Source organism: Ruegeria sp. BB10 (assembly GCF_056535725.1).
In genome coordinates this window covers 3142501-3254299 of record NZ_JBQFIW010000001.1, presented here as the reverse complement: position 1 = coordinate 3254299, position 111799 = coordinate 3142501, and the positions used below count along the sequence as shown (strand labels likewise).

Sequence of the window (111799 nt, the reverse complement as noted above, 5' to 3'; positions counted from 1 at the left end):
TCATCGGCCCGGCAGCGGGTGATCTGATCCACGAGGTCTGCGTGGCGATGGAATTCGGTGCGTCAGCCGAGGATCTGGCCCTGACCTGTCACGCCCACCCGACCTATTCGGAAGCGGTGCGCGAAGCTGCACTGGCTTGTGGTGACGGTCCGATCCACTCGTAGGACAACACTGACTCAACCGGAGTTAGCGAGGCTCTGCCTCGCGCTCCGAGATATTTTTGGCAAGATGAAAAGACGGATTCCTCGTTCATCTGGCCATTAAATACCTCGGGGGAGTTGCGTCTTGCCGCAGCAGGGGCAGAGCCCCCATTTACCACATCGTTTTTGCAGCGCGTGCGCCCCATTCTGAATCGTAGCGTTCACCGCCCTCCTCACCCTGACTTGCCTCGGCCAAAATCTCACCAATACTGGGCAACTCGGCGGAATTGTCACCCGAGGTCCAAATTTCAGCGCGCATCAAGGCACGGGCGCATTGCGTGTAGATCTCGGTGATTTCGATAACGATGACCGTGGCTGGCTGTTTGCCGTGTTTCTCAAACCGGGCGCGCAGGTCTGCATCCGCAGTCAGTCGGGCCGTTCCATTTACACGCACCACGTTGTTGGAGCCCGATACCATAAACATCAAGGCCACACGCGGATCACGCACAATATTGCGCAGTGAATCCAATCGATTATTGCCGCGCCAGTCCGGAAGGGCCAGCGTATTTGGATTAAGCTCTAACACCGCCGGGCCATCATCTCCGCGGGGGCTGCCATCCACACCTTCGGGACCCACGGTACTGAGGATACAAAGCCGCGAGCTCATGATCCATTTGCGATAAAGTGGTGTCAGGCTGTGTACCACTTTTCGAAAAGAGGCCGCGCCGGGCGGTCTGTTGTAGATCTCTTCGAGCGATTTGATGTCCTTAATGAACTCCATCCGGATCAAACCCCACTTCTTTCATCAATGCATTGGATCGCGTCTCAATCACGTCTTCCAATCGACCAAGAAACGAATTGCGCGCAACCCCCGGCTCGATCGGATCAAGAAAGTCCACAATCGCCAAACCCGGTTTGCGCAGAACACCTGTGCGCGGCCAGAAAACTCCGGCATTTGTCGCCACCGGGACACAGGGAAATCCCAACCCCTCATACAGAACCGCTGTGCCCACTTTGTAAGGTTTCTGCACCCCTGGCGCAACGCGTGTGCCCTGCGGGTAGATCACCAATTGACCGGGCTCAGTGAATTCTTTGGCGACGTCTTTGACCATCTTGGCAACGGCCGCGCCTTTTTTACCGCGATCGACTGGGATACAGCCGAGACGCCGCGCATACATGCCAATGACAGGGGTCCACAGCAGCTCTTTCTTCATTATGAATTTGCCGTGGGGGATGGCGTCGAAAATTATGATGATGTCGAGAAAGGACTGGTGCTTGGCGCCAATCACCACCTCGTCCACCGGCACTGTGCCGCGTACTTCGGATCGAATGCCAACCATCCAGCGCGCCAGCCACAGGGTTGTGCGGGCATAGGTCTTACACGCCCGCAACGCACCACGCTTGTTGAACAGGGCAAAGGGGGCAAACACGATGCCCAGGATCAGCATCCAGACATAGATCACGATCATGAAGATCAAAGAGCGTACCCATTGAAACGCTGTGGCCATCACGAAAGCTCCTTCAATTTGCGGCTGGCGGCGGTCCACGTGGCCAGGAAGGCAACAGTTGCGCCCAATACAGGGATCAGTGCAGGCAGCAACCAGCCTGCCCCCTGAAAGCCCAGACCGGTCAAAAACCCGCCCTCGTCCGAGGCTTCGGGCAGCAAAAGCACCCCGGTCATACCCAGCAATACCCCGACAACCGCGCCAAAGAATGCCCGGTAGGTAAAGCGCCGGACAAAGGCGCGGGCGATAAAGCGATCCCTGGCACCAACCAGACGCAGCACCTCAATGATCTGCGCGTTGGCCGCAAGCGAGGCATTAGCCGCAAGCGTAATCATGGCTGCGGTCGCGCCACCGATCAGCAGGATCGAGACCCAACCGAGCCGGCGCAGTGACATGGCCGCATCGACCAGAGGTTCGCGCCAGCGGGTGTGGTCGTCCAGCACAGCGCCCGGTACCTCGGCCCCCAACCGCAACCGCAGTCCGGTTGCATCCAGACCCGGATCGCCTTCGATGATCTCGATCAGTTGCGGAACGGGCAATGTGTCCAGCGGCAGGTCAGAACCAAACCATGGCGACAACAGCGCGGCCTGCTCCTCGGTCGTCAGCGCCCGGGCCGATGCGACGCCGGGGGTTTGGGCCAGCACGGTCAACGCAGCCTCGGTCTGGGCGGCCAGCTGGTCGGCGGGGGCATTGATCCGCAAGGTGGCCGCCCCGGCCAGTTCGGTTGCCCAACGGTCGGCCAATCGCCCGGACGCCAGCGACAGGGCCAGCGCAAACACGGTCAGAAAAGCCATCGCGCCCGATACGAACAAGGTCAAATGTGCGGTGTAACCGGTGGGGGGCACCACCCGATCGGCGCGCGCATCCCGTTTCAGCAAGTTTCGGATCATCCCCTTGCTCATAGGTCTGCCCCCGCAAGTTGGACCTGCCGTTGCGAAATACGCAGCACGCGTGCCTGCACCTGGCTTTTGGCGGCTCGGATCAGGCTTAGATCATGGGTGGCGATCAGCACGGTTTTGCCCATCTTGTTCAGCTCGACCAACAGGCGCAGCAAGCGTTGCGACATCTCCCAGTCCACATTGCCAGTGGGCTCATCTGCCAGAACAACATCGGGCGACAGGATCACCGCCCGGGCCAGCGCGGCGCGCTGACGTTCACCACCCGACAGTTCGGGCGGAAGCGCGCCCAGCCGGGTGCCAAGACCCACCCAGTTCAGCAATTCAGTCAGATCATCCCGCAATGCAGATTCCGAACGCCCCGACACCATCAGCGGCAGCGAGACATTTTCGACCACCGTCATATGATCCAGAAACCGGCAATCCTGATGCACAACGCCAACCCGGCGGCGCAGCAGGGCCATCTGATCGCGATCCAACTGGGCCACGTCCTGTTCAAACGCGCTCAACCGTCCGGACGTGGGCAGCAATGCGCCGTAGCACAGTTTAAGCAAAGTGGTCTTGCCCGCGCCCGAAGGGCCGGTCAAAAAGTGGAACGAACCCGGCTGCAGTCGCAGGGACACGTTGCTCAGCAATTCACCTCCACCATAGGTGTAGCTGACATTTTCCAGCTCGATCACAGGGGCCCCCGTTCTAATTGCTGCTCTTCTTGCCCGAGCGTGGTTGTGGTTTCAATGCCTGCACCGGGGCGAATTGGTGACATTTATGCTGCCAAACCGAAAACACCCTTTGCGGTCAGGTCTTAACGGAATAACATCCCTAAAAAAACTATTATCAGGTCGAGGTCCCGACCAGGAGGCAGCATGCGTCTTACGTGTCCGAATTGCGGTGCCCAATATGAGGTGCCAGACGAAGTCATCCCGGAAGAGGGCCGCGACGTTCAGTGTTCAAATTGCGAGAACACCTGGTTCCAGGCCAAATACCCGGACCAACCCGCGCCCGCAGCGGTCACGCCCATTTCAGAAGAGCCTGCAGCCGAGGAAGCCGCGACAGACCCGACCCCCACACCGGTGGATGAAGCGTTTGCCGCGGAACCGCAGGCTGAGCCTAGATCTGAACCTGCGCCGGAACCCGAAGCAACACCCGCACCAGAACCTGAAGCAGCCCCCGAGCCGGAAAAACCCGAAACAACCGGAAATATCGACCCCGCTGTTGCCGGCATCCTGCAAGAGGAAGCCGCCCGAGAGGCTGAGCTGCGTGCCCAGGAAGGCGGCAGCATAGAAACTCAGCCCGATTTGGCACTGGACACTCCTCCGGAACCTGACCCCGAACACGCCATCAAGGAACTGACGGCCACGGAAACCGCAGAAGACGCGGGCCAGAAAGATGACCTGCCCGATGTCGAGGCGATCAATTCCAGCTTGCGCAGCGACGACATCATGGGCGCAGAAGACGAGCCCGCGCCGCGTAAATCTGGCGGATTTGTGCGCGGATTTGCATTGATCCTGATTGTTGGCATCATTCTGTTGCTGGTCTATGGCAACGCCCAAAAAATCAGCGAAGCTGTGCCGCAGGCCGAACCGATCCTGACCCCATATGTGTCGCTGGTGGATCAGGCGCGTCTGTGGCTCGAAGCACAGACTTCGGGGACAGCACAGAACTGACCTGATTGAAAGACGGACCTAGAACCGCTCTAACAGCCGCTTGAGGTATTCCAACTCGATCTGAGGACGATCCGTTTCGCCGGTGCGGCGACGGATTTCGTCCAGCAATTCGCGGGCGCGACGATAGACATCCTCGCCCTGCAACAGGCTGTCGTCAGTTGAGATCGAGCCATTCGAACCCGGGTTGCGGCCCAGCGGATCACGGCTGTTGGCCTGCATATCACCTTCTTGCGATCCCTGACCCGGTTGGTTCTGCTGGTTCTGGGCCAAGGCTTCACCCAGTGACCGCATGCCTTCGCGCAGGGCTTCCATCGCCTCGGACTGGTTGTCGATTGCATCAGCCAGATCATCATTGCGCAGCGCGTTTTCGGCCTCGTCCATAGCCCGCCCTGCGCGGCCCAGCGCATCGCGCGCGGCATCGCCCTCTGGCGTGCCCGCACCGGGTAGATTCTGTTGCTGGCGACCCAATTCGTCGCGCAAAGCCTGTTGGCGATCAGCCAGCGATCCTGGCCCTTGCTGGCCGTCGCCCTGTTGATCCGAGCCGCGACCACCCTGACCTTCGTGGCTTTGTCCCCGACCCTGACCGCCATTGCGGCCTTCGTTGCCCTGGCTTTCACCAGCCTGCGCGCCGGGGTTGAACTGTTCCTGCAGATCGCGGAAAGCCTGATCGCTGAGGCCTTGCTGTTCGCGCAGGGTTTCGGCCAACCCTTCCATCGCCTGCTGGCCTTCGGATTGCTGGCCCTGCCCCTGGCCCTGAGTGACGCGCATGTTTTCCATCATCCGCTGGAACTCTTCCAGCGCCTGCTGAGCCTCAGCCATGCGGCCCTGTTCCATCAGTTCCTGAATACGGTCCATCATCCGCTGCAGATCGTCCTGCGTCATCTGCAGGGATTCGCCATTTTCGCCTTGTTGGTTTTCGTCAAACTCACCGTTTTCCTGTGCCAGACGCTGCAGTTGGCGCATGTAATCCTGCGTTGCCTCGCGCAGCTCTTGCATCAGCTCAGCGATTTCCTCATCGGTGGCGCCGTTCTTCATCGCCTCTGTCAGGCGTTCCTGTGCCCGGCGCATCCGTTCCAGCGCATCGGCCAGCGTTCCGTCTTCGATGATGATCGCCAGATCCCATAGGGCCTGGGCGATCTCTTCCTGTTGTTCCAGTGTCAGCCCGTAGTCATCGAACATTTCCAAACGCCGCAGGGTCACACGAAGACGCAGATACGCGGTGTCGGATCGAAAGAACCCTTCGGGCAGATGCGAGACCGCGCGCAAAATCTGAGACACCCGGGTCGCGTTATCCCTGGCCCACAGCAAATCACGCCGCTGTTCGATCACTGCAGCGGCCAGCGGATCAAAGAAACGTCGCGCAGGCAATGTAGTCTGATACGGATTAGAGTGGCCTTCCTGATCGGCCGCATCCCGTGCCATCAATGTAATCTTGACCGGCAAATGCGCCCAAGGGTGCTGCGAGAAATCCTCGATCAGGTCTTCGGTAAAATCGATCCGGTCGCCGGTAATCGGCATCGGAAGTTCCACGGTGATCACTTCGCGCGGTTCGGGTACAGCGGCCAGACCATAGCTCCGGCTGACCTCAGCCAGATCCAGCGCGATCACGGCTGATCCAGAGACCACGCCATAATCGTCCACAGCAGTGAACGGCAGTTTCATGCGTCCGCCAGCCTCGGTCTCGGCCTCGTCGGCGATCGCAATCTTCGGCGACGTATCAGCAATGATGTTTACGGCCCAGTTCCGCCCTGCCGGACCATCAATCGTCAACTGGCCTGAACGGGTGGCAAGAAAATCCTGTTCCACCTCAGATGCGTCTTCGGCACCCAGGGGCGATGTTGTCTCGGTCAAGCTATGGTCGCCGACTTCGCCATAAAAACGTAGGGTGATGCGGCTACCTTGCGGAACAGATAGTGTCGGGTCTGATTGATCCGCCAAGTAAAGCGTCGGCAAGCCGGTATAGCGTGGCGGCTCCACCCAGCCTTCCCAGCTGGGCCCCTGCCCAGCCGTGGCCGCGCCCGGCGTCATCTCGGCCACTGAACCAATGCGCCAGAACGATCCGAACAAAACTGCAATCACCAGCGCCAGCAAGGCAGAGTAACGCAACGCATAAGGATCGCGATCAGCCAGCCGCAAATCTGGTTTGACCGGTTCAGCCTGCGCCGCCCGTTGCGCCATACGCGTCTGGTGCGCCTGCCACAGCGCGACTGAATCGGCATCCATCGCCCCAATGGCCTGATCGTCCATAAGCGCCTGAATCGGACGCCCCGGCAGTGACGCATCCACCCGCATCAGCGCTTCGGCCCGTCTGGGCAGATGGAATCGCCTGATACCCCAAACCAGCGCCACCAGCAGGCCAATCACTGCGACAACACCCACTGCCCAGACCACCTCGACCCGGACGTGATCCTGCAACCCCAGCATCAACGCAGCCAGAATCGCCATGAAAATCGAGAAAAATGGCCAGAATGAACGCAAAACCTGCTCGGCCAGCATCCCTGCGTGCGTCAGCCACAGGGAAAGTCTTGGAATCGGCAGGTTATGTCTTGCGTTCAAGGCAGGCCTCCTGAGCGGGCCCGCACGGTCATCGTGTCAAAGCCACTCAGGTATGGTATCGCGGTTTATGATTTCGTCAAAGCTTGGCCGTTCACGAATAACTGCAAATTGATCCCCATGTACCAGAACCTCAGGGATCAGGGGGCGCGTGTTATATTCGCTGGCCATCACCGCCCCATAGGCTCCGGCGCTGCGAAAGGCCACCAGATCACCCGGCGCCAGCGGTGGCATGTTGCGTTGTTTGGCGAAGGTATCACCGGTCTCACAGACCGGACCGACAATATCATAGGGCTGTTGTTCAACGCCCGGCGCCGGTTCCTGCACGGCAACGATATCGTGATGCGCCTCGTACATGGCGGGGCGGATCAGGTCGTTCATGGCCCCGTCGAGGATCAGAAAATCGCGCCCCTCACCGGATTTCACATAAATCACCTTGCTGATCATCAAACCGGCATTGCCCGCGATCAGACGACCAGGTTCGATCTCGATCTCGCAATCCAGATGGCCCAGCGTTTTCTTGATCAACGCACCGTATTCTACGGGCAGCGGTGGTGCGTCATTGGCACGGGTATAGGGAATGCCCAAACCTCCGCCCAGATCGAGACGGCGGATATTGTGACCTTCGGCACGCAGCTGCTCAGTCAACTCTGCGACTTTGGTATAGGCCAGCTCGAACGGCTCCAGCTCGGTCAGTTGCGAGCCGATATGGACGTCGATGCCAATCACCTCAAGCCCGGGCAGGGACGCGGCGTGGGCATAGACCTCTGACGCGCGGGCGATGGGAATACCGAACTTGTTCTCGGACTTTCCTGTAGCGATCTTGGCGTGGGTCTTGGCGTCCACGTCCGGGTTCACCCGCACGGTGATCGGGGCGACCACGCCCAAATCCAGAGCAACGGCGTTGATCACTTCCATTTCCGGCTCGGATTCGACGTTGAACTGGCGGATACCGCCGGTCAGCGCGGTGCGAATCTCATCAGCGGTTTTGCCGACGCCCGAGAACACGATCTTGTCGCCGGGAACGCCCGCCGCCTTGGCGCGCAGGTATTCCCCGCCGGAAACCACATCCATCCCCGCCCCCGCCTGTGCCAGCGTTTTCAGAATCGCCTGATTGCTGGCGGCTTTCATCGCGTAGCAGACAAGATGCTCGGTCCCTTCCAGCGCGTCATCGAACAGCTGGAAATGGCGCAGTAAAGTCGCGGTGGAATAGACGTAAAACGGGGTCCCGACCGCGGCAGCGATTTCGGAGATTGGGACATCCTCGGCGTAAAGCGCGCCGTCGCGGTAGAGAAAGTGATCCATGACAGCGCGCTTAGACCAAAACCGCCCGGTGGATCAATGGATTCCGCACATCCGGCGGTATTCGGTCAGTTGGTGACAGAAACGCCAACCCGACCATAGCCCGAAATCGAAACACCAGAGCTGCCGGAATTCGCCTCGGGTTCGGGGCGGGAGTTGTGCGAAGGCTCGCAGGCCGCAAGTACGGCAATAGTCAGGATCAGGCCGAAAATCTTCATGATGTCATCTTAGCTCAGGAAATTCGGCACCAGGCCGATCATACGTGCGAACATGGGCGCCGCGTGGGCAAAATGCAATTACCTCAGAGGATTAAACCCCAAGAAAAACACCCAATCCACCGCGCCGAAAGCCAACACCACCACCAACATAAGTGCCGCTGCTTCCGACGCCTACATTGGCGCTCATCGTGGGTTGGATCGGCTCGCCATCTGCGCCACAGGCGACCAGGGCAAACCCAGCCGCAATCAGCAGGACAACACGGAGAATTTGCATCATACCAACGCCTTCCATCGCTTGATCTGGGCCCGCACCTGATCCGGTGCGGTGCCGCCATAAGACTGGCGCGAGTTTACCGAATTTTGGACGGTAAGGACAGAATAGACGTCATCGGTGATATCTGCGTGAACCGATTGCATGTCCTCCAACGTCAGGTCAGGCAGGTCACAGCCCTTGTTTTCGGCCATGGCCACCAGTGATCCCGTCACGTGATGGGCATCGCGGAACGGCAGACCCAGCACCCGCACCAGCCAGTCGGCCAGATCGGTTGCGGTCGAGAAACCCGACCCCGCAGCGGCGGCGAGGCTGTCGCGGTTGCCGGTCATATCCTTGACCATGCCTTCCATCGCCGCCAGCGCCAGCATCCAGTTGTCAGCAGCGTCAAAGACCTGTTCCTTGTCTTCCTGCATGTCCTTGGAATAGGCCAGTGGCAGGCCCTTCATCACCATCATCAGCGCGGTATTCGCACCGTAGATGCGGCCCACTTTGGCGCGGATCAATTCAGCGGCATCGGGGTTCTTCTTCTGCGGCATGATCGACGACCCGGTGGAAAAGCGATCCGACAAGGTGACAAAGCGGAACTGGGCCGAGGACCAGATCACCAGTTCCTCGGCAAAGCGCGACAGGTGCACGGCACAGATCGAGGCCGCCGAGAGGAATTCCAGCGCGAAATCGCGGTCACTGACGGCGTCCAGAGAGTTGGCCGCGGGCCGGTCAAAGCCCAGCGCCTCGGCCGTCATGTGGCGGTCGATGGGGAAAGACGTGCCCGCCAGCGCCGCAGCCCCAAGGGGGGATTCGTTCATCCGCGCGCGCGCATCGCGGACGCGGGACAGATCGCGCCCGAACATCTCGACATAGGCCATCATGTGATGGCCCCATGTCACCGGCTGTGCGGTTTGCAGATGGGTAAAGCCGGGCATGACCCAATCGGCCCCGGCCTCGGCCTGCGCCAAAAGCGCGCGGATCAGGGCCAGAATACCAGTTTCCGCCGCATCCAACTGATCACGGACCCAGAGTTTGAAATCGGTCGCCACCTGATCATTGCGCGACCGTCCTGTGTGCAAACGGCCTGCGGGCTCTCCGATCACCTCTTTCAGACGCGCCTCGACATTCATGTGGATGTCTTCCAGCGCGGTCGAGAACTGAAACGCGCCGTTCTGAATTTCTGACAAAACGGTGAGCAGCCCTTCCCGAATTGCCTGCGCATCACTATCAGTAATAACGCCTGTGGCGGCCAACATGGCGGCATGGGCGCGCGAGCCTGCAATGTCCTGGGCTGCCATCCGCTGATCGAACCCGATCGAGGCGTTGATCGCCTCCATGATCGCGTCTGGTCCAGCGGCAAAGCGGCCGCCCCACATCTGGTTCGAGGATTGTTCGGTCATGTTGGAAAACCCGGAGTTGATATGCGCCTATTTCGTCTGATCCCCCTTTATATGGCCCTCGCGCTGGGTGCAAACGCCGCTTTGGCGACAGATGCCGAAACGCTTGGCCCGCTGCGTGATGGAACACTGAAACGCCTGATCCTGCACAAAGAACCCAAGCCCGCAAAAACAATCGAGTTTCAGCTGGAAGATGAGGGCGGAGTTGGAACGCTTGAGGACTATGCCGGCAAGTATGTTCTGGTAAACTTCTGGGCCACGTGGTGTGCGCCTTGCCGCAAAGAGATGCCGCAGATTGCCGAGCTGCAAGAAGAGTTCGGCGGTGACAAGTTTGAGGTTCTTACACTTGCCACCGGGCGCAACTCACCCGCCGGGATCAAGAAGTTCTTCGAGGAAAACGGCATTAATAACCTGCCGCGCCATCAAGACCCCGGTTCAGCCGCCGCGCGCGAGTTTGGCGTTGTTGCGTTGCCAATCACCGTTATTCTGGATCCTGAGGGTCAGGAAATTGCCCGGTTAATCGGCGATGCGGAATGGAATTCAGAAAGTGCCAAGGCGATTATCGCAACGCTTGTCGGCGCTGAAAGCTAAGTAAACACACACGAAAAACGACGAATCATGCTATTCTCTCAGCTTTAATCGTTGGGGGAATAGCTATGAAATCAATTGCCATCCTGATCGCGGCGGTCAGTGTTCTTTGTATTGCAGCGACGACAGCAGACGCCAAAGACATTAAAAAGCAACAACAATTCATGGACACAATCGTTGGCAAGAAGCTCGTAAGCGGAGGGTCCTGGCTTGTCGTCGCGGCAGACGGAACGATTCAGGGAGAAACCGCCAAAAAAGACAAAATCAAAGGGGCTTGGGTCTGGAACAAAAGGTATTTTTGCCGAAATGTTTTTATTGGAACCAACCAACTTCCCGAAGATTGCCAGAAAGTTACAATCGACGGCAATCAGGTAACCTTCACACGCGATAAAGGAAAAGGTGAGGCTGTGCCTATGACCATTTCCAACTAGGCAGAAACACAGAATTCATCTGTGCTAGAATAGAACCGGTCCCTCGGGGCCGGTTTTTCTGTTGGTTACCAGTGAAAGGAGGCGACAATGAAACCAGTGGTTCTGTTGATCGGTCGCTTGCCGAATGTCATCGGCGACGTGGCGCGGCGTCTGGATCACATGCCTATCCAATGGCTGGGCGCGCATGATCAGGATGAGGTCCGGCGGCAATTGGATGCCGAACCCCGGATCGTCTGTGCGGTCATGGGCGCGGGCTTGGATGACAAGATCCGCGGCGAGATGGTCGGCATCATCGCAGCACGCAGGCCAGACATCTGCATACACCTGAAAGACAGGGCCTCGGGGCCTGATGGGCTGGTGCCCTTTGTCGAACGCGTGGTGCAGCACGAAGTCCTGGACACGCTCGAAGCTGGCTGACGCAACGCTACCTTTGACAGCGTCATTGCCGCTCTGCAATCTGTCGGGCGGGAGGAAAGAATGCCGCTTGAAATACTTCTGGTTCTGGTGGTCGGAGGCATCGTCGGCATCACCGTTCTGCTGCACCTGTCAGGGCGGTCACGCGTGCGCGAACTGACCCCCCAGACCGCGCGTTCGGAATGGCTGCGCCATGCGCCGGACGACGTAATTATTGATATAACAATCGCACATGACAAGCGGTCCGCCCTGATCCGTACCGAGACGGGAAACGGGCTGTTGTGGTCCTTTGGTGCCGATACGGTGGCGCGCCACCTTCTGGATTTCGACTGGATCGATCACCCCGAGGGGTTCGAAATTCAATTTCATGACTTCGGCACGCCCAAAGCCCTGATCCGCCTTGACGATTTCGAACGCCCCCACTGGCAAAACCTGATGGACCCCGCATGACCGACCAAGTGAGCTTTCCCGACGCCGTGCAATGGGCGGTGCCGTTCTTCATCGCCGCCATTCTGGCCGAGTTCCTGTGGATCGCTTTCAAAGGCAGGGGCGGACGGTATGAGACGCGCGATGCCGTCACCTCGCTGATCATGGGGGCGGGAAATATCGCCTCGGGGTTGCTGCTTGGGTTCATCGCATATGGCTTTTTCATTTGGCTGTGGCAGATCACGCCGCTGAACCTGGGCACCTCGATTCCGGTGATCATCCTGTGCTTTGTGCTGGATGATTTACGCTATTACTGGGTGCATCGGTTCGGTCACCGCATCCGCTGGGTCTGGGCCAGTCACGTGAACCACCACAGTTCTCAACACTACAATCTGACCACGGCGCTGCGGCAAACATGGACCTATACGTTTACCTTCATGATGGTGGTACGTGCGCCGCTGATCCTGCTGGGCTTCCACCCGGCGATGGTGCTGTTCTGCGGCGGTTTGAACCTGATCTATCAGTTCTGGATTCATACCGAGGCGATTGGGAAAATGCCTCGCTGGTTCGAGGCGGTGATGAACACCCCTAGCCACCACCGCGCCCATCATGGACGGAACGCGCGTTATCTGGATTGCAACTATGCCGGGGTTTTCATCATCTGGGACAAACTGTTTGGCACGTTTGTGCCCGAACAAAAGGACGACCGCGTCGATTACGGGCTGGTCCACAATATCGGCACGTTCAACCCGCTGCGCGTGGCCTTTCACGAATGGGTCAGTATCTGGCGCGACGCAACCCAGCCGGGGCTGACGTTGCGCGAACGTCTGGCCTATTGCTTTGCTCCACCGGGTTACAGCCATGATGGCAGCCGCGAAAGCTCGGAACAGATCAAAGCCCGGCATCTGGCGCGCCATCCCGAAGATCACGGAACGCCCGGTTTTGAACAACTTGAGGCCCAGACGCCCAATACACAGGCAAAACAGGCTTAAATCCGCCTGTTCGACTCTCTGCTTTCTTGAAAACGGGATTTCACATTCCATATTCAGCGGATGTGACCCGTAGCCAGTAACCCGGAGGCCGCCATGACCCGTTTGATGACAGTATCGACCACACTTGGTTTGATCGGTCTGGCTTTGGCCATGTTGACGGCACTGACGGGTGGCCCCTCAACCATCGTTGCATTGGGCTTTGTCATGCTTGCACTGGGCTTCATGGGAGCCGTGGTCGGCGCCGCCGCTGTACTTGGGCGGGTTTGGGAATCCGCGCGCTGACACCTGGCAAATTCGCCCCTCTTAACCGCAGATTCATACCTTTGCCTTGAAATAAGGCCCTGACCGGTGACGTTAAGGGGCTTGGCAAGGACATGCGGGACAGGAAACAGGCAGATGCGCCCGAGGGTGCCGAAAGCCCGCTGAACGCGGCCGTCGCATCCCGTGACGAATCCTCGGTTCAGATGGCGACCGAGGCGGTAAAGCACAAACAATGCAAACTGGCCTTTCAGCCGGTCATGCAGGCGCATCAACCATTCGGTGTAGCGTTCTACGAAGGGTTCATTCGGGTGCTGGACGAAACCGGGCGGGTTATTCCTGCACGGGATTTCATGCCGCAATTGGAAAACACCCCGATCGGGCGGGATCTGGATTGTGTCGCATTGGAAATGGGGTTGAGGACACTGATCAATAACCCCGAAATCCGCCTGTCCATCAACATGTCCGCACGTTCGATCGGCTATGCGCGGTATTCTCGGGTGTTAGATCGGTTTCTCAAGAAAGACGCCAATTTGGGCGAACGGTTGATCCTGGAAATTTCGGAAAGTTCGGCCATGACTGTACCCGAGTTGGTGATCGATTTCATGGACCGGCTGCAACCGCGCGGCGTTGCGTTTGCGCTGGACGATTTCGGTGCCAGCAATTTCAGTTTCCGCCACTTTCGCGAGTTTTTGTTTGATGCCGCCAAGATCGACGGTCAGTTCGTCCGCGGAGTTTCCGAAAACCCGGACAATCAAGCGTTGGTCCGGGCACTGGTCGCTGTGGCCCGGGAATTTGAAATTCTAGTAACCGCCGAATCGGTCGAAACCAGGGGCGATGCCGAATTCCTTGTGGCCAATGGCGTGGATTGCTTGCAGGGATTTTTGTTCGGCGCACCCACTGTGTCGGGCCCTTGGAAAGACAAAAAACTCAAGAAAACCGGTAGTTAAAGATTTAGAATCCATTTCCAATTTACCTGAGACAAGCTGACCGTTGCTGCAATTGCAGCGTTACGCTATTCCATGGGCAGTTGGAGCGGGGGATCATGAGGCGCTCTGGATCTTAGAGGCCGGACCTCTGCGATCTGCGTCATCACGGTTCCCACTGGACCTTGATGGTAAAGGATTGTCTATATGACTAACGTAGTAATCGCATCTGCAGCCCGTACCGGTGTCGGCAGTTTTGGCGGCTCGTTTGCAAACACACCCGCACATGACCTTGGCACTGCCGTACTCGAAGCAGTTGTAGAACGTGCCGGAGTTGACAAGGGAGAAGTCAGCGAAACCATCATGGGTCAGGTACTGACGGCTGCACAGGGCCAGAACCCGGCGCGTCAGGCCCATATCAATGCCGGTCTGCCGCAAGAAAGCGCGGCTTGGGGCATCAACCAGGTGTGTGGCTCGGGTCTGCGCGCGGTTGCGTTGGGCGCACAGCACATCCAGCTGGGCGATGCCGAAATCGTGGCCGCCGGTGGTCAGGAAAACATGACCCTTTCGCCCCATGCCGCCGCGCTGCGCGCCGGTCACAAGATGGGCGACATGAAATATATCGACACGATGATCCGCGATGGTCTGTGGGATGCCTTCAACGGCTATCACATGGGCCAAACCGCTGAAAACGTTGCTGAAAAATGGCAGATCAGCCGTGACATGCAGGACGAATTCGCCGTTGCCTCGCAGAACAAGGCCGAAGCGGCGCAAAAGGCTGGTAAATTCGCCGACGAAATCACGCCCTTCACCATCAAGACCCGCAAGGGCGACATCGTGATGGACAAGGATGAATACATCCGCCACGGCGCAACCATGGAAGCCATGGGCAAGCTGCGCCCGGCCTTCACCAAGGATGGCTCGGTCACCGCAGCCAATGCCTCGGGCCTGAATGACGGTGCCGCCGCAACCCTGCTGATGTCAGCCGAAAACGCCGAAAAACGCGGGATCGAGCCTCTGGCCCGGATCGCCTCTTATGCCACGGCGGGTCTGGACCCGGCGATCATGGGCGTTGGTCCGATCTATGCCTCGCGCAAAGCGTTGGAAAAAGCGGGTTGGTCGGTTGACGATCTGGATCTGGTTGAAGCCAACGAAGCCTTTGCTGCGCAGGCTTGTGCCGTGAACAAGGACATGGGTTGGGACCCATCCATCGTGAACGTCAATGGTGGCGCAATCGCCATCGGCCACCCGATCGGCGCATCGGGCTGCCGCGTTCTGAACACCCTGCTGTTCGAAATGAAGCGCCGCGACGCGAAAAAGGGTCTGGCGACCCTTTGCATCGGCGGCGGCATGGGTGTCGCCCTGTGTGTGGAGCGCGACTAAGTGCTTTGACAACTAAATGAAAAAGGGCGTCTACTGGGCGCCCTTTTTTGTTACATTCCGGCCCTATCCCTTAGATGCGACAATATCGCCGAACAGAAAGATCAAAACGAAGACGAAACGATATTGCGCAGCAATCTCTCTCAGAGTAACAGAATTACCAAGTCAGACTTAATTGGAGGATTCCTCAATGGCACGTACAGCACTCGTCACCGGCGGTTCCCGCGGCATCGGCGCATCAATTTCCAAGGCGCTCAAGGCCGAAGGCTACAATGTTGCAGCCACCTATGCCGGCAATGACGAAGCCGCCGCAAAATTCACCGAGGAAACCGGCATCGCCACCTACAAGTGGAACGTGGCCGACTATGACGAATCGAAAGCGGGCATCGAAAAGGTCGAAGCCGAAGTTGGCCCGATCGACATCGTGGTCGCCAATGCAGGCATCACCCGCGATGCCCCGTTCCACAAAATGACCCCTGAGCAGTGGCATCAGGTGATCGACACCAACCTGACCGGCGTTTTCAACACCGTCCACCCGGTATGGTCCGGCATGCGCGAGCGCAAGTTTGGCCGTGTGATCGTCATCAGCTCGATCAATGGTCAGAAAGGCCAGTTCGCGCAGGTGAACTATGCCGCGACCAAAGCGGGTGATCTCGGTATTGTGAAATCCCTCGCGCAAGAAGGGGCCCGTGCTGGTATCACCGCGAACGCCATCTGCCCCGGCTACATCGCAACCGAGATGGTGATGGCGGTTCCCGAGAAGGTTCGTGAATCCATCATCGGTCAAATCCCGGCTGGTCGACTGGGCGAGCCCGAGGAAATCGCGCGCTGCGTGGCATTTCTGGCGTCGGACGATTCTCAGTTCATCAATGGCTCGACAATTTCGGCCAACGGTGCGCAATTCTTCGTCTGATCTGCAGACCCACGAATAATTCAGGCCGGTCCTTTTGGATCGGCCTTTTTCGTTCTGAAACCGACAGTTAAAGAATTGCACGTCTTCCCGGTCGTTGTATCCTTTCAAAGCAGATCGGTGAAAAAGGTCACGGCCCTATGACAAAAGCTCAGGCAACAGCGATTGGGTTTGTGGCTGTGCTGCTGTGGTCTTTACTGGCGCTGTTCACAGTCGGCTCGACCCCAACCCCACCGCTTTTGCTGAACGCCATCTGTTTTTCTATCGGCGGCACGCTGGGCCTGATCTGGACATGGGCCAACGGCGGTTTGCCCCAATTATTGGCGGTGCCCTGGACAACGTATCTGTTCGGTGCCGCGGGCCTGTTCGGCTATCACGCCTTGTATTTTTCGGCCCTGCGCATGGCTCCAGCAGCTGAAGCTGGGTTGATCGCCTATCTCTGGCCCCTGCTGATCGTGCTGTTTTCCGGGCTATTGCCGGGCGAGCATCTGCGTATCGGTCATCTGTTTGGGGCCTGTCTGGGCTTTGCCGGAGCTGCGATCATCATCGCAGGAGGCGGTAGCGCAGGGGTTCAGACCGCTCATCTACCGGGGTATGGGCTGGCGCTGCTGTGCGCGCTGACATGGTCGGGGTATTCGGTCCTGTCGCGCCGTTTGGGGGACACTCCGACCAGTTCGGTCGCCGTGTTCTGCATCGCGGCGGCGATTGCCTCGGGCGCGCTGCATCTGGCTGTTGAAGAAACCATCTGGCCCGACAGCGCCTTTGGCTGGGCTTCGGTCGTGGCACTGGGTCTGGGGCCGGTGGGTCTAGCGTTTTATGTGTGGGATATCGGGGTAAAGCAGGGTGACATACAAATCCTCGGTACTGCTTCTTACGCGGCACCGCTGTTGTCTACGCTGGCTTTGGTTGGGGCCGGGATCGCCGCCCCGTCCTGGGGTCTGGCGATCGCGGCCGTGTTGATCACTGGCGGCGCGGCCATTGCCGCGCGGGCGAGCTTGCGTCGCTAGGCTGACAAGCGCTCGATCTCTTCTTTTAGCTTAAGCTTCTGCTTTTTGAGTTGTGCAATATGGAGATCGTCGATGCCAGGCGAGCGTTGGGCTTGTTCAACTTCAAGACCGAGTGTTTCGTGCTTTTTCTTCAGTTCGGTCAGGTGTGCGCTCACGCTCATGGCGATACTCCTCTGTTGGTGTCTGAGTTTCACGTAAGAAGTTGATCACATCGTTTCCACCCTGTCACGCTGCATACGCACAGATTCTGTAATAAATCCGACAAATTCGGCTGGTTACTGCCTATTGGCCGGACAACCCCGGCAGGGCGGCCGCATCGCGCAGCACCGCCGAAACCTGCGGTGTGTAGCTTTCACCGTCTTTTTCGTGGCGCGCGCCTGCATGCAAAATCAACGGCGCATGCAACCGAAACGCGGCCTTTCCGCCCTTTTTGGCGCGTAAAATCACTAATTCGGCAGCCCGACCCGCGCGTGCCGCCAAAGGCAACACCTCAACTGAGCCCAGGCGCCCCGTGCAGCCCAAAAGCATATCTGGCAAACGGTCGGCCTTTTGGATCATGTGCAAATAGCCGCGCGGTGCGAGACGTTTGGCCGCAGTGTCGAACCAAACACCCAGTGGTGTGCCCTCACCCAGCGCGATTGCCCGGCCGTCATCCGCAGCGGCACTGTGCGCTCCGGCGCGGTAATAGGGCGGGTTGGCGATGACATGGTCAAACTGGCGCTGCTTCAGGTCGGCAGGCAGGGCGGCAAGATCGGCCTCGACCACCTCGAACGACGCGGCGTTCTCGGCTGCGTTGCGACGGGCCAGCGCGGCATAGCTGGCCTGCAATTCCACCCCGACCCCTTGCAATCCCGGCACACGCGCCAGAAGGCACAGGATCGCGGCGCCTGCCCCGCAGCCCAGTTCCAGCACGGTGTGACCACGTGTCGCCGGAACCGAGGCAGCCAGCAAGACCGGGTCCACGCCCGCACGATATCCCGAACGCGGTTGCCACAGGCGCACACGGCCATTCAAAAAATCGTTACAGGTCAGATCATTATCCGGCAAATGGCTCATCGACCCAGCGGAATCTCATTATCGCGCATCACCCGTTCAGCCCGCGTCAGGTCATCAGCCCGCACCATCAGACGACGGGGGAAGATTCCGATGCCGCCTTCGAGGATGCTCATATTTACGTCCATCTGAAAGCAGTCTATATCCTCACCCTCAAGAAGGGCCGAAGCAAAGGCCAGGATCGTCGGATCGGTGCTGCGCAAAAGTTCTTTCATAGGGATGGATGTAAGGGCAAGGTAAGTCGAAAGTCGAGCCTTGTATCAGGAGTGTGATGGAAATCGACGCGATCACAAAACCGCATGAGCGGTTGGCTGACCTTCTGACCAGCGAAATGGCTGCGGTGAATGAGCTGATCCGCACGCGCATGGTCTCTGATCACGCGCCACGCATCCCCGAAGTGACAGCACATCTGGTTGAGGCCGGTGGCAAACGTCTGCGTCCGATGCTGACCCTGGCGGCCGCACGTCTGTTCGGTTACGCGGGCGACCACCATGTGCGGCTGGCCGCGACGGTTGAATTCATCCACACGGCGACCCTACTGCATGACGATGTGGTGGACGAAAGCGCCCAGCGGCGTGGCCGCCCAACGGCGAACCTGCTGTGGGACAACAAATCCAGCGTTCTGGTGGGCGATTACCTGTTCTCCCGCAGTTTCCAGTTGATGGTTGAGACCGGGTCACTGCGTGTTCTGGACATTCTGGCCAATGCCTCGGCCACCATTGCCGAAGGTGAAGTGTTGCAGATGACCGCGGCCACCGATCTGGGCACGGATGAGGCGATTTACCTGCAGGTTGTACGTGGCAAGACCGCCGCCCTGTTCTCTGCCGCGACCGAGGTTGGCGGTGTAATCGCCGGAGCGTCTGAGGAACAGGTCAAGGCGCTGTATGACTATGGCGATGCTTTGGGTATTGCCTTCCAGATCGCTGATGATCTGCTAGATTATCAAGGTGATAGCAAGGCCACCGGTAAAAATGTCGGCGACGATTTCCGCGAACGCAAGTTGACCCTGCCGGTGATCAAGGCCGTGGCGCAAGCCACCCCTGATGAACATGTCTTTTGGGAGCGCACGATTGGCCGGGGTCGCCAAGAAGAGGGTGACCTGGACCACGCGCTGAGCCTGATGGGAAAATACGGCACGCTTGACGCCACCCGGTCAGATGCGTTCGACTGGGCCGCCAAGGCCAAGGATGCGCTGGCGCCCCTGCCCGATCATGAGATTCGCAAGCTGCTGCGTGATCTGGCCGATTACGTGGTTTCGCGCCTCAATTAAGCTGCACCGCACGGCACCACCAATCGGGATGGGCCGCGCCGATCTCGTACGCTGCAAAATGCGCGTCTTTCATTGTGGGATAGAGCGCGAAACAGGTCGAACCTGACCCCGACATGCGGGCCAACAGCGCCCGCGTAGTCAATCGCAGTGAATCCAGCGCAAACTCAATTTCGCGGGCGATGCCCATTGCGGGGATTTCCAGATCATTCCGCTGGTCACGCAACCATTCGGCGCAGGCCCCGGCATTCTCGAATTCCGGGATATCAATCGGCATGGGCAGGTTGTCCCGCCGGGCCAACGCCTGGAACACCGAAGATGTGGGCACCGGAATACCCGGGTTGACCAGAACTGCGGGCAAATTCGGAAGGGACACGGACGTTAGCCTATCGCCAATTCCCTGCATTCGTGTCGCTTGGGCGGCCATGCAAACAGATACATCAGCGCCCAGAGAAACAGGCAGGTCCTCTGGTATGTCGACCCCTTGACCAGCCAACGCCCAAAGGGTCGCGGCGGCGTCAGACGAACCGCCGCCAATCCCGCCACCATGCGGCAGCACCTTGTTCAGATCGATATGGCCCGTCCACCCGGCGGCTTGGGCCGCTTTCCAAACCAGATTGCGACTGTCTGCAGGCACGCCTGCCGCGTGTTCTCCGGTGACTGAGATCGACAATTCAGGGCCTGGTGTAAACTGCAACCTGTCGCCCACATCAGCAAATACGACCAGCGAATCCAACAGGTGATATCCATCAACCCGCTGGCCGGTCACATGCAGAGTCAGGTTGATCTTGGCGGGCGCGAAGGCCTTAGTTGCCATTGGCGACCTTCAACGGTTCCGCCCCTTCCTCGGCCAGAACCTCGTCGAGGCCAATCTCCAGCTTGCGACGGATACGGTCGGGATCAGCCTCGGCATCCGTGTCTTCAGGATCAATGAAGGACAAGGCGCGTTTCCACTGGAACTCAGCCTCGCGCGCGCGGCCCACAGCCCAATAGACATCACCCAGATGATCATTCACCACTGGATCAACCGCCATCAGCTCGACCGCGCGCTCCATATGTTCGACCGCCTCATCATAGCGGCCCAGACGGAACAGGACCCAGCCCAGACTGTCGACGATATAACCGCTGTCGGGGCGCGCCGCGACGGCGCGTTCGATCATGTTCAGCGCCTCGTCCAGTTTTTCGCGCCGTTCGACCAGGGAATATCCCAAATAGTTCAGCACCTGCGGCTGATCTGGGTTCAACTCTAGCGCGCGGCGGAAATCGGCCTCGGCCTGATCCCATTGCTTGAGCCGTTCGTGCGAGATGCCGCGGGCATAGTGCAAAAACCAGTTGCCACCCTCGGTCAGTTCGATGGCACGATCATAAGACGCGACAGCGCTGGTGTATTCTTCTTGCTGGCGTTGCAGATCGGCCAGCGCTACATGAACGCTGGGCAGGTTTGGGTTCTGGCTGGCCAGGGTTTGCAACACCTCGGCAGCAGCATCCTTTTTGTCTGACCGGCTAAGCACCTCGGCCCGGCCAAGTTCGGCCGCGTGATAGTCACTGCTGCTGGCGGGCACCCGACGATAGGCTTCCACGGCCAGATCATATTGCTCCAGCACGTCCAGCAATTCGGCACTCAGCAAGATCGCATCCACATGCCCGGGACGCAGGAACGCAGCCGTGCGCACATAAAGCAGGACATAGTTCTGCGCCGCCTCATTGCTCAGCGCTGCGCCAACGGAAAAGAAAACCTCGGCCATGCCATCTTGCGCCGATCGAACATGGGTGAACGGCAGGGTATCACCATCGGACAGGCGCGCCACATAACCTTCGATCGACGGGTCGCTGCCGGCCGCAAATACCTCACCCAGAAATTGCTGTGCCTCTTCATTGCGGTCCAGTTGCGACAAAACCTCGGCCCGGGCCAAAGCGGCCCGTCGCGAAAAGCGGGCAACCGCACCGTTATGGGCCGTGAATACTTCTTCAGCCCCTTCAAAATCGCCAACCGAGGCCAGCGCCAGCGCCTTGTGGTACAGTGCAAAGTCGCGCAAGCCATCCTGCGTTGCGACCTCGTCAAACTGCTCCATCGCGCGGGTCATGGCCCCTTGGCCAATGTATGCCCATCCCTGTACCAAACCGTCGACCAAAGGCCCCACGCCTTGCGTTTCGGGATCACGGGCCAGCAGTTCATCCAGTTTGCCGTCGGCCACCAGATTGGCGGTGATCACCATCCTTGCTGCCTGACTGGGCAGACCGGCATCCTCAATCATCTGCGCAACAGGCAGCGCGCGTGCCACATCGCCCAGCGCCAGCCGTGCGACAACCACGCTTTCCAACAATGCTGCATTTTCAGGATCGGCTTTCAGGGCCTGTGCATAGTATTTTTCAGCGGCTGAATAGTCGTTCTGATAGATGGCCTGACGGCCAGCCAAATACGCACCGGACCCCGAATCCGCTACAGCTGGAAGCACAATCGACGAGGTGAAGAGCGCAGCCATTGCGGCGCGACGAACCAGAGAAATCACCAAAATCCTGCCTTGCTATTCTTGTCTGCGCAATAAGCTAGGGCTTTGGCTGGCAAGAGGCAATGGCAGAGCCTTCACGACCCTGCCAGTGCCCGGTTTTTTGCTTACATATTTGGATAGTTTGGCCCGTCGCCACCCTGCGGCGTGGTCCAAGTGATGTTCTTGCTGGGGTCCTTGATGTCGCAGGTCTTGCAGTGGACGCAGTTCTGGAAGTTGATCACGAAGCGCGGACTGCCTTCATCTTCGACCATCTCATACACGCCCGCCGGGCAATAGCGCTGCGCCGGTTCGTCGTATTTGGGCAGGTTGACTTTGACCGGGATGTCCGGGTCCGCCAGTTTCAGGTGGCAGGGCTGGCTTTCCTCGTGATTGGTCATCGCAAATGAGACGTTGGTTAGGCGGTCAAACGACAGCGTGCCATCGGGTTTGGGATAATCGATGGGCTTGTGTTTGCTGGCCTCTTCGGTCGAATCCGCGTCGTTCTTACCATGGCCCACTGTGCCCAGCAGCGAAAAGCCCAGCGTGTTGGTCCACATATCCAGACCGCCCAGCATCAGGCTGGCAGTCAGACCCCATTTCGACCAGATCGGCTTGACGTTTCGCACCTTTTTCAGATCGCTGCCGATCGGGCCATTGCGCACATCGGTCTCGTAATCGGTCAGCTCATCGCCCGATCGTTCGGCCTTGATGGCGTCAAAGGCAGCTTCGGCCGCGGCCTTGCCAGACAGCATCGCATTATGGTTGCCCTTGATGCGCGGCACGTTGACCATACCCGCCGAACAGCCCAATAGTGCCACGCCCGGCGCTACCAGTTTCGGCATCGACTGATAGCCGCCTTCGGTGATCGCACGGGCACCGTAGGCCACGCGCTTGCCGCCCTTCAGCAGCTCGGCCACCATTGGGTGATGCTTGAAGCGCTGGAATTCCATATACGGGTACAGATGCGGGTTTTTATAGTTCAAGTGAACCACAAACCCGACATAGACCTGACTGTTTTCAAGGTGATAGATAAAGGACCCGCCGCCCGCGTTGCTGCCCAGAGGCCAGCCCATCGTATGCGTAACGGTGCCTTCCTTGTGCTTGGCGGGGTCGATCTCCCAGATCTCTTTCATGCCGACGCCGTATTTCTGCACCTCTTTGCCGGCCTGCAGGTCGTATTTGGCGATGACCTCTTTGGACAGCGAACCGCGGACACCTTCGGACAGGAAGACATATTTGCCGTGCAGCTCCATACCAGGTTCAGTGTTGGGGCCGTATGAGCCGTCGGGTTCCAGGCCAAACACCCCGGCCACAACGCCTTTAACCTCGCCGTTGTCGCCGTAAACCAGCTCTGAACACGCCATGCCGGGGAATATTTCCACGCCCAGCTCTTCGGCCTGTTCCGCCATCCAGCGGCAAACATTCCCCATCGAGACGATGTAGTTGCCGTGGTTGTTCATCAGCGGCGGCATCGGGAAGTTGGGAATACGGATCTTACCCGCCTCGCCCAGCATGTAGAAATTGTCTTCGGTCACCGGCGTGTTCAACGGCGCGCCTTTTTCCTTCCAGTCGGGGATCAGCGCATCCAGACCACTGGGGTCCAATACCGCGCCCGACAGGATATGCGCGCCCACTTCCGAGCCTTTTTCCAGAACAACGACGTTCAGGTCCGCATCCAGCTGTTTCAGACGGATGGCTGCCGAAAGGCCCGCCGGGCCTGCGCCCACGATAACCACATCGTATTCCATCGCTTCGCGTTCAATCTCGGCCATCGCGGGCTCCTTAGCTAACTTTCCGAATTGGCGCTTTCTACATGCTGTCGGCGCAATATTGTTTCACGGCTGATTACATGGTTGCTAAGACCTTGGTCAATCAAAACACGGCGTAACATTGCTGCAATGCGGCAGTTATGTATCGGGAGAGTCCCCCATAAGGTACCTGGGACCGCTACCATGGCATTTGGCGCGGTCGTCCGGGTTGTAAAGGGCGCATTTCGGAAGGCTCAGGCAGCCACAGCCGATGCACCCATCCAGATTGTCGCGCAACCGCGTCAAGGTAGCGATTCGCTGATCCAGACGGTCACGCAGCCCGACACTGATTTTCTGCCAATCCTTTGGCGTTGGTGTGCGGTTGCCAGGCAAGTCGGACAAAACATCCTTGATCTCGGGCAACGTCAGGCCAAACTGCTGGGCGATCATGATGAAACTCAACCGCCGAATATCAGCGCGCTGATACCGCCGCTGCCCACCCGCATTGCGCCAGGGCGCGATCAGCCCCTGCGCCTCGTAGTACCGGATGGCCGACACAGCCAACCCCGTGCGCCGGGCCAATGCGCCAATTGCCAGCCCTTCGGAAACTGCCATTATCCTCATTTAATCCCTTGACCTAAAGTTAGGTTTAGAAATTACAGTGAGTCGTGACAAGCCTCAATTCGCAAAGGAGACCCCATGATGGCGACGCTTGAACACACCAACTTCACGGTTCGCGACCCGCAGGCTTCGGCCGCCTGGATGCACAAGGTGTTTGGTTGGAAAACCCGCTGGGAAGGCCCGGCCATTGCGGGCGGCTATACCGTGCATGTGGGCAGCGCGCATACCTATCTGGCGCTTTATGCGCCCAGCGATCCGCAGCCATCCGGCGAAAGCAGTTACGACATCATTGGAGGGCTGAACCACGTGGGTGTTTTGGTCGAAGATATCGACGCCACCGAGCAGCAAGTGATCAATGCCGGCTTCACGCCCAAGTCACATGCGGATTATGAGCCCGGAAAACGGTTCTACTTTGACGACGACAATGGCATCGAATTCGAAGTGATTAGTTACAACTAGGGCGTTCCGGGAAACATCTTACAAACTCGTTATCGCCAACACCCCGAGAGCACGAAGTGCGGCAGGGTATTGGCGATTCAAGCTTTTCCCGAACATCATAGGCCGTAATCCGCCCGCTGCGGGGCCAAGACCTCTTGCAATTCACGCCTCATTTGGGTCAGGTATTTGCCAACCCATCAATTCGCCCCGACGCTGGTTCCATGCGGCGGGGCGCATCAATTTATGCGTGGACGACAAGACCATGGAAAAAATTCCGATGACGCCTATGGGCAATGCCGCGCTTGCGGCAGAGCTGAAAAACCTGAAATCCGTTGAGCGCCCTGCGATCATCGAGGCCATTGCTACGGCCCGTGAATTGGGTGACCTAAAGGAAAACGCCGAATATCATTCGGCCCGCGAAAAACAGGGCTTTATCGAAGGCCGTATCAAAGAGCTGGAAGGCATCCTATCGCTGGCCGATGTGATCGACCCCGCCAAGCTGTCCGGTGCGATCAAATTCGGCGCCAAGGTCACGCTGGTCGATGAGGACACTGACGAGGAAAAGACCTGGCAGATCGTGGGTGAGTATGAGGCCAATATCGAAAACGGGCTGCTCAACATCAAATCCCCCATCGCCCGCGCCCTGATCGGCAAGGACGAAGGTGACAGTGTCGAAGTCCGCACCCCCGGCGGTGTGCGGTCTTACGAAGTCCTGAGTATCGAGTACGCCTGACCGGAGCGTCCTTCATGTCCGAGCCCACGCCAGAGCAGGAAGCCGAGCGGCCAACGTCGTTGGGTATTTACGACAAGCCCTCGCGGCCGTCCGTGACCGAGATCGAGATTGCGGCCATCGTGCTTAGCGTGATCTGGCTGGTGGTTTCGGTGGTGTTTCTGGTGCTGCCCGACGACGTCGAGGGCGGTGGGTTCGTGGTGACCTTGCTGGCGGTGTTCATGCCGGTAGCAATGATCTGGGTCGCGGCCACGGCGATGCGCGCCAGCCGCGTCATGCGCGAAGAAAGCGAACGTCTGCAGACTGCGATTGATGCGATCCGGCAGACCTATGTCCTCCAGCAACAGCGGGCCGCCATTTCCCACGAACCGGCCGTCAGCAAGAAGTTGGACGAAATCGCTGAATCCGCGAAAAAGACAGAAAGTACACTGGCCACGTTTTCGACCAAACGTAGCGAACCCGCGCGGGCGGCAGCGTCAAACGGAACCGGCGACCAAACCTCGTTGGAGCTGGGTACGCAGGCCGAGGACATCGCGCCGCCACTCAGCACCGATATTTTCATCCGAGCGCTGAATTTCCCCGAAACGCAGGATGACGCCGAAGGGTTCGACGCCTTGCGTCTGGCGTTGAAGGACCGCAAGACCGCCCAACTGGTGCAGGCTTCGCAGGACGTTTTGACGCTGCTCAGCCAGGAAGGCATTTATATGGATGACCTGCGCCCCGACATGTCCCGCCCCGAGATCTGGCGGCAATTCGCGCAGGGTGCCCGTGGTCGCTCGGTGGCGGCTTTGGGCGGCATTCGGGATCGGTCGTCGCTTGCGCTGACGGCGGCGCGGATGAAGCAGGACCCGATCTTTCGCGACGCCGCACATCATTTTCTGCGCCGCTTTGACCACATGATCGTGGCTTTTGAACCTGAGGCCAGCGATGCCGACCTGACCGCATTGGGTGAGACCCGAACGGCGCGAGCCTTCATGTTACTGGGGCGTGTGGCTGGAACCTTCGACTAAAGGCCAAAACTGCCATAGGGGATGAACCGGACTAGATCGCCCGGTTTGATATCGCGCGCGCCGTCCTCGATCTCGACCAGCCCTTCGGCCCAGCTGAGCCCGCTGATCCGGCCCGATCCTTCAGAGGCAAACACCTCGACCCGGCCATCGCGCACTCGGGCGCGCAGATATTCGCGGCGGCCCGGTTTCTTGCGTTTTTCAAAGGCGGCGGGCAGATCGAACCCCTGTGGGTCCTGCCAGCCCCCACCCGCCATCAGACCCAAAGCCGGGCGCGCAAAGATCAGGGTGCAGACCTTAGCCGCAACCGGATTACCGGGCAGGCCAAAGACCGGTGTGCCTTCCCACAATCCCAGAGCCAGCGGCCGCCCCGGTTTGAGCGCAATCCTCCATTCCTGCATCGCCCCCGCCTCTCGCAACAGGGCCGAAACGTGATCCTCATCCCCGGCTGACGCGCCACCGCTGGTCAGGATTACATCCGCCTGTTCCGCCGCCGCATTCAGGCGATCGCGCAAATCTTCCCGGTCATCAGAAACCCGCCCCATATCCACCGGCTGAAACCCCATGCGGTCGATCAGTGACAGCAGCATCGGGCGGTTGGCATCGAATATCTGGCCTGGCCCGGCCTTGTCTCCGGGTTCGATCAGTTCATCACCGGTCGACAGCACCGCCACACGCAGCGTCTTGCGCACTGGAACTTTTGCAATTCCGGTAGCCGACAACAACGCCAGATCGGCGGGCGTCAACCTTCGCCCGGCAGACAGAACCAGATCGCCCGCGGTCACGTCCTCACCTGCACGGCGGGTGTTTGCACCCTGTTTCAGGGGGCCGTGAAAAGCGATGTGGTCATCTTGTACGGTCACGTCCTCTTCTAGAATGACCGTATCCACACCCGCAGGCAACGCCGCGCCGGTCAACACCCGCAGCGCATGGCCATGCGGCACCGTGCCATCAAACGGGATACCCGCAGCCGCGCGGCCCGGATGCAATGGCATCACCTGCGCACCCTCGGGCATCGCACCCGCAAATCCATAGCCGTCAACGGCCGTATTCGGTTGCGGCGGGTTCGAGCGTTTAGCGATGATATCCTCTGCCAGAATGCGCCCCATAGCCTGCGGGAGCGCAATTGTTTCAACAGGCACAACTACCGTCAGCCGCTGGCGCAGCAGGGCCAGCGCGTCATCCACCGGCGTCCAGCTCACCCCGGCAGGCAAAGCAAAGCAATCGTTGCGCAGGGGCGGTGGGGCAATATCCGGCTTGCGTTGTGACACTCCCAAAATCCAGCCTTCCTCTGCTGCGTTGACGTTCAGATGGTTCGCCAATTCCTCGGGTCGCATCCCGGCCAGTGACAGGGCAACCTGTTCCACCTGCCAGGCGTCCTTGATCCGGTCTTTCGGCCCGGCCCCCAGGGTAAGCGAGGGCCAGATTTCCACAAAGGCGACCGGGGTGTCCAGCGGCTCGAACGGCCAGACCGAGATTTGTCCGGTAAATGCGCGGCGCAGACGGGCCAGAACCGGCAGGCCAGTCATGACCTGACCACCCACAGCACCGGCCCCGCCCATTTGCCAACACGTAAAGCTGCCCTTGGTTTCGGGGTTCAGTTCGACGCAACGGCGTTCGGGAAATGGGTTGTGATAGTCCGCCTTGTTTTTGGGCAGACCGTCGATGCCGCGTCGCAGGCCATTGAACCAGAACGGACCCTTGCCGCCAAAACGGCGGTTAATCTCTCCGGCCAAATCAAACCGGTTGTTGGCTTTTGGCGAATCCTCGATCCGGCTCTCGAACCAGTCCCACAACCGCAACGGATCATCCGATCCGGTCAGCGCACGGGCGAACCCTTTGGGATAGCCAAAGGGGAAATCGAACCCCAGACACAGCCGCCGTCCTGAGGCAATCTCATCCGCAATCAGGTCGTGCAGCCATTCCTCGGCAATCTTGCGGTTTCTAAGGTATGTCGGTTCTTCCGCCCTGCCCTTACGCACCACACAGGCCCAGATGGCATCCTTGCGTTCAAAAAGGCCGGTGTCATTGCCACCGGACCAATCGACCATGGCAAAACTATCGAAACCGGTCACAAACCAACCTCTTGCAGAATGAAATCGGCGATGGCTGCGGTGTCATTCAGGTCAAAGACCGGCACAACCACATCGAGCGGCGTGTCACTTGCGACGGCGCGGATCGTCGCGTTCTCAGGCGCCATCAACGGGTTCGCGGCCACGGCCCGATAGGCTTCGACCTTGGGGTGGGCCTCGCTTTTAAACCCCTCGATCAACACTAGATCGACTGGCGACAGTCGCTCTAGTAACTCATTCAATGGAGGCTCGGGCACGCCGCGCAGCTCTTGCATGATCGCGACGCGCTGACCCGAGGCCAGCAGAACCTCGGACGCGCCCGCAACGCGGTGACGATAGCTGTCAGTGCCCGGCTGATCGACATCGACATTGTGATGGGCGTGTTTCAGAGTCGAGACGGTAAAGCCGCGCCCGGTGATCTCAGTCACCAGCCGCTCCATCAACCCAGTCTTGCCCGCGTTTTTCCAGCCGGTGACGCCGTAAACCTTCATGCCTGCTCCAGCAGTTGTTCCGCCCGCGCCAGATCGTCGGGTGTGTTGACGTTGAAGAACGGATCAAAGGGATCGGCCGGGAACAGCGCCTCGCGCCCATCATGTTTGTCGGTCCACAGCACGACCTTGCGCAGGCCGTCATTCAGCGCATCCCGCAGATCGTCGCGTAATGCCACGGGCCAGAGACCAAAGGTCGGGTGCCGATTGACCCGTTTTCCACCACCGGATTTCAACGCCTCATCCCCGGTGCGTGGCGTGGTGGCCAGCACCAGCGGAAGCGCTTGCCCCTGGGCAGCGTCGCTCAGCCGCATCACCAGATCGCGCGGGAAAAACGGAGTATCGGCGGCAGCGGTGACAATGCAGTCAGCCCCTTGCGTGGCTGCCCAGTCGAGCCCGGCCAAAACGCCCGCCAAAGGCCCCGCGAACCCTTCGATCGTGTCAGGCAGAATGGGCAGGTTCAGATCAGCGAACCGTTCGGGATCACCATTGGCGTTTAGCGCAAGGCCATCCACTTGCGACGAAAGCCGGTCGATCACATGAGATAGCAGGCTTTGCCCGCCGATCTGCAACAGACCCTTGTCTCCGCCACCCATTCGGGTGGCGAGACCACCTGCGAGGATGATGCCAAGTGGGCGGATCATGCGGTGCCCTCGATCTCTGGCCACTTCTTGAATTTCGTGAACGGCTGCGCCGACGCAAGGCAGATGCCAGCCAAAAGAAGCAGTATCCAAATGCGCGGAGATGTTGACGTGGTTTCACCCAACCGAACACCAAGATTTACCGCGCCCAGAAAATAACCGAGAATCAAGGTAGGAAGCACGCCACACCAAAACAACAAGCGATAGCGCCGCGCAGCTTTTTGTACCGATGGCATCAATTCAAGCGACTGCGGAAGCCCATGCATCGCAATACGCTGAAGCGATGTGTTCTGAAGTCGGTAGTCAAGGCTGGTTTGCTGCCATCCAGGTCCCCAGAAAACCACCAAATCCAGCACCCCAACATATTTCCGGGCGCTCCAGCCCAACTTACCCAGCACATTCTTACTATGCGCACAAATGCCTTCAACGACGGCTCGTTTGCTGCGGAAGTAGGTTACCAGCACCAAAACATAGAGTGGCAGAATGCTGACTGCTAAAACAAAAGTGACGAAAATCCAAAGTGTCTCTGATATCATCCCGCACTCTTCCTGCGATGCTTCTTATCCTCAACCGCCACGCTGGCCGGGTCCACATCGCGCAGCAACCGGTCCTCGCCCGACAGACACACAAACCGCTGACCGCGCATGCGGCCGATCAGGGTCAGGCCGACCTCGCGCGCGATCTCGACGCCCCATGCGGTGAAGCCCGAACGGGAGGCCAGCACTGGGATGCCCATCATCGCCGTCTTGATCACCATCTCGGATGTCAGACGGCCAGTGGTGTAGAGGATCTTGTCGTCCGCCGCCTCACCCTCGGACAGCATCCAGCCCGCGATTTTGTCGACAGCGTTGTGGCGGCCGACATCCTCCATGTAGACCAGAGGGCGGTTTTCAAGGCACAGAACCGTTCCGTGGATCGCCCCGGCCTCAAGATACAGCGACGGGGTTCGGTTGATCTTGGCCGCCAACTCATACAGCCATGATGTCCGCACCGAAACCTGCGGTAGACGCACGTCCTCCAACCCCTCCATCATGTCCCCGAATACGGTGCCGACTGCGCAGCCACTGGTACGGGTCTTTTTCTTCAGCTTGTCCTCGTAGGACGTCTCGCGCGCGGTGCGGACGATCACGGTTTCCAGTTCGTCGTCATAATCGACCTGCGTGATCTGATCATCATCCAGCAACATGCCCTGATTGCGCAGGAACCCCAGCGCCAGAAATTCCGGATAGTCGCCTATGGTCATCGCGGTCACGATTTCCTGGGAATTCAGGAAAATCGTCAAAGGGCGCTCCTCAACCACCGAGATCTGGCTGACCTCTCCATTCTGGTCCACGCCCTCGACCGCGCGGGTCAGGCGGGCCGCGCCGGGATCGGGGGCGATGATGTAGTCCGAGACATCCAGTTCCTTGGCCAATTGCAACCCTTTCCCAAGACCGCTACTGCTGCGGCTATCACCATAGGATTTAGCCATGGCAGACACCACATCCAAGTCATACTATTGGAAGGGTTTTCGCGACGGGACCCCGTTCATTTTCGTCGCCATCCCTTTCGGCACCTTGTTCGGGGTATTCGCCACCGAAACCGGGCTGACCATCATTCAGACGATGGCGTTCACGGCAACGGTTTTCGCCGGGGCCGCGCAATTCGCGGCCTTGCAACTGCTGCAAGACAATGCGCCAACCCTGATTATCCTGGCTTCGGCGCTGGCTGTGAACCTGCGGATGGCGATGTATTCAGCCTCGCTGACGCCGTATCTGGGGGCCGCGCCACTATGGCAACGCGCCATTGGCGCATATCTGGTCGTGGACCAGTCCTACGCCAGCTGCATGGTTCGGTTCGAAAAAGAGCCCAACATGGCCGTACCTCAACGCATGGCCTATTTCTTTGGCTCGGTCTCACCGATCACACCTTTGTGGATACTGTCCACTTATCTGGGGGCAGTGTTGGGCACGCGAATACCCGAAAGCTGGGCGCTGGATTTCGCCTTGCCGATCACGTTTCTGGCCATGATCGGACCGATGATGCGCACACTGCCGCATGTTGTAGCGGCATTAGTTGCCATAACGGTCTCGCTGCTGACGGTTGCTGTGCCCTATAATCTGGGTCTGCTGGTGGCCGGATGCACCGGTATGATGGCCGGGGCGCAGGCGGAATTGTGGCTGGAACGCAGAAAGGTCACGTCATGAACGCTGTCGATCCGGTCACCATGTGGATCATCATCGTCGGGCTGGCTTTGGGCAGCTACGGCCTGCGGTTCGTGTTCCTCGGACTGGTCGGCGATCGCCCGATGCCCCCCTGGCTGCTGCGCCATTTACGCTATACCGCCGTGGCGATCCTGCCTGCCCTGATCGCGCCGCTGGTGGTATGGCCGACCGCAACCGGCGGCCAGCCGGACATCCCGCGCATGGCGGCAGCCGCTGTCGCGCTGATGGCCGGGTTGATTACGAAAAACGTGCTTGCCGCGATCTTTTCCGGGGCCGCGACCCTTTACGCGCTGCTGTACCTATTGGGCTAGCGCACCGCTCTGCTGGTTCAGCAGGGCATTGTTCGCCGCCAGACCCTTTTGCAGATCGGCATCGTCATTTTCGCGATACTCGGTGGTGGACACCCCCGGTATCTGGCCGAATTGCTCGGACAGTTTGACCGGATAAAACGTGGTTCCGATCTGTTCGAACCCTGGCACCTGCTGCAACAATCGAGAGGTGGAGTTGGCGCAGTATGCACTGGATACCGGCCCCATCTGCTTGGCCAGCTGCAGGGCGATTTCCGCCTGTTGTGGGGTGACTTCGATGGTTTGGATACGCGCAAAATGCGTTTCGCGCGCGTGGCTGCTGCGATAGGCGCGCTCGACATTCGGAGTGATGCCGTACAGCACGTCGTTCTTGATCGGCACAACATCCGCGCGGAATGAACCTGCGGGGTCAAAAATCACCCGCTCACTACCACTGATCATCAACGAGGTATGCGCCCCCGAACCGGTTCGGGTGCTGATCATTGTATAAAGCGTCAGCGTCGACGGACCCGGATCACGGTAAGACCGTGCCACGACTTCTGACTGATCTGCCTGAGGGCGCTGCGACCCGGTGCAGCCTGCAACAGTTGCCGCCAGAAGGCAGGCAAACAAAATCCTGATCACGGTCGACCCCGGTTTGGATTACGCGGCGAAGACCGCCAGGAACAGGCAAAGGAAAGCAATCGCAACCACGCACCATGTGGTGGCCTTGATGAAACCGTTGAAGGTTTTGGTTTGGACGGTGATGTCCATTTCGCCGTGCTTGTATTCAGCCATGACTCAGAGATTCCTAATTCGCGTGTTTGAGATGTTGGATAATCGAAAAATCGAGGCCTGTCACCACGTCATTCGCGCGCAGGGGTCACGGATTGAAACACGGAACATCCCGGATAACCAAACCCCCACCGCCAGGGCAGGCCGGAACAGGGCCCGCCGCCCAAACGCACGGCGGTATACATCGCCTCTGCCGTAAAGAAGTGTGCCGTACGAATCTGGTCGGGGGTCATGTCATAGCGTTGGGCATAATCCTCGGCATGGTCATCGCCGTGCTGTTTGACGCAGGCGCGCAGCGTGTCATCCGCCGACTGGCGCGCGTCAAAGCTTTGCTCGGCGTTCGATGCGCCACCAGCGTTGTGGTAGGCGCGGTCATGGGTCACGCAGCAATATTCCCACGGCGGGTGCGCCTCGTATAGCGCGCTGAATTTGGGGAAGGTTTCAGCCACAAAGCGCCAACTGGCCGACAAACCGCCGGAACAGCCATCTGTTTCAAAGGGAATGGGCTCGGCATCCCCACGTTGCGCGATCAGCGCGCGGTGGGCTGGCATTTCGATGTTTCGCATGAATTCCTGTGCCGTTGCCGAGGCGGCCATTACTGCTAGCAAGGCCGCCAGCTTATGGGCTTTCATCGCGCATCGCCTCTGTGTCGATGGACATGCCAAAGGTGGTCGCCATCCACAACAACAACCGCTCGGCCGGGCCCATTTCGGCCCGCACCCGCAGTACCTCGTTGGCCATTGCAGGACGGTCGGTAATCAGCCCATCCACCCCCATCGAGGCCATGGCCGACATCTGCAACGGATCATTCACTGTCCAGACATAAATATCCTTGCCCGCCTCATGGACCGAGCGCACCAGACCCGGCGTCGCCATCGCGGCGTTGACGGCAAGGAAATCGCCCTCAAGCCCTGTTAGGTCACCCACCGCCGTTGCCGCCAGAACGCCAGCCCGCCAATCGGGGCGGATGGACTTCATCTTTTGCACGGCGGGGTATTTCAGCGACATGGTGGCAATGTCGTCCTGCATCCCCAACTCTTCGACAAGGGCCACCACGCGGTTTTCCAGATCGACATCATGGCCGTAATATTTCAGCTCGATGATGACCTTAGCTTTACCTTTTGCGGCCTCAAGCACCTCACGCAGAGTCGGGGTGCGTTCATCGGCGTATTCGGGACCAAACCAGCTGCCGATGTCGATCTGGGCGACATCCTCCATCGTCGCATCCCAGACCTTAAGGTTCACGCCCGCAAGTTTCATGAAATCGCTATCATGGGCGACGATCACCACGTCATCCGCCGTTTCCTGCACATCGATTTCAACCCAGTCCGCACCGTCTTCGATGGCCTTGAGCACTGCGGCCATAGTGTTTTCCGGGCGCACCGCCGCGGCGCCGCGATGACCGATGACCTCGGCACGGTCGGGAGCTTGCACACGTTCCAGCAAATGCTGACCAAACCACAACCCGATCAACACAGCCACCACGGCTGCGCCGACGGTTGCCAACAGCGGTATACGCAGACTGCCGGGTTCGGGATGCAATGGCTCGTCTGTCTTGATCTCAAAAAAACCATCCAGCATCACTGCCAAAGCGCCCAACGCAGTCGCCGCCAGCACCAATCCGGCCAATGACCAAACTCCTGCCACCAACAGGCTGTAAAGCAAGGCCAGACGCAGATGGCTGGCGCCCTGCAGGGGAACGATGGCGAACAGGATACCCGCCACCCAGGCAATCAGCGCAGCGATGATCAGACGCAGGATCAGCCATATCGCCAGCTCGATCTTGAGGCGTCCGCGTTTGCCCTCCATCCGGGTCGTGCTGATGTTAAAGGCATGCCCAGGGTGGACATTTTCGAACAGCACCAGATGCAGCGACAGCGCCCAAGCCGAGAGCCTGCGGATCAACACCCAGGCCATGACCAGAACTACCGCTCCGATCAATACCACCGCGACCCAGAACGAGGGCGGATGGAAGGTCAGGTAATAGTTGATGTCATATTCGGTCAGCGTCCACCACGCGATCAGTGCTGCAACCACAGCAAAAGGCAGCACCAGCAGCAGAACGCGCAGCACGAAGCGCACGGCAAATCCAAATAGTGCCGGAAGGCGCGACAGGATCAGGCCGATGGCGGAACTGCCCGCGCGCCATGGATCGGCTTCGCCCATCCGCAACGATGCGGCCATGACCGAGAAAACAAACACTTCGGCCAGAAGAAACAGGCTCAGCACAGCAACAGCAGCGATGAAACCGGCGGGTGACAGGATAAAGGCGGCGATGGCCTGATCCGTCAGCGCGGTTTGATTCGACAGCGACACGGCAAAGTTTACGGTGATCGCCACGCCCGGTGCAATCAATGCCACCAGCAGCAGGCGCACGGCGATGTAGATCGGCACGAACACGCGACGGCGCGCCCAGGCGCGCCTGTAGGCGGTTGTAACGGCTGAGAAACTGGTCACGTGGCCCCCTTGAATGTTGCACTCATTCAAGGCTGCGCAGACGTGAATTGCAAGTCAGAGGATCAGCTTTCTTCCAGATCCTTGGCCAACCGGAATCCAATGCGATTGGCGGGCTTGTCCTCGACCGACTTGGGCAGGGCCCGCAGCATCACATTCAGTTGGCTGACATGCTGCACCAGCTGGGTTCGCGCACCGGTCGCGTCCGAGCCGTAAAAAGTGATGATATCGGGATCAAAATAACCCATGCCCTCGATCCGCATCACGCCCGCATCGCCACCGGTAAAGCCCATGGCGACCTCTTGATCACCGGTCAGCGTTTGTTCGAAGTTCTGGATATACAAGATCAGCCGCTCATAAGCCCATTGCGCCGGGCTTTTGGTCTCGACCGGTTTTTGCAGCTGTCCGGGCAGATCCTTGGCACCGGATTTCGCGTCCGGGTTGGCGTGGACCTCATAGCAACGGGGCAAAGCTGCCGCTTCTGCTGCCTCGGCCGATGTTTCGATCTGGTCCTGCATGGCTTTACCCTTTGCGCTGAAACTCCCACGCCCCGTCAGCGCGGCGCGTCCGGTTGACAGTTCCAATGTGGTAAAGATGGTTCAGATGTGCAACCGCTTCGACCAAAGCCAGCCCGTACTCGCCTTCTTTGATCTGGCGCTTGAATAGAGGCATGAAACAATCGGCCGCGGTTTTGGGTTGGTCAAGATAGTCCTGCAACCGGTCCAGCGCGCCGTGGTGGTTGTCGATCAATTGCTTCATGCGCAGCGGCAAGCCGGTAAAAGGCAGCTTGTGCCCACCCAGCGCCAGATGATCAGGCCGCGCCAAGCCTTGCAGACGCTCACATGCCTCCAGCCACTCGGCCACGGGATCAGCCAAAGGTTCGGTGACATAGACGCCCAGATTGGGACTGATCGAGCTGAGGATCTGATCCCCGGTGATCACCAGATTGTCATCGCGGCTCCAGAACGTGGCATGTTCAGGGGCGTGCCCGTTGCCCATATGCACGTCCCAGTCACGGCCACCCATGCGGATGACGCTGCCCTGCTTGATCCGGGTAAATCCCAGAGGCATAGGATAGACCGTGTCGCAATAGTTGAACGGGCGCTCGGTCATCCGTTTGGCCAGAACACCCGCGTCCATGCCCGCGCTGCGGTAATAATCCAGCGTTTCCTGCGGCCAGCTTTCCTGCACATCCAGCTGCAGCATGCGCGAGAAAAGCCATGCGGTACGCGAGGCCACTAGTTCCACGCCGTGTTCCGATTGAAACCAGCCTGCATTGCCCACGTGGTCGGGATGGTGATGGGTCACGACAACCCGGTTGATCGGCTTGCCGCCCAGCGGACCCCCCATTAGGGTTTCCCAGATGCGACGGGTCTTGTTCGAAGACATGCCCGTGTCGATCACTGTCCATCCATCGCCATCGTCCAGCGCATAGATGTTGACGTGATCCAGCGCCATGGGCAGCGGCAGGCGCATCCACAGCACCCCTTCAGCAACCTCGATCGCCTCGCCCTGCGCCGGAGGCTCAGGCCAAGGATAGCGGATTGCCAAAGGTGTATCCCCGTCCATTACACCGCCAGCTCCTCAGGGGTGAGCGCATAGATGTCCTCGGCCCCGTTCTGCGCCTGCGTCAGCAGACCGGCATATTCCGGCAGCAATGCGTTGATGTAGTACCGCGCCAGTTTCAGGCGCGGACCTTCGGGGTCAGCCAGCGCCGCCTTCAGGTGGTAATGCGCGCCCAAAACGCGGGCGAAGGCGTACAGATAAGGCACAGCTCCGGCAAACCGAGCGTTCAAGTCCGATTGCGCCACGATCCACTCGGTGGCTTCGCGCAGGCTTTCGGTCGCCTCCCATACGGGACCCGCCAGACCCGGCAGGCTGGCGCGGGCCTGTTCGGCGTGATCCTCGATCTCGTCCAACAAGCGCGAGGCTGCTTCGCCCCCATCCATCATCTTGCGCGCCACAAGGTCCATGGCCTGAATGCCGTTGGTGCCCTCATAAATCGCGGTGACGCGGACGTCGCGGTAATATTGGGCTGCGCCCGTTTCCTCGATGAACCCCATTCCGCCGTGAACCTGCACACCGGTTTCCGAGACGCGCATGCCTGTTTCAGTTCCGAAGGCCTTGCAGATCGGGGTCAGCAGCGCGGCGCGTGCGGACCATTCGGCGTCACCGGTGGCCGTGGCCATATCGATAGCAGCCGCATTGGCCAGCATGATGGCGCGCGCGGCAAAGGTATCGGCGCGCATGCTCATCAGCATCCGGCGCACGTCCGCATGGTCGATGATGGTGCCCGAGGGCGTCTTGCCCTGCTTGCGGTCCATCGCATAGGCCAGCGCGTGCTGGTAGGCACCCTCGGCAGCCCCAACACCCTGACCACCAACACCCAGGCGGGCATTGTTCATCATGGTGAACATCGCAGCCATGCCGCCATGTTCCTTACCAACAAGCCAGCCCTTGGCCCCGTCATATTGCATCACACAGGTCGGTGAGCCGTGCAGGCCCATCTTATGTTCCAGCGACACCACTTTCAGATCGTTGGCCACACCGGGATTGCCGTTTTCATCGGGCAGGTACTTGGGCACCAAAAACAGCGAAATCCCCTTGGTTCCAGGCACACCATCCGGCAGACGCGCCAGCACCAGATGGCATACATTCTCGGTAAAGTCGTTGTCACCCCAAGAGATAAAGATCTTCTGACCCGAAACCGAATAGGTCCCGTCGCCGTTGGGCACTGCCTTGGAAGACAAAGCCCCCACATCCGATCCGGCCTGCGCTTCGGTCAGGTTCATGGTGCCCGACCATTCGCCCGTCATCATCTTGGGCAAGTACAGAGATTTCAGCTCGTCACTGGCGTGATGTTCCAGCGCTTCGATCTGGCCTTGCGTCATCAACGGTGCCAGTTGCAGCGACAAGCACGCGGCCGACATCATCTCATTTACAGCGGTGGTCAGGACCATCGGCAGGCCCATACCACCGAATTCTGGATCGCCGCTCATCCCGATCCAACCGCCTTCGGCAATCGCTTTCCACCCATCTACGTAACCGGGCGATGTACGCAACACGCCATTTTCCAACCGCGATGGCTCCAGATCACCGGGGCGTTGCAGCGGGGCCATTACCTCTTCGCACATCTTGCCGGCCTCAGACAGGATCGCACCGACCACATCTTCGCTGGCTTCCGAAAACTTCTCGGTCGCCGCGATTTGATCGAATCCGACGACGTGGCGGAACAACAATTCATAGTCGGAAATGGGCGCGCGGTATGGCATGTCTTCCCCCGGGTCTGTTTGGGTCGGTTTTTGGCGGGTGGGGTTGGAAATTGCAATGCCCACCTTTATGCATCCTTGATTGGTCGGAAACGTAACTGGCCTTGTTCTGCAAGCAATCAAAACGCGGCGTCACATGAAATGAACCCTAACGGCACTTTGGATTTAGCCGCCGATCCGGGCGGAATCGCACAGGCAGCTGACCTGCTGCGGCAAGGCCTGCTGGTCGCCTTCGCCACTGAAACTGTCTATGGGTTGGGCGGCGATGCCCGCAATACCGAAGCCGTGGCCAGCATTTATGCCGCCAAGGGACGACCGAGCTTTAACCCTTTGATTGCGCATGTGGCCTCTGCCGAGGCAGCGCAGCGATATGTCGAATGGTCCGAGCGGGCCGAGACGCTGGCTGCCGCATTCTGGCCCGGCCCCCTGACAATGGTTCTTCCTCTGCGTCAGGGGCACGGGATTTCACCGCTGGTCACTGCCGGGCTGGATACGCTGGCGGTTCGGGTGCCCGCGCATGGCACCGCTCGGGCGTTGCTATCAGCCTTTGATGGGCCGGTGGCAGCGCCATCGGCCAACCCCTCGGGTCAGATCAGCCCTACGACTGCCGATCACGTGCGCGCGGGTCTGAATGGGCGTATCGCGGCCATACTGGATGACGGCCCCTGCGGTATTGGTCTGGAATCCACCATCGTTGGACTGGCCGGAGAGCCCGCATTGCTGCGCCCCGGCGGTGTGGCGCTGGAACAGATCGAAACCGTTTTGAATACACAACTGCACCTGCATCAGGCCTCGGATGTACTGACCGCGCCGGGCCAGTTGCAATCGCACTACGCCCCCGACGCACCCGTGCGCCTGAATGCGGCCGGCCCGCAGGGTGACGAGGTTTTGCTGGGGTTTGGCGCTGTTCCGTGTGATCTGAACCTGTCAGATAGCGGTGATTTGACCGAAGCCGCCGCAAACCTGTTCTCGGCCCTGCACAGGTTGAACACCACAGGCCGCCCGATTGCGGTGTCACCGATCCCCGATCATGGGTTGGGCGCGGCTATCAATGACCGCCTGCGCCGCGCCGCCGCGCCGCGCGACAGCTGATCAGGCGCGCCCGGCGCTGGCCGACAGGGTCAGCGGGTCAACACCCAGCGTCGCCAGCGCAGCCTCCCACTTTTCATCATCGGGCACATCGAACACCAGTTTCGAGGTCGCCTCGGTGGTCAGCCAACCGTTCATGGCGATCTCATCTTCAAGTTGGTCGGGACCCCAACCGGAATATCCCAGCGCCAGCATCGAGTTCAAAGGCCCCCGCCCCGAGGCCAGATCCTCGAGCACATCCAATGTCGCGGTCATGCTGAAATCATCCGAGATTTGCATGGAATGCAGGTTGGCATCGTAATCCGCGCTGTGCAGGACAAATCCGCGCGACATCTCGACCGGGCCGCCAAAATGAACCAGACGTTCGCCCACGACAGGGATGCTGCAGGCGATGTTCAACTGGCTGAGCAGGGTTTTGATCCGCAAATCCGACGGTTTGTTGACAATCAGGCCCATTGCCCCGTCCTCGCCATGGCTGCAGATATACACCACCGAGTGATCGAAACGTGGATCACCCATTCCAGGCATCGCGATCAACAGTTTTCCGGTCAGATCCATGGATTTAAAACTCTTGCTTCGTCTTCCTTCAACAATGGCCCCGGCACGTGGGGGTTGGCAAGGGATCAGGTCACATTTTGCCAGATTTCACCCCAGTGACCGGAACGTGACTTGGAATCACCGGCAAGACCACGCATCTATGGAGTATGACGCGTTATCTTAAATCAACCGCGGCCGCCCTGACCGCCTGTTTTGCCCTGACCGCGCCCGCCCATGCGCAGGTTGAGGACGACGTTGTGCAACTGGATGTGCTTGATGGTGGGCGTACGGCCAATGGCACCTATCTGGGGGCGCTGCGGCTGACGCTGAAGGACGGCTGGAAAACCTATTGGCGCGCACCCGGTGACGCTGGTATTCCGCCGCAGTTTGATTGGAACCGCTCGCAAAATGTGGGTGATGTGGCGATCACCTGGCCTGCGCCCCACGTATTTGTACAAAATGGCCTGCAATCGCTGGGCTATGCCGATCAACTGGTGCTGCCTGTTGAAATTACTCCAAGCGACCCCGCCAAACCCGTGCGGTTGCGTGGGGAAATGGATTTGGGCGTCTGCAAGGATGTCTGCATCCCCGAGACGTTGGATTTCGACCATACGCTGGACGCTGACGCTGGGCGCAACCCAGCCATTGCCGCAGCACTGGCCCAACGCCCCTATTCCGCGAAAGAGGCTCAGGTGACTGCCGCCAGCTGTCATCTGACCCCCACATCAGACGGTATGCGGATCGAAGCCCGCGTAACCATGCCCTCGGCCGGAGGGCGCGAGGTTGCAGTGATCGAACCGGGAAACCCCACGCTTTGGGCCTCGGAACCCGAAACGGCACGGCAGGGCGGGACCCTGGTGGCCACATCCGAGGTGATCAGCGCCTCGGGTGGACCATTTGCGCTGGACCGGTCCGACATACGGATCACGGTGCTGGGCGCCAATCATGCCGTCGACATTCAGGGATGTAGCGCGGGCTGAGAGATGGGGAGTACTCCTAAGATCGGCGCGCTGGCCGTTGTTGTGCATGAAACCCGCGTGCTGCTGGTGCAGCGCAGCAAACAGCCAGATGCGGGGCTCTGGGGATTTCCCGGCGGGCATGTGGAATGGGGCGAAACGGTGATGCAAGCCGCGCAAAGGGAGTTGCGCGAGGAAACCTCGGTCATCGCGGAACCGCTGCGTTACCTTGATAATCTGGATTTGCTGCGCCGCGACGAGCATGGCGTTGTGCAGTCGCATTACCTGCTGGTCGGGGTCGCTTGTGAATATCGTTCAGGTTCTCCCGTCGCAGGGGACGATGCGCTGGACGCCCGCTGGTTTTCGATAGATCAGATCAGACAAAGTGACCTGCCCATGAGTGATCGAGTCGTCGATCTGCTGGAAACCGCGCTGCAGGCGCGTCAGGCCGCCCGTCCCTTGAGCCGCACGTAAAGCAAGCCGGACAACACGACGCTTAGCATCAGAATTGGTAGCGCACCGGCAAGGAACGCTCCCAGCCCCATATGCAGCGCCGCGATGCCCTCATCCCCCGGGTAGAGCCCTGACAACAAACCAACTGGCGCGCCAGTAATCGCGGGCCAAATCATCGTCATGCCAAACCACAGCAGCAACACAAGCCCGGTGGCCATCACCGTGCCCTGCACCACTCGATCCGGTGCCCGCATCGCCCGGCGCAACGCAGTCATCGGGCGTGACAGGTCGTTTAGAATAGCCAGCAGCGCCGGCACCAGTAACAACACCAGAAACATTCCGAAACCCAGCCCGTACACCAGCGTGATCACCGAAGGTTTGAGGAACTGCGCCTGTTGCGAACCTTCATACAGCAACGGTGTCAGCCCCAAAACCGTCGTCAGCGTCGTCAGCATCACGGGTCTGAGTCGATCCGCCGTGCCTTCGACAATCGACGGCACCAATCCCCGCTCTCGCTGATAGGCGTCGATGGTCGTGACCAGAACGATCGAGTCGTTGATGATGATCCCAGTCATCCCCAGCAGGCCGATCACGGTAAACATGCTCAGCGGCACATCCCATATATAGTGCCCCCAGATCGCGCCCACCAATCCAAACGGAATGATCGCCATCACCACCAAAGGTCGCGTCCAGCTGGCAAAAACCCAGGCCAGCACAAGGTAGATCCCGGTCAGACACAGGATAAGGCCAGTGCGCGCCTCGGTCAGGAATTCATCTTCTTGCTCGCTCAGGCCCGTCAACCGCCATTCGACCTGCCGTTCGGCGGCGATATTGGGCAGGATCTCGTCATTCAGCGCCCGGGCAATTTCCGCCGCACGGGCCGGATCATCCTCGGATATGTCACCCCCCACCGTAATCACCCGCAGGCCGTTATTGCGCCGCACCGTCGAAAAGCCCGACTTGCGCTCGACCGAGACGATATCGGCCAGCGGCACATAAACGCCATCCGGCGTGCGCATAAGGGTGCGTTCCAGAAAATCGGCGGTCAGTTCACCTTCGGGCAATTCGACACGGATTTCGGCGCTGCGCGGACCATCGGGGAAAGTCGCGGCCTCGATCCCGTTCAGACGATCCCGCAACACACGGCTCAGTGTTTCCATACGAAAACCCAGCGCCTGCCCTATGGGTGTCAGATCCAGAATGAAGTCTTCCTTGTCATAGGCCAGGTCGTCCTGCAGCGCCGAAACCTCGGGGTATTTCGCCAATTCGGCCCGCAGATCTTCGGACGCTGCTTTGAGCGTGTTCACGTCGGCGCCATAGAACTGCACCTCGATTGAATCACCGCCGGGCCCGGATCGCCAGCCGCGGAAGGTCAGCATCTCGACCTTGGGATGGCGCGGTACAAAATCCTGTAACTCACCCACGAACTCAAAGCTGGAATAGGGGCGCAGGTCGGCGTCGATCAGCTCGATTGAAATCCCGCCCAGCAAGTCCTGATCCTTGCCTTCTGCGGCGGGCGGGTTGAACCATCCGGCATTTCCACCCACCTCGGCCAACACATAATCGATAGGATTGCGGCCATGGCGTTCTTCGTAAATCTGTCCCAGTTCTTCGGCAGCGCGCTGAATCTCGCGCATCATCGCCAGCGTATCTTCGCGGGTCGCACCTTCGGCCATGATAAAGTTGCCAGTGACCGAGCCGCGTTCGGGCGCGTTGAAAAAGCGCCAGTTCACGTCACCTTTGATAAATAGCGCAATCTGGCTGGCCAGGATCACCACCATCACGGCCACAACCACATAGCGGGCCCAAACCACCCAGGCGATCAGCGGGCGGAACAGGTGATCGCGCACCCAGCGAAATCCGCGATTGACAACGCGGTTGGGCAAGTCATACCAATGTTCTTTCGCCGAATGAGCAATGGCATGAGCCATGTGGTTGGGCAGGATCAGGAAACATTCGATCAACGAGGCGATCAGCACCGCAATCACAGTAAACGGGATGTCATAGATCAGTTCCCCAAACCGTCCGCCGATGGCAGTCAGGCCAAAAAAGGCGATCACGGTGGTCAGGGTGGCGGCGAATACCGGCATCGCCATGCGCCGCGCAGCACGTTCGGCGGCCACAATCGGGGCCTCGCCTAGGCGGCGGGCACGGAAATCGGCGTGTTCGCCAACAACAATGGCGTCATCGACCACGATGCCCAGCGTGATGATCAGCCCGAACAGCGAAATCATGTTGATCGACAGCCCGCCGATATACATGAACGCAATCGCCGCTGACATTGCCACCGGGATACCCGCCGCAACCCAGAAGGCGATACGCGCATTCAGGAACAAAAACAGTAGGCACACCACAAGGCCCAACCCCATCAGACCGTTGTCCACCAGAATATCCAGGCGGTCGGTGATCGCCTGCGCACGTGTGCGGATCAGCTCGATCGTCACTCCTTCGGGCAGGCTGGCCTGCAGTTCGGCCACCACATCCTCGACCGAGCGCTGAATCTGGATCGCATCCCCCAGGTTCGAACGGTCGATGCGCACCGACATGGCGGGGTTTTCGCCAACAAAGTAACTGCGAATGCGATTGACGCCTTCCACCCGAATATCCGCAACATCCCCGATAAAAAGTTTTGAGCCATCGGCAAAATTGCGCAGCGCAATGCCCTCAATCTCTTCGGGGGTGCGCTTTTCGGTGCCGGTACGGATGCGCGCATTGGCGCCCGTGACATCACCTGCGGGGCTGGCCATCGCTTCGGCGGCTATGGCCTGCGCAATCTCGGACAGGGTGATGTCATTGGCGATCAATTGCGCCGTTGGCACTTCGACCACCACGCGCGGCGCGGCAAGGCCGCGAATCGTGGTGCGGGTCACGCCAGCGGCAAACAGGCGGTTGATCATCTCGTCGGTGAACTTGGCCAGTTGATCCGGGTCAACGGGGCCGGTCACGACCACATCCGTCACACGATCCCGCCATGCACCACGCCGGATCGAGGGTTCTTCGGCGTCATCAGGCAGGTTGGTCACACTGTCGACGGCAGTTCTGACCTCATCTACGGCGCGCGACATGTCCCAGTTTGGCTCGAACTCCAGTCGGATATTGGCGCGCCCCTCGCGCGAGGTCGAAATCGCGCTGGCAACCCCTTCGACCGCCAGCAGAGCGGGTTCCAGCAGCTGGACGATGCCATTGTCCACATCCTCGGGGCCCGCACCTTCCCATTCGACATTGACATCGACACGTTCAAGGATGACGTCCGGGAAGAATTGCGCCCGCATCGACGGGATCGCCGCCGCACCCAGCACCAGCATCACCAGCAACAGCAGGTTGGCCACCGTCCGGTGGCGGGTGAAGTAGCTGAGGATACCGCCCGCCGCGCCGGGGATGTCGCGCATCATGGCGCTTACCCTCCTGCCCGGGTCTCGATGCTGCGCACCAGTGAGGCCGGGACACGGCTCTCGCTCAATTGTCCCAGAACACGAGCCTTGACGTCGTTCGGCATCTGATCGCTGGCCTCGACCCGCGCCACCAGTTGGGCGCGCTGTTCATCCGACAATTCAACCATGTCCGGTTCCGCACCGGCATTGGCCTCGATCCGCAGTGGCCGCACCCGAACCCCGCCACCCAACAGCGGCGTCCGGCCAACAACCACCTCGCGCCCGACCAGACCATCACCGCGCAACAACACCTCATCGCCCTGGCGACGGATCAGTTGTACAGGCAGCGCCTCGAGCCTGTCATCGGGGCCCAGCACCAGCACCGTGCCCGCCGCATCAAGAACCGATGATGGCAAACGCACCACATTGTCCAGCTGTTGTTCCTGTACTGTGACCGTAACGAAATCGCCGGGCTTGAAACCGGGCGCGTCGTCCAGACGGGCATAGATCAGACGGCCAGTCTGCCCCTCACCCGCTGATCCACTGTCGCGGCTGATGCGCCCCGTGGCGATCAGATCGGTTCCTGTTACCTCAAGCGATACAGTCACCGGCGCCTCGATCAGATTACCCTGGGCATCCAATAGGCGCACAAACTGCGCAGTCGAGACACGGAACGCGACCTCAAGCGCGTTGGGATCCACTAATTCCGCCAGTTTTTCATTCGCCGCAACCAACCGGCCCTCGACCAGGGTCACATCCGTCAGCGTCCCGGCAAACCGCGCGCGGACGGTCATGTCGTCCAGATCGCGTTCAGCGGCCTCAAGCGCGATACGGGCACGGGCCAGCAACGTGGTTGCCTGATCGACGCGCGATTCCGCCTGCGCCAGTGCGATACGACGCGCCAGAACCGCCTGCTGTGCGGCCGCTTCGGCCAGTTCGGCCTCTTCTGCGGCGGCAGGCGTGCCCACCCCGCGGCTTTGCAAATCCTTCTGACGCTGCATGGCACGTCCACGCAAGGCCGCCTGCGCCTCGGCCGAGTTCAACTCATCCTGCGCCAAAAGCAGTGAGCGTTCGGCATCGCGTTCCTCGAACTGAGCGTCCAGCAGGTCGGACTTGGCGCGGTCCAGGGCCGATTGTGCGTCAGCCGGGTCCAGTTCGACCAGAACCTCGCCGGTGGTGACGACGCCGCCATCCTCAAAATCCTCAGCCAACGAGATCACGCGCCCGCCCAATGCGGCGCGCAGCTCCAGGCGGCGGCGGCTTTGCACCTCGCCAAAGGCTTCGAGATAGGGGGTTACCGTCTCTAACTCAGCCGGTTGCACGCTGACGGCAAAAATGCGTTCGCGGCCCTCGGGTGGCTCACTGTCGCGGTTCAGGGCTTCTTGCACCGCGCTGACAATCAGCTGTACCGCGACAAATACCAAGGCCAGCGTTAGAAACGCCAGAAAGACACCAACAAGGCTTTGCCTCAAAAATCGCATCTATCACTTACCCCGGTCGCATCAGGCTACCATATGCAAAACGTAGCCGGGCACGGAAAAATGCCAAGCCACAAAGCGGTTACAATCAGTTATACGTGCAACCAGTCTACTTCCGTCGGAGATGTTCGTCCAATCTTGGCATTATTTCCACGAAATTGCAGGGACGATGCCGGTAATCGAACTGTTTTTCTAAAATACCGTCCCAGGCGTCCTTGCAGGCACCGGGGCTGCCGGGCAGTGCAAACAGATAAGTGCCTTCGGCCACGCCACCCGTGGCGCGGGATTGCACCGCTGATGTGCCGATCTTTTCCATCGAAATGAGGGTGAAAACAGTGCCGAATGCCTCAATTTCCTTTTCATAGACGTCCCGGTGCGCCTCAACCGTCACATCGCGGCCGGTCAAACCGGTGCCGCCGGTCGAGATCACCACGTCAATGTCCGGGTCACCGGCCCACAGCCGCAACTGCGCCGCGATCTCACCGCGCTCATCGCGGATGATCTTGCGGTCGGCCACCGAATGACCCGCGCGTTCGATCCGGTCGACCAATGTCTGACCCGAGCGGTCATCGTCTAGCGACCGCGTATCCGAGACGGTCAGAACGGCGATCCGAACCGGAATGAATTCCATGCTTTCGTCGATGCGTGACATGTGGTGTCAGGCCCTTTCCATGATGGCAAGCCGGATGGCGAGGGCAGCGAAAATTCCCCCGGTCACCCAGCCCATAATACGTGAGGCGCGCGGGTTCGAGATCAGAATCTTCCCCGCGCCCCCGGCAAATACGCCCACCAGCCCATTCACCACAAACCCGCCCAGCGCGATGATGACGCCCAAAATCAGGAATTGGGGCAGGATCGGACCTATGGCGGGATTCACGAATTGCGGGATAAAGGCCAAAACGAACAGGATGACCTTGGGATTGGTCAGGTTCACCACCAACCCGTCGCGAAAGGCGTGGCTTGTGGGCTTTGCAGGCGCATCGGCGGACACCGCCCCGTTCCGGATCGCGCCCCATGCCAAATACAGCAGATAAGCCACCCCCATCCAGCGGATTACATCGAACAGCCATGGCATCGTAGCTACGGCGGCCCCCAACCCAAGCCCCGCTACAAAAACATGAACCATCGATCCGAGGGAAATTCCCGCGCTTGCAGCGAAAGCCGGTTTGGCACCTGACCGCAAACCTTGCCCAAAGCAAAACAACATGTCTGCGCCGGGGGTGAAATTCAGTGCCAAAGCTGCCGGAATAAACGCCAGCAGCGTGACCATTTCTATCATAAGGTGACCTCGAACCAATTTACCTTGGGGCCCAGATTGGCGATCTGCGTGCGGCCTAGGCTGCCGCGATAGCCCCAGCTGTCATGGATGTGTCCACACAGCGCAAGTTGCGGCTGCAGGCGTTCCACTGCGTCGCGCACGGCCACGGACCCCACCGCATCGCCCTGCGACGTGACATCGCCGTACCCCTTGGGCGGTGAATGCGCGATCAGAATATCCGCCGCGTCACAACGGTCCAGCAATTCAGTGGCCTCAGCCTCGGTCAGGTCACAGGACCAGTCGCCAAAAGGTGTAACCGGCACGCCATACCCCAGCCCGAACAGCCGCAGGCCGTCCAATGTCATGCCGGCGCCGTGCAGCACATGGTCACCTTCCGGCGCGGCCTTGACCAGTTCCTGCGCGCTTTCGGCATTGCCGGGCACCATCACGAACGGTGCGGTGATGCCGGACAGCATCGCCATCGCCTGGTCCAACCCCTGTCGCGCATTGCAGAAATCCCCAGCCCCGATCACCAGATCGGCCTCGGCGCTGGCCGCGACGACCTCGGCCGCGCGGTTGCGTGCCATATGCAGATCGGAAAAGGCCAGAATGCGCATCACTTGCCCTCCAGCCGGGCTTTCAGCTCTAGCAGATCAGCCCAGGCCTGCCGCTTCATCTGTGGTTGGCGCAGCAGGTAAGCGGGGTGGAACATCGGGATGACCGGTAGGTTCAGCGCCTGTGCCCATTGCCCGCGCAACCGAGTGATACCGCGCTTGCCCAGCACCGCCTGACAGCTGATATTGCCCATAATCACCAGAACCTCGGGCTTGGCCAGCGCCACATGCCGTTCCAGAAACGGTTTCATCATCCCGATCTCTTCGGGTTTCGGGTCGCGATTCTGCGGCGGGCGCCAGGGCAGGACGTTGGTGATATAGGCATTCTGGGTGCGATCCAGATCAATCGCCACCAGCATCCGGTCCAGCAATTGCCCGGCGCGGCCGACAAAGGGCTTGCCTTCACGGTCCTCTTCACGGCCCGGCGCTTCGCCGATGATCATGACCCGTGCGCCCGGCGTGCCATCTGCAAAGACCAACTGCCGCGCGCCACGCTTCAGCTCGCAATGCTCAAACGTATCCATCGCCGAACGCAATTGGTCCAGCGACCCAGCACCTTGGGCTGCCGCTTTCGCGACGGCAACTGGATCTACTTTCTTGGGTTTGCCCGGGGCAGCCTGGGCCACGGCGGGCTTTTTAGTCTTGGGCGCAGTGTCAGGCAAAGCAAAACGGTCAACCGGCGCATCGCCGATTGCGTCCGTTGCACCCAGTTCGATCTGCCACTCCAGCAGAGCCCGTGCCGTATGATAGTCCAAAGCCGATTCCATACTCTTCAATCTAACCAGCTTTTGAACGAGGGAAAGCGAATAGGCCTTGATCGGGCGGTCCGTCGCACCGACCATGAGAGTATTCATGATGGTTCTATTGCGATTCCTTATGATTACTTTGCTGCTGACCACCCTCAGCGGCCCTGCTTTTGCGCAGCTTTTCGACCGCAACGGCCAATGCCGCCCCGGCCAGTTCCAATGCGGCACAAGGTGCTGTTCGGGCGGACAGAGATGCAGCTTTGATGGCCATTGCATTCCTCTGGGTGGCACCTATTGCGGGGGCGGGCGCACCTGCGGCCCGTTTGAGCGCTGCGTTGCGGGGGGCACGCGATGCGCGCCTGCGGGGGCGAACAGTTGTACTTCGCGCGCGGATTGCCCGGGCGGCTCGATCTGCAATGCCCGCCGCGAATGTGAACGGATCACGCCCGATTTTGACCCCAACACAGCGATCGAAGGCCTGCCCACCCTCTGCGAAGACGGTCTGACCTGCGGCGCGGGATCGGCCTGTCTGCCGGGCGGCGGATGCTCGCGCCCCGGATGGTTTTTGTGCGAGGACACCGGCTCGCAATGCCGCCCCGGGTTCAAGTGTTCCGAACATCAGGGATGCGTGCCGATCAAGGCCATCGACTGCGGCTATGGCAAATGGTGCAAACCCGGCGAACAATGCCTGCCCGAGGGTGGATGCGAGAAACTGCCCGAAGGAACCGATCCTTAGGTTGCCTAGGCGCGCGGACCTTCCTATAAGCGGCCCGATTGTCAGACAGGAGCCCGCCCATGCGTTTCGCCCATCGTCACCTTCTTGGCATCGAGCATCTGTCGCAATCCGATATCACCGCTATTCTTGATCTGGCCGAGACATATGTCGACCTGAACCGGCAATCGACCAAGCATTCCGACGTGCTGTCGGGGCTGACGCAGATCAACATGTTCTTCGAAAACTCAACCCGCACGCAGGCCAGCTTTGAACTGGCGGGCAAGCGGCTGGGCGCGGATGTAATGAACATGGCGATGCAGGCCAGTTCGATCAAAAAGGGCGAGACCCTGATCGACACCGCCATGACGCTGAACGCGATGCATCCTGATCTGCTGGTGGTGCGGCATCCGCATTCCGGTGCCGTCGATCTGCTGGCGCAAAAGGTCAACTGTGCGGTGTTGAATGCGGGCGATGGCAAGCATGAACACCCGACACAGGCCTTGCTGGACGCGTTGACGATCCGTCGTGCCAAGGGCCGCCTGCACCGGCTGAACATCGCTATTTGCGGCGATGTCGCGCATTCCCGCGTGGCACGGTCGAACCTGATCCTGCTGGGCAAGATGGAAAACCGCATCCGTCTGATCGGCCCGCCCACTTTGGTGCCCGACCACTTTGCCGAATTTGGTGCCGAGATCTATGACGACATGAATGAGGGCCTTAAGGACGTTGATGTTGTCATGATGCTGCGCCTTCAAAAGGAACGGATGGATGGCGGCTTTATTCCGTCCGAGCGTGAGTATTACCACCGCTATGGGCTGGACGCCGCCAAGCTGGCGCTGGGCAAATCCGACGCCATCGTCATGCATCCCGGTCCGATGAACCGCGGGGTCGAGATTGACGGGACCCTGGCCGACGACATCAACCGCTCGGTCATTCAGGAACAGGTTGAAATGGGGGTCGCCGTCCGCATGGCCGCGATGGAACTATTGGCCCGCAACCTGCGCGAGGTGGCATGAGCGATCTGACCGTTGCCCCCCATGAACGCGGCGTGATCCGCCTGTTCACGCTGAACATGCGCCCGGAAGAAGCCAAATTTCTGCGTGAACCCGGTGCCGCCGATCAAATTCTGGGCGTCGCGGGGCTGGACCCTGAACAGATCGACGTCTTTGCGGTCTCAGACCTCGAGGACCTGGGGCTCTATGGCTATCTGAACGAGGGCTGCGGCGTGTCCGCCGATCAGTTGGATCGCACAGCGCTTGAAGCCATAACGGGTTGGGTCATGGTGGTCCGCAGCGCTGCCTTTGGCGGTCGCGCAGCCACTCTGATCCCCGACAAACGGCTGCGCCTGATCGGGCTATTCACCGAAGAGGCTACCAACTGGACCGGCGGTCCGATCGAAACAGAAAGCGCAAAACCGTTCTCGGCCCCTCAACCCGCATTCCAAAACGACCAACCCCGCCGCATCGGTTCTGCCGTTCTGGCATTAGTGATCCTTTTGGCCGTCGGAGGCATCCTGTGGCTGATCCTGTGACCTTCTCGCCCGACAGAGGCACTTATATTCGCACCAACGCATGGCTGGCCGCCGTAGCCATGGCGGGTGCGATGATTGTGCTTTGGCTGATTGGAAACCCCTATCCCTGGACCGGCGCGCCTGCCGGTCTGGCCGCCGTCGGCATCCGGGCATGGTACATGGCCTCGGAAGAACTGGTCGCCACCTGGACGATGACGGACACCACCCTCACCGGCTCCGGCTCGCGCAAGGTGGCCCTGAACCAGATCAAGGCGGTCAACACCATGGGCAGTTTTGTCCAGATCGTCACCAAGGGCGGCGACAAGCACCTGATCAAATATCAGGCGGATTCCGCCGCCACTAAAGCCGCAATCGAAAGGGCACTGGCATGAGCAACCTGACCTTCACCAACGCCCGCCTGATCGACCCGGAAACCGGCACGGACAGCCTTGGCTGGCTGCAGGTGGGCAACGGCCAGATAACCGCGCGCGGTGACGGCGACGCACCGTCCACGGATACGCCGATCATCGATTGCAGCGGGCACTGCCTTGCCCCTGGCATCGTCGATATCGGTGTCAAAGTCTGCGAACCGGGCGAGCGGCATAAGGAAAGCTATAAATCCGCCGGTCTGGCAGCAGCAGCCGGCGGTGTGACCACCATCGTTACCCGCCCAGATACCAGCCCGGCCATCGATACGCCCGAAAGCCTTGAATTTGTCACCCGCCGCGCGCAGGCGGATACGCCGGTCAACGTCTTGCCCATGGCCGCCCTGACCAAAGGACGCGACGGGCGTGAGATGACCGAGATCGGTTTTCTGCAAGATGCGGGCGCGGTGGCGTTCACCGATTGCGATCACGTTGTCACCAACACCAAGGTATTCTCGCGCGCTCTGACCTATGCGCGGTCTTGCGACGCGCTGGTTATCGCGCATCCACAGGAACCTGTCCTGAGCGCCGGGGCCGCCGCTACCAGCGGCAAGTTTGCAACCTTGCGCGGATTGCCCGCCGTCACGCCCATGGCCGAACGCATGGGGCTGGACCGCGATATTGCCCTGCTGGAAATGACCGGCGCTGCCTATCACGCCGATCAGATCACCACCGCCCGTGCCCTGCCCGCGCTAGAACGCGCCAAGCGCAACGGGCTGGACATCACCGCGGGCACTTCGATCCACCATCTGACGCTGAACGAGTTGGACGTGGCCGACTATCGGACTTTCTTCAAGGTCAAGCCGCCGCTGCGGTCCGAAGATGACCGTCAGGCGGTTATCGAGGCCGTGCGCAGCGGCTTGATCGACATCATCAGCTCGATGCACACACCGCAGGACGAGGAAAGCAAACGACTGCCGTTTGAAGAAGCCGCCTCGGGCGCTGTTGCGCTGGAAACGCTGCTGCCCGCAGCCCTGCGCCTGTATCATTCGGAACAGTTGGACCTGCCGACGCTGTTCCGGGCCATGGCGCTGAACCCGGCAAAACGGTTGGGGCTGGACAGCGGTCGCCTGTCCGAGGGCGCGCCCGCCGATCTGGTGCTGTTTGACCCGGATGTGCCCTTTGTGCTGGACCGGTTCTCGCTAAGATCAAAATCGCAGAACACACCGTTTGACGACCAGCGGATGCAAGGTAAGGTCACCGCAACCTACGTGGCTGGACAAGAAGTTTACCGGAGACCCTGATGCCGCCATTTGACAGTTCGATGACCCAGCTGATCCTCTGGGCTGTGCTTGGTTATCTGATGGGGTCTGTTCCCTTTGGCATGATCGTCGCCAAGGTCATGGGGCTGGGCAACCTGCGCAATATTGGGTCAGGCAATATCGGAGCAACCAATGTGCTGCGCACCGGCAACAAGGCAGCCGCGGCGCTGACGCTGATCTTTGACGCCGCCAAGGGCGCGGTGGCCGTTCTGTTGGCGCGGGCACTGGCCGGGGAAGACGCCGCCCAGATCGCGGCACTGGCCGCATTTTTGGGCCACTGCTTTCCTGTCTGGCTGGGCTTTAACGGCGGCAAGGGCGTGGCCACCTTTCTGGGCCTGTGGCTGGCGCTGGATTGGCGCGTAGGTGTGGCCTGCTGTCTGACATGGCTGGTGGCTGCAGCGATCTGGCGGATTTCATCACTGGGCGCGCTGGTGGCGGCGGCCATGTCGGTTGTCTGGGTGATTGTGCTGACGGACAGTTCAGCCTTTGCGCTGAGCATCATCCTAACTCTGCTGGTCTACTGGCGCCACAGCGCCAATCTGGCGCGGATCAAGGCGGGAACCGAGCCGAAAATCGGCAAATCGTGATTGCGCCAACCGGTTTTCTGAACGCCTTTTTCGCGTTGCCCGAGGGTACGTTTACCGGTTACGCCAATGGGCGGCGCTATGTGGTCAGCCGTTCGGTTTTTGGCGCTGAAAGGTCTCTCAAACTGGTGGCCCATCAGCTTGGCGGCCCGGACTATATCAGCATGAACCTTTATTTGACGCGACAAAGTGGGGCCCTGCTGCGCCCCTGTGAAATGCCTGCCGATAAGGTCGTTTCATTCGTCACCGCTCTGATCCCGGATACGTAATCTGCATTACCAAATTTTGTGTTACCGGACCTTCACAATTGATTGTCTTGAACGTGATCAGGGCGCTGCCCAATTGAGTTTCTGTGACGGCCAATTACCGGCGTCGCAAAAACAAAATCCGGTTTGCCCGGGCAAAATTCAGGTGCTCTAGAGCGAGCCTATTCACGAAAGGTGAAACCATGAACAAGTTCAAATCCATTCTGGGCGGCGTTGCGCTGTCCGTTGCAATCGCAAGCTCGGCGCTGGCCGCTGGTGTTGAGATCAACGCAAGCTCGACCGGTCTGGCAATGCAGGGCTATGACCCGGTTGCATACTTCACCGTAGGCGAGCCGACCAAAGGCGATTACCGCATCTCGACCCTGCACAACGACGCTCTGTACCGTTTTGCTTCGGAAGAAAACAAAGCCGCCTTTGAAGAAAACCCAGAAGCGTACCTGCCCGCATATGGTGGTTACTGCGCATTCGGCACTGCGATGGGCTTCAAGTTCGACGGCGACCCGAACTACTGGAAAATCGTTGACAACAAACTGTACCTGAACCTGTCGAAAGACATTCAGGAGCGCTGGGAAGGCGACGTTCCGGGCTTTATCGAAAAAGCCGGTGTGAACTGGGAAAACATTGCTGACAAAGATCCGGCTGAGCTGCAGCAATAATTTGCTGACATCTGACAGTCTTTCGGCGGCGAGGTCACTCGCCGCCGTTTTTGTTTGTTCCCGCTGGCGACAGGCCCTGTGACATTTGCTCAGGACTTGATGAGTTTTACAATTCCAGCACCGTGCTGCCGGTGGTCTGTCGTGCCTCAAGCGCACGATGCGCATCGTCCACCTGAGCCAACGGAAAGCGCTGGTCGATATGGATCTTGACCTCACCGCCCTCAACCTTGCCGAACAGACGTCGGGCCATCGCCTGACAGACCGCGTGATCGGCAATATGGGTAAACAAAGTCGGGCGGGTGATCTTGAGCGAGCCCTTCTTCGCCAGCATCCCAATATCTATCAGCGGCACAGACCCTGACGCATTGCCGAAGGAAATCATCATCCCCAACGGCTTGAGACAGTCCAGCGATCCGGTGAACGTATCCGCCCCGATGGAATCCATCACCACATCCACTCCCTTGCCGCCGGTGATTTCGGCTACGCGCTCGACAAAGTTTTCGGTGCGATAATTGATACAGTGCGCAGCGCCGTTGAATTGGGCAAGGCTGCATTTTTCGTCGGTCCCGGCGGTTCCGATCAGAGTAATCCCCTCGGATTTGGCCCATTGGCATGCGATCAGCCCTACCCCACCAGCGGCCGCGTGAAACAAAACAGAATCGCCACGTTTCAACGGCGTCGTTCGGTGAAACAAGTATTCGACCGTCAATCCCTTTAGCATCATCGCCGCCGCCGCATCATACGGAATCCCGTCAGGTAGTGGACAAACCTGCGCTGCGGGCATCACCCGGGCTTCGGAATAGGCGCCTGCCGGTGCCGCCGCATAAGCTGCACGTTGGCCAGGCTCAAGATGGGTCACACCTTCGCCTACGGCTTCGATCACGCCTGCGGCCTCCATACCCAAGGCGTGCGGCAGGTCCATCGGATACAGTCCGATCCGCTGGTAGATGTCGATAAAATTCAATCCGCAGGCATGATGGCGGATACGCACCTCGCCGGGGCCCGGGTCCCCGACGGGGCGGTCTTCGATCCTCAGAACTTCGGGGCCGCCGTGTTCGTGAATGACGACGGTTCTTGCCGTTTGCTGCATGCTGACCTCCTGTTGCCTGCGACCAAGCTAACACGCCTGAAAATCAGGGCAATCGGCACAATTCCGCGTCACGCAACCGTAACGTGAAAAAATGTGCTATACTGCTATCTGGGCGTTGCCGGCTGGTCCGGCCTCAGGCAATCGATGCCGGATCCACCCTGCTGCGCGATACGCAAAGGGAGGGGATATCAATGGCTAAAACGATTGGAAATCCGATTAGCTGGGCCGCTCAGAATATCGGTGCGACCGGTGATCACATAGCTGAAAGCGTCAACCATATCGGCAGCGCGGATACGCGGCATCTGCCGGTGGTGCAAAATTTAACGATGCAAGACCTGCGGGCTTGTCTACAGGCAGGGTACAATGACTTTCTGGAAACCAGAGCAGATGCCATATTCATCGTGCTGATCTACCCGATCGCAGGATTGTTGATGTTCGGGTTCGGGCTGAACCGCAACATGGTGCCGCTGCTGGCGCCGCTGATCATGGGGTTTGCTCTGATCGGCCCAATAGCCGCAGTGGGTCTGTACGAGATCAGCCGCAAACGCGAACAAGGGGGAGAAGTGCATTGGCTGGATGCGTTCGGCGTGTTCCGATCGCCATCTTTCGGTGCCATTTTGATGTTGGGTTTCTATCTGGTCATGCTGTTGCTTGTCTGGCTGATGGTAGCGCAGAGCATCTATGTCCACACGCTGGGCCCTGATCTGCCCACATCCTTAGGCGCCTTTGTCACGCAGGTGTTCACCACCGGTGCGGGCTGGACAATGATCATCTTTGGCAACGCGGTAGGATTCCTGTTTGCTCTGGTCGCACTAGCCATCAGCGTGGTCAGCTTTCCGTTATTGCTGGACCGCAAAGTGGGTCTACCAGTTGCGGTTGTGACCTCGGTCCGGGTGCTGCGGCAAAACCCCGGAGTGATCCTGACATGGGGCTTCATTGTCGCCGCCTTGCTGGTGATTGGCGCAATCCCGATGCTGCTGGGGTTGATTGTGGTGATGCCCGTGCTGGGCCACGCCACATGGCACCTGTACCGCCGGGCCGTCGCCTAAAGCGCGCGGCCTGAACCGCGCGCTGGTCAGCTTATCCGGCGACGTTCAAAACGATCTTGCCGATGTGATTTGAACTTTCCATACGCGCATGCGCAGCGGCGGCGTCGGCCAGCGCGAACTCGCTGTCCATCACGGGCGCCACCCTTCCGGCGTCCAGCAATGGCCAGACCGCCTCGCGCAGATCCTGCGCAATTTTTGCCTTGGCCAGATCACTTTGTGGGCGCAGGGTGCTGCCGGTCAGGGTTAACCGTTTGACCATCATCAGGGCGAAGTTCAGTTCGACCTTCGGGCCCTGCAAAAAGGCGATCTGCACCAGGCGCCCGTCTTCAGCCAGAGTCTTGACGTTGCGCGGGATATAATCGCCCCCAACCATGTCGAGGATCAGGTTCGCCCCACCTTCGGCGCGCAGGACACCCACGAAGTCCTCATCGCGGTAATTGATCGCCTTTTCGGCCCCCAGTTTGACGCAAGCCTCGCATTTATCGGCCGACCCGGCGGTTGCAAAGACCCGTGCGCCAAACGCATTGGCCAGTTGGATGGCCGTCGTGCCAATACCGCTGGACCCGCCATGGACCAGAAAACGCTCACCCGCTTTCAACCCACCGCGCATGAATACGTTGGACCAGACGGTAAAGAAGGTCTCGGGCAGGCAGGCGGCCTCTTTCATTTCCATACCTGTGGGAACCGGTAGGCAATGTGCAGCGGGCGTAGCGACATATTCGGCATAGCCACCGCCGGGCAACAACGCACAGACCTTGTCACCAACCGACAGGCCATCGACACCCGCACCGATCGCCACGACCTCGCCCGATGCCTCCAGGCCTGGCAGATCGCTGGCACCCGGCGGGGGATCATAAGCCCCAGCGCGCTGCAACGCGTCCGGGCGGTTTACCCCGGCATATGCCACTTTGAGGATCACCTGACCGGCTTGGGGTTCCGGTACGGGACGGTCGGTCAGTTGCAAAACCTCCGGTCCGCCGGGTTTGGTGATCTCAACGGCGCGCATTGTCTCGGTCATGGGCAAATCTCCTTTGCCCAATGCCTAGCAGGCAATTTCTGGAAGGCCCAGATGCTTACTTGCGCGGATTCAGCATCCCGGGCAGGTCGACCCGCATTTTCACGGGCGGTTTCACCTGACTGGCAAACCAGTTCGGCACCGCCAGAAACGGTTTGAACAGCGGATTACCATTCACCTGCGCCTTGAGCTTTTCGAATTGCATGACATTGTCGATGCGACGGTCCAGAAACTCCCACGTTTTCTGGTGGTCCGGCGAATCATCCCCCAACCAGAACAACAGGGTCGAGGAATAGACCCCAGACAAGGTCGCGCGCTTGGTGTACCAGTTCACGTCGTCCGAGGTATCGCCCAGCGTGTCCCAGATCAGATCGCAGGTCTGCCACAGCGCCTTGGCCCCATCCGCCGCATGGGTCGGCAGCGAAAACAGCGTCATGCCCCGGCGCACCAATTCCTTGTCAGGCACAGCCTCGAGCCGGAACCGAACGGCAGCGGCCACGCGCTCGCGGAATTTCAGCTCGCTCAGGTCGGTGGATTTCAGACGCTCTACCATGACCGCATCCCCGCGCGCATGAAAAGCCAGCGCCAGATCAACCGCGCCTCTGGGGCAGATCGCGCGCGCCAAACCGTCATCCAGATCGCAATCAATGATCGCGGCGCGAAAGCTGGTTTCAGACCAACCGTCAAAGGGCACGTGGGTCAGCATCGCATCCAAAAGCTGTTGTTTTGCATCTTCATAGGTAACGGTCATGGCGGGTCTCCGGTTCTCGGGGCCAGTACTAGACAAGATAGACCGGCTTTGCTATACGGCCAACTCCTGCAATTTCCTTGCAACTCTATCTAGAAAGGTGGTGACAACCACATGCAGGTTAGTGTTCGCGACAATAACGTCGATCAGGCGCTTCGTGCCCTGAAGAAAAAGCTGCAGCGCGAAGGCGTGTTCCGTGAAATGAAGCTGAAGCAACATTTCGAGAAACCGTCCGAGAAAAAAGCGCGCGAGAAGGCTGAAGCGATCCGTCGTGCCCGTAAACTGGCACGTAAGAAAGCACAGCGCGAAGGTTTGCTCTAAGCACCTCGCTCGTCCAGCTTTGGATGACACTATTTGACGACCCCCGAGGCATCGCCCGGGGGTTTGTCGTTTCTATCACCGGTTGCATTCCGCCGAGTCCGCCTCAGCCTTAGGCGACAAGCTGCTAAATCGGGCCAAGCAACATTTTGCCCGGCATTTTGCAGCGCAGCGAATCCCGTATCGGTAGCACGCCCCTGCTGAAATTCGCCTGAAATCTAAACCGCTCTGTCCGTCCGTTCGACGCCCCCTGTAACTGGCCTCGTCTACTCAGACGACCATTCAAAACGGAGGCTACCATGTCGACTGCAAGTACATTCGAGCAAGAAATGCTGGCGTTAATCAATGATGAGCGCACATCCCGCGGGCTATCCCCGCTGCAACTGGAAACCCGCCTGAACGCATCGGCCGAAGATCACAGCACCTGGATGCTGAACGCCGATATATTCAGCCACACCGGTTCGGGCGGTTCTAGCGCGACCGAGCGCATGGAAGATGCCGGGTTCGACTTTACCGGCAGCTGGCGGTCAGGTGAAAACATCGCCTGGCAATCGGAACGCGGTGCCGCAGGCATCAGCGACGATGTCGAGCAACTGCACCAGAGCCTGATGAACAGCCCCGGCCACCGCGCCAACATCCTGAACCCTGACTACGAATTTATCGGAATTGGGATTGAAGAAGGCGACTACAATGGGTGGGATGCCGTCATGGTGACCCAGAACTTTGCCACTACCGACGCTGCAGTGGTGCTGGACAACGGTGCGGCACCAACGCCGCCCACGGACGACGTGGCAATGCCGGACGACCCTGTCACCGAAGACCCGGTCGAAGAAACGCCTGACACCGACGTCACCGAAACCGAAGACCCGAGCGAGGAAACACCGGACACCGATGTCACAGAGACCGACGACCCGGTTGAGGAAACGCCTGACACCGACGTCACCGAGACCGACGACCCGGTTGAGGAAACGCCAGACACTGACGTCACCGAAACCGATGACCCGGTTGAAGAAACACCAGACACCGACGTCACCGAAACCGATGACCCGGTTGAAGAAATACCAGACACCGACGTCACCGAAACCGATGACCCGGTTGAGGAAACGCCAGACACTGACGTCACCGAAACTGATGACCCAGTTGAGGAAACACCAGACACCGATGTCACCGAAACCAATGACCCGGTTGAGGAAACGCCGGACACTGACGTCACCGAGACCGATGACCCGGTTGAGGAAACACCAGACACTGACGTCACCGAACCCAATGCCCCGGAAACACCTGAACCGGATGTCACCGACACGACCGCAGGTGTTTGCTTCGACGTGGAAGAATTCCTGGCAGCAATCGAGGATTTCGTGAACGACCTGTTGGCGCTGGTCGACGATTTCAGAATGAATGACGACCCGTTGGTGACCGATGCGGACACCACCGAGGATGATTTCATGCTGACCCTGGATATGTGCGACGACACTCCGGCGGCGAATGACGATGCCCCGGTTATGGAGGCGGACGCACCGGATGACTTCTTTATCCTGATACCGGCCGACAGCGGATGCATGATGGACTTTGTCTAAGGTCCGATGCAGCGTGTGAGGCACTGAAACGGTGCCTCACACCGCTTTCACAGCGCACTTGCGCAGTTTTTCGCACAAACAACGCGAATCAGGCGGTGGCAAATCGCCGAACGGGTCGGGGTGTCCAGATTGTGTCTGTATCCCGTCAAATTCTCGCCATTAATGTCTCGCCAAAATAACTCAATTCAATTGGAGGCAGAATCATGTCAACGGCCAGCAATCTAGAACGGCAGATGCTTGCATTGATCAATGACGAACGCACAAGCCGAGGGCTGCAACCCCTCAAGCTTGAGCTTCAGCTGAACGACTCGGCCGAAGATCACAGCGAATGGATGTTGCAGACAGATACCTTCAGCCACACCGGTCAGGGCGGCTCGAGCGCGACCCAGCGGATGAGAGATGCCGGTTTCGATTTCACCGGCAGCTGGAGATCGGGTGAAAACATCGCCTGGCAATCCGAACGCGGGCCCAATGGTGCCAGCGATGATGTGGTACAGCTTCACCAAAGCCTGATGAACAGCCCCGGTCACCGGGCCAACATATTGAACCCCGATTTCGAATATATCGGGATCGGGATTGAAGAAGGCAATTTCAACGGTTGGGATGCCGTGATCGTGACCCAGAACTTTGCGACGACCTCGGCGCCGGTGCAGTTGGACACCGGCGGGTCGGGTGGCGGCTCGGGTGGCGGCTCTGGCGGCGGCACACCTACCCAACCCGGCCAACAGGCCGTGGACGCAGGCACTGTGGGCGACGCCTCAGACAATTGGTTCATTCTGAAAGCCGGTCAGGCCGGCGCGCTGAACGGCGGCGAAGGAGATGACATTCTTGACGGCGGCTTCGGCCGCGACACGCTGACCGGCGGCACCGGCGATGACACGCTGAGCGGTCATGGCGGCAATGACGTCCTTCTGGGTGGCCAAGGCGTCGATTTGTTGATGGGTGCGACCGGCAATGACTGGCTGCAATCGGGCATGGGTGCCGACAGGTTGCAGGGCGGCTCTGGCAACGACGTGCTTAGGGGTGGCCGTGGCCGCGACACCCTGATCGGAGGCGACGACGACGATACTCTGATCGGTGCCCGCGGCATTGACACAATGACCGGCGGCAACGGGGCGGACACGTTCGTATTCACCATCGGGCCGGACACCGTCACAGATTTCACCTCTGAAGACTTCATCGACCTCAGCCTGAATGGTGCGATCACCGGGTATAACGACCTGATGAACAACCACATCTCGCAATCCGGCAAAGATGTGATCATCGACGACAACGCAGGGAATACTCTGACTTTGCAAAACACTCAGATCGCAGACCTGGCAAACGAACATTTCGTGTTCTGAGACCCCAGGTTTTCCAAATTAATGACGCCCCCGGTTTTGGGGGCGTTTTCTTTTGATCAATAGATTTTAGGAACGTGCAGCTCATCCGGCAGGACGCGCCGTTCATATTCTGGGTTGTATCTTCGATCCGGTAATTCGACCTTTTCCTGTGGAACATCCGTATAGGGGATCTTGGTCAGGAGATGCTCGATACAGTTCAGGCGCTCGCGTTTCTTGTCATTGCCTTCGACGATATACCAGGGCGCCTCGGGAATGTTGGTGCGGAACAACATGTCTTCTTTGGCCTTGGTATAGGCCTCCCAGCGGATGCGGGATTCCAGATCCATCGGCGACAGTTTCCACTGTTTCATCGGGTCGTGAATGCGCATGAGGAACCGCAACTGCTGTTCTTCATCAGTGATTGAGAACCAATATTTAAGCAAAATGATCCCCGACCGCACCAGCATCCGTTCGAATTCGGGAACGTCCTGAAAGAACTGTTCGACCTGATCCTCGGACGCAAACCCCATCACCCGTTCCACCCCAGCGCGGTTGTACCAGGATCGGTCGAACAACACGATTTCGCCGGCCGCGGGCAGATGCGGTACATAGCGCTGGAAATACCATTGGCTTTGCTCCCGGCGGCTGGGCGCTGGCAAGGCGACCACGCGGGCGACCCGCGGGTTCAGCCGCTGGGTGATCCGCTTGATCACGCCGCCCTTGCCGGCGCTGTCACGCCCTTCGAACAGGATGCACACTTTGGCTCCGGTATGCTGTACCCAGTCCTGAACCTTGATCAATTCGGCCTGCAAGCGCAGCAGATTGCGGAAATAGACTTTGCGATCCAGCATGTCGGGATGCTGGTCCTTATAGATCTTGCGGACTTCCATCGAGAGCATGGGTTCGCTGAACTCGATCTCGAAATCTTCGTCCAGCGTGTCTTCCAACTCGGCTTCCAGCCAATCTTTTGGGGCATCGTTATGTTCGTAAGCCAAGGTCTTATCCTTATCGTCTATCGGGTCCGGACCATACAACGCGCGTGTAATCGCCTGATGTCATCAGAATAACTAATAAAGCCCTTCCCCAAGCGAAACCGCTTATGGCAGCAAGGTCAAGGCGATGCGAAAAGAGGTTTGGTCCTTTTTTAAATCTGAACCTACACGCCTAGGGATACAAGCGGCAGATTTGCCGCATTACCAACAGGTTGGCATAAATCCGCCCCAAACCTACTTGCCAGACGGATTATTCTGTCGGCACAAGTACCCTTCAACCCCCCTGAGGTGAATGTGGCGCATTTCATTTCCCTACTGCCTGCGATCTGGCCCTGGTTCATCCTGATTGCCGCACAAATAAGCATGGTATCAGGCCGACAAGGGCTGGGGCTGGCCCTGTTGGCAGTGTTCATGGGTTCAACAACAGTGCTTGGCCTGCTGACCCCGCTGGCCTTGGCAATTACGGCAGCCGGCCTGCTGGGCGCGGCTGGGTTGCGTCGTCTGACCGGTGTGCCCGCCGTTTTCGGGCATCTGGTGTTGATCCTATGGTGTCTGGCTCTGGGGGCGCATCTGGTCCCCGGGTTTCACAATCTATTGGTTCTGGATCAGGTACAGGCAGGCCCGGGCAGCGCTGCGTTCACAATATATCTCAACCTGGACAAACCAATGGTCTTGTTTGCCGTCCTGCTGGCTTGGCCGGGCATGATCCATGGCGCGCGGCCGGTCAGAACCGGGCCTTTGCTGATCGGGTTGGCGGCGCTGCCCGCCCTGTTTGCGTTGGGGCTTTCCTTGGGTGCTGTGCGGCCCGAGATCGGCCTGCCCGCATGGTGGCTGATTTTTGCGCTTTCAAACCTGTTCCTGACCTGCCTGACTGAAGAGGTTTTTTTCCGCGGCTATCTGCAATCGGTCCTGACGTCGAAAATCGGCGCGGCGCTCGGGATCGCAGCTGCCAGCCTGTTGTTCGGTCTGGCCCATGCGGGTGGCGGTCCGGCACTGGTTGTCTTCGCTTCGATCCTCGGGGTCGCCTGCGGATTGGGATACTACGCAACTGGGCGTCTTTGGGTACCGGTTCTGATGCATTTCGGCTTTAACGCCCTGCACCTGGCCCTGTTCACCTATCCCGGCCCGGGCTGAACGTCACACCGGCAGCGCAGTGGTCTTGAACACCGTACGCAGCGCGAAGGAACTTTGCATCTGCGCCACCCCCGGCAGTCGCGACAAATACTGGCGATGGATACGGGCAAAATCCTCGGTGTTCTCGGCGACAACCTTCAAAATATAGTCCGCCGTACCGGCCATGAGATGGCATTCAAGCACATCAGGAATGCGCGCCACGGATTTTTCGAACGCATTCAGAAGCTCTTCGGCTTGCCCTTGTAGCGTGATCTCGACAAACACCGTCGTGGGCACATTCATCTTGCGCGCATCCAGCAGCGCCACGTATTTGCGGATATAGCCTTCAGCCTCTAGCCGCTGAACGCGCCGGTGACAGGCCGAAGGCGACAGATTCACCTGCTCGGACAGTTCCGCATTTGACATACGGCCATCCCGCTGAAGGGCTGCCAGAATCTTTTTATCCGTCGCATCCAAGCTCATTTGCGCAAATCCTTTGCGAGTTTCCGACTATATAACGAAGATTCTCCTGAAAAAAAGCAATCTTGCAGGCAGAGTTTCACAGAAATTGCGCTCTGGATCGCCCATTATTTAGGCAGTTTATGAATGGAGGAGCGAAAAATGAAGATCGGTTGCCCCAAGGAAATCAAACCACAGGAATTCCGCGTCGGCATGACGCCCAACGCGGCACAAGAAGCCGTCGCGCGCGGCCACGAAGTTGTAATCGAAACCGGTGCCGGGATCGGTTCGGGCTTTGACAACGAATCCTACATCGCTGCTGGCGCCCAGATCCTGGACACCGCAGAAGAGGTGTTCGCCACTGCCGACATGATCGTCAAGGTCAAGGAACCCCAGGCGGTCGAGCGCAAGATGCTGCGTGAAGGCCAGTTGCTGTTCACTTACCTGCACCTGGCACCCGATCCAGATCAGACCCACGACCTGCTGGCATCGGGCTGCACCGCGATTGCATACGAAACCGTCACCGCACCTGGCGGTGGTTTGCCGCTGCTGGCCCCGATGTCCGAAGTTGCCGGTCGTCTGGCGCCGCAGGTAGGCTCGTGGACCCTGCAAAAGGCAAATGGCGGTCGTGGCGTTCTGATGGGCGGCGTTCCCGGCGTTGGACCGGCCAAGGTCGTTGTGATCGGTGGCGGCGTTGTTGGTACGCATGCCGCGAAAATCGCGGCTGGCATGGGCGCAGATGTTACCATCCTGGACCGCTCGCTTCCGCGTCTGCGTTACCTCGATGACGTGTATGGCGGAACCTTCAAGAACCAATACTCGACCGCTGGTGCCACCGCCGAACTGATCCAGGATGCCGACATGGTTATCGGCGCCGTTCTGATCCCGGGCGCGGCTGCTCCTAAACTGGTGACACGCGAACAGCTTTCGACCATGAAGCCCGGCGCGGTTCTGGTTGACGTTGCGATCGACCAGGGTGGCTGCTTTGAAACCTCCAAGGCAACAACCCATGCTGACCCAATCTACGAAGTCGACGGCATCATGCACTATTGCGTTGCCAACATGCCGGGTGCCGTTGCGCGCACCTCGACCATCGCGTTGGGCAACGCGACAATGCCGTTCATGCTGTCGCTGGCCGACAAAGGCTGGAAAAAGGCTTGCCAGGATGACGCGCACCTGTTGGCTGGTCTGAATGTTCACGCTGGTCAGCTCACCTATGAGGCCGTTGGTGTAGCACTGGGTCTGGACGTTGTATCGCCCAGCGACATCGTCAACGCCTAAGGCTGGCACATAGAAATCGAAAGGCGCCCTTTTCCAAAGGGCGCCTTTTTTCGTTACGCAAAGTTCATCGACCCGCGCGACATAGAAAAACGCCGCGCGACCAGCGCGGCGCCGGGCCCAACCGGAGGAGGGCATTTCAATGCCCGATCACCGGACGGGAGCGTTCACCCCTCTTTGTGAATCTCTACCGAATGCGGATACGGGATCGACACGCCTTTTGCGTCGAACGCCTCTTTCACCGCTTTGGTGATTTCGAACTTCACGTCCCAATAATCCGCCGCTGCGCACCACAGGCGGGCCGTCAGATCGACCGAGCTGTCGCCCAGGTTGGTCACGCGCACCCAAGGTTCGGGATCGCTGTGAATGCGCTCGTCCGCCTTGGCGACATCCAGAATGATCTTCATCGCTTCGTCCGCGTTGTCGCCATAGTCGATACCAAACACCAGATCGACACGCCTTGTGTCATGCGCCGAATAGTTGGTGATGATCGACCCCCAGGATTGCCCGTTGGGGACAATGATCTGCACATTGTCCGGCGTCACCAGTTCGGTGGTGAACAGGTTCAGGTCTTTCACCGTCCCGGCCGTGCCGCCAATATCCACATATTGACCCAGCTTGTAGGGGCGGAACACCACCAGCATGACACCGGCCGCCAGATCGCTGAGTGTCCCTTGCAGCGCCAGACCAATGGCCAGCGACGCGGCACCCAGAATGGCAACGATACTTGTTGCTTCGATCCCGAATATCCCCAGAACGGCCACCAGAACCATCGCGAGGATGACCCATTTCACCAGGCTGGCTGAGAAGTTGCCCAACGTCGGATCAATCTGCGGAGTCGAGTTGATCCGGCGACGCACTAGGCCGCCCACGGCCCCAGCCACGATCCAGCCAAGGATCAGAACGATCAGCGCCTTGACCGCGTTCATGATCAGCGGCGCAAACGCGCCCACCTGTGTTACGACCTCATCCACGGCCATCTCCTTTCAACAACAAGAAACCCGCGGCTTTCGCGCGGGAATTGCCAAAGTCTGAGGCAAAAACACGCTTTGGTCTAGGTGCTAGTTCCACCGGATTTCCCCGTTGTTCGCCAGCAAACACGCGCTGACCGGTCGCGCACAGCTTCGGGGGCTTACAAGATGGCCCCTCGCGCCCTACGTTCTGGGGGTATCCACTCAGGAGCCCCCCAATGCTGGACACCAAACCACACCCGATCATGAATCGCTGGCCCGCACAGTTCCCGGACCGGATTCAGCTGTATTCCTTCCCTACGCCCAATGGGGTCAAAGCCTCGATCATGCTGGAAGAAACCGGCCTGCCATATGAGGCACACAAGGTCACCCTGTCGGACGCGGATGTCAAAAGCCCCGAGTTCCTGTCGCTGAACCCCAACAACAAGATCCCCGCAATCATCGACCCGGACGGCCCGGACGGACAGCCCATTGGTTTGTTCGAAAGCGGTGCCATCCTGCTGTATCTGGCAGAAAAATCGGGCAAGTTTATTGGTCAGACCCAGGCAGACAAGCACCAGGTCACTCAATGGCTGATGTTCCAGATGGGCGGCATTGGTCCAATGTTCGGCCAGCTTGGCTTTTTCCACAAATTCGCTGGCAGCGAGATCGAAGACCCCCGCCCCCGCGAGCGATACGTGAACGAGGCCAAACGGCTGCTGAACGTGTTGAACCAGCAGCTTGAAGGGCAGGATTGGGTCGTCGGAGAGTACTCGATCGCCGACATAGCCATCGCGCCCTGGCTGCGCGGGCTGGATTTCTATGGTGCCAGGGAACTGGTCGGATGGGACGACCACACCAATGTAACAGCATATCTGGACCGCTTTCTGGAACGCCCTGCCGTTCAGAAAGGTCTTGTGACACCGCCACGGGACTGACCGCCCGCCCCCTCGGGCCTGTTCGGGCTTGCAGCCACACTATGCTGCAAGCCCAATTTCAATGGGTCAATTCAGCCCGGCAACTTGCCTGTCAGCACATAGCGCAAGACCTCAACCACTTGCGATGGTTGTTCGGCCACGGCCAGAGCAGCGGCATCAACTTCTTTCAGTGCGTGCTGGTGATCGGGGCCGTGCAGCACGATCAGCGACTTGCCCAGCGCTGCCGCATAGCCCGCATCAAAGGCGGCGTTCCACTGTTTGTATTTCTCACCAAACCGGACGACCACCACATCTGCATCCGCGATCCCTTTGCGCGTCCGGATCGCGTTGACCATCGCGCCCTTGTGGTCGTGCCAGTATTTGTTCGGCTCTTCGCCCAAAATAGCCACACCGCAATCGTCGCTGGCATCATGGTCGGTCACGGGGCTGTTGAATGTGATGTCCAACCCCTGCGCACCGTCGATTATTTGCTCACGCCAATCGGTGTGAATTTCCCCTGATAGGTATACGTTCAAGCCCATTTCGACCTCCGGTATTGATTTGGAACCTACTTAAGGCGCATTTGCGGGAAGCCCAATCAAGAAAAACCAGAAACACTTATCCCAAACACGCCCTAATTCCCGTAGGTGAAATGAAAAACGCGCCCGGAAGCGCGTTTTTTTGAAGTCTTATGGCAGGGCCCCTATCCGCGCAACACACCGCCTGTGGCCTTGGTGACCTTGGCGATGATCTTCTCGGCCACCGCTTCGATGTCTTTTTCCTTCAGCGTCGCGTCGGTTGGTTGCAGGCGCACGGTGATGGCCAGCGATTTTTTACCCTCGCCCAGACTGCCACCGATGAATTCATCAAAGACACGCACATCCTCGATCAGCACCTTGTCAGCACCGGCCGCGGCGTTGACCAGCGTCAGCGCCTCGACCCCCTCGTCAACGACAAAGGCAAAGTCGCGTTCAACCGCTTGCAGGTCACGCAGTTCCAGCGCAGCACGGGTGGCTCCGGATTTACGGGGCAGAGGCACCTCGTCCGGCCAGATCGTAAAGGCCATCGCCGGGCCTTTGATATCCAGCGCTTGCAACACACGAGGGTGCAACTCGCCGAAGACACCCAGCACCTTTTTCGGGCCCAGACAGATTTTGCCGTGACGCCCCGGATGCCACCAGGCATCGCCGTCACGCAGAATCTGCACCTTGGCGGGTGCGCCAATGGCAGCCAACACCGCCTCGGCATCCGCTTTGGTGTCGAACACGTCGACCGGGCGCGATGCGCCATGCACGTCCTTGGGACCATTACGACCAACCAGCAAGCCAGTGATCTGTGTTTTCTGATCGCCCGGTTCGCCATCGTGGAACACCGGACCGACCTCGAACAGGGCCACGTCGGCATAACCGCGCGCCTGATTGCGGGCGGCGGCCTGCAACAGGCCGGGCAGCAAATCGGGGCGCATGTGGCTCATCTCGGACGAGATCGGGTTTTCCAACTGTGTCGCTTCGTCCCCGCCACCAAACAAGGCCGCCGAGGCCTGATCGATGAAGGTGTAGGAAACACATTCATTGTACCCCAGCGCTGCACAGGTGCGGCGCGCCATCGACTGACGGCGTTGTGTCGGGGTCATCACCGGTTTCGGGATGCCATCAGTGATACGCGGCAGCGGTTTACCTTGCAGCTTGGTCAAAGATGCAATCCGCGCGACCTCTTCCACCAGATCGGCCTCACCCATGATATCTGGGCGCCAGCTGGGAACATGCGCCATCTCACCCTCAAGGCGGAATCCCAGACGAGTCAGGGTCTGGCGTTGTTCGCTTTCGGGGATATCCATTCCGACCAGAGACTGAACCCGCTCGGCATCCAGTTTAAAGGCGCGCGAATGATCCGGCGCTTTGCCGGCCTCAACGACCTTGGACACTTCGCCGCCGCAGATATCCAAAATCATCTGCGTTGCCTGCTCCAACCCTTCCAGCGTGTATTCCGGGTCTACCCCACGTTCGAACCGATAGCGCGCATCCGAATTGATTTTCAAAGCCCGCCCCGTCAGGGCGATCTGCACGTGATCCCAGAACGCGCTTTCCAGGAAGACATTCACTGTTTCTTCGGTACAGCCGGTTTCCTCACCGCCCATGATACCGGCAATGGATTCCGGGCCTTTGTCGTCGGAAATCACCATCATGCCAGGCTGCAGAGTGTATTCTTTCTCGTCCAGCGCAACCAGCTTCTCACCACCCTTGGCGCGATGTACCCGCAGATTGCCATGCACCTTGTCCGCATCGAAGACGTGCAGCGGGCGATTGTGGTCAAAGGTCATATAGTTGGTGATGTCTACCAAAGCCGAAATCGGACGCAGACCGATGGCCTTCAACTGATCCTGCAGCCATTGCGGGCTGGGTCCGTTCTTAACGCCCTTGATCAGACGTCCGGTGAAATGGGGCGCGCCGTCCAGCGTATCCTCATCAATCGTCACTTTGATTGGGCTTTCGAAATCACCCGGCACCGGAGTGTAGTCACGCTGTTTCAACTTACCAATGCCACGCGCGGCCAGATCGCGGGCAATCCCTTCGACGCCCAGCGCATCGGGGCGGTTCGGGGTGATCGCGATCTCGATCATCGGGTCGACCTTGGATGGCTCATTTTCGGCCAGCCAGTCGATGAATTTGTCACCTACCTTGCCCGAAGGCAGCTCGATGATGCCGTCATGCTCATCCGACAGCTCCAACTCGCGCTCGGACGCCATCATGCCAAAGCTTTCGACGCCGCGGATCTTGCCGACACTGATGGTCAGGTCCAGACCGGGGATATACATACCTGGTTTGCAAACCACGACGGTGATCCCTTCACGCGCGTTGGGGGCACCGCAGATGATCTGCAATTCACCCTCATCGGTGTCCACCTTACAGACGCGTAGCTTGTCGGCGTCGGGGTGTTTCTCGGCGTGTTTCACATAGCCCAGCGTAAAGTCCTTCAGCCGGTCCGCCGGGTTCACGATCTCTTCGACCTCAAGGCCCAGATCAGTCAGCGCCTCAGCAATCTCATCCACCGAAGCGTTGGTGTCGAGGTGGTCTTTCAACCAGGAAAGAGTGAATTTCATCGGTCGGTTTCCGCCAGTAAATCTCGGGTCAGACCGCGTTTACCGGATAATGCGCAGAGGGGAAAGAGGGCGCGTAGAACCGCCGCGCCTACTCCGCGGTCACTGTGTTGGCAACGCTGTCCGATCCAGCAAACACCGCCAAAATCCGCGCGATCCCGTCGCCGGTATTCTCACCCGCATGGGGCGACCGGAACGCCTCAACCAGCGCATCACCTTCCTTATAGGTCCGGTTGCCCGCATCGCCGTAATCGACGGTGATCTCACCTTCGAGGATATAGGCCGCCAGCGGAGCGTCATGACGGTGCAGGCCGGTTTTCTGACCGGGCTGCATGGTGACGATGGCCATGGTGATCTGCGGGGTGCCGTCGGGATATTCCAGCGCCTCGCCGATGACCGAAGTTTCGGTCTGCAGCAGCACGTCAACCGGTGGATAGATGTCACGCGCAAAGGCGGGTGCGGCGGCAAGGATCAGGGCGAAGGGCAAAAGCAGTTTCATGCGGCAAGGAATCCCGTGTCAGATCGTTTCGCCTAACTGGAAGGGGGACGCACGGCGATGTCAAACGGTTCAGGGATAGCTTGGGGTGCGGCCCAACAATTCATCCAACTGCCGTCCGATCCAGCCGTGGGGGATGAAATGCCCGCCCGGATGCGTGTCCAGCACCACCTGCCCCTGCGCGCAATCGGTCCACTCCATTCGGCTGAGCGTCAGGATCGGCACCACGCTCCAATCCCCACGCGGGGTCGCGTCGTGGCATCCATATTTCTGCCGCCACAGCGCCACCGGATAGGTGGTGTCGCCATCCGCGCCATAGGGAAAATCCATCACCGTATCGCTGAGGCCATGCACATGGCGCACCTGACGCGGGGCCTGCGGGCACTCCTCGGTCTGGCGGATGCTGCCCGCAACGGCCAGCAGCGCCGCGGTGTCATTCCCCGACTGGCAGACATAGCGCCACGCCATCGCGCCGCCAAAGGAATAACCCGAGACATAGATGCGGTCCGGGTCAATCGGATAGCGTTTGGCCACATCCTGCAACACCCGGTCCGCAAAAGGCACATCGCCAGTGTCCGACGTCCAGAAATCCCAGCTTTTGCCCAACCCGTTTGGGGCCACCAGCAGCACGCCTCGCAGTTTCGTCGCCCCGGCGATGCGTTCATGGTTCACCACCACGTTCCCCTGCCGCGCCCAACCGTGGAAATGCAGCAACACCGGCAGAGGCGTTTCGCCATCCCACCCGTCTGGCTCCAGCACATGATACGAACGGTCGCCGACCTGACAGGCGGTATCGCCGTGACAGGATTCGATTGCAGAGGCTTGAGTGGCGGTCAGCAGGAAGAGGCAGAGCAGTCGGTAAATCATCCGTCGAACCCTAGCGAGCCTGCGCCCGCTGTCACGTCACAACCCCGTGGGCGCATGTAACAAGCCGCGCCATCGCCAGACCGCGGGGTGGCGATCCTCAAGTTATGGTGGGCGGTTTATGCTGGCCAAGTCCGTGCATCGTTCAAACGGAGTGCCTGCGGAGACAAATCGCCAGCCCGTGCGGGCCGTCTGGCGATGGCGCGGCGGCCTATCGGCCTTTGCCCCGCGCTATGACAACTCGAACAATATAGCTATCATCCAACGTTGTTCTATCCCCATCCCATAACCTTCGACAGAGCAGTAACCGCCAAGGAGGAACCAATATCTTTGATAATCTGATATGCTTCTTTAGGGCCAACCTCCTTCAGCTTGGACCAAGTCTCAGACTTTTCCAGCGCTTCTGCCGCATCGTGGCCGAGAGGCGTCAATCGGTAGCCATGACGATCTTTCTTCGCCACAAGACCTTCATCCATCATTAGATCGAGATGGTGATCCAGCTTGACGTCGTGATCCGACGGATCAAGAACCATCGCATGCAGGATAAACCCCTCGCGACTATTCTGCATTTCCAATAGCAGTTCGCGAATATAATCGCGATCACGCTTCAACGAGACAAACCACCATGCAGGTTTGGCATATCCAGCGCCGCAAAACCGTAGTGGCGTAGCCAGCGCAAGTCGGAATCAAAGAAGGCCCGCAAATCCGGAATACCGTATTTCAGCATTGCCAGACGGTCGATCCCGATACCAAAGGCAAAGCCCTGATAGACCTCGGGGTCGATGCCACCGGCGGCGATCACCTTGGGGTGGACCATGCCCGAACCAAGAATCTCCATCCAGTCGTCGCCCTCGCCAATCTTCAGCTGACCGTTATCCCAGGAACAGCGGATATCGACCTCGGCCGACGGCTCGGTGAATGGGAAGTGCGAGGCGCGGAAGCGCAGTTCGACATCGTCGACCTCAAAGAACGCCTTCACGAACTCTTCCAGAACCCATTTCAGGTTCGCCATCGAGATGTCCTTGTCGATGGCTAGCCCCTCGACCTGATGGAACATCGGCGTGTGGGTCTGGTCATAGTCGGCGCGGTACACGCCGCCCGGACAGATGACGCGGATCGGCGCGCCCTGTTTCTCCATCGAACGGATCTGCACCGGCGAGGTGTGCGTCCGCAGCACATGCGGCGGGCGGTTATCGCCCTCGGCACGGTGCATATAGAACGTGTCCATCTCGGCCCGCGCGGGGTGGTGGCCGGGGATGTTCAGGGCGTCAAAGTTGTACCAGTCGTCTTCGATCCGCGGCCCTTCGGCTACCGAAAAGCCCAGTTCGGCAAAGATCGCGGTCAGTTCCTCGGTCGCCTGGCTGATCGGGTGGATCGAGCCCTGACGGCGCGCGCGGGTCGGCAGAGTCACATCCAGCCATTCGGTGCGCAGACGCTCATCCAGCGCGGCATCGGCCAGCGCGGATTTCTTGGCGGAGAGCGCCGAGTTGATCTCGTCCTTCAGGGCATTCAGCGCGGGGCCTGCGACCTGCCGCTCCTCGGGCGTCATTTTACCCAGCTCGCGCATCTTCAGCGCGACCTCGCCCTTTTTGCCCACGGCGGCGACGCGGATCGCCTCAAGCGCGTTTTCATCGCCCGCTTCGGCGATCTGCCCCAGATATTTTGACTTAAGATCGTCCATGACGCTTTCCGAAACCGGCCCCTGAATTTGGTCAAGAACCTGCTATCGGCCAATCCGGATGAATGCAAGCCGCACAGCGCGGATCAATAGCTGTATTCCGGGAACACCCGCGTCAGATCGCCATTCCAGTCGCCATTGTAGTGATCCAGCAACTCATCCGCCGGAACCTTGCCGGTTTCGATGCTGTCCTTCAACGCGTTGAGGAAATGCGTCTCATCCGGGACCAGACCGCCTGCACCGGGGAAGGCGCGGGATTTCAGACCAGCCTCAGAGATCGCAACCACCTCGCGCGCCAGATCGTGCATGTTGATGTTGCCGACCTGCGCCTGCAGCCCGTCCTTCGCGGCCTCGACCCGCAGAGCCTCACGAGTTTCCGCGTCCCAGCCTTTGACCAGATCCCAGGCTGCATCAAGCGCGCCCTGATCATAGGTCAGGCCAACCCAGAACGCAGGCAGCGCACACAGGCGTCGCCAGGGGCCCCCATCAGCGCCGCGCATCTCCATGAACTTCTTGATCCGCGCCTCGGGGAAGGCCGTGGTTAAGTGATCGGCCCAATCCGACAGGGTCGGCGTTTCACCCGGCAGCGCGGGCAGTTTGCCCTGCAAGAAGTCGCGGAAGGACTGTCCCAACGCGTCGATATACTGACCGTCGCGATAGACGAAATACATCGGCACATCCAACGCGTATTGAACCCAGCGTTCGAACCCGAACCCGCCCTCGAACACAAAGGGCAGCATCCCGGTACGCGCATCGTCGAGATGCTGCCAGATATAGCTGCGCCAGCTTTTCTGGCCGTTGGGTTTGCCATCGAAGAACGGGGAGTTGGCGAACAGTGCCGTCGCCACCGGCTGCAAGGCCAGCGCAACGCGCAGTTTCTGCACCATGTCGGCCTCGGACCCAAAGTCGATATTGACCTGAACCGTGCAGGTCCGGCGCATCATCGACCGACCCATGGTGCCGACTTTCTCCATGTAGTCATTCATCAGCTTGTAGCGGCCCTTGGGCATCAGGGGCATATCGTCGTGCGACCACGTTGGCGCGGCACCAAGACCGATGAAGCCGACGCCGATCTTGTCAGCAATATCCTTCACGTCGCGCAGATGCGCGTTCACCTCGTCACAGGTCTCATGGATGGTTTCCAAAGGCGCACCCGACAGTTCCAACTGTCCACCGGGTTCGAGCGAGACATTGGCGCCGTCTTTTTGCAGGCCGATCAGCTTGCCGTTTTCTTCCAGCGGCTCCCAATCGTGCAGGTCGCGCAGACCTTTCAGAACGGCCAGAATCGAGCGCTCGCCCTCATAGGGCAGCGGCTTCAGCGTGTCTTTGCAATAGCCGAACTTTTCATGCTCGGTCCCGATGCGCCAATCCTGCTTGGGCTTACAGCCCGATTCCAGATATTCGGCCAGTTGCTCATGGCGTTCGATCGGTCCGCCGCCGGACTGGGGGATGGACATGAACCGTTCTCCGATCCTGATGTGTCTGTCGTTCGGTCTTTCGTGGTCGGAAACCGCGCCAGTGTCAATGCAGCCTGAGATGCGCCGGACGCGAGGGTGTACGTTCCCAGATCACCACCTGATGTCCCGTGCCACTGTTCAGTTCCGCCAGCATTTGTTCGGTTTTCAGCCCTGGCAGCGCCGAGAAAACATCGAACAGCGCCTCGGCCCCTTCGGCATTCACAGGAATGTGAAGCACCGGCTGACCCGGTTGTTCCAGCACCCAATGCGCAGGCGACGACGTCGGGTCCAGCGCCAAACGCTCAATTTCACGCGCGGCGACCATGCCGCCGTCCAACGGGCCCAGATAGGTGATCTGGCCTTCGTCAATGGTTACTACGCCCGGTCCACCGGCCCCGGTGCGGAAGCGGGCACGCTGAATGCCGATGACCGCAAGCGCGACTGAGACCAGAACCAGCACCCAGCCGAGCCATCCCAGCAACCCACCGGGGCCGCTGATCCAGCTGAGCCCCACCAGCAGGACAGCCCCCGCCACCAGCACTTCGCGCCAGCGCCACAGGGTCAGTTTGGCTTCGGGTCGGATGAAACTCAACGGTCTGCTCCTGTGTTTACGCCTTCGTATGGCGCTGATAGTGCTTCGAATTCCATACTCGTGAAATCGTAAAGCAATCGCCGATCTTCAAGGGTTCCGTTTCCGGAAATATGTGCCTGCCACAATGCTCCTGCCTCTGCCCATTGCACGCTGGATCCATGTCGATCCGCCCATTCCCATCCGTATAGCGCCCTTCGCGACTGATCCGCTGTGGATTCCAAAGCAAACCGCGACGAAATAAGCGAGCGGTTCCCTGCTCCCAAAACAAAGGACTGATTCAGTTTCCAATTGGCGACCAGATCAAGCTGCAATTCGGCGTCATATCCGCTGCCACGCAGATGATTCCACCCGCGCTGTTCAAGCCGACGCCAAACAAGATTGCCCATGTAAAAGCCGTCTGTTGCGTGAGGAAAGGCATCCGTAGCCGCCGGGGAAAGGCCATCTGGCAAAACTTTGGGCGGCGCTGATCCATTCAGCCACAACTGCCCGTCATCCGTGAAAGCACCGCCACCATGCCAACTGTCTGATTGCGGCCAAAAGGCCAGGGCTTTGATCCAAGGTACCCGCGACACTGCTGTCCAGCAGCGCCCATTTCGGCAAGCAAAGTAAACCAGATGGCGGCCATCTGGTGATATATCGCACCTGAACTCATGGACACGGGCCTTCAGCCATTGACCAAGTTGAATCTGGTTGCTGCGTCGGTTCCACAAAAGGACGGCGACTTGATCGGATGGTCCACGTCGAAGCACAACCGCTCGGTTAGAACGGGTCGCCGTCAACACATGAAGACGTGGCGGGGGCCTCACGACCAATCCCCCAGCGCCTGCTGCCACATGGTCAGCGCCGCTACGGCCGCCGTATCGGCGCGCAGGATACGAGGGCCCAGACTGACCACATGGGCAAAGGGCAGGCCAACAAGACGCACGCGTTCACGATCCGAAAAACCGCCCTCGGGGCCAATCAGTATGGCCCAGGGCTGCCCCTTCTCCTGTGCCGCCAAGCGCAGAGCCGACCCAACTTCGGCCTCGTTACAAAACATCAGCTGACGGCCATCGGGCCATGCATCCAGAACACGGTCAAGCCGTTGTAGATCGGCGACCCCGGGCACGAAGGTGCCTCCGCATTGCTCGGCGGCCTCAACCGCGTGGGCTTGCAGGCGGTCCTGTCGGATACGTTCGGAATTGGTGAACTCGGTCTGCACGGGCAGGATCCGAGCTGCACCCATTTCCGCCGCCTTTTCAACGATGAAATCAGTGCGCGCCTTTTTGATCGGCGCGAACAGGAACCACAGATCGGGCGGCATTTGCAGCGGCTTGGTCTGTTCCACACAGGTCAGAACGCCACCGCGCTTTCCCGCTTCGGCAACCTCGGCCAACCACTCTCCGTCCCGGCCATTGAACAGGGCCACGTGGCCGCCCACAGCCAGGCGCATGACACCGAACAGGTAATGGCCCTGCTCGCGCGTCAAATCAACGGATTGCCCCTGACCCAGAGGGTGCTCTACATACAGTCTGATCTTTGCACTCATGAGGCCTTACATATGCAAGGCAACGCCCCAACACCAGACGGCCAGGTCGCCGATGCCGTATCCGGCAACTGGGTCGACACCCACGCGCCTGAATTCACCCGCCCCTATCTGCGCCTCAGCCGTGCGGACCGGCCCATCGGTACGTGGTTGCTGCTGATTCCGTGCTGGTGGGGTCTGGCGCTGGCGATCCTTAGCGACGGCAATCCCAGGTGGGAGGATCTGTGGATCGCTATCGGCTGCGCCCTTGGCGCATTCCTGATGCGCGGAGCAGGCTGTACGTGGAACGACATCACCGATCGCGAATTTGACGGGCAGGTGGAGCGCACACGCTCGCGCCCGATTCCATCCGGTCAGGTCAGTGTGCGGCAGGCGGTGATCTGGATGGGCCTACAATGCCTGCTGGCGCTGGGGATTCTGCTAACCTTCAACCAGGCCGCCATCGCCATGGGTGTGCTGTCCTTGCTGCCAGTGACGATCTATCCCTTTGCCAAACGGTTCACATGGTGGCCGCAAGTGTTTCTGGGGCTTGCCTTCAACTGGGGCATCCTGTTGGCCTGGGCCGCGCATACGGGCACGGTCAGTGCGCCTGCAATCATATTGTACTTGGCAGGTATCGCCTGGACGCTGTTCTATGACACGATTTATGCCCATCAGGACGCAGAAGATGATGAGCTGATTGGCATCAAATCCACCGCCCGGCTGTTTGGCACCGATACAGGGCGCTGGCTGAAGTACTTTCTGGTGGCGACGGTTTTCCTGATGGGTCTGGCCATCATCGACGGAGCGCTGGCACAAGCCTCAATCATGTCGTTGGCCGTGGCCTTGGCCGGGCCATGGGCGATGGGCTGGCACATGGCTTGGCAATTGCGCGGGCTGGATCTTGAGGATAACGCGAAGCTGCTGCAATTGTTCCGCGCCAATCGGGACACCGGCCTTATTCCGCTGATCTTCCTCTGCGTCGCACTGTTGCTCTGATTGCACCTTGGCGCGGGGCTAGGTAAGAGTTCGCACATTCGCCTGAGGAGTCGTTAACCCGCACATGCGTTTGCCCTATATCTTTGCCGTAGCCTTTATCTTCCTCGTGTCGGCTGGCCTTTGCCTGTTGGCGGCCAGCTTTGCGGTGACCAAGGTCGAAGAGTCCTCTGAATTTGCCGTGCGCCGTGCGCTGGACCTGAAGGGGCACGATTGGGCCGAGGTGTATTCCGACGGGTTGCGCGTTGTGCTAACGGGCACTGCCACGGATGAGGCCACCCGCTTTAACGCCCTGACCGCAGCCGGGACCGAGGTCGATACCTCGCGTGTGATCGACGAGATGAATGTGGCGCCGACCTCGCAACTGGCCGCCCCCCGGTTTTCCGCTGAGATTTTGCGCAACGACAGCGGGATTTCTGTGATCGGCCTGATCCCAACCAGTCAGGACCGCGAGGCACTGATGGAGCGGCTGCGTGATCTGAGCGATGGCAGCCAAGTGTCAGACCTGATGGAAACCGCCGATTACCCCAAGCCAAAAGGCTGGGACGCCGCGATCACCTATGCCGTCGAGTCGCTGACCAGCCTACCCCGCGCCAAGATCTCGGCCAGCCCGGGTCTGGTCAAGATCACCGCAATTGCCGACAGCCAGCAGGAAAAGGAACGGCTGGAACAAAGCCTTACCCGTGCCGCGCCGCCCAGCCTGCGGATCGGCCTGGCGATCTCGGCCCCGCGCCCGGTGATCACGCCTTTTACGTTGCGGTTTTTGATCGACGAAAATGGCGGCCAGTTCGACGCCTGTTCGGCGCAAGACGAAAAAGCCCGCGATGCCATCATTGCCGCAGCGAAAGAGGCCGGTCTGAGCGCCACCTACTCCTGCACCATCGGATTGGGCGTACCCTCGCCACGTTGGTCTGACGCCGCCACGCTGAGCATTCAGGCGCTGGCGGATCTGGGTAGCGGATCGGTTACGATGTCGGATGCGGATATCACGCTGGCAGCGGCGCAGGGCACCGATGCCGGGACCTTTGATCGCGTGGTGGGCGAGCTTGAAAATGCGCTGCCTCCGGTCTTTGCCCTGCACGCGATCCTACCGCCCCCGGAAACCGATACCGTTTCCGGCCCCCCCGAATTCACCGCCACACGCAGCCCCGAGGGGTTGGTGCAGATACGCGGACGGCTGGGCGACGACACCCAGCGCGACATGGTCGACAGCTATGCCCGCGCTGCCTTCGGGTCGGAACAGGTCCACACCGCAACCCGCATTGCGCCCGAAGGCCTGCCGACGGGCTGGCCCGTGCGCATTCTGACCGGGCTTGAGGCGCTGGCCCAACTGCATAACGGTGCTTTGACGGTGACGCCGGATGATCTTGAATTGTCCGGTGTCAGCCATGACCCCGACACAAAGGCGCAGATCGCGGGTCTGTTGTCCGAGAAGCTGGGCGACGCACAGGAATTCACCCTGTCGATCACCCATCAGGAACCCCCCGAACCCGCCGACAAACTGCCTGATCCCGAAGTTTGCGAGGAACGCATCGCCGAGGTTCAGGCGGGCACCAAGATCGCCTTTGAACCTGGCTCGGCCACTGTTGCCACCGACTCGCGCGATACGGTGAACCAGATTGCTGACATCTTGCGCGAATGCGGCCCCATCAGGCTTGAGATTCAAGGCCACACCGACAGTCAGGGCCGGGAAGAGATGAACCAACAGCTTAGCCAATCGAGGGCGCAATCGATCCTGAACGAGCTGCGCGCGCGCCGGGTGCCCACCGCCAGTTTCACTGCCATGGGATACGGGGAAACGCAGCCCATTGCCGATAACGACACCGAAGAAGGCCGCGAAGAAAACCGCCGGATCGAGTTCCGCCTGATCCGGCCCGAACCGGTTGAGAACCCGGAAACCGGGCTGGATGCGATCGAGGCGGAAATGATCGAGGGCGAACAGACGGACAATACCGCCTCAGACGCGGATGCAGGGGACCAGTAAGTTGAACAGAATCGAATTCATCATCGCCACCGCCATTATCCTGTTCTCGGCCTTTTGCATGGGCTGGTTCGCCAACTGGCTGGCCCATCGCCTGTCACGCGTGCGCCAAAGTGACGTGGCCGATCTGGACCGCATGAGCCAAGAGCTGCACGAGGCCGAAGAAACCCGCGATCAGGCGATCACCTACCTGCAACAGCGCGAGGCCGAACTGACCAATCAATTGACTCAGGCCGAGGCTGAACTGGCCGCCGCCATGGACGGTCTGCGCGCCGCCCGACAAGAGGCCGAAGAACTGCGTGGACGTATCAACAACGCAGATTGAGGAACCGGATTTTTCGCTCTGAATCCGGTTACATTGCTGTAGGGTCGTCCCAAACGTGAGGGCGATCCATGTCAAATCAAAGAGTCAAATTCGAACAGTTCAGAGACCTGCACTTTGGGTCCAAGGCTTTGTCATGCCCAACCCTGGGACGCGGGCTCGGCCCGGTTGCTGTCCAATTTGGGCTTTGAATCCTTAGCGACAACCAGTGCCGGCTATGCGTTCACAAAAGGCAAACGCGACTCTTTTGCTGACCTAAGCAGGGATGAGTTGCTGGACAATGCCTCAGACATCGTCAAAGCGGTTCCCCTGCCCGTTTCCGCCGACCTTGAGGCAGGTTTTGGAGATGCACCCGAAACCTGTGCCGAAACCGTTCGCATGGCGGCGGACATAGGCTTGGTTGGCGGGTCAATAGAAGATGCGACCGGCAATCCAGATGCCCCGATCTACGATCTGCACCAATCGGTTAACCGCATTCAGGCGGCCGCGGAAGCCGCTGCGGATTTGCCATTCCTGTTGACCGCAAGGGCAGAGAATTACCTTTGGGGCCGCGCGGACTGGGTGACACGATCAAACGCTTGCAGCTGTTTTCCGAAGCAGGCGCTGCCGTGTTGTACGCCCCCGGTCTGCCGGATTTGGACGCAATCAGAACCGTGTGCCGCGAAGTCGACAAACCGGTGAATGTGGTGATGGGACTCAGCGGACCTGTCTATTCCGTATCCGAACTTTCCGACGCAGGCGTTCGACGGATCAGCGTCGGCGGATCATTTGCGCGCGCTGCGTTTGGCGCATTGAAGCGGGCGGCTGACGAAGTGAAATCAAAAGGCACCTTCAGCTATTCGGCGGATGCGATCCCCGGCGAAGAACTTAACAGGCTTTTGAGTTGAGATTGACGGTCACATTCTGTGCACGGCTGGCAATGTCACCAGCGGTTCAGCGCGTCTTCGTCTTCGTCCTTGGCGTCGACCCATTGCGCGCCGGAATTGGTGATTTCCTTCTTCCAGAACGGTGCGCGGGATTTCAGATAGTCCATCAGGTACTCCGCCGCCTCAAACGCATCCTTACGGTGCCGCGCGGCCGTGGCGACCATCATGATCCGGTCCCCCGGTGCCAGCCGTCCGTGACGGTGGATCACCAGCACATCGCCTAAAGACCAGCGCTGCTGCGCTTCTTCGGCAATCTTGGTCAGGGCCCGTTCGGTCATGCCGGGGTAATGCTCTATCTCCATCACATCCAGATCGCGCGAGGCCAGATCGCGCACAACACCGGTGAAGGTCACAATCGCCCCGTTGGCGTCGTCACCTACGGCAAAGACGTTGGCCTCAGCCCCCAGATCGAACTCTTCTTCCTGAACCGCAATGCGCATCTTAGCCGCCTGTCATGGGCGGAAAAAACGCCACTTCGCGCACGCCGACCAGCGAAGCGTCAAAGTCCGACAGTTCCTGATCCAGCGCCACCCGCAGCGCGGACAGGTCTGCGAAAGCTGCGGCATAGCGGTCCTCGCGCGCACTGAGTTCGGCAACCAGATCGGAAACCGTCGCGGCTTCGGTCTCGACCCGCTCTTTCGGCAGACCGATCCGTTCGCGAACCCAGGCGAAATACAGCACGTCCATCGCTTAACTCTCCTTCAGATGGGGCATGGCTTTACGTAGGTAGTCATAGCCGGTGATCAATGTCAGCGTCGCGGCAATCCACAACAGCCACAGCCCAACGCGACCCGACCAGAACATCCCCTCCAGATGCCAGCGCAGGTGGTTCACATCCTCGATCTGCCCGGTCAGAGCCTGATCAATCAATTCCGGGTTCATCCCGAAAGAGCCCATCACGAAATTATGCTCAAAGATACCCTGCGAAAACAGCACCGCTATCGCCACCATCTGTGCCGTGGTTTTCCATTTCGCCAGCTTCGTCACCTTCAGCGTTCCGGCCGTGTCGCCCAGATATTCGCGCAAGCCTGACACGAACACTTCGCGGAACAAGATCACGGTGGCGGGCAGCACCAGCCACGGCGTCCAATGTTCGGCTGAATAGCCCACAAGGATCATCAGCGCGATCACCACCATCGCCTTGTCGGCAATCGGGTCCAACATGGCCCCGATCTTGGTTTCTTGTTTCCACGCGCGGGCCAGATAGCCGTCGAACCAGTCGGTGATCGCCGCTGTTAAAAACAGGATCAGCGCGAACCAGTCCGCATAGGGTCGGGTAAAATACAGAAACATCACGGCCAGACCGGGGGCTGCAATAAGGCGTAGCACGGTCAGGATATTGGGCAGGTTCCACTTCATGGTTTGGACATTACATCGCTGGTTGCAGACATAAAAGACGGCACCGCAAAAAACGGACCCGATCACAGGCAGTTGCGGCACGGTTGGTCAAAGGGTCGCAAGCTGGAACTCTCAGCCAGATACCCCCTTGGCGCGCGATCCCTTTACGGTCAGATTGGCGCGGTTTCTACGTGGCAGAGCAATGACAACACATATTCAAACCGATCCCCGATCAAATCTGATCGGCAGCGCCTGGATGATCTCGGCCATGGCGCTGTTCGCGTTAGAGGACGCGCTGCTCAAGGGGGCCTCGGCCACGTTACCTATATGGCAGATTCTGTTGTTGTTCGGCGCGGGCGGAACAGTGGTCTTTGCGATTGTCGCGATCGTCCGCGGAACACGATTGTTTCACCCGGATGTGCTGTCGCGACCGATGAAAGTGCGCGTGCTATTCGAAATCTTCGGGCGGCTGTTCTATGTGCTGGCGATCACACTGACACCTCTGTCGGCGGCCACGGTGATCCTACAGGCCACGCCGCTGGTCGTGGTCGCCGGAGCGGCCTTGTTCTTTGGCGAAACGGTCGGCTGGCGACGGTGGAGCGCCATCCTGATCGGCCTGATCGGCGTGGTGGTGATCATCCAACCAACCGGAGACAGTTTCACGGCCCTGTCCATTCTGGCCGTGCTGGGGATGCTGGGTTTTGCTGGGCGTGATCTGGCCAGCCGGGCCGCACCGGCCACACTGGGAACCGAGGTGCTGGGGTTTTACGGCTTTCTCTGCATCATCGTCGCCGGGCTGGCCTATCGGTTCTGGGAAGGTGCGCCACTGGCACCCGTGGACCTGCACACCAGCCTGCATGTTGGCGGAGCCGTCCTGATGGGAACAGCCGCCTACGCATCGCTGATGAAAGCCATGAGGACAGGAGAGGTTTCGGCCGTCACGCCGTTCCGCTATTCCCGCCTGCTGTTCGGCGTCGGCCTGGGCGTAGTTATGTTTGGCGAAAGGCTGGATCAGACCATGTGGATCGGTAGCGGGCTGATCGTGGCCTCGGGTCTTTATATCCTGTGGCGCGGACGGCAGGTCTAGCCCTTGTCGTGGAAGAAGTCATAAACCTTCTGCGCCAACCCGGCTGAGATACCGTCCACCGCCTTGAGATCGGCCAAGTTGGCCCGGCTGACCGCCTTGGCACTGCCGAAATGGGCCAGCAAAGCGCGTTTGCGTGCCGCGCCCACACCGGGGATTTCGTCCAACGGGGTCGCCCCCACGGCTTTGGCGCGCTTTGCCCGGTGGGTGCCAATGGCGAACCTGTGTGCCTCGTCCCGCAAGCGCTGAATGAAATACAGCACCGGATCGTTGCGTTTCAGGGCAAAGGGGCGTTGGCCGATGCGATGGAATTCTTCCTTGCCGTGATCCCGATCGACACCTTTGGCGACACCCACCATCGGGATATCCTCGACGCCGTGGGTTTGCATAATCTCATGCACGGCACTGACCTGCCCTGCACCGCCGTCTATCAGCAGCAGATCGGGCCACAGCCCCTTTTCGCGATCCGGGTCCTCTTTTTGCAGGCGGGTGAAGCGGCGATTCAGAACCTCTTTCATCATGCCAAAATCGTCGCCGGGGGTCAGATCATCGCCGCGAATGTTGAACTTGCGATAGGCGTTTTTCATGAACCCTTCGGGGCCGGCCACAATCATGCCGCCCACAGCATTGGTTCCCTGTATGTGGCTGTTGTCGTAAACCTCGATACGGTCGGGTGGAGTGTCCAGATCGAACGCCTCGGCCACACCACGCAATAGCTTGGCCTGTGTGGCGCTTTCCGACATTCGCCGCGCCAGAGATTCACGCGCGTTGCGCAGCGCACCGGCGACCAGTTCCTGCTTTTCGCCGCGCTGAGGCACCAGAATCTCCACCTTGCGCCCGGCCTTCTCGGTCAGCGCCTCTTGCATCAGATCGGCGTTTTCGATGGCATCCGACAGGATCAATTGCCGGGGCGGTTCCTTGTTGTCGTAGAACTGACCAAGGAACGCCTCCATTACCTCGGCCGGGGACACGTCCGGCCCTACACGAGGATAGAAATCCTTGTTGCCCCAGTTCTGGTTGGCCCGGATGAAAAACACCTGAACGCAGGCTTGACCGCTGTCCATATACAGGCCGATCACATCCGCCTCGGCCACGCCGCGCGGGTTGATGCCCTGAGACGTCTGCACCTGCGTCAGCGCCCGGATACGGTCACGCAGGCTGGCGGCACGCTCGAACTCCATCGCCTCGGAGGCGACCATCATCTGCTCGGCCAGTACCTCTTGCACCTTGGTCGACCGGCCGGACAGGAAGCGTTCCGCATCCTTGACGCTTTCGCGGTAATCCTCCTCGGAGATCAACCCGACACAAGGCCCTGAACATCGCTTGATCTGATACAACAGGCAGGGTCGTGTGCGGCTATCGAACATGGAATCCGAACAATTGCGCAGCAGGAATGCCTTTTGCAGCTGGTTCAGTGTCCGGTTCACCGCCCCGGCATTTGCAAAGGGTCCGAAATAGGCGCCCTTTTCCTTCTTTGCCCCACGATGTTTCTTGATCTGCGGAAAGGAGTGGTCTTTGGCCACCAGAATATTCGGGAAACTTTTGTCGTCCCGCAGCAGCACGTTGTACTTGGGCTTGAGCTGCTTGATCAGGTTCTGTTCCAGCAGCAGCGCCTCGGTTTCGGTCCGCGTGGTTAGGAACATCATCGAGGCGGTCGCCGCGATCATCCGTTCGATCCGTCCAGAATGGCCGGGGCGCGCATAATTCGACACCCGCGCCTTCAGGTTTCGCGCCTTTCCAACATACAAAACCCGGCTGTCACCATCCAGCATCCGATACACACCGGGTGAGCTGTTCAGCGTTTTTACATAGCGCTGAATGATGGCATAGCCGGTGGGCTGAGCGTTCGATGTTGGGTCGTCTTGGATGGTCATGGGCCTGAGATATGATTCTCTAACCATGGCTGCAATCTTGTGCCTTTCAGATCAAGAGAAAACAAATCCACGGTTTCTGTGGATAACTGTGGAGATAAGTTTCCGGGCATCGCGAATTTCCCTTGTTTCATTAAGGATTCCTTGATCTGCACAAAAATTAGGCAGCATTTTAACTTATTGTTTTTAAACGAAACTATTTCCTACACATGACAAGTGTATGAAAAAAAAGACATTTTTGTAACGTGCAGGTAACAGGAATGCGAGCGGTGCAAAACTTACGGCAGAATTACTTATTCTACGCCCAGGACATCCGGTGTCTGCCAGCCCAGATGTTGTCCGCCATCCACGCATAACAGCTGTCCAGTCACCGCATGCGCGTCCAAAAAATAGCCCAGCGCGGCGGTGATATCCGACGGGTTCGCGCCCCGCTCGAGAACCGTGTTGGCGCGCTGTGCCTTGAAGTGGTCTTCGCTCTGGCGATGGCCCTGCATGGTGGGGCCCGGCCCGATGGCGTTGACGCGGATCGCTGGAGTCAACGCCTGCGCGGCGGTACGGGTCAGCGCCCACAGGCCCATCTTTGCAATGGTGTAGGACATGAACTCGGGGGTCAGCTTGCGCACGCGCATGTCGACCATGTTGACGATCAATCCGGTGGCCAAGGGCTCTCCGGCGTCGTCCGTGTCGGGCGTCAGCCCTTGCTCGGCCATCGCCTGCGTCAACACAAAAGGCGCACGCAGGTTGCTGTCCATGTGACGATCCCAGCTTTGTCGCGTGGCCGTGTGGATATTGTCGTATTCAAAGATCGAGGCATTGTTGACCAAACAGGTGATCGGTCCGCCCAGCGCCTTGGCCGCGCGGGGCAGCAGGGCGCTGACTTGTGCCTCATCCAGCAGATCGGCCTGCAAGGCGACCGCCTTGCGCCCCAGCGCCTGAACCTCAGCCACGGTCTCCAGCGCGGGTTGTTCAGAGGTGGCATAGTGTACGGCCACATCATAGCCGCGACTCGCCAGATACAGCGCCATGGCCCGGCCAAGGCGAATTCCGGCACCAGTCACTACGGCTCGGGTCATGAATGATCCCTCTTCGTCACGTTACGCCAACAAAACGATGACATAGACCGCGTAGAGCAGAGTCAACACAATGCCCCAGGCACGCGTGATGTCCCGCTTGAAAAACACGAACGGGATCAGCAACAGCGACGCGCCCAACATGACCCACAAGTCAAATTCAAGGAATTCCGGGTCTACGGGAATAGGGCCAACCAACGTGGCAATCCCGACAATGGCCAGCAGGTTGAACATGTTTGACCCGATCACATTACCCAGCGCCACATCCGCCTGACGCCGCAGCGCCGCCATCACCGTGGTGGCCAATTCCGGCAGGGATGTTCCCACCGCAACCAGTGTGAGGCCGATCACCGTTTCGCTGACCCCATAGGTGCGCGCAATGACGGTCGCGTTGTCGACCAAAAGATGCGCGCCCATGGGCAGGCCGATCAGGCCCAGCACCAGATAGATCGAAACCTTCCAGTAGGCCATGTTGGGATCGGCCTCTTCCAGACCTTCCAACTCATCATCATCGGAACAAGCCTCACCGCAGGCCTTGCGGTGCGCATAGGCCTCGCGGAACGCATTCCACAAAACAAGAGCCAGCGCAGCCAGCAGAATGGCCCCGCTGAGCATGTTGAACACGCCACAGAACGCCAGCCCGATGAACAGAACCGAAGCGAGCAGCATGAAAACATAGTTCTTGCGACTGTCGCATTCGCTGGTGTGCAACGTGGCCAGCAAAGCAGGCAGGCCCAGAACCAGTAAGATATTCGCCGTGTTCGATCCGACCACGTTGCCCAGCGCAATCCCCGGCGCGTTCTCCTTGATCGCGCTGATCGCAATCAAAAGCTCGGGCGCGGATGTGCCAAAGGCTACGATGGTCAGGCTAACGATCAATGCAGGCACGCCCATGCGCAGGCTTAGGTTCACCGCACCGCGTACCAGCGCATCACCCGCCAGCAGCAAGATCAGCAATCCAAGGCCGGATAACAGCCATGCCGTCATGTCCGGCCTCCTTTTTCGCAGGCGCAGGGGCCTTTGCCGATCCTGAACCGCCCGCAGCGCGGACACCTTGACGATTGCAGCCTCTTTTGCCCTGGAAAGCGCAGCTTTCCGAACATCGCCAGCACACCCATGGCGATCAGAAACAGGGTGACAATCTTGATAATCACGTCACAAACCGAAACGCGCGTAGGCTGCACGCTCCTCAAGGCCGGCAACGGCATCCTGTGCCAGCGAAGCCCCAAAGCGCGACCAGAGAGGTTTGCGCAGCCCATAGCGGCGGAACTTGACCTTTTCGCCAAAGCGTTCCTGCAACTTGGGCTTCAGATGCGCGATGCCGTCAATCAGCCCCAGTTCCTGCGCGCGCCGGGCCAGCCAGACCTCGCCTGTGAACAGGTCCTGGCTTTCGTCCAACTTGCCGCCGCGCCGGGTTTTGACATGGGTGATGAAATTTTCGTGAATGTCGGCCAACAGCACTTCCAGCCGAGCGACGTCTTCTTTTTTCTCGGGTGCAAACGGGTCCAGCATAGACTTCGATTTGCCGGCAGTATGCACGCGGCGCTCGATACCCTGTTTTCGCAACAGGACATGCGCTCCGAATCCCGAAGAGATCACCCCGATCGACCCCAGAACCGAACTGTCATCGGCGTAAATCTCATCCGCGGCTGCTGCCAGCCAATATCCGCCCGAGGCTGCCACGTCTTCGACAAAAGCAATGACAGGAACGTTCAATTCCTCAGATAACCGTCGAATACGCGCGCCGATCAGAGAGCTTTGGACCGGTGATCCACCGGGCGAGTTGACCTCAAGCGCGACGGCGGCAGGTTTGCCCTTGCGAAAGGCTTTCTCAAGTACGGGTGCCAGCGCAGTGTCGGACATCGATCCACGACCGGCCATTCCGATTGCACCGGACAGGCGCACAACGGCCACGCAGGGTTGCTTTTTAATAAACGGCAGGCTGAGTTTCATGGGTGCCGATGTAGAGTGCCCCCAACCGGTAAACAAGGGACCGATTTACCGATAGACGTGACGTGAACACATTTCCTGAAGCCAGAGGGCAAAAATGCAACGCCTCTCTGTGGCTTAGCTACGAATGCGCCAACCGGTTTTAAAGATCCACCAGATGATGCCAAGGCACAGGCCGGTAAAGGCCAGAATGGCCAACAGGCTAAGCCCGATCGGAACATCCGCCAGCCCATAAAACGACCAGCGAAACCCCGAAATCAGATAGACCACCGGGTTGAACAAGGTGACCGTCTGCCAAAGCGGCGGCAGCATCGAAATGGAATAGAACGTGCCACCCAGAAAGATCAGCGGCGTCACGACAAGCTGCGGCACCAGCGACATCTGCTCGAAATTACTGGCCCAGATACCGATGATGAACCCCAACAGAGAAAAGCTGAGGCAGGTCAGGATCAGAAATGCAGCCATCGCAACCGGGTGTTCGATGCGCAAATCCACAAAGAAAGAGGCCGTAACCAGGATGACCAACCCAACGAAAAGTGACTTGGTCGCGGCTGCCCCGACATAGCCGATCACAATCTCGATAAAGTTCACCGGCGCCGAGAGAAGCTCATATATCGTGCCCAGAAACTTGGGGAAATAAATGCCGAAAGACGCATTGGATATCGCCAGCATCACCACCGACAGCATGATCAGCCCCGGCACGATAAAGGCACCGTAGGACACGCCTTCGATCTCTTGAATACGGCTGCCGATGGCGGTGCCAAAGACCACGAAATACAGCGAGGTTGATAGGACGGGCGACAGAAAGCTTTGCGCCAGGGTGCGGAAGAACCGGGCCATTTCGAACCGGTAGATGGCGGCAATGGCGGACCAGTTCATGCGGGCTCTCCGGACACCAGATTGACAAAGATTTCCTCAAGGCTCGACTGCCGCGTCTGCACATCACGCAACACCAGCCCCGCCTGCGCCACATCATTCAACAACGTGGTGATTCCGGTACGATCAGCATGCGTGTCATAGGTATAGATCAGCGCATCACCGTTACCATTCATCGTCAGGTTATGCGCCGCCAGACTGTCGGGAATGGTCTGGATCGGCTCGGTCAGCATCACCTCGATCTGCTTCTTGCCCATCTGCGCCATCAGCGTGTCTTTGTCCTGCACCAATAACAACTCGCCTTTGTCGATGACGCCGATACGGTCGGCAATGGCCTCGGCCTCTTCGATGTAATGCGTGGTCAGGATGATGGTGACGCCGGCCTGTTTCAGTTCGGCCACGATCTCCCACATATCCTTGCGCAGTTCGACATCAACGCCGGCGGTGGGTTCATCCAGAAACAGCACCCGCGGCTCATGCGACAGTGCCTTGGCGATCAGAACGCGACGCTTCATACCGCCGGACAGTTCTTTGATCGCGTTCTTGCGTTTGTCCCACAGGGACAGCTTGCGCAAAATTTCTTCGATCCGCGCATCATTGCGGCCTAAACCGAACAGACCACGCGACAGGCGGACCGTGTTCCAGACCTTCTCGAACGGCTCCAACGCGATCTCTTGCGGCACCAACCCGATCATCCGGCGTGCGGCACGAAAATCGGTCAGGATATCGTGACCGCCTACCGCAACCGAACCCGAGGTCGGTGTGGTGATGCCGCAAATGGTCGAAATCAGCGTTGTCTTACCCGCCCCGTTCGGGCCCAGCAGCGCCAGGATCTCCCCCTGCTCGATATCCAGCGAGACGCCCTTCAACGCCTCAAACCCTCCGGCGTAGGATTTGCGCAGATCCTTGATCGAAAGAATGGTTGTCATGCAGGTTCCTCGTTCTGGCGGCGACCCTACCCCGCCCGCCCGACACAGAACAGGTCAATTCCGCACACCGCCCTGCGCTTTTTTGCGGTAGGGAAAGGCGCCATTGCACGTAACTCCGGCCTTACTCCGGCCTTGCAATTCACCGGACAAGTCGAAACCCTGCGCCGAAACGGAGGGGCGCAATGCTGAACGGTATTCGGATTATCGAGATCGAAGGGCTCGGCCCTGCCCCCTTTGCCGCCATGCTGCTGGCGGATATGGGCGCGGACGTCATCACCATCCACCGCAAGGTACGGGCGGCAACACCTGGCATGCCGGAACGCTCGGTTCTGGATCGCGGAAAACGGTCGATTGATCTGGACCTGAAGGACGAGAGCGATCTGGAAATTACCAAACGGCTGATCGCCTCGGCTGATGCGCTGATCGAAGGGTTTCGCCCCGGAGTGATGGAGAAACTCGGCCTTGGTCCCGAACCCTGTCACGAAATGAACCCCAAGCTGGTCTACGGCCGGATGACAGGCTGGGGTCAGGACAGCCCCTTGTCGGACACGGCCGGGCATGACCTGAACTATATCGCCCTGTCCGGCGCGCTCTGGTACGGATCACCCCCCGATCAACCGCCGCAGACCCCCGCCACACTGGTCGGTGATATCGGCGGAGGAGCGATGTATCTGGTCGCTGGCCTTCTGGCCGGGCTTCTGAACGCGCAGAGCACGGGCCAAGGCACCATCGTCGACGCCGCCATTTATGATGGCTCGGCACATATGATGAACCTGCTTATGAGTCTGAACCAATCCGGCAACCTGTCTGACGCACGCGGTCAAAGCCTGCTGGACGGCCCCCATTGGAGCCGCACCTACGCCTGTGCCGACGGCGGGTTCGTGACGGTCCAATGCCTCGAACCCAAATTCTATGCGCTTTTTCTGCAAAAGATGGGCCTGTCCGACGACAAGATTTTTCAGCCCCAGTTCGACCCGTCACTCTGGCCCGCGCAAACCCGTAGTCTTGCCACCATATTCGCCGCAAAGCCGCGCGACCACTGGGCAAACCTGTTCGCAGGAACAGATGCCTGTGTCGCCCCGGTTCTCAGCCCGGCTGAGGCACAGGCCCATGAAATGAACTCCGCCCGAAACACATGGCTGCGTATCGACGGTGACCTTCAGGCCGCCGCCGCCCCGAGATTTTCCAACCATGCGTGGGCGCCGAAACCAAGCCCGGCCCGTGGCGAACACAGTGTGGAAATTCGGGCGGAGCTCGAAACCTTTCGCCGATCCGCCTCTTCATCTGGCTAAAAATACCTCGGGGGATGAATTGGCCACAGTCCAAGAAGGGGGCTGGCCCCTTCCCGGTTACCGCCCGCGAACTGTATCGATCATCAGCTGCACATTCGCAGGGTCAGCATCCGGCGTGATCCCGTGACCCAGATTGAAAATATGTGGTCCTTTTGAGAACGCCTCGACAATCCGGCGCGTCTCATCCACCAAAGCCTGCCCTCCGGACACCATATGGGACGAGGCCAGATTGCCCTGAACGCAACCATCCGCCTGTACATGCTTGGCCGCCCATTCCGGCGACACCGAGTTGTCCAGCGCCACACAATCCACACCGGTTGCCTTGGCAAAACCGATATATCCGTCACCCGCCTCACGCGGGAAGCCGATCACCGGGATGCCAGGGTGGCGTTCCTTGATGGCTTGCGTGATCACCCGACAGGGCTCAAGCGCGTATTTCCGGAACGCATCCCCTTTCAGTGACCCGGCCCAGCTGTCGAAGATCTTGACCACCTCGGCCCCGGCCTCGATCTGCGCCGAGAGGTATTCGATCGTCGCCAGCGTGATCCGCTCCAGCAGCGCCTCGAACAGGACGGTGTTTTCCTCGAGCAGCGCATGCGCGGGCCCCTGATCCGGGGTGCCGCGCCCGGCGATCATATATGTCGCAACGGTCCACGGCGCGCCCGCGAATCCAATCAGGGTGGTCTCGGACGGCAATTCGCGCGACAGGATGCGCACCGTCTCATAAACCGGCGACAGGGTGTCATGGATATCCTCGACCGGTTTCAGCGCATCGAATTCCGAAGCTTGCGTTATGGTCGACAGACGCGGGCCTTCTCCGGTGACAAACCACAAATCCGCGCCCAGCGCCTGCGGTACCAGCAGGATATCGGCAAACAGGATCGCTGCGTCGAACCCATAGCGGCGGATCGGCTGCAGCGTCACCTCGGCCGCCAGTTCAGGGTTATAGCATAGCGACAGAAAATCCCCAGCCTGCGCGCGGGTTGCGCGATACTCGGGCAGATACCGCCCGGCCTGACGCATCATCCAGATCGGCGGCACATCCTGCACCTCACCCGCCAGTGCCCGCAGCAGTTTCTTTGTATCGGCCATCTTTGCCCCCAATCGTCTGGTTTGTCGCAACGGGTCGGCCCTCAGTGGCAATTTGTCAAGGTGTGCCCCCATTGTCAGGGCAATGTGACGCGACTAAAGCTTGGCGCATGACACTGACCCTGCCTTCCCCCGACTCACCGCTGAAGATTGGCACCCGTGGTTCGCCTCTGGCGCTGGCGCAAGCATACGAAACCCGGCAACGGCTGGGCACTGCATTTGACTTGCCGGACGAGGCGTTCGAGATCGTGGTGATCAAGACCACCGGCGACAACCGCGCCATGATCGACGCGGACCGCCCGCTGAAGGAGATCGGCAACAAGGGCCTGTTCACCAAAGAAATTGAAGAGGCGATGCTGCGCGGCGATATCGACATCGCGGTGCATTCCACCAAGGACATGCCGGTGGAACAGCCCACAGGTCTAGTGCTGGACACGTTCTTGCCGCGCGAAGATGTGCGCGACGCCTTCATCTCACCCAGCCTGACCTCGATCCACGATCTGCCGCAGAGTGCCGTGGTCGGCACCTCATCGCTCCGCCGCAGGGCGCAATTGCTGAACCGACGGCCTGATCTGAATGTGGTCGAGTTTCGCGGCAATGTGCAGACCCGCCTGAAGAAACTGGCCGACGGCGTGGCGGACTGCACCTTTCTGGCCATGGCAGGCATCCGCCGCTTGAACATGGCCGAGGTTCCCGCCACGGCCATTGCCCCCGAGGACATGCTGCCCGCAATTGCACAGGGCACCATCGGTATCGAGCGTCGTAGCGACGATTCCCGTGCAGCGGGTATGCTCGAAGCGATCCACCATACCGAGACGGGTCAGCGCCTGGCCGCTGAACGCGCCCTGCTGGCGGCCCTGGACGGGTCCTGCGAAACCCCCATCGCGGGTCTTGCCGAAGTGCAAGGCGGACAACTGCGCCTGCGCGGCGAAGTGCTGCGCCCCGATGGGTCCGAGGCGATTGCCGAAGACCAAACTGGCACGATTTCCGACGGCCCCGAGATGGGCCGCGTCATGGCACAAACACTGTTGAAACAAGCAGGTCCGGGCTTCTTCGATTGGAGAAGTTGAGAAAAATTTGAGTAATGTGAATTACTTCACTGTAGGTTGCATTCCGATCTGGCATCAAGGTGTCATACCGATGTGGTGAAGGGGCGATCTCGATAAAGTCGAAAGTTTTTTCAGTATATTCGCTTAAGTGGTATTCGAGGGGGCGAGACTGCACCAAATCACTAATCGGTTAGGGCCGCTGTCATATTTTGACAGCGGCCCATTTCATTTCAGATCAATCGTTCAGGCTGCACTGATCGCCTGTACAGCTTTTTCAACAGCCACCCGGGTCTGTTCCAGATCGGCTTCGGTCACGGCCAATGACGGATACAGCTTGCCCGGAGATTTGAAGATCCCATTTGCGCGCAACGTATCGTTGTAGAGGGTATTTCGTTGTGGATCGTCATGTCTGGCGCTGCGGTAATCGCGACAGGCCCTATCGGTGAAATAAATATCGAACAGCGTTTCATCTCCGACGACCTGATGCGGAATACCCGACTTGGTCAGCGCGTCGATCTGCATCTGCTGCAATGCCACCCCAGTTGCGCGCAGCTGGTCATAAACCCCGTCGCGCCGCAAAACCTCTAGGGTTTTCAAACCTGCAACCGAAGCCACCGGATTGCCAGACAAGGTGCCCAACTGCATCAGCCAGCCTTCTTCGCCGACCTGCGCCTTGTTGAAATGCATCATAATCTCGGCGCTGGCACCCAGCGCGGCCAGAGGGAAGCCGCCGCCTGTAGCTTTGCCCAAAGTGCAGATATCGGGCGTCACGCCGTATTTTTCTTGCGCGCCGCCATAGGCCAGGCGGAACCCGGTGACGATCTCGTCAAAGATCAGAAGAACGTGGTGCTTGTCGCACAGATCGCGCAAGCCCTGCAGGTAACCGGGTTCAGGCGGCACGATCCGTTGCAACGGCTCAACCATGATCGCAGCGACGTCATTGTGTTCGTCCAACAGGGCGGCCACCGCTTCAAGGTCATTAAAAGGGGCAACCAACACCTGTTCGGCCACGCTGTCAGGGATACCGGCACTGTCTGGCACGGCTTGCGGAAAGTTGACCTGCCGGCTGGGCGCAAGACTCATCTGTGCCTCGGCGCTCATGCCGTGATAGCCGCCTTCGAATTTCAGAATCTTGCTGCGCCCCGTATAGGCGCGGGCCAGACGGATTGCATACATGTCCGCCTCTCCGCCCGAGGCGACAAACCGCACCTGTTCGCAACAAGGCACCGCATCGATGATCGCCTCGGCCAGTTCAATGCCTTTGGCGTTGTTGGCAAAGAAGGTCATGCCTTTGGGCAATTGCTCCAGTACGGCCTCCATCACCTCGCGGTGGCCATGACCCAACAACATGGGGCCTGACCCGATCAGATAGTCGATATATTCATTGCCGTCCTCATCCCAGACACGGCTGCCTTCGCCGCGGGCAATGATGATGCCGGGGTCGAAATTGCCAAACCCTCCGGCGGGTAGAACTGCATTGGCGCGGTCGATCCATTCGGATTGTGTGCCTATCTTCAGCATCTCAAACGATCTCCAATATCGGGGAACCAAGAACTTCCGGGTCAGGTGAAACACCTAATCCTGAACCTTCGGGCGGAGCAATCCGGCCGTTTTCACGATTTGGTGCATCCTGGCAAAGGCGAGGGGTCACATAGGACGACAGGTCACAGGTATTCAGCAATGATCCATGCGGCGTCGACGCCGCAAAGTGCAACGATGCGGCCGTAACGATATCCGACCCCCAGGTGCATTCAGCGCAAATTTCTGCCCCAAGATGAACGGTCAAATCCCGCGCGCGGCGCATGGCCGACAAGCCGCCAAATTTGGACAATTTCAACGCCACTGCATCCATGCACCCCAGTTCATGCGCCCGCATGAGCGAGGCCAGATCAAATGCGTTTTCGTCAATCTTCATCGGCAAGCCGGTGGCCTGTCGCACAGCGGCGCAGTCTTCCAGCGTTTTACAAGGCTGCTCCAGCATCACGTCCAGATGCGCAACGGCCCGCCCCGTGCGTGTGGCTTGCAACCGCGACGCGCCACAGTTCCAGTCGCCATAGACGAGAGGGCCCGGTCCCACGGCCTCACGCACTTTGATCAGACGTGCCGCATCGGCCTGCCAGTCGCCCTCAACCCCCAGCTTGACCTGAAACTGGCGAATGCCGGTTTGATAAGCGGTTTTGGCGATCCGCGCCATGTCGTCTGGCGCGATACAGGTGATCGAATGATAGAGCGGCATGTCCTTCCGCGTCCGCCCGCCCAGCAAAGCATAGATCGGTTGGCCCGTGGCCTGACCAAACAGGTCCCACAGGGCAATGTCGACAATGGATTTGGCATAAAGATGCCCTTGCAAGAACCCGTCCAGTTTACGCATCGGAGCGTCGATGCCAAACGGGGAAACCCCTATGATCTGCGGTCCCATTTCCGCCACTGCCCCCGGCACGCCATCAGCAAAGGCTGGCAGGTAATGGGGGATCGGGCAGACCTCGCCCCAACCTTTCAGGCCGGTATCCGTTTCCAGACACAGAACATGGGTTTTAACTGTGGCACAGGTCTTACCCTCGGCCATGTGGTAGGTCTCGTGACTGGTCAGATCGACGGACCAGAGCGTTATCTTGTTGATCCTCATTGATAAACTCCAACCGGATCGCCAAGCGCCTCTTCGTCGGGATGAACACCAAGCCCCGGTGTTTCCGGAAGGTGCAGGTGACCTTCGATGTTACGCGGCCCGCGCCCGGCGGCGATATCAACCGTGATCATATCCTGACAAGCCCAGACCGCGTGGCAATTGTCGTCCGGGATGGTAGAGGCAAGATGCAGTGCCTCGGTATCGGCCAGAACCGAGCCGCCAGTGGCCATCACGAACATGTCGATCCCGTGCGCCAGAGCGATATCTCGCATCCTAGCTGCTTTGGTCAGACCGCCGACGCGATTCAGTTTGATCCCGAACACCTCGGCCAGCCCCTCGCGGGCAATCCGCGCAGCGTCCTGCAAGGTGACCAGGCTTTCATCTACCGACACGGGTGAGGCATGACGGCCCGAGATCGCGGCAATATCATCCAGCGTCTCACCGGGCTGTTCAAAAATGACGTTCAGATCCTCGCAGGCGCTCATTACTTGCAGGGCCTGTTGCCGGGTCCAGCCTCGGTTGACGTCATATAGGACGATCTCACCCGGTCGCCGAATGCTCTCCACGTCGCGCACACGAGTAATGTCACGTTCGACGTCACCGCCGATCTTTACCGAATGGGCAACGTAGCCGCGGTTGCGATACCGCTCCATGACCTCACGGGTTTCTTCCACAGTCTTGGCCCCGACCGAGGACGCAATCGGACGGGGCGTACGCGACCCACCGCCCATCAGGTCCGCTATCGGCAGGCCTGCCGCCTGACCGGCAATATCCCAGCACGCCATGTCGATCGGGCTTTTGGCATAGAGATGTCCGGGCAGCGCGGTATCCATAGCCCGTTCCACATCCAGCACTCGTCGCGGATCAAGGCCCAGAATGAACGGCGCCATGGTTTGAATGCCCGCGCGAATTCCCGGCCCATACGCAGGCACATAGGTGTGACCCCAAGGAGTGCCCTCGCCCCAGCCGATCAGCCCAGCATCAGTTTCCACCTTAACCAGCGTCGCATCCAGCACGTCGAATTTCAGCCGCCCACCAGACAGCCAATAGGGATGCTCTAACGGCAAATCGACGTGATAGACCGAAAGGCGGGTGATCTTCATTTCAACTCCACCTCGACAAAGGACATGGGGGTATCCCCAGCGTTGATGACGTTATGTTCCACCCCTTCGTCGCGGCGATAGGCGGTTCCAGCGGGAACTGTCACTTCGTTGGCTGTTCCATCGGGCAACTCCAACCGCATCTGGCAATCGGTGACAGCCATGATGACGTAATCCATCGCGTGACGGTGCCAGCCAGTTTCAGCGTCGGGGGCAAAGTCAAAGCGCGTCACCCGCACACGCGCGTCATCGATCATCTGGGTTGCAACAGCTTGCGGTCTCATAATCTAAACTCCTCAACAGGCGCACCGAGGCTTTCGAAATCGGGCACTACACCCATTCCTGGTACATCCGAGGCGTAGAGCTTGCCATTCCGCGACATTGGTCCGCCGAATCCGGTAGAACGCGTGTTGTAGTTCATCAGATCGGTCGTGTTTTGCAGGTAGTCGGACGGGGTCGAGGCAGCAAAATGGGCGACAACCGAGGTGGCTATTTCCCCACCCCAGGTATCTTCGCTGACCACCGGAATGCGGTTTTCGACCAGATAGTCCCGCACCCGCCGCGCCTTGCTTAGCCCACCAAGGTTCGAGATTTTGAGACAGCAGATCTCGGCCCCGCGATCCGCGACGATGCGCTGCGCCATGTGCATACCAGTCAGGCATTCATCCAGCTTCATCGGTTGCTCGGCCACGCGGCGTACCTGCTGGCATTCTTCATAGGTGCGGCAGGGTTGTTCCAGAATGTAATCCAGATCGCGCGTTGCGCGCGCCACCCGGATCGCGTTGTCAACGCGCCAGCCCTGATTGGCATCGGCCATCGCCTTTTCACCAGGTTGAAGCAAAGGCAGTGTCGTCCGGATACGGTCAATATCCGTGACCCAGTCGCTGCCGACCTTAATCTGAAACTGCCGGTACCCCTGCTCGCGGTACCGGTTCATTTCGGCGACCGTCTCATCAACCGCTTTCTGAGGCGCGACGCGATACATCGGCGCGCCGTCGGTCAGCTTACCGCCCAGCAGCATCCAAACCGGTTGATCACAAGCCTGCCCAAGAACGTCCCAGCACGCGGCATCAAACGGAGCCTTTGCGTACCCATGTCCCTGAATCAAATGATCCATAAGCTGTTCGATGCGCCCCACCTGTCGCGGGTCCTCGCCCAACAGCGACGGAGCAACCAACCGGGCCAGCGCGGCGACGCCTTCGGAATGCGCAACCATATAGTTCTCACCACAAGGCGTGAATTCTCCGCACCCCTGCAGACCCGCATCTGTGTCGATGACGACGACTGACGCAGTTGCGGTTTCAATCGCGTTGCCCGCCCCCCAAACGTAGGCACCGCCCACATAAGGCAGACCGGTCTGGAACACGCGCACACGGGTAATCTTCATGCGGCATCCATTCGTGGCAAATCGCCCATTCCCTCGCCGCGCCAAAGAACGAAGGTCAGGATCGGCTCATCTATTGTGGTCATCGCATGGCTTTGCCAACTGAGGTGATGGCGTGTCTGGTTGGGACCGATATAGGTTTCGTTCCCTTCGATGCGAAACCTTGCTCCGCCACCGACAACCAAATAGAGTTCCTCAGCCTGATGGCTGTGCCAATCATAATTCAAACCTGCCCCCCAATAGGCGACGTAGCCGCGCAATTGGGTCGAGTGGAAATGCCCGGTTGGCCCGAACAATTCATAATAGCCGAAGCGGTTTAGGAAATCGGCCCCGACCTCTTCTTCGGTATAGGTGTGCTTCCATTGCGCCAGATGTGCGGTTGCCCTGATCGCATCGGACAGGGATTGCGTGGCGTCGCCGGTCGGGAATTCAGTTTGCTGAACCAACTCTACTGCCGGGATTTGGTTTGGTTCCAAACCTGTCGCTACAAGATCGTCAGGCCAGGCACCAAAACCCGAAAGATCAGGGTGGGATTGATGCAGCTGCCGGGCGGCCTCTAGAACGTCGTCCATTGTCACGGGATCACCACGATGTTGCCTGTGTGTTGTTTGGCGATAAAGGCCGCCTGTGCCTCACGCAATTCTTCCAATGGATAGGTAGCCGCCAACGCAGGCTTGATCTCTCCGGCCTCGATGTATTTCACGAGGTTTTGCATGACTTGCGGGTCGATCACGGTCGAACCTGTGAAGGTCAAGTCGCGCAGGTAGAATGTTCGCAGATCAAACTCGACCATCGGCCCCGCGATCGCACCCGAACAAGTATAGCGCCCACCGCGTTCCAGACTGTCGATCAGGTTCGGCCAATATGGGCCACCGACCACATCGGCAACTACGGTAATCTTTTCTGACCCCAAAGCCGCGCGAAGGTTTTCCGGCGCGCGGAGCAAAATCCTGTCGGGGCCAAATTCGGCGACGTCTGCATGCTTGGCCTCGGACGCCATTGCGATCACACGCGCGCCGCGCCGTTTGGCCAATTGCACCAGTGCCCCGCCAACGCCACCCGAGGCGCCGGGCACCAACACGGTGTCGGTGTCGGTCACGTTGGCGCGGGTCAGCATGCCTTCGGCGGTCGAATACGAGCAGGAAAACGTCGCCAGCTCCGCATTCGTGAGGTCTGATTTGATCGGCACTGCATTCACCGCAAGTGTCGTGGCGTATTCGGCAAATCCGCCGTCCCGCTCGGACCCGTAGTATCCGGTCTTGTCCTTGTTGCCTGGATCGTTCGGATCTCGCAGCCAGCCATCGGTGATCACGCGTTCACCAATGCGGGCGCTGTCGACACCATCGCCGACGGCCACGATCTGACCGCAGATATCGGCGCCCTGAATGCGCGGGAACGTAATTGGCGCGCCGCCCCATGTCGGGTCATCTTCGCCCACTTCTTCAAACGCGCCACCCGTTGTCGCATCCGTCACCGTTTTGGAATACCAACCCGAGCGTGTGTTCACGTCGGTATTGTTCAAACCACAGGCGGCGACCTTGATCAGCACCTCGCCCGCAGCGGGTTCCGGGCGCGGCCAGTCCTCATGCAACACCATTTGTTCAAGGCCACCATGGCCCATCGTGACCATAGCTTTCATTGTATCGGGCAGGCTCATTGTGCAGTCTCCAGCATGGCGTCGGTACGGGGCAGCAGGCTGTCGGGGTCATAGGCTGGTTCACCCAACACGCGGGCCGCGCGGGGTTTGCCGTGGATCACGACCTGCAACGCGGTGCCGGGGGTTGCGGCCTCGGGCTTGATATAGACAAAGGCCAGAATCTTACTGACCGTATGGCCATAAGCCACCGAAGCCGTCGAGCCCACGACGCGGCCATCCAACATGACCGCTTCGCCGCCATGGCCGTCGATCTCTCCGTCGGGTTCAATCTCAAGATAGGCGCAGATCCAGGGCAGGTCAGAATTCAGGGTTTTGTCTTTGCCCAGATACTCCTTGTCTGTGCGCGCAAAGCGCAGCACATCAGCCTCGGCCAGTGTGACCTCGTTGGTCAACTCACCCGCACCTTTGAAGCCCTTCTCCATCCGCATCACGTTCATGGCAAAGCTGCCATAGTCGGTGATTCCATGCGACTGACCCGCAGCCCAAAGCGCATTATAGACGTCAAGACAGGCGCCGTTAGGCATATGTAATTCCCATCCCAGTTCACCTGCGTAAGACATGCGGAAGGCCCAGACCTTGTGGCCTGCGACGGTGATCTCCTGTGCCGACAGCCAGCGGAACCCAGCATTGGTCAGATCGGCATCAGTGCAGCGGGACAGTACGTCGCGTGACCGGGGACCGTTCAGTGACAAGGCCGACCAGTCGGCGGACAGCGCGGTGATCTGCACATCCTCATCGGCGCACTGGTGTGCCAGATGATCCAGTAGGCGCTGTTCAAAGAAAGCTGCACAGACCAGATAGAAGCGGTCCTCGGCCATGCGGACAATCGTCGTCTCCAATTCGATCCGCCCGCGTCGGTTCAGCATATGCGTCAGTGTGATCGAGCCCACCTTTTGCGGCATCCGGTTGGCGGTCAACCGGTCCAGCAGGGCATAGGCGTCCGGGCCAGAGACCTCGACCTTGGTGAAAGCGGTGACATCCATGATACCGACGCGTTCGCGGACCGCTTTGACCTCAGCTGCGACCATGTCGTCTGCCGGTGTGCGGCGGAAGGAATAGTGATCGCGCTGTTCGACCCCGTCCCGTGCGAACCAGCGGGGGCGCTCAAAACCATACACCTCCTCATGCACCGCGCCTTTGGAGTTCAGCAGTTCATACAGCGGCGACGGCTTGATCGGGCGGCCTTCCAGGCGATTGAAATGCGGGAAAGGGATTTCATGGCGCAGGCAGTAGTCTTCCTCAGCCTTGATCACCTGCCAGTCCTTGTTGGCATACGCCCCAAACCGGCGCGGGTCGAATTCGCGCATCGAAATATCCGCCGCCCCATGCACCATCCAGCGCGCCAGCTCGCGGGTCAGACCTGGCCCCCAGCCGATGCCGATCTGCGTTCCGCAACAACACCAATAGTTCCGAACACCCGGCGCAGGGCCGATCAACGGGTTGCCATCGGGGGGATGCGAAATCGCGCCATGTACGTCGCGTTGAATGCCCAGTTCAGCAAAGATCGGCATCCGGTTCAGGCTTTCTTCAAGCCACGGCATCACCCGGTCGTAGTCCGCATCGAACAACCAGTTTTCGTATTCCCAGGGGCAATGATCATGCCAGACCGAGTTCGGGTTCTCTTTTTCGTAAATCCCGATCAGCCCGCGCTGCTGCTCCATCCGGATATAGCCCGAGACTTTGCGATCGTCGCGGATCACCGGCAGTTCGGTGTCCAGGTTCTGGAACTCCGGCACCGGTTCGGTCACGAAGTAATGGTGGGTCATCGAAGTCATGGGCAGTTGTAGCCCCGACCATTCGCCCATCTGACGGGCATAGGTGCCGCCAGCGTTCACCACATGCTCACAAGTTATGGTGCCCTGTTCGGTCTCTATCACCCACTCCCCATTCTTAGCCTGCGTAATGTTGGTGGCGCGGCAGTTGCGGAAGATGCGCACACCCTTTAGACGCGCGCCAGTTGCCATCGCCATGGTGACGTTGGTCGGGTCCACATGGCCATCGTCGGGCGTATGCAGCGCGCCCAACACGCCGTCGAGATTGTAGAACGGGTGCAGCTCCGCCACCTGTTCGGGGCCGACTAATTCGATATTGAACCCAAGCGAGCGACCAACTGACAGGGTGTGACGCAACCAGTCCATCTCATCCTCGGTATAAGCCAGCCGGAAGGATCCACACCCATGCCACGTCACAGGCTGGCCGGTTTCAGCTTCCAACGCACCGGAATAGAGACCGATGTTGTAGTCGACGCATTTGCCCAGACCAAAGCTTGAGGTCGAATGCGTGATCTGCCCGGCCGCATGCCAAGTGCTGCCGCTGGTCAGTTCAGCCTTTTCAAGCAGGACAGTATCACCGCCCCACCCTTCATGCGCCAGATGATAGGCCAGACCGACCCCCATGACACCTCCGCCCACGATCACCACGCGGGCATGTGACGGCAGATTCTTCTCGGACATGATTTTTCCTCTTCCCGAGTCGCGTTTCTGCTCGACAGGCTAATTCCACAAATGTACCATCGTCAATCATGAATGACACAAATGTATCATCAATCGTTCTCGACCGGCTCACCGAAGAGTGGGACGCCCTGACGCCCGAGGCACAGAAAGCCGCGCGTTACGTGCTGGAAAACCCCACGGATGTAGGGGTTTCGACCGTGCGCGAGATTGCCGAGGCTGCCAATGTGAAACCCAACACCTTCGTGCGGATGGCTCGGCAGGTGGGCTTCGAAGGCTACGAGGATTTTCGCGCCCCGTTCCGCGACGCGATTCGCCAAGGCACCGTGTCGTTTCCAGATCGCGCGCGCTGGCTGCAGACCATCGGCAAGTCGGGTGAGCTGGGCGGCCTATATGCCGATATGATCGGCGCCGCGATCCGCAACATCGAAGACACCTTTGCCGGAATCGACGCCGACCGACTGAAAGCCGCCGCCGAGGATATCTGGAATTGTCGCCAGATCTTCACGCTGGGCGTTGGTGTCAATAACGCGAACGCGCGCAACTTTACCTATCTGGCCTCTACGGGCATGAAGCAATTTCACGCCATCCCCCGCCCCGGCTCGACCCCGGTGGACGATCTGGCCTGGGCTGACGAACAGGATGTGCTGATCGCGATCACCTGCCACCCCTACCGGACCGAAGTGATCGACGCGATCAAACTGGCGCGGCAGCAGGGCTTGACGGTCATCGGCCTGTCCGACAGCCCCGCCAGCCCAGTAATCCTGAACGCGCAGCATGGCTTTGTGGTCGCTGCTGACACGCCGCAGTTCTTCCCGTCCTCCGTATCTACCATCGCTTTGTTGGAAACGCTGCTGTCCTTCGTGATCGCGGTTTCCAGCGATGAGATCGTCGAACGGGTGGAACGGTTTCACCAACGCAGGCACCAGCTTGGCCTTTACGCAGAGGAGCCCGAATGAACGCCCCGCTGACACGTTCGCTTGATGCGCGATACTACACCGACCCTGCGATTTTCACGCAAGAGATGCAGGGCCTTCTGGCCCGAACATGGCAATTCGCCGGACACGTGGCGCAAGTCCGCGAAACAGGGGACTACTTTGCTTTCACGATTGCCGGGCAGAACCTGTTCTGCATTCGGGGTCGCGACGGAGAAATCCGCACCTTTTACAACGTTTGTCAGCATCGAGCGCACGAGATGGTCACCGGCGCCGGAAACACCCGCGTCGTCGTCTGCCCCTACCACGCGTGGACATATGAATTGTCCGGCCAGCTGCGCGCAGGGCCCAACATCAAATCCGTCCCCGGCTTTGACCGTAGCACCATCTGCCTGACCTCTGTCCGGACCGAAGTGTTCAACGGCTTCATCTTCGTCAATCTCGACGATGACGCCGCGCCAATGGATGAATGGTACCCCGGCGTGCGCGAAGAAATCCGCGCCTTCGTCCCTCACATCGACGATCTGGAACCGCTGGAATGGGTCGAGATACCCGAGAACTGCAACTGGAAGGTCAGTATCGAGAATTACTCGGAATGCTATCACTGCCCAACCAATCACCCGACCTTTGCCGAAGGCGTGGTCAAACCCGAGACCTATGACATTCAACCCGATCCAAGCGGCGGCTACGTGCTGCGCCACACGACGGAATGCCAGAGCCTCGACAAGATGACCTATCCCATCGACATGTCGGTGCCTCATGCAGGTGATTATCAGTCGTGGTTCCTGTGGCCGATGTTTTCATTCCAATGCTACCCGGGCAATGTGCTGAATACTTACCACTGGCGCGCGGCCGATGCCGATCACTGCACCGTCTGGCGCGGCTGGTATACCGAAGGCGGGTCGGAAAGTGCGGTGATCCGGCAACTGGCCGTGCAGGATCGTGAAACCACGGTCGAAGAAGATATCCATCTGGTCGAAAGCGTTCACCGGGGCTTGAAATCCCGTGGCTATCGCCCCGGTCCGCTGGTGCTGGATCCCCGATGCGGTGTGATGTCGGAACACTCGATTGCCCGGTTACAACAATGGATGCGTGAGGCCGTGGACTGATGATCAAGGTGATCCACCCATGCTGATGCCCGAAGACTGGCGACCGGAGCACAAGTTATTTCCGCATCAAGTGGGCTTTACCTCTCCACCGTTCGACTTCGATGCGGCTCCATCCGATTTCCTGCGCATCAGCCCGGGCACCGTAGGGGTACATGGCTGGATGCTGCATGTCCCCGACTATGTGCATGGGCTGGATCAGCGAAAACAGAATTTCGGGATGCTTGAGGATTTTGTCCACTGCATGTCCCGAAACGGCGTCGATGTGTGCGGTCAGATCGGGTCGAACTGGGCGCATGCCTGCGGGCTGGGCGTTGAAGGCGTACGACAGCATTGCGCGGATCTGTCCGACAAATACGGCACGCAGTTTCATATGGCAGGATACGCCATGATCGAAGCGCTGCACGAGATGAATGTGGAGAAGGTGGCGTTGAACGCTGCCTACCATTGGCCGGAATGGTGGCAAGGCACAGTCGGGTTCCTTCAAGAAGCCGGGTTCGATGTTTTGTATGCCGGCAATTTCCATGATCAGGGATGGTTTGCCAGCCAAGATGATGTGAACAGCTATCGCTGGGTCTTTGAAGGCGATCTGGCGCTCAAAAGCTTCGAATACGTTGCCGAGCAAGCCCCGAATGCCGATGCGATCCTTATCAACGGCATGTGCAATTTCCGCACGGGTCCGAACGGTCTGCCACAACGCCCCCTGCATTTGGTAGACGATCTGGAGGCCGCCTTGGGTAAAACTGTAGTCGGCCACGACATCGCGCTCTATTGGCGCATCTTCAGATCCCTTGACTTGCGGCCCGCGACACCATTGGGTCGGCTTCTGAAAAGCCTGTAGATCAAAGAGGGCTGAAACCTATGCACAGAATACTCGCGCTCTGGGCGGTGCCCCGATCCACTTCAACGGCCTTTGAATGGATGATGCGCCAGCGCGGCGATCTGGATTGCCTGCACGAACCCTTCGGCGAGGCATGGTATCAGGGAGAAGACCCACTTTGGCACCGGTTCAAACCGGGGGATGTCACAACGCCCGGCCTGACGCTTGGGAAAGTGTGGCAGGGCATCAAAGCCCGAGCCGAAAATGCGCCGGTCTTCATCAAGGACTTTCCGCACTACATCAACCATATGTGGGATGCCGAATTCCTGTCCCACTTCAATCATGCCTTCCTGATCCGCGATCCGGCCAAAACGATCACCTCGATGTTCAAGCGCTGGCCAGACTTCGCGGAAGGAGAGGTTGGCTTCCCCGAACAGCGCGCCTTATTCGACTTGCTAACCGCCCTGAACGGCACCCCTCCGCCTGTGATTGACAGCGATGATCTGCTGGAAGACCCCCGTGCAATGACAGAGAAATTCTGTGACGCAGTGGGCATTCCTTTTATCGAAGACGCCTTGACCTGGGAAGCCGGTGGCGATCCTTCGGCACATAGCTGGTGGGATGGCGGGTCGTTTCACGCCAATCTCGCGAACTCGACCGGGTTGGCGCCGCAACCTCGCAAATATGTGTCAATCGAAGAGGCGCCTGATCGGGTCAAACAGGTGCATCGCCGGATGAAACCGCACTATGATCACCTCTACAAACATCGTCTGACGCGCTAAAGAACCGGAGACCCCAAATGGCAGACATTTTCGACGAAGACCTGTTCCTCAAAGGCTTGGAACAACGCAAAGGCACGCTTGGGGCCGAATATGTAGAAAAGAACCTGGCGTCCGCGGATGACTTTACGCGCCCGTTTCAGGAGGCCATGACAGCCTGGTGCTGGGGCTTTGGCTGGGGTGACAGCGTGATCGACGCCAAGACCCGATCGATGATGAACCTGTCGATGATCGGCGCGCTGGGGAAGATGCACGAATGGGAAATCCACTGCAAAGGCGCGATTAACAATGGCGTCTCGAAAGAGGAAATCAGGGCCATCATCCACGTGATCGGCATCTATTGCGGTGTACCCCAGGCGCTGGAATGCTTCCGTGTGGCGCGAAAGGTGCTTGAAGCCAAATAAATGCTCAAACTAGTCAAATTTAAACAGGCATGACTGGTTCAGTATCGGGCTTCGGGCCCTAAGTTTATAAGTATATCGACAATCTCGCCGCGCCTCGTCTCGATTAAGGCGTGTCGGGCAGAGCGAGGGACAGGCTGCAAGATTTTTTGACACGCGTTGTCGTCTCATACGATCACGACGCCAAGAGCCATGTGTAAGATATGCATGGCAACCTCATCACCGTAACAAACAAGGCAAGCAGAGCCCTCCCAACCTTTTTTCAATACTTGAACACCTACATCAGGATTGATCATTGCGACTGCCCCCCTTGCCGGATCGACTGATTGGGCGCACAATATGAGCTCATACACAAAATTGCGCCCTGGGTGCGCACCGTGACACGCTTCGCGTCCGGGACGCCTTCTATGAAATGGAGGGCACCATGACTATTGCATCTCGCCTGAAACACCATTTGGACTCCCAGGGGCTTCCGTTTGATACTGTCCCGCATCCCTATGCCGCTACTGCAAGCGAATGTGCAGAAGCGGCACATGTTCCCGGCGACCACCTTGCCAAATCCGTCTTAATACACATGGAAGAGGGGCCCATACTTGCAGTGCTGCCCAGCAACCATCAGGTCGACCTCACAGCTCTGCAATCGATGATGGATCGGCGCCTTGGTTTAGCTCCTGAATCCGAAATGCGCGAATTGTTTGATGATTGCGCCCTTGGCGCTATACCACCTGTAGGCGATGCCTATGATCTGCCGACTGTTGTGGACAACAGTCTCACTGGCCTCGACAGGGTTTGGTTCGAAGCTGGAGACCACCAAACTTTGATTGAAATGCGCGGGAAGGATTTCGACACGATGATGAAAGACGTTAAGCACGGCGCTTTCTGCTGCATGCATTAAGCTCTTTCTGCTGCATGCATTAAGCTCTGGCGTGTTTTTTCCCTGATTTACCCCGCTCCGGCGGGGTTTTTCTCAGCTACGGGAGCAGGATTTTTAGCTCTCACCCCATTGTTTTATGGTTCTGACGGGTTGAGTTTGTTAAGCGATTGATCTTGGGGATCAATTGTAGTGTGACCGGGCTGTTCTGAGATTTTCTGACGCTGGTTGCGGGAGTAGGATTTGAACCTACGACCTTCAGGTTATGAGCCTGACGAGCTACCGGGCTGCTCCATCCCGCGTCAGTGTCAGATTTGTATCATCGTTAGAGAGATGTTTTGGGCTTTTACTAGGTTTGGCGGTGACCTACTCTCCCGGGGCTTAAGCCCAAGTACCATTGGCGCGGCAGTGCTTAACTTCCGGGTTCGGGATGGGACCGGGTGTTTCACTTGCGCTATGACCACCAAACCGAGGAAAAGCCCATGTCTGCATTCTTGCTGAGCAAGAAAGCGACGGGTGGCAGGCAGCGTCTTTGCGTGCAAAGGCGCGTTGCCACTCGGTTGTTATGTCACCCCTTACGGGGTTTCACATCAATCAACGTTGTCCAACTCAAGGTCGGTGTATGCTTTTGGTCTTGTTTGATCGCCTACCGCTTCGCTACTTGAGGCGGTGAGCTTTGTCTTTCTGTTACTGGATCAAATCAAGCCTATCGGGCGATTAGTACCGGTCAACTGAACGCATTACTGCGCTTACATCTCCGGCCTATTGACGTGGTGGTCTTCCACGGCCCTCAGGGAGACCTTGTTTTGAGGGGGCTTCCGCTTAGATGCCTTCAGCGGTTATCCTGTCCGATCATAGCTACCCAGCACTGCCGTTGGCACGACAACTGGTCCACCAGTGGATCGTTCACCCCGGTCCTCTCGTACTAGGGGCAACTCCTCTCAAGTCTCCTACACCCACGGCAGATAGGGACCGAACTGTCTCACGACGTTCTAAACCCAGCTCACGTACCTCTTTAAACGGCGAACAGCCGTACCCTTGGGACCTGCTCCAGCCCCAGGATGAGATGAGCCGACATCGAGGTGCCAAACACTGCCGTCGATATGGACTCTGGGCAGTATCAGCCTGTTATCCCCGGCGTACCTTTTATCCGTTGAGCGATGGCCCTTCCACTCGGGACCACCGGATCACTATGGCCGTCTTTCGACTCTGCTCGACTTGTCAGTCTCGCAGTCAGGCTGGCTTCTGCCATTGCACTCAACGAGCGATTTCCGACCGCTCTGAGCCAACCTTCGCGCGCCTCCGTTACGCTTTAGGAGGCGACCGCCCCAGTCAAACTACCCGCCACGCAGGGTCCCGGATCCGGATAACGGACCGCGGTTAGACATCAAGAGTGCGAAGGGTGGTATCTCAAGGGAGGCTCCACGGATACTTGCGTTTCCGCTTCAAAGCCTACCACCTATCCTGCACATCACAATCCTGATGCCAGTGCGAAGCTGTAGTAAAGGTGCACGGGGTCTTTCCGTCTAACCGCGGGAAGCCTGCATCTTGACAGGCAATTCAATTTCGCTGAGTCGATGTTGGAGACAGCGGGGAAGTCGTTACGCCATTCGTGCAGGTCGGAACTTACCCGACAAGGAATTTCGCTACCTTAGGACCGTTATAGTTACGGCCGCCGTTTACCTGGGCTTCAATTCAAGGCTCTCACCTCTCCTTTTAACCTTCAGGCACCGGGCAGGCGTCAGACCCTATACGTCGTCTTGCGACTTCGCAGAGCCCTGTGTTTTTAATAAACAGTCGCCACCCCCTGGTTTGTGCCCCCAGCCCCTAGTTGCCTAGGAACCGGGCCTCCTTCTCGCGAACTTACGGAGGTATTTTGCCGAGTTCCTTCAACATCGTTCTCTCAAGCGCCTTGGTATTCTCTACCAGTCCACCTGTGTCGGTTTAGGGTACGGTCTGATAGGAGGGCTATTTCCAGGAACCTCTCAGCAGCCCAATCAATCCGATAAGATTGAACTACACCTGAGATCCGTCACCACTCCACGGCCAGGAATATTAACCTGGTTCCCATCGCCTACGCCTTTCGGCCTCGGCTTAGGGGCCGGCTTACCCTGCTCAGATTAGCTTTAAGCAGGAACCCTTGGACTTTCGGCGAGAGTGTCTCTCACACTCTTTGTCGCTACTCATGTCATCATTCTCACTAGTGATCTCTCCACCGGATCCCTCACAGGCCGGCTTCATCGAAAGCCTCTCTCCTCCAATCCGCCCGAAGACGTGAAGGAGGAATGAGACTATGTCACACTACGCTCTGCTACCATGCCTTACGGCATCCTAAGCTTCGGCTCATGGCTTGAGCCCCGTTACATCTTCGCCGCAGGACAACTTATTTAGACCAGTGAGCTGTTACGCTATCTTTAAAGGATGGCTGCTTCTAAGCCAACCTCCTGGTTGTTTTGGTCGTCCCACCTGCTTTCCCACTTAGCCATGAATTGGGGGCCTTAGCTGTAGGTCAGGGTTGTTTCCCTCTCCACTACGGACGTTAGCATCCGCAGTGTGTCTGCCATCTAGTACTCCCGGGTATTCGGAGTTTGGTTAGGATCAGTAAGCCTGTGGGGCCCCATTACCCATCCAGTGCTCTACCCCCCGGGGTATTCGGATGACGCTCTACCTAAATAGATTTCGCAGAGAACCAGCTATCTCCGAGTTTGATTGGCCTTTCACCCCTAGGCACAGCTCATCCCGATCCTTTTCAACGGATGTGGGTTCGGTCCTCCAGTAAGTGTTACCTTACCTTCAACCTGCCTAGATCACTCGGTTTCGGGTCTGATCCCACGAACTCATGCGCCCTATTAAGACTCGCTTTCGCTACGCCTACACCTAACGGCTTAAGCTTGCTCGTGAGACCAAGTCGATGACCCATTATACAAAAGGTACGCCGTCAGCTCGCAAGGAGCCTCCGACTGATTGTAGGCGTTCGGTTTCAGGTACTGTTTCACTCCCCTCGTCGGGGTGCTTTTCACCTTTCCCTCACGGTACTGGTTCGCTATCGGTCAGCAAGGAGTACTTAGCCTTCGAAGGTGGTCCTCCGATCTTCAGACAGAATTTCACGTGTTCCGCCCTACTTAATACGTCCATCAAAGCTTCCTATACGGGGCTGTCACCCGCTATGGCCATGCTTCCCAACATGTTCTAGTCACTTATCTGGCTCGGCTGGTCCCCGTTCGCTCGCCGCTACTAGGGGAGTATCAATTGATTTCCTTTCCTCCGGGTACTTAGATGTTTCAGTTCCCCGGGTTTGCTCTTAAAACCCTATGTATTCAGGTCTTAAGTACCTGTTTAAGCAACATATTGATTATCAGAGATAACAATATGAAGCTTTCAGGTGGGTTGCCCCATTCAGAAATCCATGGATCAAAGCTTATTCTCAGCTCCCCATGGCTTATCGCAGAGTATCACGTCTTTCATCGCCTCTTGCTGCCAAGGCATTCACCAAACGCCCTTCTCGCGCTTGATTTGATCCAGAAGAAAGACTTGATATTGGCACTACCGCCTATTCGGCTACTTGAGTGCGTTTAACCGCACACAACCGAAGCTGCGCTAGCAATCAAATCAATCGCGATCATCCAGCT

Annotated in this window: 117 protein-coding genes, 1 tRNA gene, 2 rRNA genes and 1 pseudogene (1 of these 121 cut by a window edge); 49 read left to right on the top strand and 72 right to left on the bottom strand. The window is 59.1% G+C overall.

The window, feature by feature from the left end:
- Positions 1-164 carry the end of a dihydrolipoyl dehydrogenase gene (gene lpdA, locus ACR3EP_RS16750; RefSeq protein WP_170361374.1) on the top strand. It extends 1225 nt beyond the left edge of the window, so only the last 164 of its 1389 coding nucleotides appear in the window; its start codon lies off the left edge, out of view; the stop codon is at positions 162-164.
- A gap of 148 nt (positions 165-312) precedes the next feature.
- On the opposite strand, the gene ACR3EP_RS16745 is transcribed toward lpdA, so the two are convergent.
- The 4 genes from ACR3EP_RS16745 to ACR3EP_RS16730 are packed head-to-tail and all read right to left on the bottom strand — an operon-like array spanning position 313 to position 3221.
- Entirely contained in the window at positions 313-921 is a 609-nt protein-coding gene (locus ACR3EP_RS16745; protein WP_170361372.1) for a pyridoxamine 5'-phosphate oxidase family protein, read from the bottom strand.
- The gene (locus ACR3EP_RS16740; protein WP_170350640.1) at positions 908-1648 is read right to left on the bottom strand and encodes a lysophospholipid acyltransferase family protein; all 741 of its coding nucleotides are present in this window, start codon (positions 1646-1648) and stop codon (positions 908-910) included. The genes ACR3EP_RS16745 and ACR3EP_RS16740 overlap by 14 nt, the downstream gene beginning before the upstream one ends.
- Positions 1648-2547 carry a cell division protein FtsX gene (locus ACR3EP_RS16735; RefSeq protein ID WP_170361370.1) on the bottom strand — a complete coding sequence of 300 codons (900 nt, stop codon included), beginning with the start codon at positions 2545-2547 and terminating at the stop codon, positions 1648-1650. The genes ACR3EP_RS16740 and ACR3EP_RS16735 overlap by 1 nt, the downstream gene beginning before the upstream one ends.
- Complete coding sequence (locus ACR3EP_RS16730) at positions 2544-3221, bottom strand: cell division ATP-binding protein FtsE (protein ID WP_170397149.1); 678 nt, start codon at positions 3219-3221, stop codon at positions 2544-2546. The genes ACR3EP_RS16735 and ACR3EP_RS16730 overlap by 4 nt, the downstream gene beginning before the upstream one ends.
- Positions 3222-3404: 183 nt before the next feature.
- On the opposite strand from ACR3EP_RS16730, the gene ACR3EP_RS16725 reads away from it, so the two are divergent.
- The gene (locus ACR3EP_RS16725) at positions 3405-4205 is read left to right on the top strand and encodes a zinc-ribbon domain-containing protein (protein WP_480638716.1); all 801 of its coding nucleotides are present in this window, start codon (positions 3405-3407) and stop codon (positions 4203-4205) included.
- A gap of 18 nt (positions 4206-4223) precedes the next feature.
- Here the strand turns inward: ACR3EP_RS16725 and ACR3EP_RS16720 are convergent, their stop codons facing one another.
- The 5 genes from ACR3EP_RS16720 to argH form a co-directional block, all read right to left on the bottom strand.
- Positions 4224-6761, bottom strand: coding sequence for a TIGR02302 family protein (locus ACR3EP_RS16720; RefSeq protein ID WP_480638715.1), 2538 nt, complete (start codon positions 6759-6761; stop codon positions 4224-4226).
- Between the two features lie 36 nt (positions 6762-6797).
- The gene (gene lysA, locus ACR3EP_RS16715) at positions 6798-8063 is read right to left on the bottom strand and encodes a diaminopimelate decarboxylase (RefSeq protein WP_480638714.1); all 1266 of its coding nucleotides are present in this window, start codon (positions 8061-8063) and stop codon (positions 6798-6800) included.
- Between the two features lie 65 nt (positions 8064-8128).
- Positions 8129-8278, bottom strand: a complete 150-nt coding sequence (locus tag ACR3EP_RS16710) for a hypothetical protein (protein WP_170350645.1) — start codon at positions 8276-8278, stop codon at positions 8129-8131.
- Positions 8279-8369: 91 nt separating this feature from the next.
- Positions 8370-8555, bottom strand: coding sequence for an argininosuccinate lyase (locus ACR3EP_RS16705; protein ID WP_367647942.1), 186 nt, complete (start codon positions 8553-8555; stop codon positions 8370-8372).
- The gene (argH, locus tag ACR3EP_RS16700) at positions 8552-9940 is read right to left on the bottom strand and encodes an argininosuccinate lyase (protein ID WP_480638713.1); all 1389 of its coding nucleotides are present in this window, start codon (positions 9938-9940) and stop codon (positions 8552-8554) included. The genes ACR3EP_RS16705 and argH overlap by 4 nt, the downstream gene beginning before the upstream one ends.
- A gap of 21 nt (positions 9941-9961) precedes the next feature.
- On the opposite strand from argH, the gene ACR3EP_RS16695 reads away from it, so the two are divergent.
- The 10 genes from ACR3EP_RS16695 (at position 9962) to yddG (ending at position 17269) form a co-directional block, all read left to right on the top strand.
- Positions 9962-10528 (top strand): TlpA disulfide reductase family protein, encoded by a 567-nt coding sequence (locus tag ACR3EP_RS16695; protein ID WP_170361358.1) that lies wholly within the window; start codon positions 9962-9964, stop codon positions 10526-10528.
- 65 nt (positions 10529-10593) lie between these two features.
- Positions 10594-10956, top strand: a complete 363-nt coding sequence (locus tag ACR3EP_RS16690) for a hypothetical protein (RefSeq protein ID WP_480638712.1) — start codon at positions 10594-10596, stop codon at positions 10954-10956.
- An 87-nt stretch (positions 10957-11043) separates the two neighbouring features.
- Entirely contained in the window at positions 11044-11373 is a 330-nt protein-coding gene (locus ACR3EP_RS16685) for a hypothetical protein (RefSeq protein WP_170516731.1), read from the top strand.
- Between the two features lie 60 nt (positions 11374-11433).
- A complete protein-coding gene (locus tag ACR3EP_RS16680) occupies positions 11434-11820 on the top strand; it encodes a hypothetical protein (RefSeq protein WP_170350652.1) in 387 nt (128 codons plus the stop codon).
- Positions 11817-12788: a sterol desaturase family protein gene (locus tag ACR3EP_RS16675; protein ID WP_480638711.1), complete on the top strand. Its 972-nt coding sequence runs from the start codon at positions 11817-11819 to the stop codon at positions 12786-12788. The genes ACR3EP_RS16680 and ACR3EP_RS16675 overlap by 4 nt, the downstream gene beginning before the upstream one ends.
- Positions 12789-12881: 93 nt before the next feature.
- Positions 12882-13070 carry a hypothetical protein gene (locus ACR3EP_RS16670; protein WP_170350656.1) on the top strand — a complete coding sequence of 63 codons (189 nt, stop codon included), beginning with the start codon at positions 12882-12884 and terminating at the stop codon, positions 13068-13070.
- 92 nt (positions 13071-13162) lie between these two features.
- Positions 13163-13996 carry an EAL domain-containing protein gene (locus tag ACR3EP_RS16665; protein ID WP_170350657.1) on the top strand — a complete coding sequence of 278 codons (834 nt, stop codon included), beginning with the start codon at positions 13163-13165 and terminating at the stop codon, positions 13994-13996.
- 183 nt (positions 13997-14179) lie between these two features.
- Positions 14180-15355 carry an acetyl-CoA C-acetyltransferase gene (locus tag ACR3EP_RS16660; RefSeq protein WP_170350658.1) on the top strand — a complete coding sequence of 392 codons (1176 nt, stop codon included), beginning with the start codon at positions 14180-14182 and terminating at the stop codon, positions 15353-15355.
- 187 nt (positions 15356-15542) lie between these two features.
- Positions 15543-16265 (top strand): acetoacetyl-CoA reductase, encoded by a 723-nt coding sequence (phbB, locus tag ACR3EP_RS16655; RefSeq protein ID WP_170350661.1) that lies wholly within the window; start codon positions 15543-15545, stop codon positions 16263-16265.
- A 137-nt stretch (positions 16266-16402) separates the two neighbouring features.
- Positions 16403-17269 (top strand): aromatic amino acid exporter YddG, encoded by an 867-nt coding sequence (gene yddG, locus ACR3EP_RS16650; protein ID WP_480638710.1) that lies wholly within the window; start codon positions 16403-16405, stop codon positions 17267-17269.
- Here the strand turns inward: yddG and ACR3EP_RS16645 are convergent.
- The 3 genes from ACR3EP_RS16645 to ACR3EP_RS16635 form a co-directional block, all read right to left on the bottom strand.
- On the bottom strand, positions 17266-17430 hold the full coding sequence (locus ACR3EP_RS16645) for a YdcH family protein (protein WP_170350663.1): 165 nt from the start codon (positions 17428-17430) through the stop codon (positions 17266-17268). The two genes, yddG and ACR3EP_RS16645, sit on opposite strands and share 4 nt — an antisense overlap.
- 121 nt (positions 17431-17551) lie before the next feature.
- Positions 17552-18325: a tRNA1(Val) (adenine(37)-N6)-methyltransferase gene (locus ACR3EP_RS16640; RefSeq protein ID WP_480638709.1), complete on the bottom strand. Its 774-nt coding sequence runs from the start codon at positions 18323-18325 to the stop codon at positions 17552-17554.
- Entirely contained in the window at positions 18322-18537 is a 216-nt protein-coding gene (locus tag ACR3EP_RS16635) for a putative signal transducing protein (protein ID WP_037316655.1), read from the bottom strand. Before ACR3EP_RS16635 ends, ACR3EP_RS16640 begins: the two co-directional genes overlap by 4 nt.
- Before the next feature lie 56 nt (positions 18538-18593).
- Between ACR3EP_RS16635 and ACR3EP_RS16630 the strand changes: the two genes are divergently transcribed.
- Entirely contained in the window at positions 18594-19592 is a 999-nt protein-coding gene (locus ACR3EP_RS16630; RefSeq protein WP_480638708.1) for a polyprenyl synthetase family protein, read from the top strand.
- Here ACR3EP_RS16630 and ACR3EP_RS16625 read toward each other — a convergent pair.
- From ACR3EP_RS16625 to soxR, 4 genes are all read right to left on the bottom strand, one after another.
- The gene (locus ACR3EP_RS16625; protein ID WP_480638707.1) at positions 19585-20406 is read right to left on the bottom strand and encodes a 4-(cytidine 5'-diphospho)-2-C-methyl-D-erythritol kinase; all 822 of its coding nucleotides are present in this window, start codon (positions 20404-20406) and stop codon (positions 19585-19587) included. The genes ACR3EP_RS16630 and ACR3EP_RS16625 overlap by 8 nt on opposite strands.
- Positions 20396-22072 carry a tetratricopeptide repeat protein gene (locus tag ACR3EP_RS16620; protein ID WP_480639041.1) on the bottom strand — a complete coding sequence of 559 codons (1677 nt, stop codon included), beginning with the start codon at positions 22070-22072 and terminating at the stop codon, positions 20396-20398. Before ACR3EP_RS16620 ends, ACR3EP_RS16625 begins: the two co-directional genes overlap by 11 nt.
- Before the next feature lie 131 nt (positions 22073-22203).
- A complete protein-coding gene (locus ACR3EP_RS16615; RefSeq protein ID WP_480638706.1) occupies positions 22204-23850 on the bottom strand; it encodes an electron transfer flavoprotein-ubiquinone oxidoreductase in 1647 nt (548 codons plus the stop codon).
- Positions 23851-23985: 135 nt separating this feature from the next.
- Positions 23986-24441, bottom strand: coding sequence for a redox-sensitive transcriptional activator SoxR (gene soxR, locus ACR3EP_RS16610; RefSeq protein WP_170350673.1), 456 nt, complete (start codon positions 24439-24441; stop codon positions 23986-23988).
- Positions 24442-24525: 84 nt separating this feature from the next.
- Between soxR and ACR3EP_RS16605 the strand changes: the two genes are divergently transcribed.
- The 3 genes from ACR3EP_RS16605 to ACR3EP_RS16595 all read left to right on the top strand — a co-directional run bounded on the left by ACR3EP_RS16605 (position 24526) and on the right by ACR3EP_RS16595 (position 26625).
- Positions 24526-24906, top strand: coding sequence for a VOC family protein (locus tag ACR3EP_RS16605; protein ID WP_480638705.1), 381 nt, complete (start codon positions 24526-24528; stop codon positions 24904-24906).
- A 241-nt stretch (positions 24907-25147) separates the two neighbouring features.
- Positions 25148-25618: a transcription elongation factor GreA gene (gene greA, locus ACR3EP_RS16600; RefSeq protein ID WP_480638704.1), complete on the top strand. Its 471-nt coding sequence runs from the start codon at positions 25148-25150 to the stop codon at positions 25616-25618.
- A 14-nt stretch (positions 25619-25632) separates the two neighbouring features.
- A complete protein-coding gene (locus tag ACR3EP_RS16595) occupies positions 25633-26625 on the top strand; it encodes a hypothetical protein (protein WP_170350677.1) in 993 nt (330 codons plus the stop codon).
- On the opposite strand, the gene ACR3EP_RS16590 is transcribed toward ACR3EP_RS16595, so the two are convergent.
- The 5 genes from ACR3EP_RS16590 to ACR3EP_RS16570 are packed head-to-tail and all read right to left on the bottom strand — an operon-like array spanning position 26622 to position 31294.
- On the bottom strand, positions 26622-28697 hold the full coding sequence (locus tag ACR3EP_RS16590; protein WP_480638703.1) for a molybdopterin-binding protein: 2076 nt from the start codon (positions 28695-28697) through the stop codon (positions 26622-26624). The two genes, ACR3EP_RS16595 and ACR3EP_RS16590, sit on opposite strands and share 4 nt — an antisense overlap.
- Complete coding sequence (gene mobB, locus ACR3EP_RS16585; protein ID WP_480638702.1) at positions 28694-29185, bottom strand: molybdopterin-guanine dinucleotide biosynthesis protein B; 492 nt, start codon at positions 29183-29185, stop codon at positions 28694-28696. The genes ACR3EP_RS16590 and mobB overlap by 4 nt, the downstream gene beginning before the upstream one ends.
- Positions 29182-29826 (bottom strand): molybdenum cofactor guanylyltransferase MobA, encoded by a 645-nt coding sequence (gene mobA, locus ACR3EP_RS16580; protein WP_480638701.1) that lies wholly within the window; start codon positions 29824-29826, stop codon positions 29182-29184. Before mobA ends, mobB begins: the two co-directional genes overlap by 4 nt.
- A complete protein-coding gene (locus ACR3EP_RS16575; protein ID WP_480638700.1) occupies positions 29823-30359 on the bottom strand; it encodes a hypothetical protein in 537 nt (178 codons plus the stop codon). Before ACR3EP_RS16575 ends, mobA begins: the two co-directional genes overlap by 4 nt.
- The gene (locus tag ACR3EP_RS16570) at positions 30356-31294 is read right to left on the bottom strand and encodes a formate dehydrogenase accessory sulfurtransferase FdhD (RefSeq protein WP_480638699.1); all 939 of its coding nucleotides are present in this window, start codon (positions 31292-31294) and stop codon (positions 30356-30358) included. Before ACR3EP_RS16570 ends, ACR3EP_RS16575 begins: the two co-directional genes overlap by 4 nt.
- Between ACR3EP_RS16570 and ACR3EP_RS16565 the strand changes: the two genes are divergently transcribed.
- Both ACR3EP_RS16565 and ACR3EP_RS16560 read left to right on the top strand, forming a co-directional pair.
- Complete coding sequence (locus ACR3EP_RS16565) at positions 31293-32009, top strand: AzlC family ABC transporter permease (RefSeq protein ID WP_480638698.1); 717 nt, start codon at positions 31293-31295, stop codon at positions 32007-32009. The two genes, ACR3EP_RS16570 and ACR3EP_RS16565, sit on opposite strands and share 2 nt — an antisense overlap.
- A complete protein-coding gene (locus ACR3EP_RS16560; protein ID WP_170350769.1) occupies positions 32006-32338 on the top strand; it encodes an AzlD domain-containing protein in 333 nt (110 codons plus the stop codon). The genes ACR3EP_RS16565 and ACR3EP_RS16560 overlap by 4 nt, the downstream gene beginning before the upstream one ends.
- Here the strand turns inward: ACR3EP_RS16560 and ACR3EP_RS16555 are convergent.
- The 7 genes from ACR3EP_RS16555 to ACR3EP_RS16525 form a co-directional block, all read right to left on the bottom strand.
- The gene (locus tag ACR3EP_RS16555; RefSeq protein ID WP_170350684.1) at positions 32327-32959 is read right to left on the bottom strand and encodes a hypothetical protein; all 633 of its coding nucleotides are present in this window, start codon (positions 32957-32959) and stop codon (positions 32327-32329) included. The genes ACR3EP_RS16560 and ACR3EP_RS16555 overlap by 12 nt on opposite strands.
- Before the next feature lie 18 nt (positions 32960-32977).
- Positions 32978-33112, bottom strand: a complete 135-nt coding sequence (locus ACR3EP_RS16550) for an aa3-type cytochrome c oxidase subunit IV (protein ID WP_058281864.1) — start codon at positions 33110-33112, stop codon at positions 32978-32980.
- A gap of 68 nt (positions 33113-33180) precedes the next feature.
- Positions 33181-33741, bottom strand: a complete 561-nt coding sequence (locus ACR3EP_RS16545) for a hypothetical protein (RefSeq protein ID WP_480638697.1) — start codon at positions 33739-33741, stop codon at positions 33181-33183.
- The gene (locus tag ACR3EP_RS16540) at positions 33728-35566 is read right to left on the bottom strand and encodes a glycerophosphodiester phosphodiesterase (protein WP_480638696.1); all 1839 of its coding nucleotides are present in this window, start codon (positions 35564-35566) and stop codon (positions 33728-33730) included. The genes ACR3EP_RS16545 and ACR3EP_RS16540 overlap by 14 nt, the downstream gene beginning before the upstream one ends.
- A 62-nt stretch (positions 35567-35628) precedes the next feature.
- Complete coding sequence (locus ACR3EP_RS16535; protein ID WP_170350687.1) at positions 35629-36081, bottom strand: DUF6173 family protein; 453 nt, start codon at positions 36079-36081, stop codon at positions 35629-35631.
- Positions 36082-36085: 4 nt separating this feature from the next.
- Entirely contained in the window at positions 36086-37132 is a 1047-nt protein-coding gene (locus ACR3EP_RS16530) for an MBL fold metallo-hydrolase (protein ID WP_170551684.1), read from the bottom strand.
- Positions 37132-38835, bottom strand: coding sequence for an acyl-CoA dehydrogenase family protein (locus tag ACR3EP_RS16525; protein WP_480638695.1), 1704 nt, complete (start codon positions 38833-38835; stop codon positions 37132-37134). The genes ACR3EP_RS16530 and ACR3EP_RS16525 overlap by 1 nt, the downstream gene beginning before the upstream one ends.
- 138 nt (positions 38836-38973) lie before the next feature.
- Between ACR3EP_RS16525 and ACR3EP_RS16520 the strand changes: the two genes are divergently transcribed.
- Positions 38974-39924 (top strand): L-threonylcarbamoyladenylate synthase, encoded by a 951-nt coding sequence (locus tag ACR3EP_RS16520; RefSeq protein WP_480638694.1) that lies wholly within the window; start codon positions 38974-38976, stop codon positions 39922-39924.
- Here the strand turns inward: ACR3EP_RS16520 and ACR3EP_RS16515 are convergent, their stop codons facing one another.
- Complete coding sequence (locus ACR3EP_RS16515) at positions 39925-40479, bottom strand: YqgE/AlgH family protein (protein WP_170350691.1); 555 nt, start codon at positions 40477-40479, stop codon at positions 39925-39927. It abuts the gene before it with no gap.
- Between the two features lie 146 nt (positions 40480-40625).
- On the opposite strand from ACR3EP_RS16515, the gene ACR3EP_RS16510 reads away from it, so the two are divergent.
- Together ACR3EP_RS16510 and ACR3EP_RS16505 are read left to right on the top strand one after the other, a co-directional pair.
- The gene (locus ACR3EP_RS16510; RefSeq protein WP_480638693.1) at positions 40626-41438 is read left to right on the top strand and encodes a protein-disulfide reductase DsbD domain-containing protein; all 813 of its coding nucleotides are present in this window, start codon (positions 40626-40628) and stop codon (positions 41436-41438) included.
- Between the two features lie 3 nt (positions 41439-41441).
- Positions 41442-41888, top strand: coding sequence for an NUDIX hydrolase (locus ACR3EP_RS16505; protein ID WP_480638692.1), 447 nt, complete (start codon positions 41442-41444; stop codon positions 41886-41888).
- Here the strand turns inward: ACR3EP_RS16505 and ACR3EP_RS16500 are convergent.
- The 6 genes from ACR3EP_RS16500 to ACR3EP_RS16475 form a co-directional block, all read right to left on the bottom strand.
- Positions 41858-45259, bottom strand: coding sequence for an efflux RND transporter permease subunit (locus ACR3EP_RS16500; RefSeq protein ID WP_480638691.1), 3402 nt, complete (start codon positions 45257-45259; stop codon positions 41858-41860). The genes ACR3EP_RS16505 and ACR3EP_RS16500 overlap by 31 nt on opposite strands.
- Positions 45260-45264: 5 nt before the next feature.
- The gene (locus ACR3EP_RS16495) at positions 45265-46719 is read right to left on the bottom strand and encodes an efflux RND transporter periplasmic adaptor subunit (RefSeq protein ID WP_226689303.1); all 1455 of its coding nucleotides are present in this window, start codon (positions 46717-46719) and stop codon (positions 45265-45267) included.
- Positions 46720-46825: 106 nt separating this feature from the next.
- Positions 46826-47368 (bottom strand): molybdenum cofactor biosynthesis protein B, encoded by a 543-nt coding sequence (moaB, locus tag ACR3EP_RS16490; protein ID WP_170350700.1) that lies wholly within the window; start codon positions 47366-47368, stop codon positions 46826-46828.
- A 6-nt stretch (positions 47369-47374) separates the two neighbouring features.
- Entirely contained in the window at positions 47375-47995 is a 621-nt protein-coding gene (locus ACR3EP_RS16485; protein WP_480638690.1) for a LysE family translocator, read from the bottom strand.
- Positions 47992-48591, bottom strand: coding sequence for a metallophosphoesterase family protein (locus tag ACR3EP_RS16480; protein ID WP_170350703.1), 600 nt, complete (start codon positions 48589-48591; stop codon positions 47992-47994). Before ACR3EP_RS16480 ends, ACR3EP_RS16485 begins: the two co-directional genes overlap by 4 nt.
- Positions 48591-49355, bottom strand: coding sequence for a uracil-DNA glycosylase (locus ACR3EP_RS16475; protein ID WP_480639040.1), 765 nt, complete (start codon positions 49353-49355; stop codon positions 48591-48593). Before ACR3EP_RS16475 ends, ACR3EP_RS16480 begins: the two co-directional genes overlap by 1 nt.
- A gap of 85 nt (positions 49356-49440) precedes the next feature.
- Here ACR3EP_RS16475 and ACR3EP_RS16470 point away from each other — a divergent pair, with 85 nt between their 5' ends.
- The 8 genes from ACR3EP_RS16470 (at position 49441) to ACR3EP_RS16435 (ending at position 54752) form a co-directional block, all read left to right on the top strand.
- Positions 49441-50070 (top strand): scavenger receptor class F, member 2, encoded by a 630-nt coding sequence (locus tag ACR3EP_RS16470; RefSeq protein ID WP_480638689.1) that lies wholly within the window; start codon positions 49441-49443, stop codon positions 50068-50070.
- Positions 50071-50129: 59 nt separating this feature from the next.
- The gene (locus ACR3EP_RS16465) at positions 50130-51065 is read left to right on the top strand and encodes an aspartate carbamoyltransferase catalytic subunit (RefSeq protein WP_480638688.1); all 936 of its coding nucleotides are present in this window, start codon (positions 50130-50132) and stop codon (positions 51063-51065) included.
- Complete coding sequence (locus ACR3EP_RS16460; RefSeq protein WP_170516705.1) at positions 51062-51580, top strand: hypothetical protein; 519 nt, start codon at positions 51062-51064, stop codon at positions 51578-51580. Before ACR3EP_RS16465 ends, ACR3EP_RS16460 begins: the two co-directional genes overlap by 4 nt.
- Entirely contained in the window at positions 51565-51951 is a 387-nt protein-coding gene (locus ACR3EP_RS16455; RefSeq protein WP_480638687.1) for a hypothetical protein, read from the top strand. The genes ACR3EP_RS16460 and ACR3EP_RS16455 overlap by 16 nt, the downstream gene beginning before the upstream one ends.
- Positions 51948-53228, top strand: a complete 1281-nt coding sequence (pyrC, locus tag ACR3EP_RS16450) for a dihydroorotase (protein WP_480638686.1) — start codon at positions 51948-51950, stop codon at positions 53226-53228. Before ACR3EP_RS16455 ends, pyrC begins: the two co-directional genes overlap by 4 nt.
- On the top strand, positions 53228-53833 hold the full coding sequence (gene plsY / locus ACR3EP_RS16445; protein WP_170350708.1) for a glycerol-3-phosphate 1-O-acyltransferase PlsY: 606 nt from the start codon (positions 53228-53230) through the stop codon (positions 53831-53833). Before pyrC ends, plsY begins: the two co-directional genes overlap by 1 nt.
- On the top strand, positions 53830-54099 hold the full coding sequence (locus ACR3EP_RS16440) for a hypothetical protein (protein ID WP_480638685.1): 270 nt from the start codon (positions 53830-53832) through the stop codon (positions 54097-54099). The genes plsY and ACR3EP_RS16440 overlap by 4 nt, the downstream gene beginning before the upstream one ends.
- 179 nt (positions 54100-54278) lie before the next feature.
- Positions 54279-54752 (top strand): YHS domain-containing (seleno)protein, encoded by a 474-nt coding sequence (locus ACR3EP_RS16435; RefSeq protein WP_170350710.1) that lies wholly within the window; start codon positions 54279-54281, stop codon positions 54750-54752.
- 106 nt (positions 54753-54858) lie between these two features.
- On the opposite strand, the gene ACR3EP_RS16430 is transcribed toward ACR3EP_RS16435, so the two are convergent.
- Positions 54859-55842 (bottom strand): quinone oxidoreductase family protein, encoded by a 984-nt coding sequence (locus tag ACR3EP_RS16430; protein WP_170361298.1) that lies wholly within the window; start codon positions 55840-55842, stop codon positions 54859-54861.
- A 191-nt stretch (positions 55843-56033) separates the two neighbouring features.
- On the opposite strand from ACR3EP_RS16430, the gene ACR3EP_RS16425 reads away from it, so the two are divergent.
- Entirely contained in the window at positions 56034-56891 is an 858-nt protein-coding gene (locus ACR3EP_RS16425; RefSeq protein ID WP_170350712.1) for a DUF2189 domain-containing protein, read from the top strand.
- 31 nt (positions 56892-56922) lie between these two features.
- Here the strand turns inward: ACR3EP_RS16425 and ACR3EP_RS16420 are convergent, their stop codons facing one another.
- Positions 56923-57909 (bottom strand): NAD(P)H-quinone oxidoreductase, encoded by a 987-nt coding sequence (locus ACR3EP_RS16420; RefSeq protein ID WP_170377834.1) that lies wholly within the window; start codon positions 57907-57909, stop codon positions 56923-56925.
- Positions 57910-57964: 55 nt separating this feature from the next.
- Positions 57965-58657 (bottom strand): COQ9 family protein, encoded by a 693-nt coding sequence (locus ACR3EP_RS16415; protein WP_170350715.1) that lies wholly within the window; start codon positions 58655-58657, stop codon positions 57965-57967.
- A 111-nt stretch (positions 58658-58768) separates the two neighbouring features.
- Between ACR3EP_RS16415 and rpsU the strand changes: the two genes are divergently transcribed.
- The 3 genes from rpsU to ACR3EP_RS16400 all read left to right on the top strand — a co-directional run bounded on the left by rpsU (position 58769) and on the right by ACR3EP_RS16400 (position 61892).
- Positions 58769-58975 carry a 30S ribosomal protein S21 gene (rpsU, locus tag ACR3EP_RS16410; protein WP_005614280.1) on the top strand — a complete coding sequence of 69 codons (207 nt, stop codon included), beginning with the start codon at positions 58769-58771 and terminating at the stop codon, positions 58973-58975.
- Between the two features lie 296 nt (positions 58976-59271).
- On the top strand, positions 59272-60549 hold the full coding sequence (locus tag ACR3EP_RS16405) for a CAP domain-containing protein (RefSeq protein ID WP_480638684.1): 1278 nt from the start codon (positions 59272-59274) through the stop codon (positions 60547-60549).
- Between the two features lie 203 nt (positions 60550-60752).
- A complete protein-coding gene (locus ACR3EP_RS16400; RefSeq protein ID WP_480638683.1) occupies positions 60753-61892 on the top strand; it encodes a CAP domain-containing protein in 1140 nt (379 codons plus the stop codon).
- Positions 61893-61948: 56 nt separating this feature from the next.
- Here the strand turns inward: ACR3EP_RS16400 and ppk2 are convergent, their stop codons facing one another.
- Entirely contained in the window at positions 61949-62866 is a 918-nt protein-coding gene (ppk2, locus tag ACR3EP_RS16395) for a polyphosphate kinase 2 (protein WP_170350719.1), read from the bottom strand.
- A 291-nt stretch (positions 62867-63157) separates the two neighbouring features.
- On the opposite strand from ppk2, the gene ACR3EP_RS16390 reads away from it, so the two are divergent.
- Entirely contained in the window at positions 63158-63997 is an 840-nt protein-coding gene (locus ACR3EP_RS16390; protein WP_480638682.1) for a CPBP family intramembrane glutamic endopeptidase, read from the top strand.
- Between the two features lie 3 nt (positions 63998-64000).
- On the opposite strand, the gene ACR3EP_RS16385 is transcribed toward ACR3EP_RS16390, so the two are convergent.
- The gene (locus ACR3EP_RS16385; RefSeq protein ID WP_170350721.1) at positions 64001-64459 is read right to left on the bottom strand and encodes an Lrp/AsnC family transcriptional regulator; all 459 of its coding nucleotides are present in this window, start codon (positions 64457-64459) and stop codon (positions 64001-64003) included.
- A 138-nt stretch (positions 64460-64597) separates the two neighbouring features.
- On the opposite strand from ACR3EP_RS16385, the gene ald reads away from it, so the two are divergent.
- Complete coding sequence (gene ald / locus ACR3EP_RS16380; RefSeq protein ID WP_425081717.1) at positions 64598-65716, top strand: alanine dehydrogenase; 1119 nt, start codon at positions 64598-64600, stop codon at positions 65714-65716.
- Positions 65717-65880: 164 nt separating this feature from the next.
- On the opposite strand, the gene ACR3EP_RS16375 is transcribed toward ald, so the two are convergent.
- Entirely contained in the window at positions 65881-66693 is an 813-nt protein-coding gene (locus ACR3EP_RS16375) for a mechanosensitive ion channel family protein (RefSeq protein WP_174818896.1), read from the bottom strand.
- A 209-nt stretch (positions 66694-66902) separates the two neighbouring features.
- Here ACR3EP_RS16375 and ACR3EP_RS16370 point away from each other — a divergent pair, with 209 nt between their 5' ends.
- Positions 66903-67601 (top strand): glutathione S-transferase family protein, encoded by a 699-nt coding sequence (locus ACR3EP_RS16370; protein ID WP_226689292.1) that lies wholly within the window; start codon positions 66903-66905, stop codon positions 67599-67601.
- A gap of 71 nt (positions 67602-67672) precedes the next feature.
- On the opposite strand, the gene ACR3EP_RS16365 is transcribed toward ACR3EP_RS16370, so the two are convergent.
- The 10 genes from ACR3EP_RS16365 to ACR3EP_RS16320 all read right to left on the bottom strand — a co-directional run bounded on the left by ACR3EP_RS16365 (position 67673) and on the right by ACR3EP_RS16320 (position 77292).
- A complete protein-coding gene (locus ACR3EP_RS16365) occupies positions 67673-68122 on the bottom strand; it encodes a YtoQ family protein (protein WP_170361282.1) in 450 nt (149 codons plus the stop codon).
- Between the two features lie 161 nt (positions 68123-68283).
- Entirely contained in the window at positions 68284-70680 is a 2397-nt protein-coding gene (pheT, locus tag ACR3EP_RS16360) for a phenylalanine--tRNA ligase subunit beta (RefSeq protein WP_480638681.1), read from the bottom strand.
- Positions 70681-70768: 88 nt separating this feature from the next.
- The gene (locus ACR3EP_RS16355; RefSeq protein WP_170361278.1) at positions 70769-71176 is read right to left on the bottom strand and encodes a cupin domain-containing protein; all 408 of its coding nucleotides are present in this window, start codon (positions 71174-71176) and stop codon (positions 70769-70771) included.
- A gap of 69 nt (positions 71177-71245) precedes the next feature.
- Positions 71246-72040, bottom strand: a complete 795-nt coding sequence (locus ACR3EP_RS16350; RefSeq protein WP_480638680.1) for a CE1 family esterase — start codon at positions 72038-72040, stop codon at positions 71246-71248.
- Positions 72041-72309: 269 nt separating this feature from the next.
- Complete coding sequence (locus ACR3EP_RS16345) at positions 72310-72648, bottom strand: DUF2513 domain-containing protein (RefSeq protein ID WP_480638679.1); 339 nt, start codon at positions 72646-72648, stop codon at positions 72310-72312.
- Positions 72645-73718: a phenylalanine--tRNA ligase subunit alpha gene (pheS, locus tag ACR3EP_RS16340; RefSeq protein WP_058281830.1), complete on the bottom strand. Its 1074-nt coding sequence runs from the start codon at positions 73716-73718 to the stop codon at positions 72645-72647. Before pheS ends, ACR3EP_RS16345 begins: the two co-directional genes overlap by 4 nt.
- An 83-nt stretch (positions 73719-73801) precedes the next feature.
- On the bottom strand, positions 73802-75172 hold the full coding sequence (locus tag ACR3EP_RS16335) for a glutamate--cysteine ligase (RefSeq protein ID WP_480638678.1): 1371 nt from the start codon (positions 75170-75172) through the stop codon (positions 73802-73804).
- A gap of 64 nt (positions 75173-75236) precedes the next feature.
- Positions 75237-75764, bottom strand: a complete 528-nt coding sequence (locus ACR3EP_RS16330) for a hypothetical protein (protein WP_480638677.1) — start codon at positions 75762-75764, stop codon at positions 75237-75239.
- Entirely contained in the window at positions 75761-76336 is a 576-nt protein-coding gene (locus ACR3EP_RS16325) for a hypothetical protein (RefSeq protein WP_226689288.1), read from the bottom strand. The genes ACR3EP_RS16330 and ACR3EP_RS16325 overlap by 4 nt, the downstream gene beginning before the upstream one ends.
- 230 nt (positions 76337-76566) lie before the next feature.
- A complete protein-coding gene (locus ACR3EP_RS16320) occupies positions 76567-77292 on the bottom strand; it encodes a 16S rRNA (uracil(1498)-N(3))-methyltransferase (RefSeq protein WP_480638676.1) in 726 nt (241 codons plus the stop codon).
- 12 nt (positions 77293-77304) lie between these two features.
- Here ACR3EP_RS16320 and ubiA point away from each other — a divergent pair, with 12 nt between their 5' ends.
- From ubiA to ACR3EP_RS16300, 4 genes and pseudogenes are all read left to right on the top strand, one after another.
- The gene (gene ubiA, locus ACR3EP_RS16315; protein ID WP_170397064.1) at positions 77305-78267 is read left to right on the top strand and encodes a 4-hydroxybenzoate octaprenyltransferase; all 963 of its coding nucleotides are present in this window, start codon (positions 77305-77307) and stop codon (positions 78265-78267) included.
- Between the two features lie 64 nt (positions 78268-78331).
- Complete coding sequence (locus ACR3EP_RS16310; protein WP_480638675.1) at positions 78332-80248, top strand: OmpA family protein; 1917 nt, start codon at positions 78332-78334, stop codon at positions 80246-80248.
- A gap of 1 nt (position 80249) precedes the next feature.
- Positions 80250-80570 (top strand): hypothetical protein, encoded by a 321-nt coding sequence (locus tag ACR3EP_RS16305; protein ID WP_058281823.1) that lies wholly within the window; start codon positions 80250-80252, stop codon positions 80568-80570.
- A 114-nt stretch (positions 80571-80684) separates the two neighbouring features.
- Positions 80685-81454: pseudogene (locus ACR3EP_RS16300) on the top strand (isocitrate lyase/PEP mutase family protein).
- 35 nt (positions 81455-81489) lie between these two features.
- On the opposite strand, the gene ACR3EP_RS16295 reads toward ACR3EP_RS16300, so the two are convergent.
- From ACR3EP_RS16295 to pgsA, 3 genes are read right to left on the bottom strand one after another with little or no spacing between them, the layout of a single operon-like run.
- Positions 81490-81933 (bottom strand): molybdenum cofactor biosynthesis protein MoaE, encoded by a 444-nt coding sequence (locus ACR3EP_RS16295; protein ID WP_480638674.1) that lies wholly within the window; start codon positions 81931-81933, stop codon positions 81490-81492.
- A 1-nt stretch (position 81934) separates the two neighbouring features.
- The gene (moaD, locus tag ACR3EP_RS16290; protein WP_170361256.1) at positions 81935-82180 is read right to left on the bottom strand and encodes a molybdopterin converting factor subunit 1; all 246 of its coding nucleotides are present in this window, start codon (positions 82178-82180) and stop codon (positions 81935-81937) included.
- A 3-nt stretch (positions 82181-82183) separates the two neighbouring features.
- On the bottom strand, positions 82184-82852 hold the full coding sequence (pgsA, locus tag ACR3EP_RS16285; RefSeq protein ID WP_170350739.1) for a CDP-diacylglycerol--glycerol-3-phosphate 3-phosphatidyltransferase: 669 nt from the start codon (positions 82850-82852) through the stop codon (positions 82184-82186).
- Between the two features lie 181 nt (positions 82853-83033).
- Here pgsA and ACR3EP_RS16280 point away from each other — a divergent pair, with 181 nt between their 5' ends.
- Positions 83034-83918 carry a DMT family transporter gene (locus tag ACR3EP_RS16280; RefSeq protein WP_170361254.1) on the top strand — a complete coding sequence of 295 codons (885 nt, stop codon included), beginning with the start codon at positions 83034-83036 and terminating at the stop codon, positions 83916-83918.
- On the opposite strand, the gene uvrC is transcribed toward ACR3EP_RS16280, so the two are convergent.
- From uvrC to ACR3EP_RS16250, 6 genes are all read right to left on the bottom strand, one after another.
- Complete coding sequence (gene uvrC / locus ACR3EP_RS16275) at positions 83915-85789, bottom strand: excinuclease ABC subunit UvrC (RefSeq protein WP_480638673.1); 1875 nt, start codon at positions 85787-85789, stop codon at positions 83915-83917. The two genes, ACR3EP_RS16280 and uvrC, sit on opposite strands and share 4 nt — an antisense overlap.
- Before the next feature lie 290 nt (positions 85790-86079).
- Complete coding sequence (locus ACR3EP_RS16270; protein WP_170397050.1) at positions 86080-86859, bottom strand: SDR family oxidoreductase; 780 nt, start codon at positions 86857-86859, stop codon at positions 86080-86082.
- A gap of 21 nt (positions 86860-86880) precedes the next feature.
- Positions 86881-87843, bottom strand: coding sequence for a calcium/sodium antiporter (locus ACR3EP_RS16265; protein WP_480638672.1), 963 nt, complete (start codon positions 87841-87843; stop codon positions 86881-86883).
- 168 nt (positions 87844-88011) lie between these two features.
- Positions 88012-88809, bottom strand: a complete 798-nt coding sequence (locus ACR3EP_RS16260; protein ID WP_170350743.1) for a S49 family peptidase — start codon at positions 88807-88809, stop codon at positions 88012-88014.
- A 114-nt stretch (positions 88810-88923) separates the two neighbouring features.
- Positions 88924-89685 carry an ABC transporter permease gene (locus tag ACR3EP_RS16255; RefSeq protein WP_170361250.1) on the bottom strand — a complete coding sequence of 254 codons (762 nt, stop codon included), beginning with the start codon at positions 89683-89685 and terminating at the stop codon, positions 88924-88926.
- Complete coding sequence (locus ACR3EP_RS16250; RefSeq protein WP_170361247.1) at positions 89682-90611, bottom strand: ABC transporter ATP-binding protein; 930 nt, start codon at positions 90609-90611, stop codon at positions 89682-89684. Before ACR3EP_RS16250 ends, ACR3EP_RS16255 begins: the two co-directional genes overlap by 4 nt.
- 182 nt (positions 90612-90793) lie before the next feature.
- On the opposite strand from ACR3EP_RS16250, the gene ACR3EP_RS16245 reads away from it, so the two are divergent.
- Positions 90794-91903: a CaiB/BaiF CoA transferase family protein gene (locus ACR3EP_RS16245; protein WP_480638671.1), complete on the top strand. Its 1110-nt coding sequence runs from the start codon at positions 90794-90796 to the stop codon at positions 91901-91903.
- Between the two features lie 57 nt (positions 91904-91960).
- Here ACR3EP_RS16245 and hemE read toward each other — a convergent pair whose 3' ends face one another.
- Positions 91961-92995 (bottom strand): uroporphyrinogen decarboxylase, encoded by a 1035-nt coding sequence (hemE, locus tag ACR3EP_RS16240; protein ID WP_480638670.1) that lies wholly within the window; start codon positions 92993-92995, stop codon positions 91961-91963.
- Positions 92996-93102: 107 nt separating this feature from the next.
- Between hemE and hemC the strand changes: the two genes are divergently transcribed.
- On the top strand, positions 93103-94062 hold the full coding sequence (gene hemC / locus ACR3EP_RS16235; RefSeq protein ID WP_480638669.1) for a hydroxymethylbilane synthase: 960 nt from the start codon (positions 93103-93105) through the stop codon (positions 94060-94062).
- A 222-nt stretch (positions 94063-94284) separates the two neighbouring features.
- On the opposite strand, the gene ACR3EP_RS16230 is transcribed toward hemC, so the two are convergent.
- Genes ACR3EP_RS16230 through ACR3EP_RS16195 form a run of 8 tightly spaced genes read right to left on the bottom strand, consistent with a single transcriptional unit; the run spans position 94285 to position 103261 of the window.
- Complete coding sequence (locus tag ACR3EP_RS16230; protein WP_480638668.1) at positions 94285-95562, bottom strand: aspartate aminotransferase family protein; 1278 nt, start codon at positions 95560-95562, stop codon at positions 94285-94287.
- A gap of 1 nt (position 95563) precedes the next feature.
- Entirely contained in the window at positions 95564-96667 is a 1104-nt protein-coding gene (locus ACR3EP_RS16225) for a mandelate racemase/muconate lactonizing enzyme family protein (RefSeq protein WP_480638667.1), read from the bottom strand.
- A complete protein-coding gene (locus ACR3EP_RS16220) occupies positions 96664-97770 on the bottom strand; it encodes a mandelate racemase/muconate lactonizing enzyme family protein (RefSeq protein ID WP_480638666.1) in 1107 nt (368 codons plus the stop codon). Before ACR3EP_RS16220 ends, ACR3EP_RS16225 begins: the two co-directional genes overlap by 4 nt.
- Positions 97767-98051: a cupin domain-containing protein gene (locus ACR3EP_RS16215; protein WP_254440242.1), complete on the bottom strand. Its 285-nt coding sequence runs from the start codon at positions 98049-98051 to the stop codon at positions 97767-97769. The genes ACR3EP_RS16220 and ACR3EP_RS16215 overlap by 4 nt, the downstream gene beginning before the upstream one ends.
- Positions 98048-99154, bottom strand: coding sequence for a mandelate racemase/muconate lactonizing enzyme family protein (locus ACR3EP_RS16210; RefSeq protein WP_480638665.1), 1107 nt, complete (start codon positions 99152-99154; stop codon positions 98048-98050). Before ACR3EP_RS16210 ends, ACR3EP_RS16215 begins: the two co-directional genes overlap by 4 nt.
- Positions 99151-99723, bottom strand: coding sequence for a dimethylsulfonioproprionate lyase family protein (locus ACR3EP_RS16205; protein ID WP_425081743.1), 573 nt, complete (start codon positions 99721-99723; stop codon positions 99151-99153). Before ACR3EP_RS16205 ends, ACR3EP_RS16210 begins: the two co-directional genes overlap by 4 nt.
- A gap of 2 nt (positions 99724-99725) precedes the next feature.
- The gene (locus ACR3EP_RS16200) at positions 99726-100808 is read right to left on the bottom strand and encodes an alcohol dehydrogenase family protein (protein WP_480638664.1); all 1083 of its coding nucleotides are present in this window, start codon (positions 100806-100808) and stop codon (positions 99726-99728) included.
- Positions 100805-103261 carry an FAD-dependent oxidoreductase gene (locus ACR3EP_RS16195; RefSeq protein ID WP_480638663.1) on the bottom strand — a complete coding sequence of 819 codons (2457 nt, stop codon included), beginning with the start codon at positions 103259-103261 and terminating at the stop codon, positions 100805-100807. Before ACR3EP_RS16195 ends, ACR3EP_RS16200 begins: the two co-directional genes overlap by 4 nt.
- Positions 103262-103329: 68 nt before the next feature.
- On the opposite strand from ACR3EP_RS16195, the gene ACR3EP_RS16190 reads away from it, so the two are divergent.
- From ACR3EP_RS16190 to ACR3EP_RS16165, 6 genes are all read left to right on the top strand, one after another.
- Positions 103330-104217: a MurR/RpiR family transcriptional regulator gene (locus ACR3EP_RS16190; protein ID WP_170350755.1), complete on the top strand. Its 888-nt coding sequence runs from the start codon at positions 103330-103332 to the stop codon at positions 104215-104217.
- Positions 104214-105302, top strand: coding sequence for an aromatic ring-hydroxylating oxygenase subunit alpha (locus ACR3EP_RS16185; RefSeq protein ID WP_480638662.1), 1089 nt, complete (start codon positions 104214-104216; stop codon positions 105300-105302). The genes ACR3EP_RS16190 and ACR3EP_RS16185 overlap by 4 nt, the downstream gene beginning before the upstream one ends.
- A gap of 19 nt (positions 105303-105321) precedes the next feature.
- On the top strand, positions 105322-106140 hold the full coding sequence (locus ACR3EP_RS16180; protein WP_480638661.1) for a hypothetical protein: 819 nt from the start codon (positions 105322-105324) through the stop codon (positions 106138-106140).
- Positions 106141-106160: 20 nt separating this feature from the next.
- Positions 106161-106901 carry a sulfotransferase-like domain-containing protein gene (locus ACR3EP_RS16175; RefSeq protein ID WP_170361223.1) on the top strand — a complete coding sequence of 247 codons (741 nt, stop codon included), beginning with the start codon at positions 106161-106163 and terminating at the stop codon, positions 106899-106901.
- A gap of 17 nt (positions 106902-106918) precedes the next feature.
- Complete coding sequence (locus tag ACR3EP_RS16170; protein WP_170350759.1) at positions 106919-107302, top strand: carboxymuconolactone decarboxylase family protein; 384 nt, start codon at positions 106919-106921, stop codon at positions 107300-107302.
- Positions 107303-107723: 421 nt separating this feature from the next.
- Positions 107724-108194: an aminoacyl-tRNA deacylase gene (locus tag ACR3EP_RS16165; RefSeq protein ID WP_170361221.1), complete on the top strand. Its 471-nt coding sequence runs from the start codon at positions 107724-107726 to the stop codon at positions 108192-108194.
- A 201-nt stretch (positions 108195-108395) separates the two neighbouring features.
- Here the strand turns inward: ACR3EP_RS16165 and ACR3EP_RS16160 are convergent.
- The 3 genes from ACR3EP_RS16160 to ACR3EP_RS16150 form a co-directional block, all read right to left on the bottom strand.
- A tRNA-Met gene (locus tag ACR3EP_RS16160) sits at positions 108396-108472 on the bottom strand.
- A 51-nt stretch (positions 108473-108523) separates the two neighbouring features.
- Positions 108524-108638: ribosomal RNA gene (gene rrf, locus ACR3EP_RS16155) — 5S ribosomal RNA — on the bottom strand.
- A gap of 228 nt (positions 108639-108866) precedes the next feature.
- Positions 108867-111684, bottom strand: a 23S ribosomal RNA gene (locus ACR3EP_RS16150).
- Positions 111685-111799: the final 115 nt, after the last annotated feature.

Bases quoted from the DNA above. Each gene is read 5' to 3' on its own strand.
- ACR3EP_RS16745 (WP_170361372.1), bottom strand. From the start codon at position 921: ATGGAGTTCATTAAGGACATCAAATCGCTCGAAGAGATCTACAACAGA.
- ACR3EP_RS16740 (WP_170350640.1), bottom strand. From the start codon at position 1,648: ATGGCCACAGCGTTTCAATGGGTACGCTCTTTGATCTTCATGATCGTG.
- ACR3EP_RS16735 (WP_170361370.1), bottom strand. From the start codon at position 2,547: ATGAGCAAGGGGATGATCCGAAACTTGCTGAAACGGGATGCGCGCGCC.
- ACR3EP_RS16725 (WP_480638716.1), top strand. From the start codon at position 3,405: ATGCGTCTTACGTGTCCGAATTGCGGTGCCCAATATGAGGTGCCAGAC.
- lysA (WP_480638714.1), bottom strand. From the start codon at position 8,063: ATGGATCACTTTCTCTACCGCGACGGCGCGCTTTACGCCGAGGATGTC.
- ACR3EP_RS16710 (WP_170350645.1), bottom strand. From the start codon at position 8,278: ATGAAGATTTTCGGCCTGATCCTGACTATTGCCGTACTTGCGGCCTGC.
- ACR3EP_RS16705 (WP_367647942.1), bottom strand. From the start codon at position 8,555: ATGATGCAAATTCTCCGTGTTGTCCTGCTGATTGCGGCTGGGTTTGCC.
- argH (WP_480638713.1), bottom strand. From the start codon at position 9,940: ATGACCGAACAATCCTCGAACCAGATGTGGGGCGGCCGCTTTGCCGCT.
- ACR3EP_RS16695 (WP_170361358.1), top strand. From the start codon at position 9,962: ATGCGCCTATTTCGTCTGATCCCCCTTTATATGGCCCTCGCGCTGGGT.
- ACR3EP_RS16690 (WP_480638712.1), top strand. From the start codon at position 10,594: ATGAAATCAATTGCCATCCTGATCGCGGCGGTCAGTGTTCTTTGTATT.
- ACR3EP_RS16685 (WP_170516731.1), top strand. From the start codon at position 11,044: ATGAAACCAGTGGTTCTGTTGATCGGTCGCTTGCCGAATGTCATCGGC.
- ACR3EP_RS16680 (WP_170350652.1), top strand. From the start codon at position 11,434: ATGCCGCTTGAAATACTTCTGGTTCTGGTGGTCGGAGGCATCGTCGGC.
- ACR3EP_RS16675 (WP_480638711.1), top strand. From the start codon at position 11,817: ATGACCGACCAAGTGAGCTTTCCCGACGCCGTGCAATGGGCGGTGCCG.
- ACR3EP_RS16670 (WP_170350656.1), top strand. From the start codon at position 12,882: ATGACCCGTTTGATGACAGTATCGACCACACTTGGTTTGATCGGTCTG.
- ACR3EP_RS16665 (WP_170350657.1), top strand. From the start codon at position 13,163: ATGCGGGACAGGAAACAGGCAGATGCGCCCGAGGGTGCCGAAAGCCCG.
- ACR3EP_RS16660 (WP_170350658.1), top strand. From the start codon at position 14,180: ATGACTAACGTAGTAATCGCATCTGCAGCCCGTACCGGTGTCGGCAGT.
- phbB (WP_170350661.1), top strand. From the start codon at position 15,543: ATGGCACGTACAGCACTCGTCACCGGCGGTTCCCGCGGCATCGGCGCA.
- yddG (WP_480638710.1), top strand. From the start codon at position 16,403: ATGACAAAAGCTCAGGCAACAGCGATTGGGTTTGTGGCTGTGCTGCTG.
- ACR3EP_RS16645 (WP_170350663.1), bottom strand. From the start codon at position 17,430: ATGAGCGTGAGCGCACACCTGACCGAACTGAAGAAAAAGCACGAAACA.
- ACR3EP_RS16640 (WP_480638709.1), bottom strand. From the start codon at position 18,325: ATGAGCCATTTGCCGGATAATGATCTGACCTGTAACGATTTTTTGAAT.
- ACR3EP_RS16635 (WP_037316655.1), bottom strand. From the start codon at position 18,537: ATGAAAGAACTTTTGCGCAGCACCGATCCGACGATCCTGGCCTTTGCT.
- ACR3EP_RS16630 (WP_480638708.1), top strand. From the start codon at position 18,594: ATGGAAATCGACGCGATCACAAAACCGCATGAGCGGTTGGCTGACCTT.
- ACR3EP_RS16625 (WP_480638707.1), bottom strand. From the start codon at position 20,406: ATGGCAACTAAGGCCTTCGCGCCCGCCAAGATCAACCTGACTCTGCAT.
- ACR3EP_RS16620 (WP_480639041.1), bottom strand. From the start codon at position 22,072: ATGGCTGCGCTCTTCACCTCGTCGATTGTGCTTCCAGCTGTAGCGGAT.
- ACR3EP_RS16615 (WP_480638706.1), bottom strand. From the start codon at position 23,850: ATGGCCGAGATTGAACGCGAAGCGATGGAATACGATGTGGTTATCGTG.
- soxR (WP_170350673.1), bottom strand. From the start codon at position 24,441: ATGGCAGTTTCCGAAGGGCTGGCAATTGGCGCATTGGCCCGGCGCACG.
- ACR3EP_RS16605 (WP_480638705.1), top strand. From the start codon at position 24,526: ATGATGGCGACGCTTGAACACACCAACTTCACGGTTCGCGACCCGCAG.
- greA (WP_480638704.1), top strand. From the start codon at position 25,148: ATGGAAAAAATTCCGATGACGCCTATGGGCAATGCCGCGCTTGCGGCA.
- ACR3EP_RS16595 (WP_170350677.1), top strand. From the start codon at position 25,633: ATGTCCGAGCCCACGCCAGAGCAGGAAGCCGAGCGGCCAACGTCGTTG.
- mobB (WP_480638702.1), bottom strand. From the start codon at position 29,185: ATGAAGGTTTACGGCGTCACCGGCTGGAAAAACGCGGGCAAGACTGGG.
- mobA (WP_480638701.1), bottom strand. From the start codon at position 29,826: ATGATCCGCCCACTTGGCATCATCCTCGCAGGTGGTCTCGCCACCCGA.
- ACR3EP_RS16575 (WP_480638700.1), bottom strand. From the start codon at position 30,359: ATGATATCAGAGACACTTTGGATTTTCGTCACTTTTGTTTTAGCAGTC.
- ACR3EP_RS16565 (WP_480638698.1), top strand. From the start codon at position 31,293: ATGGCAGACACCACATCCAAGTCATACTATTGGAAGGGTTTTCGCGAC.
- ACR3EP_RS16570 (WP_480638699.1), bottom strand. From the start codon at position 31,294: ATGGCTAAATCCTATGGTGATAGCCGCAGCAGTAGCGGTCTTGGGAAA.
- ACR3EP_RS16560 (WP_170350769.1), top strand. From the start codon at position 32,006: ATGAACGCTGTCGATCCGGTCACCATGTGGATCATCATCGTCGGGCTG.
- ACR3EP_RS16550 (WP_058281864.1), bottom strand. From the start codon at position 33,112: ATGGCTGAATACAAGCACGGCGAAATGGACATCACCGTCCAAACCAAA.
- ACR3EP_RS16545 (WP_480638697.1), bottom strand. From the start codon at position 33,741: ATGAAAGCCCATAAGCTGGCGGCCTTGCTAGCAGTAATGGCCGCCTCG.
- ACR3EP_RS16535 (WP_170350687.1), bottom strand. From the start codon at position 36,081: ATGCAGGACCAGATCGAAACATCGGCCGAGGCAGCAGAAGCGGCAGCT.
- ACR3EP_RS16530 (WP_170551684.1), bottom strand. From the start codon at position 37,132: ATGGACGGGGATACACCTTTGGCAATCCGCTATCCTTGGCCTGAGCCT.
- ACR3EP_RS16525 (WP_480638695.1), bottom strand. From the start codon at position 38,835: ATGCCATACCGCGCGCCCATTTCCGACTATGAATTGTTGTTCCGCCAC.
- ACR3EP_RS16520 (WP_480638694.1), top strand. From the start codon at position 38,974: ATGAACCCTAACGGCACTTTGGATTTAGCCGCCGATCCGGGCGGAATC.
- ACR3EP_RS16515 (WP_170350691.1), bottom strand. From the start codon at position 40,479: ATGGATCTGACCGGAAAACTGTTGATCGCGATGCCTGGAATGGGTGAT.
- ACR3EP_RS16510 (WP_480638693.1), top strand. From the start codon at position 40,626: ATGACGCGTTATCTTAAATCAACCGCGGCCGCCCTGACCGCCTGTTTT.
- ACR3EP_RS16505 (WP_480638692.1), top strand. From the start codon at position 41,442: ATGGGGAGTACTCCTAAGATCGGCGCGCTGGCCGTTGTTGTGCATGAA.
- ACR3EP_RS16500 (WP_480638691.1), bottom strand. From the start codon at position 45,259: ATGATGCGCGACATCCCCGGCGCGGCGGGCGGTATCCTCAGCTACTTC.
- ACR3EP_RS16495 (WP_226689303.1), bottom strand. From the start codon at position 46,719: ATGCGATTTTTGAGGCAAAGCCTTGTTGGTGTCTTTCTGGCGTTTCTA.
- moaB (WP_170350700.1), bottom strand. From the start codon at position 47,368: ATGTCACGCATCGACGAAAGCATGGAATTCATTCCGGTTCGGATCGCC.
- ACR3EP_RS16485 (WP_480638690.1), bottom strand. From the start codon at position 47,995: ATGATAGAAATGGTCACGCTGCTGGCGTTTATTCCGGCAGCTTTGGCA.
- ACR3EP_RS16480 (WP_170350703.1), bottom strand. From the start codon at position 48,591: ATGCGCATTCTGGCCTTTTCCGATCTGCATATGGCACGCAACCGCGCG.
- ACR3EP_RS16475 (WP_480639040.1), bottom strand. From the start codon at position 49,355: ATGGAATCGGCTTTGGACTATCATACGGCACGGGCTCTGCTGGAGTGG.
- ACR3EP_RS16470 (WP_480638689.1), top strand. From the start codon at position 49,441: ATGATGGTTCTATTGCGATTCCTTATGATTACTTTGCTGCTGACCACC.
- ACR3EP_RS16465 (WP_480638688.1), top strand. From the start codon at position 50,130: ATGCGTTTCGCCCATCGTCACCTTCTTGGCATCGAGCATCTGTCGCAA.
- ACR3EP_RS16460 (WP_170516705.1), top strand. From the start codon at position 51,062: ATGAGCGATCTGACCGTTGCCCCCCATGAACGCGGCGTGATCCGCCTG.
- pyrC (WP_480638686.1), top strand. From the start codon at position 51,948: ATGAGCAACCTGACCTTCACCAACGCCCGCCTGATCGACCCGGAAACC.
- plsY (WP_170350708.1), top strand. From the start codon at position 53,228: ATGCCGCCATTTGACAGTTCGATGACCCAGCTGATCCTCTGGGCTGTG.
- ACR3EP_RS16435 (WP_170350710.1), top strand. From the start codon at position 54,279: ATGAACAAGTTCAAATCCATTCTGGGCGGCGTTGCGCTGTCCGTTGCA.
- ACR3EP_RS16430 (WP_170361298.1), bottom strand. From the start codon at position 55,842: ATGCAGCAAACGGCAAGAACCGTCGTCATTCACGAACACGGCGGCCCC.
- ACR3EP_RS16425 (WP_170350712.1), top strand. From the start codon at position 56,034: ATGGCTAAAACGATTGGAAATCCGATTAGCTGGGCCGCTCAGAATATC.
- ACR3EP_RS16420 (WP_170377834.1), bottom strand. From the start codon at position 57,909: ATGACCGAGACAATGCGCGCCGTTGAGATCACCAAACCCGGCGGACCG.
- ACR3EP_RS16415 (WP_170350715.1), bottom strand. From the start codon at position 58,657: ATGACCGTTACCTATGAAGATGCAAAACAACAGCTTTTGGATGCGATG.
- rpsU (WP_005614280.1), top strand. From the start codon at position 58,769: ATGCAGGTTAGTGTTCGCGACAATAACGTCGATCAGGCGCTTCGTGCC.
- ACR3EP_RS16405 (WP_480638684.1), top strand. From the start codon at position 59,272: ATGTCGACTGCAAGTACATTCGAGCAAGAAATGCTGGCGTTAATCAAT.
- ACR3EP_RS16400 (WP_480638683.1), top strand. From the start codon at position 60,753: ATGTCAACGGCCAGCAATCTAGAACGGCAGATGCTTGCATTGATCAAT.
- ACR3EP_RS16385 (WP_170350721.1), bottom strand. From the start codon at position 64,459: ATGAGCTTGGATGCGACGGATAAAAAGATTCTGGCAGCCCTTCAGCGG.
- ald (WP_425081717.1), top strand. From the start codon at position 64,598: ATGAAGATCGGTTGCCCCAAGGAAATCAAACCACAGGAATTCCGCGTC.
- ACR3EP_RS16375 (WP_174818896.1), bottom strand. From the start codon at position 66,693: ATGGCCGTGGATGAGGTCGTAACACAGGTGGGCGCGTTTGCGCCGCTG.
- ACR3EP_RS16370 (WP_226689292.1), top strand. From the start codon at position 66,903: ATGCTGGACACCAAACCACACCCGATCATGAATCGCTGGCCCGCACAG.
- ACR3EP_RS16365 (WP_170361282.1), bottom strand. From the start codon at position 68,122: ATGGGCTTGAACGTATACCTATCAGGGGAAATTCACACCGATTGGCGT.
- pheT (WP_480638681.1), bottom strand. From the start codon at position 70,680: ATGAAATTCACTCTTTCCTGGTTGAAAGACCACCTCGACACCAACGCT.
- ACR3EP_RS16355 (WP_170361278.1), bottom strand. From the start codon at position 71,176: ATGAAACTGCTTTTGCCCTTCGCCCTGATCCTTGCCGCCGCACCCGCC.
- ACR3EP_RS16350 (WP_480638680.1), bottom strand. From the start codon at position 72,040: ATGATTTACCGACTGCTCTGCCTCTTCCTGCTGACCGCCACTCAAGCC.
- pheS (WP_058281830.1), bottom strand. From the start codon at position 73,718: ATGGACGATCTTAAGTCAAAATATCTGGGGCAGATCGCCGAAGCGGGC.
- ACR3EP_RS16335 (WP_480638678.1), bottom strand. From the start codon at position 75,172: ATGTCCATCCCCCAGTCCGGCGGCGGACCGATCGAACGCCATGAGCAA.
- ACR3EP_RS16320 (WP_480638676.1), bottom strand. From the start codon at position 77,292: ATGAGTGCAAAGATCAGACTGTATGTAGAGCACCCTCTGGGTCAGGGG.
- ubiA (WP_170397064.1), top strand. From the start codon at position 77,305: ATGCAAGGCAACGCCCCAACACCAGACGGCCAGGTCGCCGATGCCGTA.
- ACR3EP_RS16310 (WP_480638675.1), top strand. From the start codon at position 78,332: ATGCGTTTGCCCTATATCTTTGCCGTAGCCTTTATCTTCCTCGTGTCG.
- ACR3EP_RS16295 (WP_480638674.1), bottom strand. From the start codon at position 81,933: ATGCGCATTGCGGTTCAGGAAGAAGAGTTCGATCTGGGGGCTGAGGCC.
- moaD (WP_170361256.1), bottom strand. From the start codon at position 82,180: ATGGACGTGCTGTATTTCGCCTGGGTTCGCGAACGGATCGGTCTGCCG.
- pgsA (WP_170350739.1), bottom strand. From the start codon at position 82,852: ATGAAGTGGAACCTGCCCAATATCCTGACCGTGCTACGCCTTATTGCA.
- ACR3EP_RS16280 (WP_170361254.1), top strand. From the start codon at position 83,034: ATGACAACACATATTCAAACCGATCCCCGATCAAATCTGATCGGCAGC.
- uvrC (WP_480638673.1), bottom strand. From the start codon at position 85,789: ATGACCATCCAAGACGACCCAACATCGAACGCTCAGCCCACCGGCTAT.
- ACR3EP_RS16270 (WP_170397050.1), bottom strand. From the start codon at position 86,859: ATGACCCGAGCCGTAGTGACTGGTGCCGGAATTCGCCTTGGCCGGGCC.
- ACR3EP_RS16265 (WP_480638672.1), bottom strand. From the start codon at position 87,843: ATGACGGCATGGCTGTTATCCGGCCTTGGATTGCTGATCTTGCTGCTG.
- ACR3EP_RS16260 (WP_170350743.1), bottom strand. From the start codon at position 88,809: ATGAAACTCAGCCTGCCGTTTATTAAAAAGCAACCCTGCGTGGCCGTT.
- ACR3EP_RS16255 (WP_170361250.1), bottom strand. From the start codon at position 89,685: ATGAACTGGTCCGCCATTGCCGCCATCTACCGGTTCGAAATGGCCCGG.
- ACR3EP_RS16250 (WP_170361247.1), bottom strand. From the start codon at position 90,611: ATGACAACCATTCTTTCGATCAAGGATCTGCGCAAATCCTACGCCGGA.
- ACR3EP_RS16245 (WP_480638671.1), top strand. From the start codon at position 90,794: ATGCTGAACGGTATTCGGATTATCGAGATCGAAGGGCTCGGCCCTGCC.
- hemE (WP_480638670.1), bottom strand. From the start codon at position 92,995: ATGGCCGATACAAAGAAACTGCTGCGGGCACTGGCGGGTGAGGTGCAG.
- hemC (WP_480638669.1), top strand. From the start codon at position 93,103: ATGACACTGACCCTGCCTTCCCCCGACTCACCGCTGAAGATTGGCACC.
- ACR3EP_RS16230 (WP_480638668.1), bottom strand. From the start codon at position 95,562: ATGCTGAAGATAGGCACACAATCCGAATGGATCGACCGCGCCAATGCA.
- ACR3EP_RS16225 (WP_480638667.1), bottom strand. From the start codon at position 96,667: ATGAGGATCAACAAGATAACGCTCTGGTCCGTCGATCTGACCAGTCAC.
- ACR3EP_RS16220 (WP_480638666.1), bottom strand. From the start codon at position 97,770: ATGAAGATCACCCGCCTTTCGGTCTATCACGTCGATTTGCCGTTAGAG.
- ACR3EP_RS16215 (WP_254440242.1), bottom strand. From the start codon at position 98,051: ATGAGACCGCAAGCTGTTGCAACCCAGATGATCGATGACGCGCGTGTG.
- ACR3EP_RS16210 (WP_480638665.1), bottom strand. From the start codon at position 99,154: ATGAAGATTACCCGTGTGCGCGTGTTCCAGACCGGTCTGCCTTATGTG.
- ACR3EP_RS16205 (WP_425081743.1), bottom strand. From the start codon at position 99,723: ATGGACGACGTTCTAGAGGCCGCCCGGCAGCTGCATCAATCCCACCCT.
- ACR3EP_RS16200 (WP_480638664.1), bottom strand. From the start codon at position 100,808: ATGAGCCTGCCCGATACAATGAAAGCTATGGTCACGATGGGCCATGGT.
- ACR3EP_RS16195 (WP_480638663.1), bottom strand. From the start codon at position 103,261: ATGTCCGAGAAGAATCTGCCGTCACATGCCCGCGTGGTGATCGTGGGC.
- ACR3EP_RS16190 (WP_170350755.1), top strand. From the start codon at position 103,330: ATGAATGACACAAATGTATCATCAATCGTTCTCGACCGGCTCACCGAA.
- ACR3EP_RS16185 (WP_480638662.1), top strand. From the start codon at position 104,214: ATGAACGCCCCGCTGACACGTTCGCTTGATGCGCGATACTACACCGAC.
- ACR3EP_RS16180 (WP_480638661.1), top strand. From the start codon at position 105,322: ATGCTGATGCCCGAAGACTGGCGACCGGAGCACAAGTTATTTCCGCAT.
- ACR3EP_RS16175 (WP_170361223.1), top strand. From the start codon at position 106,161: ATGCACAGAATACTCGCGCTCTGGGCGGTGCCCCGATCCACTTCAACG.
- ACR3EP_RS16170 (WP_170350759.1), top strand. From the start codon at position 106,919: ATGGCAGACATTTTCGACGAAGACCTGTTCCTCAAAGGCTTGGAACAA.
- ACR3EP_RS16165 (WP_170361221.1), top strand. From the start codon at position 107,724: ATGACTATTGCATCTCGCCTGAAACACCATTTGGACTCCCAGGGGCTT.